Origin of the sequence: Xenorhabdus budapestensis (genome assembly GCF_017743015.1) — a bacterium.
GTDB classification, from domain to species: Bacteria; Pseudomonadota; Gammaproteobacteria; order Enterobacterales; family Enterobacteriaceae; genus Xenorhabdus; species Xenorhabdus budapestensis.
In genome coordinates, this window is record NZ_CP072455.1 from 4,210,001 (window position 1) to 4,325,343 (window position 115,343).

Annotated in this window: 111 protein-coding genes and 8 pseudogenes (2 of these 119 running past the window's edge); 70 read left to right on the top strand and 49 right to left on the bottom strand. The window is 41.7% G+C overall.

Translation table 11 applies throughout. The features are described 5' to 3' along the window. Both murI and btuB read right to left on the bottom strand, forming a co-directional pair. Positions 1-280: the 5' end (the start) of a glutamate racemase gene (murI, locus tag HGO23_RS18695; RefSeq protein ID WP_209027469.1), read on the bottom strand. 584 nt of this gene lie to the left of the window's left edge; the window shows 280 of its 864 coding nt (coding positions 1-280); it begins with the start codon at positions 278-280; the stop codon falls past the left edge of the window. Continuing rightward, positions 225-2,039: a TonB-dependent vitamin B12 receptor BtuB gene (gene btuB, locus HGO23_RS18700; protein WP_209027470.1), complete on the bottom strand. Its 1,815-nt coding sequence runs from the start codon at positions 2,037-2,039 to the stop codon at positions 225-227. Before btuB ends, murI begins: the two co-directional genes overlap by 56 nt. A gap of 184 nt (positions 2,040-2,223) precedes the next feature. Between btuB and trmA the strand changes: the two genes are divergently transcribed. Next, positions 2,224-3,327 carry a tRNA (uridine(54)-C5)-methyltransferase TrmA gene (trmA, locus tag HGO23_RS18705; protein WP_209028825.1) on the top strand — a complete coding sequence of 368 codons (1,104 nt, stop codon included), beginning with the start codon at positions 2,224-2,226 and terminating at the stop codon, positions 3,325-3,327. A 126-nt stretch (positions 3,328-3,453) separates the two neighbouring features. Here the strand turns inward: trmA and HGO23_RS18710 are convergent, their stop codons facing one another. Together HGO23_RS18710 and fabR are read right to left on the bottom strand one after the other, a co-directional pair. After that, positions 3,454-3,828, bottom strand: coding sequence for a YijD family membrane protein (locus HGO23_RS18710; protein WP_099136545.1), 375 nt, complete (start codon positions 3,826-3,828; stop codon positions 3,454-3,456). Positions 3,829-3,852: 24 nt separating this feature from the next. Then, positions 3,853-4,563: an HTH-type transcriptional repressor FabR gene (fabR, locus tag HGO23_RS18715; RefSeq protein ID WP_244967843.1), complete on the bottom strand. Its 711-nt coding sequence runs from the start codon at positions 4,561-4,563 to the stop codon at positions 3,853-3,855. Positions 4,564-4,773: 210 nt separating this feature from the next. Here fabR and sthA point away from each other — a divergent pair, with 210 nt between their 5' ends. Beyond that, the gene (gene sthA, locus HGO23_RS18720; protein WP_099136552.1) at positions 4,774-6,171 is read left to right on the top strand and encodes a Si-specific NAD(P)(+) transhydrogenase; all 1,398 of its coding nucleotides are present in this window, start codon (positions 4,774-4,776) and stop codon (positions 6,169-6,171) included. On the opposite strand, the gene oxyR is transcribed toward sthA, so the two are convergent. The 5 genes from oxyR to argC form a co-directional block, all read right to left on the bottom strand. Next, a complete protein-coding gene (gene oxyR, locus HGO23_RS18725) occupies positions 6,163-7,080 on the bottom strand; it encodes a DNA-binding transcriptional regulator OxyR (protein WP_099136544.1) in 918 nt (305 codons plus the stop codon). The two genes, sthA and oxyR, sit on opposite strands and share 9 nt — an antisense overlap. Positions 7,081-7,294: 214 nt before the next feature. After that, positions 7,295-8,674: an argininosuccinate lyase gene (gene argH, locus HGO23_RS18730; RefSeq protein ID WP_099136542.1), complete on the bottom strand. Its 1,380-nt coding sequence runs from the start codon at positions 8,672-8,674 to the stop codon at positions 7,295-7,297. A gap of 34 nt (positions 8,675-8,708) precedes the next feature. Beyond that, positions 8,709-9,965, bottom strand: coding sequence for an argininosuccinate synthase (locus HGO23_RS18735; protein ID WP_209027471.1), 1,257 nt, complete (start codon positions 9,963-9,965; stop codon positions 8,709-8,711). A 62-nt stretch (positions 9,966-10,027) separates the two neighbouring features. Further along, entirely contained in the window at positions 10,028-10,801 is a 774-nt protein-coding gene (argB, locus tag HGO23_RS18740; RefSeq protein ID WP_099136540.1) for an acetylglutamate kinase, read from the bottom strand. Between the two features lie 37 nt (positions 10,802-10,838). Beyond that, entirely contained in the window at positions 10,839-11,843 is a 1,005-nt protein-coding gene (gene argC / locus HGO23_RS18745) for an N-acetyl-gamma-glutamyl-phosphate reductase (protein ID WP_099136539.1), read from the bottom strand. Positions 11,844-11,972: 129 nt separating this feature from the next. Between argC and argE the strand changes: the two genes are divergently transcribed. Further along, on the top strand, positions 11,973-13,130 hold the full coding sequence (gene argE / locus HGO23_RS18750; RefSeq protein ID WP_099136538.1) for an acetylornithine deacetylase: 1,158 nt from the start codon (positions 11,973-11,975) through the stop codon (positions 13,128-13,130). A gap of 147 nt (positions 13,131-13,277) precedes the next feature. On the opposite strand, the gene HGO23_RS18755 is transcribed toward argE, so the two are convergent. After that, positions 13,278-14,087: a DUF3800 domain-containing protein gene (locus HGO23_RS18755; RefSeq protein WP_099136537.1), complete on the bottom strand. Its 810-nt coding sequence runs from the start codon at positions 14,085-14,087 to the stop codon at positions 13,278-13,280. Positions 14,088-14,346: 259 nt separating this feature from the next. Between HGO23_RS18755 and metF the strand changes: the two genes are divergently transcribed. After that, a complete protein-coding gene (gene metF, locus HGO23_RS18760; RefSeq protein ID WP_099136536.1) occupies positions 14,347-15,234 on the top strand; it encodes a methylenetetrahydrofolate reductase in 888 nt (295 codons plus the stop codon). A gap of 80 nt (positions 15,235-15,314) precedes the next feature. Here the strand turns inward: metF and HGO23_RS18765 are convergent, their stop codons facing one another. The 4 genes from HGO23_RS18765 to metB form a co-directional block, all read right to left on the bottom strand. Then, positions 15,315-15,947 carry a hypothetical protein gene (locus HGO23_RS18765; RefSeq protein ID WP_099136535.1) on the bottom strand — a complete coding sequence of 211 codons (633 nt, stop codon included), beginning with the start codon at positions 15,945-15,947 and terminating at the stop codon, positions 15,315-15,317. A 227-nt stretch (positions 15,948-16,174) separates the two neighbouring features. Continuing rightward, positions 16,175-18,811 (bottom strand): phosphoenolpyruvate carboxylase, encoded by a 2,637-nt coding sequence (gene ppc / locus HGO23_RS18770; RefSeq protein WP_099136533.1) that lies wholly within the window; start codon positions 18,809-18,811, stop codon positions 16,175-16,177. A gap of 147 nt (positions 18,812-18,958) precedes the next feature. Beyond that, positions 18,959-21,394, bottom strand: coding sequence for a bifunctional aspartate kinase/homoserine dehydrogenase II (locus tag HGO23_RS18775; protein ID WP_209027472.1), 2,436 nt, complete (start codon positions 21,392-21,394; stop codon positions 18,959-18,961). Between the two features lie 2 nt (positions 21,395-21,396). Next, positions 21,397-22,557, bottom strand: a complete 1,161-nt coding sequence (gene metB / locus HGO23_RS18780; RefSeq protein WP_099136531.1) for a cystathionine gamma-synthase — start codon at positions 22,555-22,557, stop codon at positions 21,397-21,399. Positions 22,558-22,849: 292 nt separating this feature from the next. On the opposite strand from metB, the gene metJ reads away from it, so the two are divergent. Continuing rightward, on the top strand, positions 22,850-23,167 hold the full coding sequence (metJ, locus tag HGO23_RS18785) for a met regulon transcriptional regulator MetJ (RefSeq protein WP_099136530.1): 318 nt from the start codon (positions 22,850-22,852) through the stop codon (positions 23,165-23,167). Positions 23,168-23,279: 112 nt separating this feature from the next. Here the strand turns inward: metJ and rpmE are convergent, their stop codons facing one another. Next, positions 23,280-23,495, bottom strand: a complete 216-nt coding sequence (gene rpmE, locus HGO23_RS18790; RefSeq protein WP_047682798.1) for a 50S ribosomal protein L31 — start codon at positions 23,493-23,495, stop codon at positions 23,280-23,282. Between the two features lie 222 nt (positions 23,496-23,717). Between rpmE and priA the strand changes: the two genes are divergently transcribed. The 5 genes from priA (at position 23,718) to hslU (ending at position 30,177) form a co-directional block, all read left to right on the top strand. Beyond that, complete coding sequence (gene priA / locus HGO23_RS18795; protein ID WP_209027473.1) at positions 23,718-25,916, top strand: primosomal protein N'; 2,199 nt, start codon at positions 23,718-23,720, stop codon at positions 25,914-25,916. Positions 25,917-26,225: 309 nt separating this feature from the next. Continuing rightward, positions 26,226-27,251 carry a DNA-binding transcriptional regulator CytR gene (gene cytR, locus HGO23_RS18800; protein WP_099136528.1) on the top strand — a complete coding sequence of 342 codons (1,026 nt, stop codon included), beginning with the start codon at positions 26,226-26,228 and terminating at the stop codon, positions 27,249-27,251. A gap of 75 nt (positions 27,252-27,326) precedes the next feature. Beyond that, positions 27,327-28,175, top strand: coding sequence for a cell division protein FtsN (gene ftsN / locus HGO23_RS18805; RefSeq protein WP_099136527.1), 849 nt, complete (start codon positions 27,327-27,329; stop codon positions 28,173-28,175). Between the two features lie 128 nt (positions 28,176-28,303). Continuing rightward, complete coding sequence (hslV, locus tag HGO23_RS18810) at positions 28,304-28,834, top strand: ATP-dependent protease subunit HslV (RefSeq protein ID WP_099136526.1); 531 nt, start codon at positions 28,304-28,306, stop codon at positions 28,832-28,834. A gap of 11 nt (positions 28,835-28,845) precedes the next feature. Beyond that, a complete protein-coding gene (gene hslU / locus HGO23_RS18815; RefSeq protein WP_099136525.1) occupies positions 28,846-30,177 on the top strand; it encodes an ATP-dependent protease ATPase subunit HslU in 1,332 nt (443 codons plus the stop codon). Between the two features lie 303 nt (positions 30,178-30,480). On the opposite strand, the pseudogene HGO23_RS18820 reads toward hslU, so the two are convergent. After that, positions 30,481-30,699 (bottom strand): annotated as a pseudogene (locus HGO23_RS18820) (IS1 family transposase); the annotation flags it as partial. A gap of 284 nt (positions 30,700-30,983) precedes the next feature. Between HGO23_RS18820 and HGO23_RS18825 the strand changes: the two are divergent. After that, a complete protein-coding gene (locus HGO23_RS18825; protein ID WP_209027474.1) occupies positions 30,984-31,901 on the top strand; it encodes a 1,4-dihydroxy-2-naphthoate polyprenyltransferase in 918 nt (305 codons plus the stop codon). Between the two features lie 108 nt (positions 31,902-32,009). Next, entirely contained in the window at positions 32,010-32,519 is a 510-nt protein-coding gene (gene rraA, locus HGO23_RS18830) for a ribonuclease E activity regulator RraA (RefSeq protein ID WP_099136522.1), read from the top strand. Positions 32,520-32,611: 92 nt separating this feature from the next. Here rraA and zapB read toward each other — a convergent pair whose 3' ends face one another. Further along, entirely contained in the window at positions 32,612-32,854 is a 243-nt protein-coding gene (gene zapB, locus HGO23_RS18835) for a cell division protein ZapB (protein ID WP_099136521.1), read from the bottom strand. Positions 32,855-33,177: 323 nt separating this feature from the next. On the opposite strand from zapB, the gene HGO23_RS18840 reads away from it, so the two are divergent. Together HGO23_RS18840 and glpK are read left to right on the top strand one after the other, a co-directional pair. Beyond that, the gene (locus tag HGO23_RS18840) at positions 33,178-33,975 is read left to right on the top strand and encodes an MIP/aquaporin family protein (protein ID WP_099136520.1); all 798 of its coding nucleotides are present in this window, start codon (positions 33,178-33,180) and stop codon (positions 33,973-33,975) included. Between the two features lie 62 nt (positions 33,976-34,037). Then, the gene (gene glpK, locus HGO23_RS18845) at positions 34,038-35,561 is read left to right on the top strand and encodes a glycerol kinase GlpK (protein ID WP_099136519.1); all 1,524 of its coding nucleotides are present in this window, start codon (positions 34,038-34,040) and stop codon (positions 35,559-35,561) included. Positions 35,562-35,693: 132 nt separating this feature from the next. Here the strand turns inward: glpK and HGO23_RS18850 are convergent. Further along, a pseudogene (locus HGO23_RS18850) lies at positions 35,694-36,053 on the bottom strand (MFS transporter); the annotation flags it as partial. 393 nt (positions 36,054-36,446) lie between these two features. Here HGO23_RS18850 and fpr point away from each other — a divergent pair. Beyond that, positions 36,447-37,193: a ferredoxin--NADP(+) reductase gene (gene fpr / locus HGO23_RS18855; RefSeq protein WP_209027475.1), complete on the top strand. Its 747-nt coding sequence runs from the start codon at positions 36,447-36,449 to the stop codon at positions 37,191-37,193. Between the two features lie 135 nt (positions 37,194-37,328). Here the strand turns inward: fpr and HGO23_RS18860 are convergent, their stop codons facing one another. Further along, positions 37,329-37,766 (bottom strand): DUF805 domain-containing protein, encoded by a 438-nt coding sequence (locus HGO23_RS18860; RefSeq protein ID WP_099136517.1) that lies wholly within the window; start codon positions 37,764-37,766, stop codon positions 37,329-37,331. Positions 37,767-37,845: 79 nt separating this feature from the next. Between HGO23_RS18860 and HGO23_RS18865 the strand changes: the two genes are divergently transcribed. Both HGO23_RS18865 and tpiA read left to right on the top strand, forming a co-directional pair. Beyond that, entirely contained in the window at positions 37,846-38,466 is a 621-nt protein-coding gene (locus tag HGO23_RS18865) for a DUF1454 family protein (protein ID WP_099136516.1), read from the top strand. A 133-nt stretch (positions 38,467-38,599) separates the two neighbouring features. Next, positions 38,600-39,367, top strand: coding sequence for a triose-phosphate isomerase (gene tpiA / locus HGO23_RS18870; RefSeq protein ID WP_209027476.1), 768 nt, complete (start codon positions 38,600-38,602; stop codon positions 39,365-39,367). A gap of 83 nt (positions 39,368-39,450) precedes the next feature. On the opposite strand, the gene HGO23_RS18875 is transcribed toward tpiA, so the two are convergent. The 5 genes from HGO23_RS18875 to HGO23_RS18895 form a co-directional block, all read right to left on the bottom strand. Beyond that, a complete protein-coding gene (locus tag HGO23_RS18875; protein ID WP_244967974.1) occupies positions 39,451-40,434 on the bottom strand; it encodes a sulfate ABC transporter substrate-binding protein in 984 nt (327 codons plus the stop codon). Positions 40,435-40,702: 268 nt separating this feature from the next. Continuing rightward, positions 40,703-41,680 (bottom strand): 6-phosphofructokinase, encoded by a 978-nt coding sequence (gene pfkA / locus HGO23_RS18880; protein ID WP_099136513.1) that lies wholly within the window; start codon positions 41,678-41,680, stop codon positions 40,703-40,705. Between the two features lie 418 nt (positions 41,681-42,098). Next, positions 42,099-43,043: a phosphatidate cytidylyltransferase gene (locus tag HGO23_RS18885; protein WP_099136512.1), complete on the bottom strand. Its 945-nt coding sequence runs from the start codon at positions 43,041-43,043 to the stop codon at positions 42,099-42,101. Then, complete coding sequence (locus HGO23_RS18890; RefSeq protein WP_099136511.1) at positions 43,040-43,681, bottom strand: lysophospholipid acyltransferase family protein; 642 nt, start codon at positions 43,679-43,681, stop codon at positions 43,040-43,042. The genes HGO23_RS18885 and HGO23_RS18890 overlap by 4 nt, the downstream gene beginning before the upstream one ends. A gap of 362 nt (positions 43,682-44,043) precedes the next feature. Beyond that, the gene (locus HGO23_RS18895) at positions 44,044-44,529 is read right to left on the bottom strand and encodes a Spy/CpxP family protein refolding chaperone (protein WP_099136510.1); all 486 of its coding nucleotides are present in this window, start codon (positions 44,527-44,529) and stop codon (positions 44,044-44,046) included. A 153-nt stretch (positions 44,530-44,682) separates the two neighbouring features. Between HGO23_RS18895 and cpxR the strand changes: the two genes are divergently transcribed. The 14 genes and pseudogenes from cpxR to HGO23_RS18965 all read left to right on the top strand — a co-directional run bounded on the left by cpxR (position 44,683) and on the right by HGO23_RS18965 (position 60,049). Beyond that, complete coding sequence (cpxR, locus tag HGO23_RS18900) at positions 44,683-45,375, top strand: envelope stress response regulator transcription factor CpxR (protein WP_047682683.1); 693 nt, start codon at positions 44,683-44,685, stop codon at positions 45,373-45,375. Then, positions 45,372-46,742 carry an envelope stress sensor histidine kinase CpxA gene (cpxA, locus tag HGO23_RS18905; protein ID WP_209027477.1) on the top strand — a complete coding sequence of 457 codons (1,371 nt, stop codon included), beginning with the start codon at positions 45,372-45,374 and terminating at the stop codon, positions 46,740-46,742. The genes cpxR and cpxA overlap by 4 nt, the downstream gene beginning before the upstream one ends. A gap of 591 nt (positions 46,743-47,333) precedes the next feature. Beyond that, positions 47,334-48,311 (top strand): FAD-binding oxidoreductase, encoded by a 978-nt coding sequence (locus HGO23_RS18910; RefSeq protein WP_209027478.1) that lies wholly within the window; start codon positions 47,334-47,336, stop codon positions 48,309-48,311. Between the two features lie 11 nt (positions 48,312-48,322). Further along, positions 48,323-49,096, top strand: coding sequence for a glucose-1-phosphate cytidylyltransferase (gene rfbF, locus HGO23_RS18915; RefSeq protein ID WP_209027479.1), 774 nt, complete (start codon positions 48,323-48,325; stop codon positions 49,094-49,096). Between the two features lie 5 nt (positions 49,097-49,101). Then, positions 49,102-50,175 (top strand): CDP-glucose 4,6-dehydratase, encoded by a 1,074-nt coding sequence (gene rfbG / locus HGO23_RS18920; RefSeq protein ID WP_209027480.1) that lies wholly within the window; start codon positions 49,102-49,104, stop codon positions 50,173-50,175. 142 nt (positions 50,176-50,317) lie between these two features. Continuing rightward, positions 50,318-51,631: a lipopolysaccharide biosynthesis protein RfbH gene (gene rfbH, locus HGO23_RS18925; protein ID WP_209027481.1), complete on the top strand. Its 1,314-nt coding sequence runs from the start codon at positions 50,318-50,320 to the stop codon at positions 51,629-51,631. Positions 51,632-51,663: 32 nt separating this feature from the next. Continuing rightward, positions 51,664-52,521, top strand: coding sequence for an NAD-dependent epimerase/dehydratase family protein (locus HGO23_RS18930; protein ID WP_209027482.1), 858 nt, complete (start codon positions 51,664-51,666; stop codon positions 52,519-52,521). Next, complete coding sequence (locus HGO23_RS18935) at positions 52,518-53,534, top strand: GDP-mannose 4,6-dehydratase (protein WP_209027483.1); 1,017 nt, start codon at positions 52,518-52,520, stop codon at positions 53,532-53,534. Before HGO23_RS18930 ends, HGO23_RS18935 begins: the two co-directional genes overlap by 4 nt. Before the next feature lie 91 nt (positions 53,535-53,625). Next, positions 53,626-54,263 (top strand): annotated as a pseudogene (locus tag HGO23_RS18940) (IS1 family transposase). Positions 54,264-54,328: 65 nt separating this feature from the next. Next, a pseudogene (locus HGO23_RS18945) lies at positions 54,329-55,001 on the top strand (IS1 family transposase). 305 nt (positions 55,002-55,306) lie between these two features. Further along, positions 55,307-56,596, top strand: a complete 1,290-nt coding sequence (locus HGO23_RS18950) for an MATE family efflux transporter (RefSeq protein WP_209027484.1) — start codon at positions 55,307-55,309, stop codon at positions 56,594-56,596. Continuing rightward, positions 56,593-57,594 (top strand): glycosyltransferase family 2 protein, encoded by a 1,002-nt coding sequence (locus tag HGO23_RS18955; RefSeq protein ID WP_209027485.1) that lies wholly within the window; start codon positions 56,593-56,595, stop codon positions 57,592-57,594. The genes HGO23_RS18950 and HGO23_RS18955 overlap by 4 nt, the downstream gene beginning before the upstream one ends. Positions 57,595-58,006: 412 nt before the next feature. After that, positions 58,007-58,276 (top strand): annotated as a pseudogene (locus HGO23_RS18960) (DUF4277 domain-containing protein); the annotation flags it as partial. A 525-nt stretch (positions 58,277-58,801) separates the two neighbouring features. Continuing rightward, positions 58,802-60,049: an O-antigen ligase family protein gene (locus tag HGO23_RS18965; RefSeq protein WP_209027486.1), complete on the top strand. Its 1,248-nt coding sequence runs from the start codon at positions 58,802-58,804 to the stop codon at positions 60,047-60,049. 185 nt (positions 60,050-60,234) lie between these two features. Here HGO23_RS18965 and HGO23_RS18970 read toward each other — a convergent pair. Next, a protein-coding gene (locus tag HGO23_RS18970) for an IS1 family transposase (RefSeq protein ID WP_209027487.1) occupies positions 60,235-60,947 on the bottom strand; the annotation gives its coding sequence in 2 pieces (ribosomal slippage) (positions 60,235-60,701 and positions 60,701-60,947; 714 coding nt in all). Between the two features lie 102 nt (positions 60,948-61,049). Between HGO23_RS18970 and HGO23_RS18975 the strand changes: the two genes are divergently transcribed. The 12 genes and pseudogenes from HGO23_RS18975 to HGO23_RS19030 all read left to right on the top strand — a co-directional run bounded on the left by HGO23_RS18975 (position 61,050) and on the right by HGO23_RS19030 (position 73,453). Next, a complete protein-coding gene (locus HGO23_RS18975; protein ID WP_209027488.1) occupies positions 61,050-62,087 on the top strand; it encodes an IS630 family transposase in 1,038 nt (345 codons plus the stop codon). 79 nt (positions 62,088-62,166) lie between these two features. After that, positions 62,167-63,177 (top strand): glycosyltransferase family 4 protein, encoded by a 1,011-nt coding sequence (locus HGO23_RS18980; protein WP_209027489.1) that lies wholly within the window; start codon positions 62,167-62,169, stop codon positions 63,175-63,177. 6 nt (positions 63,178-63,183) lie between these two features. Further along, entirely contained in the window at positions 63,184-64,326 is a 1,143-nt protein-coding gene (locus tag HGO23_RS18985; protein WP_244967975.1) for a glycosyltransferase family 4 protein, read from the top strand. A gap of 16 nt (positions 64,327-64,342) precedes the next feature. Beyond that, positions 64,343-65,779, top strand: a complete 1,437-nt coding sequence (locus HGO23_RS18990; RefSeq protein WP_209027490.1) for a mannose-1-phosphate guanylyltransferase/mannose-6-phosphate isomerase — start codon at positions 64,343-64,345, stop codon at positions 65,777-65,779. Then, a complete protein-coding gene (locus HGO23_RS18995) occupies positions 65,772-67,205 on the top strand; it encodes a phosphomannomutase (protein WP_209027491.1) in 1,434 nt (477 codons plus the stop codon). Before HGO23_RS18990 ends, HGO23_RS18995 begins: the two co-directional genes overlap by 8 nt. Before the next feature lie 66 nt (positions 67,206-67,271). Further along, positions 67,272-68,744, top strand: coding sequence for an undecaprenyl-phosphate galactose phosphotransferase WbaP (gene wbaP / locus HGO23_RS19000; RefSeq protein WP_244967844.1), 1,473 nt, complete (start codon positions 67,272-67,274; stop codon positions 68,742-68,744). Positions 68,745-68,865: 121 nt separating this feature from the next. Next, a complete protein-coding gene (gene trmL / locus HGO23_RS19005; protein WP_209027492.1) occupies positions 68,866-69,369 on the top strand; it encodes a tRNA (uridine(34)/cytosine(34)/5-carboxymethylaminomethyluridine(34)-2'-O)-methyltransferase TrmL in 504 nt (167 codons plus the stop codon). Positions 69,370-69,579: 210 nt separating this feature from the next. After that, a pseudogene (locus tag HGO23_RS19010) lies at positions 69,580-69,743 on the top strand (DDE-type integrase/transposase/recombinase); the annotation flags it as partial. Positions 69,744-69,918: 175 nt separating this feature from the next. Next, positions 69,919-70,513 (top strand): annotated as a pseudogene (locus tag HGO23_RS19015) (IS5 family transposase); the annotation flags it as partial. A 146-nt stretch (positions 70,514-70,659) separates the two neighbouring features. After that, the gene (locus HGO23_RS19020) at positions 70,660-71,022 is read left to right on the top strand and encodes a GtrA family protein (RefSeq protein ID WP_209027493.1); all 363 of its coding nucleotides are present in this window, start codon (positions 70,660-70,662) and stop codon (positions 71,020-71,022) included. After that, positions 71,022-71,936, top strand: a complete 915-nt coding sequence (locus HGO23_RS19025; RefSeq protein ID WP_209028830.1) for a glycosyltransferase family 2 protein — start codon at positions 71,022-71,024, stop codon at positions 71,934-71,936. Before HGO23_RS19020 ends, HGO23_RS19025 begins: the two co-directional genes overlap by 1 nt. Positions 71,937-71,968: 32 nt before the next feature. After that, on the top strand, positions 71,969-73,453 hold the full coding sequence (locus HGO23_RS19030) for a hypothetical protein (protein ID WP_209027494.1): 1,485 nt from the start codon (positions 71,969-71,971) through the stop codon (positions 73,451-73,453). Between the two features lie 176 nt (positions 73,454-73,629). Here the strand turns inward: HGO23_RS19030 and cysE are convergent, their stop codons facing one another. The 4 genes from cysE to HGO23_RS19050 all read right to left on the bottom strand — a co-directional run bounded on the left by cysE (position 73,630) and on the right by HGO23_RS19050 (position 76,585). After that, positions 73,630-74,451, bottom strand: a complete 822-nt coding sequence (gene cysE / locus HGO23_RS19035; RefSeq protein WP_209027495.1) for a serine O-acetyltransferase — start codon at positions 74,449-74,451, stop codon at positions 73,630-73,632. Between the two features lie 134 nt (positions 74,452-74,585). After that, positions 74,586-75,605 (bottom strand): NAD(P)H-dependent glycerol-3-phosphate dehydrogenase, encoded by a 1,020-nt coding sequence (gene gpsA, locus HGO23_RS19040; RefSeq protein WP_209027496.1) that lies wholly within the window; start codon positions 75,603-75,605, stop codon positions 74,586-74,588. Beyond that, on the bottom strand, positions 75,605-76,075 hold the full coding sequence (gene secB, locus HGO23_RS19045; protein ID WP_209027497.1) for a protein-export chaperone SecB: 471 nt from the start codon (positions 76,073-76,075) through the stop codon (positions 75,605-75,607). Before secB ends, gpsA begins: the two co-directional genes overlap by 1 nt. Before the next feature lie 72 nt (positions 76,076-76,147). Next, positions 76,148-76,585: a rhodanese-like domain-containing protein gene (locus tag HGO23_RS19050; RefSeq protein ID WP_209027498.1), complete on the bottom strand. Its 438-nt coding sequence runs from the start codon at positions 76,583-76,585 to the stop codon at positions 76,148-76,150. Positions 76,586-76,958: 373 nt separating this feature from the next. On the opposite strand from HGO23_RS19050, the gene envC reads away from it, so the two are divergent. Both envC and HGO23_RS19060 read left to right on the top strand, forming a co-directional pair. Then, positions 76,959-78,266, top strand: a complete 1,308-nt coding sequence (gene envC, locus HGO23_RS19055; RefSeq protein WP_209027499.1) for a murein hydrolase activator EnvC — start codon at positions 76,959-76,961, stop codon at positions 78,264-78,266. 12 nt (positions 78,267-78,278) lie between these two features. Then, positions 78,279-79,355 carry a divergent polysaccharide deacetylase family protein gene (locus tag HGO23_RS19060; RefSeq protein WP_209028831.1) on the top strand — a complete coding sequence of 359 codons (1,077 nt, stop codon included), beginning with the start codon at positions 78,279-78,281 and terminating at the stop codon, positions 79,353-79,355. A gap of 45 nt (positions 79,356-79,400) precedes the next feature. Here the strand turns inward: HGO23_RS19060 and tdh are convergent, their stop codons facing one another. Further along, positions 79,401-80,426 (bottom strand): L-threonine 3-dehydrogenase, encoded by a 1,026-nt coding sequence (gene tdh / locus HGO23_RS19065; protein WP_099136489.1) that lies wholly within the window; start codon positions 80,424-80,426, stop codon positions 79,401-79,403. A gap of 9 nt (positions 80,427-80,435) precedes the next feature. Continuing rightward, positions 80,436-81,632, bottom strand: a complete 1,197-nt coding sequence (kbl, locus tag HGO23_RS19070; protein ID WP_099136488.1) for a glycine C-acetyltransferase — start codon at positions 81,630-81,632, stop codon at positions 80,436-80,438. Between the two features lie 236 nt (positions 81,633-81,868). On the opposite strand from kbl, the gene rfaD reads away from it, so the two are divergent. Genes rfaD through rfaC form a run of 3 tightly spaced genes read left to right on the top strand, consistent with a single transcriptional unit; the run spans position 81,869 to position 84,846 of the window. Beyond that, positions 81,869-82,807, top strand: coding sequence for an ADP-glyceromanno-heptose 6-epimerase (gene rfaD / locus HGO23_RS19075; RefSeq protein ID WP_209027500.1), 939 nt, complete (start codon positions 81,869-81,871; stop codon positions 82,805-82,807). 9 nt (positions 82,808-82,816) lie between these two features. Further along, entirely contained in the window at positions 82,817-83,869 is a 1,053-nt protein-coding gene (rfaF, locus tag HGO23_RS19080; protein ID WP_209027501.1) for an ADP-heptose--LPS heptosyltransferase RfaF, read from the top strand. Next, entirely contained in the window at positions 83,869-84,846 is a 978-nt protein-coding gene (rfaC, locus tag HGO23_RS19085; protein WP_209027502.1) for a lipopolysaccharide heptosyltransferase RfaC, read from the top strand. The genes rfaF and rfaC overlap by 1 nt, the downstream gene beginning before the upstream one ends. Here the strand turns inward: rfaC and HGO23_RS19090 are convergent. The 6 genes and pseudogenes from HGO23_RS19090 to HGO23_RS19115 all read right to left on the bottom strand — a co-directional run bounded on the left by HGO23_RS19090 (position 84,826) and on the right by HGO23_RS19115 (position 89,607). Next, a complete protein-coding gene (locus HGO23_RS19090; RefSeq protein ID WP_209027503.1) occupies positions 84,826-85,716 on the bottom strand; it encodes a GNAT family N-acetyltransferase in 891 nt (296 codons plus the stop codon). The genes rfaC and HGO23_RS19090 overlap by 21 nt on opposite strands. A gap of 102 nt (positions 85,717-85,818) precedes the next feature. Continuing rightward, positions 85,819-86,784, bottom strand: coding sequence for a polysaccharide deacetylase family protein (locus HGO23_RS19095; protein ID WP_099136483.1), 966 nt, complete (start codon positions 86,782-86,784; stop codon positions 85,819-85,821). Between the two features lie 97 nt (positions 86,785-86,881). Continuing rightward, on the bottom strand, positions 86,882-87,988 hold the full coding sequence (locus HGO23_RS19100; RefSeq protein WP_099136482.1) for a glycosyltransferase: 1,107 nt from the start codon (positions 87,986-87,988) through the stop codon (positions 86,882-86,884). Further along, positions 87,985-89,115, bottom strand: coding sequence for a glycosyltransferase family 4 protein (locus HGO23_RS19105; protein WP_209027504.1), 1,131 nt, complete (start codon positions 89,113-89,115; stop codon positions 87,985-87,987). The genes HGO23_RS19100 and HGO23_RS19105 overlap by 4 nt, the downstream gene beginning before the upstream one ends. Further along, a pseudogene (locus HGO23_RS19110) lies at positions 89,112-89,386 on the bottom strand (glycosyltransferase family 9 protein); the annotation flags it as partial. The gene HGO23_RS19105 and the pseudogene HGO23_RS19110, both read right to left, overlap by 4 nt. A gap of 20 nt (positions 89,387-89,406) precedes the next feature. Next, positions 89,407-89,607, bottom strand: a complete 201-nt coding sequence (locus HGO23_RS19115) for a hypothetical protein (protein WP_145956636.1) — start codon at positions 89,605-89,607, stop codon at positions 89,407-89,409. Positions 89,608-89,740: 133 nt separating this feature from the next. Between HGO23_RS19115 and waaA the strand changes: the two genes are divergently transcribed. Genes waaA through coaD form a run of 3 tightly spaced genes read left to right on the top strand, consistent with a single transcriptional unit; the run spans position 89,741 to position 92,272 of the window. Beyond that, complete coding sequence (waaA, locus tag HGO23_RS19120; RefSeq protein WP_099136480.1) at positions 89,741-91,018, top strand: lipid IV(A) 3-deoxy-D-manno-octulosonic acid transferase; 1,278 nt, start codon at positions 89,741-89,743, stop codon at positions 91,016-91,018. Further along, positions 91,018-91,824 carry a glycosyltransferase family 2 protein gene (locus tag HGO23_RS19125; protein ID WP_209027505.1) on the top strand — a complete coding sequence of 269 codons (807 nt, stop codon included), beginning with the start codon at positions 91,018-91,020 and terminating at the stop codon, positions 91,822-91,824. Before waaA ends, HGO23_RS19125 begins: the two co-directional genes overlap by 1 nt. Continuing rightward, complete coding sequence (coaD, locus tag HGO23_RS19130; protein ID WP_209027506.1) at positions 91,790-92,272, top strand: pantetheine-phosphate adenylyltransferase; 483 nt, start codon at positions 91,790-91,792, stop codon at positions 92,270-92,272. The genes HGO23_RS19125 and coaD overlap by 35 nt, the downstream gene beginning before the upstream one ends. A 37-nt stretch (positions 92,273-92,309) precedes the next feature. Here coaD and mutM read toward each other — a convergent pair whose 3' ends face one another. Then, positions 92,310-93,119, bottom strand: coding sequence for a bifunctional DNA-formamidopyrimidine glycosylase/DNA-(apurinic or apyrimidinic site) lyase (gene mutM, locus HGO23_RS19135; RefSeq protein WP_099136477.1), 810 nt, complete (start codon positions 93,117-93,119; stop codon positions 92,310-92,312). Between the two features lie 142 nt (positions 93,120-93,261). Between mutM and rfaL the strand changes: the two genes are divergently transcribed. Then, the gene (gene rfaL / locus HGO23_RS19140; protein WP_244967845.1) at positions 93,262-94,494 is read left to right on the top strand and encodes an O-antigen ligase RfaL; all 1,233 of its coding nucleotides are present in this window, start codon (positions 93,262-93,264) and stop codon (positions 94,492-94,494) included. A 61-nt stretch (positions 94,495-94,555) separates the two neighbouring features. Here rfaL and HGO23_RS19145 read toward each other — a convergent pair whose 3' ends face one another. From HGO23_RS19145 to radC, 7 genes are all read right to left on the bottom strand, one after another. After that, the gene (locus HGO23_RS19145) at positions 94,556-95,737 is read right to left on the bottom strand and encodes a glycosyltransferase family 4 protein (protein WP_209027508.1); all 1,182 of its coding nucleotides are present in this window, start codon (positions 95,735-95,737) and stop codon (positions 94,556-94,558) included. Next, a complete protein-coding gene (locus HGO23_RS19150; protein WP_209027509.1) occupies positions 95,734-96,840 on the bottom strand; it encodes a glycosyltransferase family 4 protein in 1,107 nt (368 codons plus the stop codon). The genes HGO23_RS19145 and HGO23_RS19150 overlap by 4 nt, the downstream gene beginning before the upstream one ends. Positions 96,841-96,856: 16 nt before the next feature. After that, entirely contained in the window at positions 96,857-97,846 is a 990-nt protein-coding gene (locus HGO23_RS19155; protein ID WP_209027510.1) for a glycosyltransferase family 9 protein, read from the bottom strand. Between the two features lie 198 nt (positions 97,847-98,044). Next, positions 98,045-99,157, bottom strand: a complete 1,113-nt coding sequence (locus HGO23_RS19160; RefSeq protein WP_209027511.1) for a glycosyltransferase family 4 protein — start codon at positions 99,155-99,157, stop codon at positions 98,045-98,047. 163 nt (positions 99,158-99,320) lie between these two features. Next, positions 99,321-99,488 (bottom strand): 50S ribosomal protein L33, encoded by a 168-nt coding sequence (rpmG, locus tag HGO23_RS19165; RefSeq protein ID WP_010847629.1) that lies wholly within the window; start codon positions 99,486-99,488, stop codon positions 99,321-99,323. An 11-nt stretch (positions 99,489-99,499) separates the two neighbouring features. Beyond that, positions 99,500-99,736, bottom strand: coding sequence for a 50S ribosomal protein L28 (gene rpmB / locus HGO23_RS19170; RefSeq protein ID WP_038239873.1), 237 nt, complete (start codon positions 99,734-99,736; stop codon positions 99,500-99,502). Between the two features lie 269 nt (positions 99,737-100,005). Next, positions 100,006-100,698: a RadC family protein gene (gene radC, locus HGO23_RS19175; RefSeq protein ID WP_099136471.1), complete on the bottom strand. Its 693-nt coding sequence runs from the start codon at positions 100,696-100,698 to the stop codon at positions 100,006-100,008. 256 nt (positions 100,699-100,954) lie between these two features. Here radC and coaBC point away from each other — a divergent pair, with 256 nt between their 5' ends. From coaBC to slmA, 3 genes are all read left to right on the top strand, one after another. Next, entirely contained in the window at positions 100,955-102,184 is a 1,230-nt protein-coding gene (gene coaBC, locus HGO23_RS19180; RefSeq protein ID WP_209027512.1) for a bifunctional phosphopantothenoylcysteine decarboxylase/phosphopantothenate--cysteine ligase CoaBC, read from the top strand. Continuing rightward, complete coding sequence (dut, locus tag HGO23_RS19185; RefSeq protein ID WP_099136469.1) at positions 102,162-102,620, top strand: dUTP diphosphatase; 459 nt, start codon at positions 102,162-102,164, stop codon at positions 102,618-102,620. Before coaBC ends, dut begins: the two co-directional genes overlap by 23 nt. 154 nt (positions 102,621-102,774) lie before the next feature. After that, positions 102,775-103,374: a nucleoid occlusion factor SlmA gene (gene slmA, locus HGO23_RS19190; RefSeq protein ID WP_209027513.1), complete on the top strand. Its 600-nt coding sequence runs from the start codon at positions 102,775-102,777 to the stop codon at positions 103,372-103,374. Between the two features lie 271 nt (positions 103,375-103,645). Here the strand turns inward: slmA and pyrE are convergent, their stop codons facing one another. Continuing rightward, on the bottom strand, positions 103,646-104,287 hold the full coding sequence (gene pyrE, locus HGO23_RS19195) for an orotate phosphoribosyltransferase (protein WP_209027514.1): 642 nt from the start codon (positions 104,285-104,287) through the stop codon (positions 103,646-103,648). Between the two features lie 85 nt (positions 104,288-104,372). Then, positions 104,373-105,134 carry a ribonuclease PH gene (rph, locus tag HGO23_RS19200; RefSeq protein WP_209028832.1) on the bottom strand — a complete coding sequence of 254 codons (762 nt, stop codon included), beginning with the start codon at positions 105,132-105,134 and terminating at the stop codon, positions 104,373-104,375. A 139-nt stretch (positions 105,135-105,273) separates the two neighbouring features. Between rph and HGO23_RS19205 the strand changes: the two genes are divergently transcribed. The 6 genes from HGO23_RS19205 (at position 105,274) to HGO23_RS19230 (ending at position 109,793) form a co-directional block, all read left to right on the top strand. Further along, positions 105,274-106,137 carry a YicC/YloC family endoribonuclease gene (locus tag HGO23_RS19205; protein ID WP_209027515.1) on the top strand — a complete coding sequence of 288 codons (864 nt, stop codon included), beginning with the start codon at positions 105,274-105,276 and terminating at the stop codon, positions 106,135-106,137. 178 nt (positions 106,138-106,315) lie between these two features. After that, entirely contained in the window at positions 106,316-107,581 is a 1,266-nt protein-coding gene (locus tag HGO23_RS19210) for a tyrosine-type recombinase/integrase (RefSeq protein ID WP_209027516.1), read from the top strand. Between the two features lie 94 nt (positions 107,582-107,675). Further along, complete coding sequence (locus HGO23_RS19215; protein ID WP_209027517.1) at positions 107,676-108,578, top strand: hypothetical protein; 903 nt, start codon at positions 107,676-107,678, stop codon at positions 108,576-108,578. Positions 108,579-108,679: 101 nt separating this feature from the next. Next, the gene (locus HGO23_RS19220; RefSeq protein WP_209027518.1) at positions 108,680-108,922 is read left to right on the top strand and encodes a helix-turn-helix transcriptional regulator; all 243 of its coding nucleotides are present in this window, start codon (positions 108,680-108,682) and stop codon (positions 108,920-108,922) included. After that, positions 108,919-109,191, top strand: a complete 273-nt coding sequence (locus tag HGO23_RS19225; protein ID WP_209027519.1) for a helix-turn-helix transcriptional regulator — start codon at positions 108,919-108,921, stop codon at positions 109,189-109,191. The genes HGO23_RS19220 and HGO23_RS19225 overlap by 4 nt, the downstream gene beginning before the upstream one ends. A gap of 11 nt (positions 109,192-109,202) precedes the next feature. Continuing rightward, the gene (locus tag HGO23_RS19230; protein WP_209027520.1) at positions 109,203-109,793 is read left to right on the top strand and encodes a BRO-N domain-containing protein; all 591 of its coding nucleotides are present in this window, start codon (positions 109,203-109,205) and stop codon (positions 109,791-109,793) included. A 561-nt stretch (positions 109,794-110,354) separates the two neighbouring features. Here HGO23_RS19230 and HGO23_RS19235 read toward each other — a convergent pair. Continuing rightward, positions 110,355-110,684, bottom strand: a complete 330-nt coding sequence (locus HGO23_RS19235) for a YlcI/YnfO family protein (protein WP_209027521.1) — start codon at positions 110,682-110,684, stop codon at positions 110,355-110,357. A 205-nt stretch (positions 110,685-110,889) separates the two neighbouring features. Here HGO23_RS19235 and HGO23_RS19240 point away from each other — a divergent pair, with 205 nt between their 5' ends. From HGO23_RS19240 to HGO23_RS19265, 9 genes are all read left to right on the top strand, one after another. After that, positions 110,890-111,078 carry a hypothetical protein gene (locus HGO23_RS19240; protein WP_209027522.1) on the top strand — a complete coding sequence of 63 codons (189 nt, stop codon included), beginning with the start codon at positions 110,890-110,892 and terminating at the stop codon, positions 111,076-111,078. Between the two features lie 123 nt (positions 111,079-111,201). Further along, positions 111,202-111,324: a hypothetical protein gene (locus HGO23_RS19965; protein WP_280529522.1), complete on the top strand. Its 123-nt coding sequence runs from the start codon at positions 111,202-111,204 to the stop codon at positions 111,322-111,324. Beyond that, positions 111,317-111,487: a DUF4222 domain-containing protein gene (locus tag HGO23_RS19250; protein ID WP_209027523.1), complete on the top strand. Its 171-nt coding sequence runs from the start codon at positions 111,317-111,319 to the stop codon at positions 111,485-111,487. The genes HGO23_RS19965 and HGO23_RS19250 overlap by 8 nt, the downstream gene beginning before the upstream one ends. Before the next feature lie 2 nt (positions 111,488-111,489). Then, positions 111,490-111,795, top strand: a complete 306-nt coding sequence (locus HGO23_RS19255; RefSeq protein WP_209027524.1) for a hypothetical protein — start codon at positions 111,490-111,492, stop codon at positions 111,793-111,795. Next, the gene (locus HGO23_RS19855) at positions 111,789-111,968 is read left to right on the top strand and encodes a primase-helicase zinc-binding domain-containing protein (protein WP_244967846.1); all 180 of its coding nucleotides are present in this window, start codon (positions 111,789-111,791) and stop codon (positions 111,966-111,968) included. The genes HGO23_RS19255 and HGO23_RS19855 overlap by 7 nt, the downstream gene beginning before the upstream one ends. Positions 111,969-112,070: 102 nt before the next feature. Further along, positions 112,071-112,340, top strand: a complete 270-nt coding sequence (locus HGO23_RS19860) for a hypothetical protein (protein ID WP_244967847.1) — start codon at positions 112,071-112,073, stop codon at positions 112,338-112,340. A 120-nt stretch (positions 112,341-112,460) separates the two neighbouring features. After that, positions 112,461-112,799 carry a hypothetical protein gene (locus HGO23_RS19865; RefSeq protein ID WP_244967848.1) on the top strand — a complete coding sequence of 113 codons (339 nt, stop codon included), beginning with the start codon at positions 112,461-112,463 and terminating at the stop codon, positions 112,797-112,799. Then, on the top strand, positions 112,741-113,283 hold the full coding sequence (locus HGO23_RS19870) for a primase-like DNA-binding domain-containing protein (protein WP_244967849.1): 543 nt from the start codon (positions 112,741-112,743) through the stop codon (positions 113,281-113,283). The genes HGO23_RS19865 and HGO23_RS19870 overlap by 59 nt, the downstream gene beginning before the upstream one ends. Before the next feature lie 290 nt (positions 113,284-113,573). Then, positions 113,574-113,981, top strand: coding sequence for a hypothetical protein (locus tag HGO23_RS19265; RefSeq protein WP_209027525.1), 408 nt, complete (start codon positions 113,574-113,576; stop codon positions 113,979-113,981). Positions 113,982-114,823: 842 nt separating this feature from the next. On the opposite strand, the gene HGO23_RS19270 is transcribed toward HGO23_RS19265, so the two are convergent. Further along, positions 114,824-115,343 carry the 3' portion of a Thoeris anti-defense Tad2 family protein gene (locus tag HGO23_RS19270; RefSeq protein ID WP_209027526.1) on the bottom strand. Its footprint extends 275 nt past the window's final position, so only the last 520 of its 795 coding nucleotides appear in the window; its start codon lies beyond the right edge, outside the window; it ends in the stop codon at positions 114,824-114,826.

Here is a 115,343-nt window from a genome sequence, read left to right on the forward strand (position 1 = left end):
TCACTACAACTGCTAAAGGATGCCTTTTCTGGATTTCATCGACAACTTTGACAATTCGCTCAATGATCTCTTCCGCAGTTTTCTCTCCATAAGGAAAGGCTTCATTATCGAAAGCATATATATAGTGGAGATCCGGCAGTAATTGTCGAATCTCTTGATATACAGATAACCCACCCACACCGGAATCAAAAATCAGAATGGTTGGGCGGTCAGTTGTATTCAAATCAGAAGTTGTAACTGCCTGTGAGGGAGTATTCTCGTCCTGGAGTGCGATAGCCATAAGCTGTCTCATAATTTTTATCAAACAGATTAGCTATTCTAGCACGTATTGTTAGGCGGCTAGTGATTGGATAAGACATGTTGATGTCCCATAAACTAACACCTCCTAATTTCAATCTCTTCGGAGGAAACATATTAAAGTCTTGATCATAACGCGGCCCAATATATTGATACGTGACTCCCCAATCGACATCAAAGGCTTCCCAATCTAATTGATATTTTACTTGCTGTTTAGCTCTACGGGTTAATTGCTGATTATTACCATCACGTGGATCAACATACTGCAATGTCAGTTGATGCTGGAAAATGCCGATATCCATAGTTCCTGTCCATTCGATACCTTTGATTTTTGCTTGTCCTATATTCAAGTAACGGTTATTAGAGAAATCTATCAATTGTTCAATGTTATTTTTATAAATAGATAAACGCCAATTAAACGCTCCCGTTACTCCCTCAACACCCACTTCCCACTGTTTACTTTTCTCTGGATTTAAATTTGGGTTTGCTCCCCAACCATATAATTGCCCAAGCGTCGGCGCCTTAAACGCAGTTCCATAGGAAGCGATAAAACGATAACCATCAATGAACTCCCAACCCGCTCCGGTTTGCCAAGTTGTGTTCCAATCATATTCAGAATGGCGATCTGAGCGTACAGCGCCTTCCAAAATGAAGTCATGAATTTTTTGCTGAACAGTTAAATATGCTCCGGTATTATCAACGTCTTTTTGTACTGGGATATTGTTAGAGCCTGCCGCGACAGATTCTCTTTTCCAGTCCACACCTCCACTAATTGCGCCATGACCAATCTGCCATACATTTCCCCATTGGACATTGTATTGTTCAGAATTACTTAAAGTTGTGTTTCCTTGATAAATCTTATGTTTAAAATTGTAATCTTTAACGTGACTATAACTGGCTATGAATTGAGACGAGTAATTGCCTTGATTGAACTGAATTCCGGTTTCGTAACTTCGGCTGAATAATTTTCGGGTATCAGTAAAGGCTCCATCATAATTTGTTCTATTATTGTAGCCATATGTACGTATAAACCCGTTGAATTGGTCATTGAACTTATGATCAAGTTCCAGCCACAACATTTTGCTCATGAACCCATCGCGATCCGGTTCATTAGTTCCATTACCCGCCACAACATCAAATCCTCTGGTATAGGTATATCCTGCTGCGGCATTCAATAAAGTATTTTCGCCAAGTTTTTGTTGTGTTGAGCCGTTGTAATTTTGGTATCCATATGAGCCGATCCCAACATTCAATGTCGTCCCCTGCTGCTCCCGTCTGGTGATAATATTGATAACGCCACCGATAGCATCAGAGCCATATACCGCAGAACGCGCACCACGGATATATTCGATTCTTTGCACCATTGAAATTGGGATCTGACTAAAATCCGCAGCTCCCGTGATGCCTGCCTGATTTAATCGGATCCCATCCACCAGCACTAAAATATGGCGAGATTCTGTACCACGAACAAACAAAGAAGCATTCTGTCCGAGCCCACCATTTTGTGCAATATCAATGCTCGGCAAACGGCGTAGTACATCAACCAAGCTATTAGATTGCCATTGTTCAATTTCTTCACGTGTAACTACGGTCATCGGTGCTAAAACAGAAGAAATAGGTTGTTTAAAACGATTTGCTGTTACCACCAACGGATCTTGATTATTAGCAACGGATAAATTACTCCAACAAGAAAGCACCATGACCGAAGCAGTTGGTAAAAAAGTACGTTTTTTATTTGTCATGAGAGAATGGAATCTCGTCGTGAGTCTAACTATGAAGAGTCATGCTACGATGAAGACAATAGCGTGTCCAGAATGCTTCTCCATCAAAAAAAGAGAGTTGATGAACCAGAAAACTGGACATCCTTTGTACTTTCCCTACAATGCCGCTCGGAAATTTTTCTTAACGTGATCATACGAGAACCAGATAATGCAGAATGTCTTGCCAACGGAAGATTATGAAAATCAATTGATGGAGAAGGCCCATCGCCTGAAAGGAATGATGGCCCCCTTTAGCGCACCTGAGCCTGAAGTTTTCCGTTCCCCCGCATCTCACTACAGGATGCGAGCAGAATTCCGTATCTGGCATGAGGAAGACGACCTCTATCACATTATGTTTGATCAACAGACAAAACAGCGTATCCGTGTTGATCAATTTCCAGTTGCCAACCAACTGATTAATAGCATGATGCAGGCAATTATTGCTGGCGTAAAAAACAACTTGATATTGCGTCATAAACTGTTTCAAGTGGACTATCTTTCTACCCGCAGCAACAAAATCATTGTTTCCCTGCTTTACCACAAAAAACTGGGGAATGAATGGCGCGAACATGCAATCACTTTGCGCAATCAGTTAAAAGCAGAAGGCTTTGATGTTCAACTTATTGGTCGTGCCTCAAAAACTAAAATTATGCTCGATCATGACTATATAGATGAAGAGTTACCCGTTGCGGGTAGGACAATGATTTATCGTCAGGTCGAAAATAGTTTTACCCAGCCAAATGTCAGTATCAGTATTCATATGCTGGAGTGGGCGTTAGATATTACCAAAGATGCCAAAGGCGATCTGCTTGAACTATATTGCGGTAATGGCAACTTTTCCCTGGCATTAGCTCAAAATTTTGATCGCGTTCTGGCAACAGAAATTGCCAAACCTTCCGTTGCTGCTGCGCAATTTAATATCGAAGCAAATCAGATTGATAATGTACAAATTATCCGTATGTCAGCGGAAGAATTTACTCAGGCAATGAATGGAGAACGGGAGTTCAACCGTCTTCAAGGAATTGATCTGAAGAGTTATCAATGTGAAACTATTTTTGTCGATCCGCCTCGTAGCGGCTTGGATGAAGAAACTGTCAAAATGGTACAGGGATATCCACGTATTCTATATATTTCCTGTAATCCAGAAACTCTCTGCCAGAATTTAGAAACGTTGACGCAAACTCATAAAGTTAGCAAGCTGGCGCTTTTTGATCAGTTCCCATATACCCACCATATGGAATGTGGTGTATTACTAGAAAGACGCGATTAATCAACTCGTTTATAACACGCCTTTCACGTTACTGAATCTTTCCATATCAGAAAGTTCAGACCAAAAAGCAGAAAACGCCATAATCAATCCTAATGGCGTTTTCATGAAATTATTATCAAAAAGTCATTAGTTTTGCTTTTCTGAAAGCATGGCCTGCTGCCTGCGCCCTTTCACTTTTCTGTAAATCCAAAATACCAGTGCAGTTCCAATCACGACAGACAAGAAATTAGAACCAATCTCCGGGTGTTTAACCCGAATAATTGCGTTATAAGCAAGAATCCCCAGAAAGAAACAGCCGATAGCTATTTTTGGTAATCCTTCTGCCATTGGGTAGTTCAAATAACGTTGATGGAGGCAATACAGAGATAAGGCCAGTGAGATAATCGGGAAGATTGAAAAAGGCACCAGTGAATTAAAAAATGCTGAAAAAGTTCCGTGTGTTGCCAGTCCAACGATAAGAGCCAGCAACATTGTGCTTTTATCTTGGCGGTATTGTTCCATCGTATTTTTCTCCTTTCAGATTATTTAAGAGGTTTTAGGGGCTGTTATTATTTTAGAGACAGTTGGTTTAGAGACAGCGGTTTTTAGGGCAGTACTTTTTGAATTAGCCGTTTTTTCTTGTTCTCGCCGATACCAATAAAAAGCGCCTTTGGAAATCATGCGGAGTTGTAATACCAAACGTTCTTCGAGACGACGTCTTTTCTTTTCATCAATATCCAGCGCTTCTGCACCAGCACTAAACACAATTGTTACCATCGCCTCTGCTTCTATTTCGGTAAAATGACGCGGCATATGACTGGCCTGTTCAAGATAGTCTGCCAGTTCTGCAATAAAATGTTGGATTTCCCGTGCGACAGCAGCACGAAACTCAGCTGATGTTCCGGAACGTTCACGCAGTAATAACCGGAATGCGTTAGGATTATTACCAATGAATTCCATAAAGGTTGAAACAGAGGTGCGGATGACACTCCCCCCCTTTTCGATGCGCTGACGTGCCTGACGCATTAACTGGCGCAGCATTAATCCGCTTTCATCCACCATAGTCAGCCCTAATTCATCTACGTCACGGAAATGACGGTAAAATGAAGTTGGTGCAATCCCCGCTTCTCGAGCCACTTCCCGCAAACTCAGGCTGGTGAAACTACGCTCAGCACTCAGTTGACTAAATGCTGCTTCAATCAAGGAGCGACGGGTTTTCTCTTTCTGTTTCGCTCTGACTCCAGTTACATTATTCACAACAATCCTGATATATCTACTCGACTATATTATGGAGCAAATATATCAGATTCTGCTGTATTTGCTGTGATTGTTCTCTTAAAGATATTAACCCATATTTCCCTGTTGTATTCCTTATTCAGAAAACAAAGGCCATATGCTCATTAGGTTATTATGCCAACCAATGTTAATATAGAGTTGTTATTTTGTGTAAAAACAGGTCTTTCCTCTATGCAATATACTCATTTTGATGCCATCGTAATTGGCTCCGGACCCGGTGGAGAAGGGGCAGCAATGGGATTGGCAAAACTAAGAAAAAACGTTGCAGTTATAGAACGTTACAATAATATCGGCGGTGGCTGTACCCATTGGGGCACTATCCCATCAAAAGCCTTACGTCATGCTGTCAGTCGTATTATCGAATTTAATCAAAACCCCCTCTATAGTGATAGTTCCCGCATTCTCCGCTCCTCATTTTCAGAAATTTTACGTCATGCAGAAGTTGTCATTAATCAGCAGACTAAAATGCGGCAGGGGTTTTATGAACGCAATCGGTGCCAGATGTTTGCAGGTGAAGCAACTTTCATCGATGAACACCACGTCAGTGTACGTTATACCGATGATAGTGTTGACATATTAAGCGCAGACAAAATAATTATTGCCACAGGCTCCCGTCCTTACTGCCCACCCGATGTCGATTTTACTCACTCTCGTATTTATAACAGCGATACTATTCTGCAACTGGAGCATGAACCACGCCACGTTATTATTTATGGTGCAGGAGTGATTGGCTGTGAATATGCTTCTATCTTCCGTGGATTAGGCGTTAAGGTAGATTTGATCAACACCCGTGATCATCTGCTGTCATTTCTCGATCAAGAGATGTCTGACGCCTTGTCTTACCATTTCTGGAATAGCGGTATTGTCATCCGTCATAATGAAGAATATGAAAAGATCGAAGGTCTTGATGATGGTGTGATTATCCATCTGAAATCAGGCAAAAAAGTTAAAGCAGATTGTTTACTGTACGCCAATGGCCGAACAGGTAATACAGACAAACTCGGATTGGAGAATGTCGGGCTGGAAACAGATAACCGTGGTTTATTGAAAGTGAACCGAGTCTACCAAACCAGCAATGAGAATATTTATGCGGTTGGTGATGTGATTGGTTATCCAAGTCTCGCTTCCGCTGCCTACGATCAAGGGCGCATTGCAGCAAAAGCCATCATGGCCGGAGATGCTGAAATGCATCTGGTGGAAGATATCCCAACAGGCATCTACACCATACCAGAAATTAGTTCGGTAGGTAAAACTGAGCAGCAATTGACGGCGATGAAAATCCCGTATGAAGTCGGACGAGCCCAATTCAAACATCTGGCCAGAGCGCAGATTGCAGGAATGAATGTAGGTAGTATCAAGATACTATTCCACCGCGAGACAAAACAGATACTGGGTATTCACTGTTTTGGCGAACGAGCCGCAGAGATTATCCATATCGGTCAAGCGATTATGGAGCAAAAAGGTGAAGGCAATAATATCGAATATTTCGTTAATACTACCTTCAACTACCCAACTATGGCTGAAGCATACCGTGTTGCAGCTCTCAATGGGCTAAATCGATTATTTTGATGCTGTTCCGTTGACTTCAAAATAATTTCCCATTTTGGCCTGAATCGCCTCTGCCAATTGCTCATAGCGACCACGCAGAGGTGAACCGGGACGATAAACCAAAATGATAGAACGCTCAGGCACAGGTTCATGGCATTCTAGATAACAGACACCATCCCGTTTTCTCTCTTTAGGAACAGACAGAGCGGGTAATAAAGTGATGCCACTCCCCGCCGCAACCATATTACGCAAAGTTTCCAAACTGGTTGCCCTGAAATGGGTATCTTCTTTGGCTCCAGCCTGAAAACAAAACCCCATTGCTTGATCACGCAGGCAGTGACCATCTTCCAGCATCAATAATTTTTCCCCTGCAAGATCTCCCATTTTGACCCTAGTTCGGTTCGCCCATTTGTGCTCTTCATAGACCGCAAGTTTCATTGATTCCTCAAAGAGGGGCAATTCAATGAATGCTTCTGTTTCTTTCAACGAAGCCAAAATAGCGCAGTCAAGTTTTCCACTATCAAGTTGAGCCAACAAATTCTGAGTTTGAGCTTCATGCAGATACATTTCCAGTTTGGGAAACAATTTATGCAATTCAGGAATAATCAATGGCAGGAGATAAGGGCCGACTGTAGGAATAAGACCGATATGCAGTGGCCCGGACATACTTTCACCTTGCAGAGCAGCCATTTCCTGTAAGACCTTTACTTCCCGTAATACCGTCTTGGCTTGCTCCACTAACAACATACCTTGTTGTGTAAACAAGACTTTACGGCTTGTGCGTTCGAGCAGCATCACACCCAATTCATCTTCAAGTTTACGTATCTGCCCACTGAGTGTTGGTTGACTAACATGGCAAGAATCAGCGGCTCGCCGGAAATGCCGACACTCAGCAAGAGCCACAAGATATTCCAGATCTCGGATATTCATTCCCAACCTCATTGTTTTATATCAATGATAGAATTGTTTAGTGTAAGCCATTATATGCACGAGGGAATAGAACTATCAAATGCTTGTGATCTCTGGCGTTTTTATAAAACATTTTATGAAAAATCACTTTATGAAAAATCAAAAAAACAGAAATTATTACGACAGCATGGCAAACCAGCCTGTCATAATAAACAGGCTGTCCAGTCAGAGAAAATTAATTGATATGTAACCTCTGCTTCGCCTCAGCAATGGCCAGTTTCACCTGTTTCTGTGCTACACCACCTTTTGCCAAACGTTTATCCAGACAAGACTGTAACGATAAAATGTCATATACATCTATCGAAATAGTTTCACTAAATTGTTGCAGTTCAGATAATGACAATTCTTCCAACGCATTACCTTTCTTTATCGCAGCAATCACTGCCTCACCAACAATGTGATGTGCTTCACGAAACGGAATACCTTTTGCCACCAGATAATCTGCCAATTCAGTAGCATTGGCATAACCCTGTTGTGCAGCCTCCTTGCAATGATCACGTTTTATCTGAATATCATCCAATACCAACACTGCCATGTGCAGGCAATCCCGCCATGTATCCAATGCATCAAACAAGCCCTCTTTGTCTTCCTGCATGTCTTTGTTATAAGCAAGGGGAAGACCTTTCAGCATCATCATCATACTTGTTAATGCACCTTGTACCCGGCCACATTTACCACGGATCAATTCCAGTGCATCAGGATTTTTCTTTTGGGGCATCAGGGATGAGCCGGAAGTTACCCGATCCGACAGTTCTATAAAACCAGCTTCTCCACTGTTGAAGAAAATCAGGTCTTCAGCAAAACGTGAAAGATGGATCATGCTGATACTGGCGTCGGATAGCAGTTCCAGAACATGGTCACGATCTGAAACACTATCTAAACTATTACGGGTTGCTGAAGCAAAACCAAGCCATGACGCCAATTGTTCCCGGTCAATATCGTACGCCGTTCCCGCCAGCGCACCGCATCCCAATGGGCTGACATCCAACCGTTTCAGAGTATCTTGCAAGCGAGTCTCATCACGACTAAGCATTTCTGCATAAGCAAGACACCAATGTGCGAAAGTAACGGGTTGTGCCCGTTGCAAATGGGTATAACCCGGCATTACTGCATCCTGGTTATTTTCAGCAGTAATCACCAGCGCTTGTTGTAACGCTATAAGCGCTTGCTGAATATCCGCTATCTGCCCCTTGCACCATAATTTCAGATCTGTCGCAACCTGATCGTTACGGCTGCGCCCTGTATGCAATTTTTTGCCAAGATCCCCTACTGTTGCAATTAGTTGCCCTTCCACCCAGCTATGAATATCTTCCGCATCACTTTGCAAAATAGCCTTGGGGTTGGCTCGTACCTCATCCAATAACTCATTCAGCGCCAAATCCAGCTTTTGTTGTTCTTCTGGTGTCAAAACACCGACTGTAACCAACGCCTTTGACCATGCAACAGAGCCGATAATATCCTGCTCCGCCAAGCGATAGTCAAAACGCAGAGAATCATTAAATTGCTTGAACCGCTGATCGGCTTCCTGACTGAAACGTCCACCCCAAAGTGCCATAATTGCGTACCTCTTTTCTCTGATTGCCCGGAAATTATTTTTTACTGTTCAACGCACGGATACGGGAAGAAAGCGAATGGAGGCGGATAAACCCTTCCGCATGCCTATGATCATAAACGTCATCTTCTCCGAAGGTGGCGAACTCTTCAGAATAGAGGCTATGAGGCGATTGTTTCTGTATTGCTGTTACCTGCCCTTTATACAGCGTCAAGATCACTTCACCACTGACATTCTCAGCAAGTGTTTCCGCCGCAGCCTGAATAGACTGGCGCAATGGTACAAACCAACGACCATCATAGACAACATAGGACATCTCAAGCCCCAATTGCTGACGCCATTTGAAACTATCGCGATCCAGCACTAGCTGTTCAATACCACGTAGTGCAGCCATCATGATGGTTCCTCCCGGAGTTTCGTAGCAACCACGGGATTTCATTCCCACCAAACGGTTTTCCACAATATCGATCCGGCCGATACCGTGTTTAGCTCCCAATGTATTCAACTCATCAAGGCATTGATATGGGGACAATACCTTGCCATTTACTCCAACCACTTCCCCTTTTTCAACAGTGACAGAGACATATTCCGGTTCATCAGGTGCATCTTCTGGCTCCACAGTCCACACCCAACAATCTTTATTGGCTGCATTCCACGTGTTTTCCAATACTCCGCCTTCGGTCGAGATGTGCCATGCGTTTTCATCACGACTGTAGATTTTTTCCAACGTTGCGGTTGTGGGAATATCACGAACTTTCAGATAATCCAGTAAGGCTTCACGGGAACGCAAATCCCATTCCCGCCATGGGGCAACTACTTTCAGGTGTGGAGCCAACGCGGTATAAGTACTCTCAAAACGCACCTGATCATTACCTTTGCCTGTTGCACCATGAGCAAGAGCATCAGCTCCCACTTTCAGTGCTAATTCAACCTGTGCTTTGGCAATAATAGGACGCGCCATTGAAGTGCCGAGCAAATAACTGCCTTCATACAATGCCCCCGTTTTCAGTACCGGATAAACATACTCTTTGATGAATTCTTCACGTAGATCGGCGATATGACATTCTGAAGCGCCAGAAAGTAACGCTTTTTGTTCTATACCATCTAAGTCTTCTCGACTCTGGCCAACATCCGCAACAAATGCGATAACTTCACAATTGCCATAGTTTTCTTTTAACCACGGAATGATGGCAGAAGTATCCAAACCGCCAGAATATGCCAGAACAATTTTCTTAATACTGCTTTTCGTTGAGGTAGTAGTTGTTGAAGTAATAGTTGTTGAGGTAATAGTCATAGAGATAGCCTTTTACTTTTATTCATCTCAGTTGAACGCCAAACCAAATTTGTTCTATCTTGTTATGCCAGAATGCGAGTGCCAACGGGTATACCATTAAATAGCGCAATCAGTTGGTCAGCATAACGCCAGCTTGCAATATCTACCGGATGCCCTAATGTTTTTGCGGCTTCCAATGCTGCATGAACTTTCACAATCATGCCGTCGGTAATGACTCCTTGCTCAATAAGCCGCTTTATTTTTTCTTCCGTAACTTCAGCAATTCGTTGTCCCTTTCCATCCAGAATGCCACTGACATCCGACAACAAAACCAAATCCGCATGCAACACCTGCGCAATAGCTGTAGCAGCCTGATCTGCATTGACATTCATTAACTCGCCATTTTCAGTAATACCAATAGAGCTGATAATGGGGATGTAGCCGAGATCCAATAAAAGTTTCAGTAAATCCGGATTACCGGGATGAGCTCTGCCAGTGTGACCAAGTTCCTCATCAAGCTGAGAAACTTTCACAATACCGCCATCCCCCAGACACAAGCCAACGGCAGGTAAACGGTACTTTGTCGCCCAGGCGAGCAAAGTTTTATTGGCTGTACCTGCCAGTGTTCCGGTAATAATGTCGAGCTGATCTGCTGGCGTTACACGCAGACCTTGCTTCTTCGTAATCGGTAACTGTAATTTCTGCATCAGGCCATCAACCAAACAACCCCCTCCGTGTACAATTACCAGTGGGCGCTTATGCGTTTTTCGATATGACTGTAATGTAGAAAATAACCGCACCAGCGCTTCGTGACTATCTAATAACACACCACCCAACTTGATAACTAACGGCTCCATCGGATTTATCCTCTGTCGGTATTAAATGATTGTTGAATTAAAGCAATGCCTGAGTTTCTTCGAGTCCGAACCGGATATTCATACACTGAACAGCCTGTGCTGCTGCACCTTTCAGCAAATTATCCTCAGCCCCGACAATAATCAGGTGCTGCCCTTGTACAGCAAAACCAATATCACAAAATGGCAATCCCACAACTGCCTTCAACGCAGGGACGCCTTTTTCATACAACCGGATCAGTGGCTTATTGTGATAAGCCTGCTGATATGCCTGCCTAATTTGTTCCTCTGTCACGCCTGATTTCAGCTTACAGGTAATTGTGGCAAGGATCCCCCGCGCAAAATTGCCTAAATGAGGTGTGAAGATTACCTCTGTACCTAAATGTGTCGTGATTTCAGGTTGATGACGGTGATTAAAAATCCCATAAGGCTGCAAACTGACTTCACAGAAACTGTTATTCAGTGAAGCTTTACGCCCAGCACCACTTACACCGCTGACAGCATTAATCACAGGCCACTGTTCTGTATCCAGCAAACCTTCTTCCAACAAAGGTTTCAGCGAAAGCTGTGAAACCGTGGGATAACAGCCCGGAACCGCAACAAGCCGGGCAGTTTTGATTTCTTCTGCCTGCCATTCCACCAATCCATATACTGCCTGCTCAAGCCAGTTTGTATTTTTATGCTCAAATCCATAGTATTCTGAATAAAACTGTGTATTTCGTACGCGATAGGCACCAGATAAATCAAAGACGATACAACCCGCTTGCAAAAATATCGGTGCAATGTCATGGCTGACTTCATGAGCCGTAGCAAGAAAAACGACATCAATACCATTCGCAGCTTCAGCAACATCTATCAACGGCTGTAAGGGTAAATCCAGGATCCCTTTATATTGTGGATAAAGCTCTGAAAAACATTTCCCTGCATCAGTACTTTGAGAAGAAACCATCAGACCGGAAAGATGGACATAAGGATGACGTTGCAGATATGCTGCTAACTCTGCTCCGGTATAACCACTGGCACCAACTATCAGCGTATTAAGCATGGGATTTATTCACCTTGTATTAACCCGATGTATGTATTAACCCAATGTAGTAACCCAAAAATACAATTGAATTTATATTCAATAATATTGCATTAATATTGATACTATCTTGAATAAGGGCTGTCAACAGTGAATATTAAATTACCAACATTTATTGAGTTATATCACCAGCTTATTGCTGCGCCTTCTATCAGTGCAGTGGATGAAGAATTGGATCAAAGCAATGAAGTGGTTATCAATCTACTGGCTGATTGGCTGAAAGAGATTGGTTTTGAAATTGAGATCCAGCCTGTTCCGGAAACCCGCTGTAAATTCAATATGCTAGCAACATTGGGAAGCGGTTCTGGAGGTTTACTATTATGTGGTCACACAGATACCGTACCATTTGACGACGGACGCTGGACTCAAGATCCATTCACACTGATCGAACGCAACGGCAAATTATATGGACTGGGCACTGCTGATATGAAAGGCTTCTTTGCCTTTATTATTGATGCATTGCGGAATATCGACACCAGCAAACTATCTCATCCTCTTTATATTCTGGCTACCGCAGATGAAGAAACATCAATGGCGGGAGCACGCTATTTCGCAGCCAATTCTACTATCCGGCCTGATTTTGCCATCATTGGCGAACCTACGTCATTACAACCTATCCGCGCCCACAAAGGGCATGTTGCCCACGCTATCCGCATTGAAGGTAAATCCGGACACTCCAGCGATCCTGCCCGAGGCGTCAATGCCATTGACTTGATGCACGAATCCATCACTCAGTTGATGAAACTACGCAATACTTTGCAAGAGCGTTACCACAATCCGGCTTTCTCTATTCCCTATCCTACGATGAATTTTGGTCATATCCACGGTGGAGATGCGGCAAACCGTATCTGTGCCTGTTGCGAACTGCATATGGATATCCGCCCGCTGCCTGGACTCACTTTGCAGGATTTGAACGAAGCACTGAATGAGGTACTAGAGCCTGTCAAACAGCGCTGGCCGGGACGCCTGAATGTTACAGCGCTTCATCCTCCCATTCCGGGTTATGAGTGTCCGACTAATCACAAGCTAGTAGGTGTCATCGAAAAACTGCTGCGAACAAAAGCAGAGACAGTCAATTACTGTACCGAAGCCCCTTTTATTCAGGGGTTATGCCCAACATTGGTTTTGGGACCGGGCTCAATTGAACAGGCTCATCAGCCTGATGAGTATTTAGAAGTGTCGATGATTGAACCGACGAAAAAATTGATTTCTCAGATTGTGGAACATTTTTGTTTGAATGTGGATTAAAGGTGGTAAATCAATAACCTTTTCTATCAAGCAGCTTACTTGACTTTACATCAAAAAGTGGCAACAATTGTTACCATAAATGGATTGGGAGTACCCGGTCGGCGTTATAACCTCGGTGAGTACATCGGGGTTTTTCGCTATTTGAAACTAAGGAAAAACTTTTAATCCCCACTGCTTATAACCTATTCCTACGTTATTTCTTCCTCCTTCACAAAAGAATTTCTTCTTCAAGATAGCAAATGCTTGATTAGCTTGTTCTGGTTTCAAGATATGCCTGCCAATAGGTCTAGCAACCAGATCAGCAAGTTGTAAACCAGAGGAATTGCTTGTTTTTGCTGCCATTCTAATCTTAAAAGGCAAATTCCTATGATACTTATTTTCTCCATTACAAATTTGAAGAAATTCTAGTTCAAGTTCTTTATCTTCTTTGGAACCTCGCTGTTCCACAATAACGTGAGTTTCTCGTTCCTGCTGGCCTTTTTCTGCTACAAAATCATATAACGTCTCTAAACAATAACGCAATGCGATATGATATGGGTTCTGAACCTCATCTTTGCTAATATTCATTTTATGCTTTTCAATTACACATGCCGACAATATAAAATTACTTTCATTGATTATTTTATTGAGCCGTTCTAAAAATTGATTCTTTGCTTCACGTGTCCTAAAAATAGTAAAATCTCTTTTTTCTTTGCGGATTTCATGTTCATGGAGGATTACAAGATCATGACCAAAATAGTCAAATTTAAGTCGTTGTAACTCTGGCACTACTTTTGAAAGATAATGTTCTTTGTAAAAAATACAAAAAGCTAAAACGAAGACAGGATACTCTTTATCGAGCTGTATGAGACCGTGATCACCACTTTCATCAACGTATACGACAAAATCGCTAAAGCTTTTTTGCTCATCTATAGTTAATTCTTTTTTAACAACTAATTGATTCTCAGTACTATCCATACCTTCTCTTTCCTTGCTTTAACTTTCTTTTAACACCCAATACACCGGTGGTTATTTTTCATTCAATCCCCAACATGAATTTCTTTCCTGATCACTTTGAATATTCCTCATCGGAAATAAGCCATTTCCTAATTGACTAAAAATCCTGCTTCGCTCATTCTATTTGGACATCTAAATGGATAGACATATAAACATTTAAACATTTAAACATCTAAACGTAGACGGATATAAGTTCCGTTTGTTCAGGAGGGCGCAGGATATGAGTTTTTTTCATGCAAATCATCAAGAGGCACTAAATCAGAATCTGGCTGAACTTGAAGGCCAGATCCGTGTTTCCTTTGAATTCTTTCCTCCCAGAACCATTGAAATGGAACAAACTCTGTGGAAATCCATTGACCGACTGAGCAAACTGAAACCTAATTTTGTTTCCGTGACTTATGGCGCTAATTCCGGCGAACGTAACCGCACCCATAGCATTATCAAAGGAATCAAGGACAAAACTGGTCTTGATGCAGCTCCGCATTTAACTTGCATTGATGCCAGCCGTGAAGAATTACGTGATATCGCTCGCGATTACTGGAAAAACGGTATTCGACATATTGTGGCCTTGCGTGGTGATTTACCCGATGGTAGCTGCAAACCAGAAATGTATGGTACTGATTTAGTAGATCTTTTAAAGAAAGAGGCGGATTTTGATATTTCCGTCGCGGCTTATCCGGAAGTGCATCCAGAGGCAAAAAGCGCACAGTCTGACCTCATTAACCTGAAAAGAAAAATTGATGCGGGAGCAAATCGCGCCATTACCCAGTTCTTTTTTGATGTGGAAAGTTATCTGCGTTTTCGTGATCGCTGTGTATCAACAGGAATTGATGTGGAAATTGTGCCGGGGATTTTGCCTGTCTCAAATTTCCGTCAGTTACAGCGATTTGCCGCTATCACTAATGTTCGCATCCCAAGCTGGATGACCAGAATGTTTGAGGGATTGGATGATGACCCTGAAAGCCGCAATTTAGTTGGCGCGTCTATTGCGATGGATATGGTGAAAATTCTGAGTCGTGAAGGAGTGAAGGATTTTCATTTTTATACCCTGAACCGTGCGGAATTGAGTTACGCTATTTGCCACACGTTAGGTGTTCGTCCTTGTTGATTTTTATCCTTAAAAAAAGCCGGACTAGATGGTAGTTCGGCGTGGTTATATTCTGGCTTTAATGTAATTCACCCTACGGGTTACAAAATTTCCTGACTGATCACAATCAAACGATGGCGATGTAAATCTGCATCTGTTCCCCAACAAAAGCTATCCCACTTCTCAATGAGTTCATCCATACTGGATACAACTGTTAACGGACGATCGATTTCACCACCATCAGAAACATAAACGTGATAACCAACGGACATAGACCAGGCGATCATAATCTGCCAAAAACGTTTACCATCACCAGTTTGCTCTTCATCTGTCACAATAATGCTGTAATTCTCAAGCAAAAATCTGAAAAAACGCCGGGGAAAACCACTAACAGCCTCTTGATGTTCTGGACTAAAAGTGCGCCAGACCATAATTTGGGTACAAGTTTCTTTATCAACAACAATATCTCTGCGGAAAATCAGTTTAACGGCATAGACTGTTTCCGGTTTATCGCTGATGGTGATCATTCGGTATTGATCTTGCTTTAATGACTTAACAAAACGATATCCGTACGGGACAACAAAATCAGGCAAGATAAAATCTTTTGCACCATTCTCAAGAAAAGAAATAGTCTGTTCTATGTTCTTGTCTGAAAGACGCAATTTAAGGTTAAAGTCTACATCTTCTATCAAATATGGCATCGAACTATTCCGATCTTTATTGTTGTTATTCATATTTTGTCCTCCATATGTTGGACAAGAAAATTATACATATACATGCACAATTTCTCATCAATACACGCTGTTATATTTGACAAAAAACAAAACATAAACCCAGAAATAATAACCATACTAACGATATTCAGGATATGCCATCCAGCTTGATAACTCATTACCATACCCACCGATGATAAAAGCCGAATGGGAAACTGTTCGGCTTTTATCATCAAGTAAACGAAAAGCTAACCTGTATTGCGCATTCCTGCCGCAACCCCTGCTATTGTTACCATCAGCGCCTGTTCCACACGAGGGTCGGGTTGTTCCTGCTGACGGGAGCGTTGTAATAATTCTGCCTGTAGGACGTTCAATGGATCGGTATATACATTACGCAATGCGATAGATTCGGCTATCCACGGTAAATCTGCCATCAACTGCTCATCCTGTGAGATCATCAGAACCGTTTCGATATCCGCTACAAGTTGATTACGAAGTTTAATCCCCAGTGACCACAGTTTTTTATCAACTAAACGTTGGTCATAATATTCCGCCAGCCATAAGTCCGCTTTGGCAAACACCATTTCCAACATGGCAATACGAGTAGTGAAGAAAGGCCAATCACGGGACATTTCTGACAAGATATCCTGTTTTCCCACATCTATTACGTGTTGCAGTGCTGCTCCCGCCCCCAACCATGCCGGAAGCATCAGACGGTTTTGTGTCCACGCGAAGATCCACGGGATTGCCCGCAGGCTTTCAACACCACCTGTAGGACGACGTTTAGCGGGGCGCGAGCCTAACGGTAATTTCGCCAGCTCCGGTTCAGGTGTCGCTGAACGGAAATAAGGCACAAACTCCGGCTGCTCACGAACGTAATCACGATACATGTCGCAGGAAACATCGGAGAGTGTGTCCATGACTTGTTTCCATTCCGCTTTTGGTTCCGGTGGCGGCAGTAAGTTAGCTTCCAGAATAGCACTGGCGTACATCGCCAGACTGCTGATCGTCACCTGTGGTAAGCCAAACTTAAAGCGGATCATTTCGCCCTGCTCTGTTACACGCAATCCCCCTTTCAGGCTTCCCGGTGGTTGAGAAAGTAAAGCCGAATGCGCCGGAGCTCCACCACGACCAATTGTGCCTCCCCGTCCGTGAAACAGTGTCAGCTTCACACTCTCTTTTTCACACAATCTGATCAGCGCATCCTGAGCACGGTATTGAGCCCAGGATGCAGCCATTACTCCCGCATCTTTTGCTGAATCAGAATAGCCAATCATGACCATTTGCTTATCCTGAATCAGTTCACGATACCATTCGATACGGAGCAATTGCTGGATAACACGTTCTGCATTATTCAGGTCATCAAGGGTTTCGAACAATGGTGCAACAGGCAATGATAACGGGCAGCCCGCTGCTTTCAGCAATAGCTTCACCGCCAGTACATCTGAAGGCATTTTTGCCATGGAAATGACATATGCCGCAATCGCATCTTGTGGTGTTTCTGCAATCACTTTGCAGGTTTCTAAAACTTCTTGCGTCTCGGCACTTGGTTGCCAATCACGGGGGATCAACGGACGTTTAGAATTCAGTTCGCGCAGTAAAAATGCCTGTTTTTCGGTTTCTGACCAGCTCGCATAATCACCCATTTCCAGATATTGGGTCAGTTCTGCAATGGCATCAGTATGGCGGGTACTTTCCTGCCGGATATCAATACGCACCAATGACAGGCCGAAACAACGAACACGACGCAAGGTATCCAGTAATTGGCCGTTAGCGATAATTTCCATACCGCAGGCTTTCAACGATTGATAACAAGCATAGAGTGGCTGCCACAATTGTTCGTTATACAGCAATAAATCCGTAGGGGGGATAACTTGCTCGCCTTTCAGGCGTTTTTCCAGATATGTCAGTGTACTATTTAATTGTGCCCGCAACTGCTTAGCAATTTCACGGTAAGGCTCTATAACCTCATCACCTCCTGCCATCTGACGCAGTTCTGGCGTACATTCCGACATGGAAAGCTCTGATACCAAAATCTGAATATCTTTCAGGAACAGATCCGCCGCTTTCCAGCGACTGAGCAACAACACATGGCGGGTAATTTCTGCGGTAACATTAGGATTTCCATCCCGATCTCCCCCCATCCAGGAAGTAAAACAGATAGGAACAGCTTCTGCTGGCAGACTGTAACCAATAGATTCTTCTAATTGCTCATTAAATTCACGCAAAAATGCAGGAACGCCTTCCCATAAGCTATTTTCCACCACCGCAAAACCCCATTTAGCTTCATCAATCGGTGTGGGCCGAATTTTGCGGATTTCATCGGTATGCCATGACTGAGCAATAAGCTGACGTAAACGACGCGTAATATTATTACGCTCATAATCGGCTAAATCATCATGATCAAGCTGCGCCAAACACGCATTCACTTCAACCAATTTATGGATCAGGGTACGACGGGCAATTTCTGTTGGATGTGCTGTCAGCACCAGCTCAATGGAAAGCTCATTAACTGCCTTAACCAGATCGTCATTATTAAAATTTTTACTTTTCAGTCGATCAAATAGTGCAGCCAATGCCACAGGATTGCTGGCAGCTTCACCATGCCGGGAAATATTGTGATATTGTTCAGCAACGTTGGTCAGATTAAGAAACTGGTTAAACGCTCTGGCAACTGGCAGCAATTCATCATTAGATAAATTCTGTAGTGTTGATAAAAGTTGCTGGCGATTAGCTTCGTTTCCGGCACGAGAAGATTTAGATAACTTCCTTATTGTTTCAACTTTATCAAGAATATCTTTTCCCTGAGCCTCTTTGATCGTGTCTCCCAGTATCTTACCAAGCATACTGACATTACTGCGCATTGCGGAATATTGCTGATTCATGTGATTCCTGACCTTGTGTTGCTGTATGCGTGTTTTATTTGTTTCTAACACATTATTTCTAAACACACTATTCATACCAGAAAACAAACAAATTGGGAGGATTAGTCGGGATAGAAAGCGAAATATCCCGACCGAAAGCGTCATGTTTTATAAAAGTTGTGATAAACGGTTCAAATCCGATTGGATTGCCCCGGCAGTCACATCTCGCCCGGCTCCCGGACCACGGATAATCAATGGATTGTCACGATACCAACGGCTTTCTATGGCAAAAATATTATCCCCCGGCAATAACGAAGCTAAAGGATGTTCTAAGCACACAGCTTCCACCCCGACTTTCGCCTTACCTTTAGTATCAAAACGCGCAACATAACGCAGTACCATTCCCATTTCACGCGCAGCTTCTAACCGTTTCAGCATCTGCTCATTAATAGCAGAACTGTTTTCGAAGAACTCTTCAATAGAACCAACACTGGCTTCTGTCGGCACAAGTGATTCTACCCGTACCTGATCCGACTCTATCTCATAACCTGCCTCACGAGCCAAGATAACCAGTTTTCGCATCACATCCTGACCGGAAAGATCAATACGAGGATCAGGCTCCGTCAACCCTTGTTGCCATGCTTGTTCTACCAGATCACTGAAAGGAATTGAGCCATCAAACTGTAAGAATAACCACGATAAAGTACCGGAGAAAATGCCACTGATAGACAGGATAGTATCCCCGCTTTCCCGCAAGTCCCTGACAGAATAGTTAATTGGCAACCCGGCACCGACGGTCGCATTGTATAACCAATGACGACCTGTTTTTACAAAAGCATCCCGGATCATACGGTAAATATTACTGTCAGATGAACCAGCGGCTTTATTGGCACTAATCACATGAAAACCATAGCTGGCAAAATCTATGTAGTTACTCGCCAATTCTTCACTTGCCGTTATATCCAACACCACTAAATCATCATAAGGATGTGCCCGCATCCATAAAAACAGTTCGTCACCTTCATGTATGGTGGCTTCATCATTAAAGAATGCCAGTGCCCGACTTGCGTCAATACCCTGATAGTTCAGCAGGCTCCGGCGGCTATCGACAATTCCCGCTAAAATGAATTCAAAATCACTGCGTGCAGAGATATTTTTCTGTTCACGTGCAAACAATTCCAGCCAACGTGACCCGATATTTCCTTTACCAAACAGAACCAACCCAATACGTTTTTCTGCCCGGAACAGGCTCTGGTGCAATCCCTGAATCAAGTGCGATGTCTGGCTCAGACGCAATACAGCAACCAGACTGATGTCATCTTCTGCATGCCAGATAAATTCAACTGGTTGATCTTTCAATTGCTGATAAAAACGGTGGCTATGTAGCGGATTTTTGCATACGCCTGCTCCCACCAAAGCCACCAATGATAATCCTTCACGCAAGGAAAGTTTTCCTGGCAAAGATGCATCCTGCAAAACATCAAGGGCACTATTAACAACTTCAGAGGTATAACAAAGCTGGATCAGATTGCAGTCAGCATGCAGCCCCGTCGCCAAAGGACGGATTTGAGCACGCTTTAACAACGAGTCGATATCTTTATAAATTTGTTTAAAGTTATGGGCAGAAGAAAAGTGCAACTCAATCAGGCAAACATCATCGTGGCTAGTAACGATTTTAACTCCTGTTCCTGTCGCCAAAACTCGTTCAATGCGAGTAGAGCCTTGCTCAGGCTGATAACTACAACGTAGTTGCAAATCGATATCGCTGACGGAAACTGGCTGTAATGTACGGGTGTGAAGTACAGGAGCCGCCAGACGAGCCAGTTCGCTGGCCTCATCCAGACGCAATAATGGCAGGAGACACGCATCCTTAACTTTGCGCGGATCTGCACTGTAAACCCCAGCCACATCACTCCAGATTGTCACTTTTTTAGCACCAGCTAATGCACCAACTTGTGTTGCAGAATAATCACTACCATTGCGCCCCAATAGTACGGTTTCACCCTTCTGATTACTGGAAATAAAACCTGTCACCACTAAGCGCTTATTGGAATTCTGGACTAATAACTGACTCAGCAAAGGCTGGGAAAGATTGACATCAACTTGTGGCTGAGCTGCCCGTTCTGCGCGCAGAAATTGGCGCGCATCCAGCCAGGTGCTGGGAATACCTTGTGATTCAAGCACTGCGGCCATCAGGCGAGCGGACCATATTTCGCCATGACCAACAACTTCAGAATAGGTAATGTCACTAATTGGTTTATCCAACAGCGCACTCAACCTTTCCAAATCTGCAACAAAATGTGCGATCAGAGTTTCAGCAACAGTTTCTGGCAATAATCCGCGGATCAACTCTTGCTGGTAGCGCCGTAAGGATTGCTGAACTTGATGAGCTGAAATACGGTCACTCTGACTCAATTTTAGCCAATCAATCAGTTGATTAGTCGTACTGCCTGCTGCGGATACCACCATCAAGTCACCCGGCTGGCTATAATTCGCCATAATATCCGCAACCCGCTTATAACATTTCACATCTGCAAGGCTGCTGCCGCCAAATTTATGTAACTGGCGGCCAGATTCCGCCCCTGCTGTTGCCAGTTCAATCATGATTACCTCGTTGCCGCTGCCTGAAATGCATTATCCAAATCAGCAATTAAATCCTGACTATCTTCTATTCCAACAGAGACACGAAGAAGTGAGTCCGTAATCCCTGCCTGTTTCCTTGCTTCTGCCGACATACCAGCATGCGTCATCGTAGCTGTATGAGAAATCAATGACTCCACACCACCCAACGATTCCGCCAGAGTAAATAATTTTAACGCAGATAAAAAGCGACGCATTGTTTGTTCATCACCATCAAGTTCAAAACTCAGCATCGCGCCAAAACCTGTTTGCTGCTGAAGAGCTATTTCATGCCCTGGATGATCTTTCAGCGCTGGATAGTAGAGTTTTTTCACTTGTGGCTGTTGCTGTAAATATTCCACAATGGCAGCCGTGTTGCTTTGCTGTAGAAGTACCCGCGCAGACAAAGTACGAATGCCTCGCAACAACAAGTAACTGTCGAAGGCTCCCCCGGTCACACCGATATTGTTTGCCCACCATGCCAAATCCCCAGCCAGAGCGGGATCTTTGGCAATAATTGCACCGGCAATCAAATCAGAATGTCCATTCAGGTATTTTGTGCAGGAATGGACAACTAAATCTGCTCCCAAATCCAATGGTTTTTGCAGCACAGGGCTTAAAAACGTGTTATCAACTACCGTCAATGCACCTGCTTCACGAGCCAGACCACAGATGTACCGAATATCCACAATACGCAGCAATGGATTACTTGGCGTTTCAATCAAGACCAATTTAGGCTTTTGAGCAATTGCCTGTTTCAGTGCCGAATCATCCGCCTGATCAACGAAAATAACATTATAAGCGCCACGGCGGCTTAAGCTATCAAACAGGCGGTAACTCCCACCATAACAATCATGGGGTGCTACCAATAAATCTCCCGGTTGCAAGAAAACGGTGCACAACAGGTGAATGGCTGACATACCACTGCTGGTCATTACAGCACCTGTTCCGCCCTCCAGTTCAGCCAAAACCTGCTGGACAACATCACGACCGGGATTACCACGCCGCGAGTAATCATGCGCTCTCGGTTCATTAAACCCAGTGAAATTGTACGTGCTAGAAAGATAGATAGGCGGGACAACACAACCATATTGTTCATCAATATTTGTACCGCTTTGTACCGCGACCGTAGCTTGTTTACACCCCATAATCTTTACCCGTTATCTTATTTTTCGGAGTCACAAAAGAATAACCTCCGGAAAGATAGACGTCAATACATCTAGACATCCAAAATAATTTACGGTTTAATAACACAATCCAATCATTACCCCCACTTTTTATGCCAAATTAGGGCATATTTTGTGAATTCATTAACCATAGCGATATAGTCGATAGGGGAAATATGCTAAAATGCCGAATTATCGACATGAACATAGTTCAGAAATAATTCCTTTTATTTCTGATTTCAGTTGTTTGATTTAAAACTATTTAAGGTATCTCATGGCTGAGTGGAACGGTGAGTATGTCAGCCCTTATGCTGAACATGGCAAAAAAAGTGAACAGGTCAAAAAAATTACGGTTTCAATTCCATTAAAGGTATTGAAAATACTGACAGATGAGCGTACTCGTCGTCAGGTAAACAATCTGCGTCATGCAACAAATAGCGAATTGCTGTGTGAAGCATTTCTCCATGCGTTCACTGGACAGCCCTTGCCTAACGATGATGATTTACGTAAAGAACGTCATGATGAAATCCCTGAAGCTGCAAAAGCCATAATGCGTGAGCATGGGATCGATCCCGAAACTTGGGAATATTGATATCTCCTTTATCTCAAGTCGTTGTTTGTATGCTGTACTGCGACTTGAAATCAATTAGATATAACAAAAATGCCCGATGAAAAACATCGGGCATTTTTGTTGGAAGCAAGAATTACTTCTTGAAACCTGGAACGCTGAAACGTTTGTTAAAGCGATCAACACGACCACCAGTCGCAACGTCACGCTGCTTACCGGTGTAGAACGGGTGGCATGCACCACAAACGTCCAGGTTCAAGTCGTGACCTACGGTAGATTTGATTTTAATAACATTACCACAAGAGCAAGATGCAGTAATTTCTTCGTATTTAGGATGAATACCTTGTTTCATGGGGAAAACCTCTGTTAAGGCCGCGTCGCTATCCAGCCCTATCGCCGCCAGACACCACACGTCGTGTTGATTAAAATAAGTTCGGTAATTTTCATACCAAAGGCGGCGGATCATACAGAATATCGTTTTATTGCGCAATGAAATCCGCTGATTTGCTATGATACTCTTAGTCACTATATGTTGCTTTAGTCTTGCCATTAATAATCATTCGGAAATCGCCTTATGACAGTTGTTCAGGTTGCTTTACCTGTCCCTTTAGCTCGCTCTTTTGATTATCTGTTACCTGAAAGATTGCCGATCCCCACCCTTGGGGTCCGGGTACGTGTGCCATTTGGCAAACGCAATGCAATAGGTGTAGTTACCGGGATTACAGACAACAGTGACTTCCCCCTTGAACAACTCAAACCAATTACTGAACTACTTGATGAATCTTCACTTTTTCCCGACGATCTTTGGCAGTTACTCCAGTGGTCTGCCTGCTATTATCACTATCCACTTGGCGAAGTCCTTTTTCATGCCATGCCTGTTTTGCTGCGACAAGGCAAACCCGCAGAATTCTCACCTCTCTGGCAATGGCAAGTGACAGAAACAGGCCGTGAATTGCCTCTTGAACAACTTAAACGCTCTACCAAACAGCAACAAGCTTTAGCTAAACTGCGCCAAACATCCATTTACCGTCACCAAGTCTCTAAATTAGAACTGAGTGAAAGCGTACTACAGTCACTGAAAAAAAAGGGATTAATTGATTTACATCCGGTACAACCGGAAACTGAAAATTGGCATAAACATTTTCGGATCATCGGTGAACGGCTAAAACTCAATACAGAGCAAGCCGCCGCAGTTGGAGCCGTTCGCGCAGAAGATCAGACTTTTTCTCCCTGGTTACTTGCCGGCATCACTGGCTCAGGCAAAACCGAAGTGTACCTGAGTGTCCTAGAAAACATTTTGACACAGGGAAAACAAGCGCTGATCTTAGTCCCCGAGATTGGTCTTACTCCCCAAACTATCCGCAGGTTCAGAGAGCGTTTCAACGCACCTGTTGATGTTCTGCATTCAGCCTTAAATGACAGTGAACGGTTATCGGTATGGTTAAGGGCAAAACAAAGGGAAAACGCCATTGTCATCGGTACACGTTCGGCGCTGTTCACTCCTTTCGCTCACTTAGGTGTCATCATCATTGATGAAGAACATGATAATTCTTATAAGCAACAAGATGGCTGGCGCTATCACGCTCGTGATCTGGCAGTCTTCCGCGCCAAAAAAGAGGGAATTCCTATCATTCTGGGAACAGCAACACCGGCACTGGAAACACTATTCAATGTAAGACATGGAAAATACAGACAACTTACTTTGACGAAACGGGCCGGTCATGCCCTGCCAGCAATCCAACACCTGTTGGATATGAAAGGATTACCGCTGACCGTCGGTTTATCTCAGCCTCTCATTAACCGCATTGGCGAACATTTGAAAGCAGATAATCAGGTCATCCTATTTCTGAACCGCCGTGGTTATTCTCCTGCCCTGCTTTGCCATGAATGTGGCTGGATAGCAGAATGCCAGCGTTGTGATCACTACTATACCCTGCATCAGAATCATCGCTATCTGCGCTGCCATCACTGTGATAGCCAGCGACCCATTCCTCGTCAATGCCCCCAATGCGGAACGACACATCTGATCCCTGTGGGGCTGGGTACTGAGCAACTTGAAGATGGTATCACTCAACTGTTTCCCAACATTCCGGTTACCCGTATCGACAGAGACACCACCAGCCGCAAAGGAGCAATGGAACAGCAACTCGCCGATATTCATCAGGGTGGTGCCCGTATTTTGATCGGCACTCAAATGTTGGCAAAAGGCCACCATTTTCCTGATGTCACACTAGTCGCTTTATTGGATGTTGATGGTGCCCTGTTTTCTGCCGATTTCCGTGCGGCTGAACGGTTCGCGCAATTGTATACTCAAGTCTCCGGTCGGGCAGGACGGGCCGGCAAACGTGGAGAGGTTGTACTTCAGACCCACCATCCAGAACATCCACTTTTACAGGTGTTGCTGGAGAAAGGCTATGACGCATTTGCTCAGCAGGCAATGGAAGAGCGCCAGCAAGTACTTCTACCCCCTTTTGTCAGCCATATCATGCTACGGTCGGAAGATCACGATAATCAGCAGGCTCCTGCTTTTTTACAACAAATGCGCCAACTGTTTGAACATCATCCACGACATGATGAACACGTATGGATTATGGGTCCGGTTCCTGCATTACAGGCCAAACGGGGTGGCCGATATCGCTGGCAACTACTGGTGCAACACCCTTCGCGCATTTTTCTACAGAAAATGATGACAGAGCTCTATCCACACATCACCGCATTGCCACAAGCACGTAAAGTAAAATGGAATATTGATGTTGACCCCACAGAAGGTTGATAAAAAAACAGACAATTGTTTATTGCAGTAAAAACTCCAAATTGAGCAGAAGTCTATGAAAAAACAGTGACAATTATTTCCTTAATTTGCGAAGTAGCTCTAATAAATGATGCATGTCACATTTTTTATGTAAACAAAGTAACGGGTTGAACTATTAATCGGTTTAAAATGGATTTATTAATATGACTGTAGAAAACGAGCCGCCAGTGTATCCCCACAGGAATGACTGGCGTTTTTTTACTTTCGTTTTTTTTACTTTCATTTCGGATAGCAATCGTTTCGCTACCTGTAGAACATGAGGAGTGAACTATGGAAAAAAAGAATTGCGCATTAGCGACAATGAAAGATGTCGCCAAAGTAGCGGGTGTTTCTACCGCAACTGTATCAAGAACACTTATGAATCCTGATAAAGTTTCTTCGCACACCCGTCAGAAAGTCGAAAATGCCGTACTGGAAGTGGGTTACTATCCGCATAATCTCGCCAAAAATTTGAGGCGAAATGAGTCCAGAGCCATCCTGGTTATCGTTCCCAATATCAGCGATCCTTTCTTCAATGAAAGTATCCGCGGCATTGAAGAAACTGCGGCAAAACATGGTTATCTGGTTCTGATTGGTGACTGTAAACATCAACAACAGCAAGAACATGCTTTTATCAATCTGCTGATTACCAAACGTATTGACGGCATGATATTACTTGGCTCAAATGTTCCTTTCGATGTCTCTAAAGAAGAGCAGAAAAATATGCCTCCCATGGTGATGGCTAATGAATTTGCACCTGAACTAGGGCTTCCTACTGTCCATATCGATAATCTGACCTCCGCTTTCAATGCCACCCATCACCTGCAAAAAATCGGGCACAAACGCATTGCCTGTATTACTGGGCCAGACACAATGCCACTGTGCCAATATCGGCTTCAGGGTTATATTCAGGCATTACGTCGTACCAGCATCCCTATCCGTGATGAATATATAGTTAAAGGTGACTTCACCCATGAAAGTGGCGCTGAATCAGCAGAAATCCTGCTTACCCTGCCGGAACCTCCCAGCGCTATTTTCTGCCATAGTGATGTCATAGCAATTGGTGCAATGTGGCAAGCTAAAAAAATGGGATTAAAATTACCAGAAGACCTGTCCATTGTTGGTTTTGATAATATCAACATGGCTCAATACAGCGCACCACCTCTGACAACTGTGGCACAGCCATGTTATGAAATTGGGCATAACTCAATGCTTTTGTTGCTGGAACAGCTACAGGGCCGTATGGTTTCGAAAGGTTCACGATTATTAGATGCAGAATTGCTTATTCGTGAGAGTACTTGTTCGCCTAAAAGCTAGGCAAATAACCACATGTTCAGTAACATTAGGTATCTACTCCTTAATTTTTTTAAATAACTCAGCGAATTAAACACAGTGGCACAACGAGATTATGTGAGTCGCGGGCATTCCAATCCCCGTCGGAAAGGTACTGGTAAGAAAAAAAATCAGGCTCAAGGGCTACCTAAAACGACATTAGCTATTGCCGTCGCTTTGGTGGTCACATTCATTGGTGGACTTTATTTCATCGTACATACTAAAAACGAAAGTGTACAAAGTACACCACCAATCACTCACCAGCCTAAAGGCCATGGTCTGCCGCCAAAACCAGAAGAACGCTGGAGTTATATCAAGGAGCTGGAAAACCGACCTGTTGGACTGCCATCAATGCAGGAACCCTCTTCAACACCCAACCAACAGAACAACAGGCAAACGGAATTGACGCCAGAACAGCGCCAGTTACTTGAGCAAATGCAAGCAGATATGCGCCAGCCTCCAACACAATTGGCTGAAGTACCATATAACAGTGAGCCAGTTCCTCGCTCACGTGTCCTTGTGAGTCCACCGGCACAAAAACCATCGTCAGAATATACACCACAGCAAAATTCTGTGCTTCAACAGGAAAATAAGCCATCGGTGCAATTTCAATCACCTCAGGCTCAAACACCTCAATCTCAAACATCCAATGAGACTAGTAAACCAAAGACAAAGCTAAATGAACCCAGATTAATGTTACAATGTGGCTCATTCCGCACTATAGAGCAGGCAGAGTCCATCCGTGCCAGCCTCGCGTTGGTCGGTATTGAGAGTAAGATTACAACAAAAGACAATTGGAATCGGGTTGTACTGGGGCCGTATAAGAGCAAAGATAGTGCGGAAAAAATGCGCAATCGCGTTGCCAATACAGGGATCTCCAACTGTATTCTCCGGCCTGCTGGGGGTTGAAAAATCAAAAAATTCCCCCCATCTTGATCTCTAATAACGAACATACGGTGCTTTTGATAAATAATCGTGGCCTTGTCAGCCAAAGTACCGTGTGTGCCATCTTCTATTTTGTAACCAGGGGCTAACTCGTGACTACAATCGTAAGTGTTCGCCGTAATGGCCAAGTCATCATCGGTGGTGATGGACAAGCAACAATGGGTCATACCGTTATGAAAGGCAATGTCCGTAAGGTACGCCGCCTTTACAATGACAAAGTCATCGCGGGTTTTGCTGGCGGTACTGCAGATGCCTTCACCCTGTTTGAGCTGTTTGAACGTAAGCTCGAAATGCATCAAGGGCATTTGACTAAAGCAGCAGTTGAACTAGCCAAAGATTGGCGGACAGATAGAATGCTCCGCAAGCTGGAAGCCCTGCTTGCCGTTGCAGATGAAAATACATCTCTGATTATTACAGGTAACGGTGATGTGATTCAGCCGGAAAATGATCTTATCGCTATTGGCTCCGGTGGCTCATATGCACAAGCAGCAGCCCGCGCAATGCTAGAAACCACCAAACTCAGTGCCCGGGAAATCGCAGAACGCGCCCTGACTATCGCTGGCGATATCTGTATCTACACCAATCAAAATCATAACTTCGAAGAATTGCCCTCAAAAGCGTAAGGATAGATAGTATGTCTGAAATGACTCCTCGCGAAATTGTCAGCGAACTTGACAATCATATCATCGGTCAGGATAAAGCAAAGCGTGCTGTTGCCATTGCGCTGCGTAACCGCTGGCGTCGTATGCAGTTGGATGAATCACTGCGTTATGAAGTAACTCCAAAAAACATTCTGATGATTGGCCCAACTGGTGTTGGTAAAACCGAAATCGCCCGTCGTCTGGCAAAGCTGGCCAATGCACCTTTTATCAAAGTTGAAGCAACAAAATTCACTGAAGTCGGTTATGTCGGTAAAGAAGTCGATTCCATTATTCGTGATCTGACTGATGCTGCCGTGAAAATGGTTCGCCTGCAATCCATTGAGAAAAACCTCTACCGCGCCGAAGAACTCGCTGAAGAGCGTATTCTGGACGTTTTGTTGCCACCAGCAAAAAACAACTGGGGACAAGCTGAGGCTCAACCAGAGCAGTCCTCAACCCGCCAGACATTCCGCAAGAAACTGCGTGAAGGCCAGCTGGATGACAAAGAAATCGAGATCGAAGTTGCGGCAGCTCCTGTTGGTGTTGAAATCATGGCACCTCCGGGTATGGAAGAGATGACTAATCAATTACAGTCCATGTTCCAGAACCTGGCTGGTCAACGTCAAAAAAGTCGTAAGCTGAAGATCAAAGATGCGTTCAAACTGCTGGTGGAAGAAGAAGCTGCAAAACTGGTTAACCCTGAAGAGTTGAAACAGCAAGCAATTGATTCAGTTGAACAGCACGGTATCGTTTTTATTGATGAAATCGATAAAATTTGTAAACGCGGTCAAAGCTCCGGCCCGGATGTTTCCCGCGAAGGCGTCCAGCGTGACCTGCTACCATTGGTTGAAGGCTGTACTGTCTCCACCAAACACGGTATGGTAAAAACCGACCACATTCTGTTCATCGCTTCAGGCGCATTCCAGGTTGCCAGCCCTTCCGATTTGATCCCAGAGCTGCAAGGACGTCTGCCTATCCGTGTTGAATTGCAGGCACTGACAACTGAAGACTTTGAGCGCATCTTGACTGAGCCGAATGCTTCACTGACAGAACAGTACAAAGCATTGATGGCCACTGAAGGCATGAATATTGAATTCACCGCTGACGGTATTCGCAGAATCGCAGAAGCTGCATGGCAGGTTAATGAGACAACCGAAAATATTGGTGCCCGTCGTTTGCACACTGTGCTTGAACGCATGATGGAAGACATCTCTTTCGAAGCCAGCGAATGTCAGGGGCAGTCTGTTGAAATCAATGCTGACTATGTCAAAACACACTTAGATGAGTTGGTAGCTGATGAAGATCTGAGCCGTTTTATCTTATAATCGGTTTAGAGCCTGACTCAACAGCAGTGAAAAATGGAATGGGAGGCAAGCCTCTCATTCAGTCCGCTGACAAACCTTATTATAGTTCATTTAACGCGACACAGAATCCTGAACACCCTCCCAACAGACACTGATTTATACTTTCAGTAACCCTCGAAAATGCGCATGCCGAACTGTCTGAATTAACGGCTCCAGTAATTTGTACTGACACAGATTTCCATCACATCCTTGTGGTGTTTCAGGTTCAGACGTAAGTACAGATTCCCCCCAAAATGTTCATATATTAAATAGTTAGATTACCCATTAAATATAGTTTTCACGTTTAATGGAAATTCCTATTACTTTGTCGTGCATCACTTCCGATTTGGAATAGCCTATCGTTTTTCGATTCAGCCTTTTTACCTCGGGGCGGTGGGTGAGGAGGGTTCTCTCTATACGTTGGATAAATGTCTTGCCAACAAGGTACTCTTCTTCAGGAAGGCAATCATAAACGGCATAATCATCTGTGCAATAAAATCGGATGTACGAAAGATGTTTGGTTTCATCTGCCTTTTAATTTTGCTGGCGTGTGTGCCGTACTGGATTTATTCTGGTGGGCCGCGATATTTGCACTCGCTCCTGAACAAATTTGCTGAGGTGAGGTTATTTTATCTAGAGTTATAAGCACCATTATCATCGGGGGGATTATATGTTTCTCCTGCAAGGCGAGGACAACCCGCCAGAAACCCGGAATAGGAGACTGACTTGCCTCCCATTTCTCTTTTTCTTAAACCAAAATCTATTACACTGAAATGTTTGATATCAATATGAGTTCAATAACAACGGGCAATCAGATACAGGCATGGCTGGAAAGCTTACGCCTCAAAACTCTTCCACTTGCCGTAGCAGCCATTATGACCGGATCTGCCCTTGCATCATGGGCGGGTCATTTCAAATGGTCGGTGGCGTTGCTGGCCTTATTAACCGCCTCTCTGCTACAAATTCTGTCCAATCTTGCCAATGATTATGGTGATGTCACCAAAGGTAGTGATACCGAAAAACGCATCGGCCCAATGCGCGGTATGCAAAAAGGCTTGATCACAGCACAACAAATGAAAGCCGCATTGAAAATTACCGTGTTGCTCTCTTGTTTGTCAGGCATTTCTCTCATCATCGTTGCCTGTCATAGCCCAAGCGATATTATCGGTTTTCTGGGTCTGGGCTTACTGGCGATCATCGCTGCGATTACTTATACAGTAGGCGCTAAACCGTATGGTTATATGGGGTTGGGTGACCTTTCCGTCCTTATTTTCTTTGGTTGGCTCAGTGTCCTTGGTACTTACTATCTGCAAGCCAATACTTTTTCTCTGGATACCGTTCTGCCCGCAACGGCCTGTGGTTTACTCTCCGTGGCAGTGTTGAATATTAATAATTTACGTGATATCGAAACAGATCACCAAAACGGTAAAAATACACTAGCGGTCAGGCTAGGTGGAAAAAAAGCCCGCTACTATCATGCAGCACTGCTTACAAGTGCCATGCTCTGCTTTGTCATCTTTACTCTCTTGTATCTAAACAACTGGTATAACTGGTTATTTTTGCTTGCTTTCCCCTTGTTATTGCAGCATATGTTACAGGTACTGCGCGATCCAACTGCCGAAGGTATGCGCCCCAAGCTGGTACAAATGGTCAAGGCTACGTTATTGACTAACATCCTGTTTTCCATTGGGTTGATACTTAATTAGGCGAGTACGTATCAATTTTATACACACGTTTTAAGATTGATGATTTTGCCAACACTGGCCTTAAAAGGATATACTGTCCGTTCCTTGCATAAACCAGACGTAAATCCCATGAAATATGATACTTCCGAACTTTGTGAGATCTATCAAGAAGATGTAAACGTGGTAGAGCCATTATTTTCCAACTTTGGTGGGCGTACTTCATTTGGTGGTCAAATCATCACGGTGAAATGCTTTGAAGACAATGGATTGCTTTATGATTTACTGGAAGAGCACGGACGTGGACGCATTTTGCTCGTCGATGGTGGTGGATCGGTACGCAAGGCTCTTGTCGATGCCGAGCTGGCTCAACTTGCTGTCAATAACGAATGGGAAGGTATCGTCGTCTACGGCGCCGTGCGTCAGGTAGATCACCTTGCTGAACTCGATATTGGCGTTCAGGCAATGGCTGCTATTCCTGCTGGCTCCAACAGCGAAGGCATCGGAGAAAGTGATATCAGGGTGAATTTTGGTGGAGTCACTTTCTTTTCCGGCGATTATCTTTATGCAGATAATACAGGGATGATCCTATCAGAAGTTCCGCTGGAGATGGATGACGATAGCGACGATGATGAAATGTAATATCCGGATAAACCATAGCTCTACCATCAATCTCCACGATACATAAAAAAGGGCGCAGTTATCGCCCTTTTTCCGCAAAACTATCGGATACCTTACTGCACATCTTCCATCTTACCCAACAAGGTACGTAAGCGATCTTGCCATGCTGATTGTTCTTGTTTGAGCTGTTCATTTTCATGTACCAGCGAATCACGGCTATCTGTCACATTTTGGACATTCTGAGATAACGCTGCGTTCTTTTCTTTTAATTCTTCAATTTCCATTTGCAGCAAAGTGATGGTATCAATTGCCTGCTGAACTTTAGATTCTAGCTTTTCAAAAACTTCAAATGACATTCTCGAGCCCCTCTTATAAGCAATGCCTTGATTGTATTTAGCCTGTTAACGACTGTCTAGTTTCATACTTCCAATATGTGGTATAGCGAGAAATATAGTGACTAATCCTAAATGGAGATAAGATCACATTTCAACGATCAATAAAACCACAATTAAATGCGAATTCGCTCATTTTGTTGACGCAACACGCAGATTTTAATTTCGCTATTTCTCGTTTCCGCTCATTAACGATAAATTCACATCACCTTTCTCTGCGTAGCCAGAACGCAGCAAGAAAGGACTAATAATTAATCTCCTCTCTGTACTTTTTATAGGATATAGAAATGAGTCAGACCACCACTCCAACATTATCAGGTCAATGTATTTCAGAATTTCTGGGTACTGCATTGCTTGTTTTCTTCGGCTTAGGCTGTGTTGCTGCTGCCCGTCTTGCAGGAGCGCAACTGGGTCTATGGGAAATCAGCATCATCTGGGGCTTTGGTGTTGCCTTGGCTGTTTACCTTACTGCCGGAATTTCTGGTGCACACCTGAATCCAGCAGTAACCATTGCTCTATGCCTATTTGCCAGTTTTGACAGAAAAAAAGTACTTCCTTACATCATTGCCCAAATGTTAGGCGGTTTTGTCGCCGCAGCTATCGTCTATATGATGTATTACAACCTTTTCCTTGATTATGAGCAAGTTCACAACATTATTCGTGGATCACAAGAAAGTCTTTTCACGGCTGGAGTATTTTCCACTTACCCTGCATCACAAATTTCCGTATTCCATGCATTTATTGTTGAAGTTATCATCGCGGCTGTTTTGCTTTGCCTGATTCTGGCACTAACAGACGATGGCAATGGCATTCCACGTGGCCCTTTGGCACCACTGATTATCGGTATTTTGATTGCTGTTATCGGTGGCTCTTTTGGTCCCTTGACCGGATTTGCCCTAAATCCCGCTCGTGATTTCGGCCCTAAATTAATTGCTTATTTAGCCGGATGGGGAAATATTGCTCTGACTGGTGGACGGGACATCCCTTATTTCCTTGTTCCGCTGGTAGCCCCCATTGTTGGTGCAATTCTGGGTGCATTTGGTTACCGCAAACTGATTACCCGCCATTTACCCCGTGGAGCCTAGTTTTGCTATCCTTGACAGATGATAACAGATAAAAAATTATTGAATAAGACCAGGTTATAGTTATGACAACAGAAAATATGACGGATAAAAAATATATCGTTGCTTTGGATCAGGGGACAACCAGTTCACGGGCAGTAGTGCTTGATCACGACGCTAATATTGTCTGTATTTCACAACGTGAATTTCCACAAATATACCCTAAGCCAGGTTGGGTAGAGCACGATCCAATGGAGATCTGGGCCAGCCAAAGCTCAACATTGGTCGAAGTGCTGGCAAAAGCAGATATCCGCACAGATCAAATTGCCAGTATTGGTATCACTAATCAACGAGAAACAACTATCGTCTGGGAAAAAGAGACGGGTAAACCTGTTTACAATGCCATTGTATGGCAATGTCGCCGGACAGCAGATATTTGTACCAAACTGAAGAAAAAAGAGGGTCTGGAAGAATATATCCGTCATAACACTGGTCTGGTGATCGATCCCTATTTTTCCAGCACAAAAATAAAATGGATCCTGGACAATATTGAAGGTGTCCGCCTGCGTGCTGAAAATGGCGAACTGTTATTCGGCACAGTTGATACTTGGTTGGTTTGGAAAATGACGCAAGGTCGCGTGCATGTCACTGATTACACCAACGCTTCCCGTACCATGCTGTTCAACATTCATAATCTAGACTGGGATCAGAAAATCCTTGATGAGCTAGGTATTCCTCGCGTTATGTTGCCAAAAGTTGCAACGTCTTCGGAAATTTATGGTCAGACCAACATCGGTGGTAAAGGCGGTACGCGTATTCCTATCGCCGGAATCGCAGGAGATCAACAAGCTGCGCTCTATGGCCAGTTATGCGTCCATCCTGGCATGGCAAAAAACACTTATGGCACAGGCTGCTTCCTGCTGATGAACACGGGAACCGATGCCGTCCGCTCCAATCATGGTCTACTGACTACCATCGCCTGTGGGCCACGAGGTGAAGTCAACTATGCGCTGGAAGGAGCCGTATTCGTAGGCGGTGCGTCTATTCAGTGGCTGCGTGATGAACTGAAACTTATTGCAGATGCAGCAGATTCCGAATACTTCGCCAAAAAAGTAAAAGACAGTAATGGCGTTTATGTTGTTCCGGCTTTTACCGGTCTTGCAGCACCTTATTGGGATCCTTACGCCCGTGGTGCCATTTTCGGCCTGACTCGTGGAGTAAACAGCAACCATATTATTCGTGCCACACTCGAATCCATTGCTTACCAAACCCGTGATGTATTGGATGCAATGCAGGCCGATTCTGGTACACGCCTGCAAGCACTGCGCGTAGACGGTGGTGCGGTTGCCAATAACTTCTTGATGCAATTCCAATCTGACATCCTCGGCACACGTGTCGAGCGCCCTGAAATACGCGAAAGCACAGCTCTAGGTGCCGCTTTCCTTGCTGGTTTAGCCGTCGGTTTCTGGAGAGATCTTGACGAAGTCAAGAGTAAGGCAACCATTGAAAAAGAATTCCGTCCAAGTATTGAAACTACAGAACGTAATCACAAATACAACGGTTGGAAAAAAGCAGTTGCCCGCGCTCAAGAATGGGAAGATCGCGCTTAAAAAAACAAACCTTCAAGGTGAAATAAATCCCGCACTGAAACATGAAGCTCTGACATTGCCGTACTTCTGACATGACAGTACGGCTCTGTCAGAGCTTTTTAACCTTGATATTTGTTGCCTGCCGATGCTACCCGGCTTTATCCGACTGTATGTTCCAACCCCCGTACCCAAGCCTTGAAATACACTGGCTATTACCAGTACCAATAAACTGGCGGAAAACAGTGCACAAGTTGTGGCAACCAGAAAAATTGACATTCCTGTCAAAATAACCGGACGACGGCCAATTTTATCCGATAATGGTCCATAAATGAGCTGTGAGAGCCCATAAGAGAATAAGTACGCCGCCATGACACGCTGTACTTCACCCGCAGGTTTCCCGAAGTGATTCGCCATATCTGCAATAACTGGAACATAAATTGTCTGGGTCATCTGCCCGACAGCGGCCAACGCAATTAACATCAGCAATAAATTAAAATGTACTATTTTTCTCATCGCATTCACATACAATGTTATTTAAACAAAATACACGTGTACCCGGTTTCATTTAAGGAATAACAGCAATAACAAAGCCTCCAGGTTGTTAATAAACAAACTTGACGTACTGACTTCATTAGATTGAATTTTCCCGGTCAATTTATATTTTTTCTTAGTAGTATACAATTTTATAAGATGAAAAAATGACAGTCATATTCTCCATAAATATCAATAAAAGTGTACATATAACCTCGATAATATAGCAAAAACATAGTCAATTAGACTGTAACACGTAATCGATAAGGCTATTTCTCTCAATCACGTAAAATCTCGCCAAAGGAGCGCCAGTTCACTCCATCTATTCACTCCGTATTGTTTTTCACTCAGTATCGTGTAGAGAGGCTAAATGCAATGGCAAACTGGGTTACAGGAAAAGTCACCGACATAATCAATTGGACAGACTCACTATTCAGTATCAAGCTATGTGCACCAATAGAAAAATTCACTGCGGGCCAATTTGCAAAACTTGCTCTCGAAGTTGAAGGGGAGCGCATTCAACGGGCTTATTCTTACGTCAATTCTCCCAATAACGATAATCTTGAGTTTTATTTAGTCACCGTGCCGGAAGGAAAGCTCAGTCCGCGACTTGCTGCCTTGCAGAAAGGTGATGAATTACTGGTCACAGAACAAGCGGCAGGTTTTTTTATCCTTGATGAAATTCCTGACTGCCAAAACCTATGGATGCTCTCGACCGGGACAGCCATCGGGCCTTACCTTTCTATTCTTCAACAAGGGAATGATTTGGGGCGATTTGAAAATATCGTTCTGGTGCATGCCGTCAGGCTGGGGCAGGACTTAAGTTATTTACCACTCATGCAGCAATTAGAGAAATCTTTTCAGGGAAAACTGCGGATCCAAACTATCGTCAGTCGGGAAAAATGCCAGAATTCATTGACGGGGCGGATCCCGGCACTCATTGAAAATGGTGAAATGGAAACAGCGGTCGGTTTATCAATGCAGGCAGAAAATAGCCACGTGATGCTGTGCGGAAACCCTCAAATGGTCAGAGATACCCGGCAACTACTGAAAGAACAACGCGGCATGGAAAAACACCTGCGCCGTAAACCGGGCCATGTTACCAGCGAACAATACTGGTAACAAACAACCATGACCTTTACTTCTTATAACCTTTACTTCAATGAACTTCATCTTTCAAGACACCGCTTTATTGGCGGTATCTTGAAATTTGTTAGGTATATAAATTTATTAGATATATACAGTTAATCAACGTTTTTATACCGGATTGTCAGCAGAAATGTGATCAACTCTTTCTGCCGATTCGCCAAAACGGTTTGGCCCTTTTGTTCCACGAAATACACCGCAATCCAGTATAATCATGACAAAAATCAGTGTCGGAATAAAACGGCCAATCCCCCATTGCCAGATCGGTGCCATTGCGCTCCAATCAAGGGAAAGCAACACCCAGGCCAATGCTGGCAGTAACGTCCATCCACCACGTTTATTGCGGTCATGCAGACGTTTCGAAAAAATTGCTGCTGTCGGATACAATATCAAGGCCGTGCCTACCGCTGCATAATTCATGGGGAGAACATTCATTCCATGCAGAGTCAGGAGTATAAAAATCAGAGCGAAGCAGATACCGATTCCGACCCAAAATTCCCGTCGCCCAATGCGACCTTTGAATGAGAATCCCCATTGTTGTAATGTCATGTACTCTTTTCCAATTGTGGATGCTGTTTTTCTGCTATTTACACTTTATTTCCGCGCTTGACACTCGGCGAGTAACAACATGAAAACAGGCATAAATAAACTTCTGGTGACAATATTAATCGCTTTTGGCATCGGTTTACCATTCTCAACCGCTGCGGGTGAGCCTTCTGTCACATCAGATATACGCCCGCAACTAATGTATCTCTTGCCAGATTCCCCGGCTTTTGAAGATACCATCCCGACATTCCGGGAAAAATACAATAAAAAACACCCTGAAACTCTTCTGCATGAATATAAGGTCATTGCGAGCAAAGATATATCACTGCCTTTTATCCGCGCCGCCAGTAAAATCAATGAAAAAATCTACTCCTCAGCCGTGCTGGAGAGAGGTAATGAGAAAATCAAAAGCCTGCAAATTACATTACTGCCATCCCAAAATGAGCAGGAAAAAGAACAGAACCTTTTGCTGACCAAACAGTATATCGTTGCCCTGATCGGCCAATTTGAACCAACACTTTCTCCAGAACAAATTAAAGAGCAAATGGAGAAATTTCTTAAGATGGCAGAAAAGCAGTCATTTTACAGTCGGAAAATGGGAGCAATACGCTATATTATCGTAAACAGCAGCGAAAATATAATGACCTTCGCTATTGAACCGATTAAGCTATCGCTATCTGACGTGCCAGTAAATGAAAATTAGTGACATAGCGCAGAGCTATTCTGGCCGATGATCTTTATACTGTCGGCCTTCCACTTAAATGGTATGAAACCATTCATTGAAGAATATTAATTCAGTTCGCAATTTAATTATTTTCTGGTTGGAGGGAAAAAATATGCGACATCCATTAGTTATGGGTAACTGGAAGCTCAATGGCAGTACCCACATGGTTAACGACCTGATTGCAGGCCTGCGTAAAGAATTGAGCAACGTTGACGGCTGTGACGTCGCTATCGCACCACCAACTGTGTATGTTTCTCTGGCAAAAAATGCACTGGCCGGCAGCCGTATCGCTCTGGGTGCACAAGATGTTGGCGTTAATCTTTCTGGTGCATTCACAGGCGAAACATCCGCAGAAATGCTGAAAGATGTGGGCGCAAAATATATTATCATCGGCCACTCTGAACGCCGCACTTACCACAAAGAAAGCGATGAGTTCATTGCAAAAAAATTTGCTGTCCTGAAAGAACAAGGTCTTATCCCGGTTCTGTGCATTGGTGAAACCGAACAAGAAAACGAGGCTGGCCAGACTGAAGCAGTATGTGCACGCCAAATTGATGCTGTTCTTAACACATTGGGAGCAGAAGCTTTCGAAGGTACAGTTATTGCTTACGAGCCAGTTTGGGCAATCGGAACCGGCAAATCAGCAACACCTGCGCAAGCCCAAGCTGTCCATAAATTCATTCGTGACCACATCGCTAAACAAGATGCAGCCATTGCTGAGCAAGTTATCATCCAATACGGCGGCTCTGTTAATGCTGGCAACGCGGCTGAATTGTTTACCCAACCAGATATCGACGGTGCTCTGGTTGGTGGTGCATCACTGAAAGCTGATGCTTTTGCTATTATCGTGAAAGCAGCTGCGGAAGCGAAAAAGGCATAATACGCCTCAAACAGTTACAAAATAACCGCCACCAAGTTATCTGGTAGCGGTTATTCTTCCAATTTTACTTCTTCTAACCATTATTAGCGCCGGATAATCTCATCAAATATGCCACCAGTAACAAAATGCTCCTTCTGTGCTTTTTTCCAGCCACCAAATACCTCATCAATTGTGAATAATTTCAACTCAGGGAAAACAGTACGGTACTTTTCTGCAATGGCTTTATCGCGGGGACGATAATAATTTTTTGCGGCAATTTCCTGTCCAATCGGTGAATAAAGGTATTTCAGATATTCAGTTGCCAATTCGCGTGTACCCCGTTTATCAACGACTTTATCGACAACAGCCACCGTTGGCTCTGCCAGAATAGAAATGCCTGGAGTGATAATTTCGAATTTTCCTTTACCTTCCTTATCTAAAGCATTAATCGCCAGCAATGCTTCATTTTCCCATGCAATCAGTACATCGCCGATCCCGCGTTCAACAAAAGTATTGGTTGCTCCACGAGCACCAGAATCCAATACTTCAACATTTTTATACAACGCTTTCACAAACGCCTTTGCCTTAGCTTGATCCTGATTGTTGTGCACCAAGCTATATCCCCAGGCAGCCAGATAGTTCCAACGTGCACCACCGGATGTTTTGGGATTCGGCGTTACAACAGAAACATCAGGACGGATCAAGTCTGACCAATCTTTAATCTGTTTGGGATTCCCCTTTCTCACCAGAAAAACAATCGTTGATGTGTAAGGCGCGGAATTATCCGGTAAACGCTGGAGCCAGTTTTTGGCAATGCTGCCGCGCTCTGCGATCGCATCCACATCATATGCTAACGCCAATGTCACGACATCTGCCTGAAGTCCATTAATCACTGAAGTTGCCTGCTTGCCTGAACCGCCATGCGATTGTCGGATCGTCACCTGTTTCCCGGTTTTCTGCTGCCAATATTGACTGAATGCCTGATTATATTGCTGATACAACTCACGCGTCGGATCATAAGAAACATTCAAGAGTTGCACATCTTTCGCCCACGACTCTCCTCCTGTCAGCATGATCAGCAATAACATTATCAGGGCAGAATACCTTTTCGTACTCCAGTTCATTATCTTCCATTTCATAACCTCCCATTGCGTAATCATCGTAAAATGCTCTCCTAAATTATTTATGATCTTCTCCATAAAAACTGACAGAAAGCGTTCTGACGCAGAAATAATTTAAAATTTCCACTTATTCACAACAGGAATATGACGAACTAACAAAAAGAACAGCCATATAGACATCATATGGCTGTATCTGAAAAATGAACTTATTAGTAAGGAAGAAGAACAGCCGGAGTCAGTAGAGTTTTTTCGCTGTTTCCAGCCAATCTTTCTTGAAGATACGCTGCATATTTTGCACCGCATCAATAATATCATGATGGACAAGTTTCTCATTCTGGATACCAACACAGCGGCCTCCATAACCCTCCAATAACAACTGGACAGAATAAGCACCCATACGTGATGCCAGAATGCGGTCATAAGCCACTGGCGCACCGCCACGCTGAATATGCCCTAATACCGTTGCCCGAGTTTCATGGCGTGTTTCTGTTTCTATATATTTTGCCAGCTCATCTACATCACAAACATATTCAGTAATAGCGACAATGGCATGACGCTTGCCTTTCTGGATGCCGACTTTAATTTCTGCTAACAATTCTTCACGATCAAAAGGAACCTCACGTTCAGGCAGGACAATAAACTCACATCCACCAGCAATCGCTGCGGATAGTGTCAGATCACCACAATAGCGCCCCATTACCTCAACAATAGAGATACGTTTGTGGGAAGTTGAGGTATCGCGCAGACGATCAATAGCTTCAACAATCGTCTCCAGTGCCGTAAAATAACCGATAGTATAATCTGTTCCCGCCACATCATTGTCGATCGTACCGGGCAGACCGATACATGGGAAACCTGCCTCAGTCAGCTTTTTCGCTCCCAGATAAGAACCATCACCACCAATCACCACCAGCGCATCAATTTCACTTTTGCGCATGTTTTCTATAGCAATTTCCCGCACCTTATCATCTCTGAACTCAGGAAAACGCGCTGATCCTAAAAACGTTCCACCACGATTAATCATATCGGAAACGCTAAAACGATCGAGCTTCTTCATCCTGTTTTCATACAACCCCAGATAGCCATCATAAATACCATAAACTTCTAACCCATCGGTTAAAGCGGCCCGAACAACTCCACGAATAGCGGCGTTCATACCCGGAGCATCTCCGCCACTCGTTAAGACTCCGATTCTTTTAATCTTGTTGATCATGATGACCTCTGATTTTATAGGTGTAATATTTGCCAATCTGCTAACTGCCTTCCCTGACGGGAAGATTTATGGTGGTTTTACCAAACCTGATTGTCACTTCAATAGCTGAATTGATTCAACAGCGCCCATGATACGGAAAAACACTCAGTCTGCATTAATATTTTGTCTACTTTTTGACGATTTTTTGATTATGAATAAATTCTCCCATCAATCCCAACAATTTTTACGTGCCACTGGCACAATAGGCAAGGATCCTGGTGAATAATAATATCGGCACTGAAACACTTATCACGCAAAAATTTTTTCAATCAACAATACACAGTCCAGTACTGTCGCAGCCAATGCAGCAATACTGAACAATAAATCATAATTTATGTTTATCGGCGACAGCCCTTAGGATGATTCAGGATGGTCTATTTCAGGTATAAAAATAGCGCGTTAGATGGAAAAAGATAGGAGCAGAGAAACAAAGAGAATCGATTCTATCCAGCATACCTCCGTGACCTTCAATAATTTCACCGAAGTCTTTCACTCCGCTGTCACGCTTAATTGCAGACATACATAACCCACCAATAAATCCCATCAGTGTAATAGCCAATGACATCAGTCCGGCTTCCCACGGAGAAAATGGCGTCACCCAATACAGTGACATCCCCAGCAATACCGAAGCCAAAATGCCGCCAATAAACCCTTCAACCGTTTTTTTGGGGCTTAATTTCGGCACAATTGGCCGCTTACCAAATAATTTCCCGAACACGTACTGCCAAACATCGGACATCTGCACCACGATCATCAGGAACAACAACAACTCAATATTTTGACCTTGATACTCAGGAATATCCAACATCAACAAAGCGGGCGCATGACTAATGGCAAATACAGTGACCAACATACCCCACTGAATTTTTGCGGTGCGTTCCAGAAAACGAGTGGTATCACCGACCACAGCAATGCGGGCAGGTAAAAACAGAAATACGTAAACAGGGATAAATACTGAAAACAGCTCATACCATTCCATGCCCACCAAAACATACTGCACAGGTATAAAGCAGAAGAAGCACCAGAATAAAGCCTCATGGTCACTACGGCGAGTCGGAGTTAAAGTGATAAATTCGCGCAGGGCAAAAAAAGACATAACAGCAAATAATATAACTGACCCGACAGGCCCAACAACCACAGCCAGTACACAGACGATACACATCATCCACCAGCCACGAATACGGGCATTCAGGTTATCGATAGTCGCATTATGCTTTTCCCCCGCATAATGGAATGACAAAACCCCACCAATTACGCTGGCAATAATTAATGCACCAAATATACCGCCAAACAACAGCATCAAATTATAGCCTAACCCCGTCATAACACTAACTCCTCCAATGCAGCCTGGGCACGTTGCAAGAATGCGGCTTTACTTTCATTCTCAACCAATTTATCTAATGGCTGACCGAATCTGGCCGAACAAATAATTGGCACCAGCAATATCTTTCCCTTTGGTAAAACGCGATTTAAATTTTCCAGATAAACCGGAACGAGTTCAGCATCAGGATACTTACGGGCCAAATAATACAAGCCACTCTTGAATGGATTGATTTGTTCACCATCTCCGCGAGTCCCTTCTGGAAAGAAAATCAAAGATTCTCTTCGCGCCAGAATTCCCTCCAACGGCGCAAGAACTTCTTCTTTGTGAGTATTCTCACCTTGGCGCTCGATTAAAACTGCACAAAATATCTTATACATCAGATAGCGACGTAGACGGGTTTTATCCCAATAATCACGGGCCGCAACTGGATGAACCAGATGACGCAACGCCGAAGGAAGCCCGGACCAAATTACTAATCCGTCAAGGTGGCTGGTGTGATTAGCATAATAAATACGACTTTTGGTCGAAGGTTGGCAACCTATCCATCGCACCCGCACACCAGTCAAGATACGACATAGGCCCGACAACATCGCCCCCATGCATTTTGACAGGAAGCTAATTTTATGAGTTTTTTTCATACAGGGTATCCCTATCCCTATTTATTTTTATGTAGAGTAACAGTGATAAGATTTTTTTAATTAATGGCTTGCAAGAAGGTAAGATAATCAAGATTGTTTGAGATAACAACAGGCCTATAGCTTATTCAGGTATAACAGCGCTTTAGATAGCCTATACATGATGCGTAAACAGCTAATAAATTCAAATAAATCCAGTAAATCCGCAAACAATTTCTCATAAGTTGTCAGTAGGAAAACAACTTATGATATACCCTATGTAAAGACAAAAAAAAGCCCCGAAACGGGGCTGAAAGACAGGGATGGTGTCTATGGCAAGGAAAATCGTTATTGATGTTACTTCACGTCACATAGATATAACAGAATCAATTTAACTCCCGGATAATTCGCGCTTTATAACACTTTTGGAGCTGTTCTTCTTGCTCCGATGTCAGCAATTGATACATTTGATGACGAATACGCGCAATTTCTACACTGAGATCAATATTCTGCTTTGCTACTTTTTCAAGCTGCGTTCTTACCGCAGCTTCATCAAAATTCTTTGCAGTCAGAAGATCATACATCTTCCAACGCTCTGCCTGTATGTCTGCCCTTACTTGATCATGCAGATGCCGTTTTTTGACTAAATCCCACATCTGCTGTCGTTGCTGTTCAGTTAATGTAATTCCCCCAAAGACACAACTATAGTTATAGTTACGTTGGTAATAACCAGAATCACCCTTGTCGTATGGCAGGCAAAACAGCGAGGAATCAGCCTCGGAGGCATTATACGCATCAGCAATTTCAGCTAAGGCCATTGCCGTTCCAAACACAGACATTGACGCTAAAGCTAATGTTGCTATTTTACGCATTTAATAATTCCTCGCTTTATCGAATAGCACTATTCGATTCAGTGCAGGTAATATAGCCTTATGGCTGCAAACTAGCGTCAGAGCATGTAAAAGTACGTAAAGTCATGGAATAGCAAAATTTGTTATCGTATTTTGCTCTTGGAGGAATAATGAATGCATAAGATATTATTAGTTGATGATGACCGCGAACTAACATCTTTGTTAAAAGAACTACTAGAAATGGAAGGATTCAGTGTAGTGATCGCCCATGATGGTGAACAGGCATTACAATTTATCGATTCTTCAATTGACCTATTACTACTGGATATCATGATGCCACGCAAAAACGGCATCGAGACATTGAAGGAGCTACGTCAATACCACCAAACTCCCGTTATTATGTTAACGGCTCGAGGAAGCGATTTAGACCGCGTTCTGGGGCTAGAATTGGGAGCAGATGATTACTTACCTAAGCCTTTTAACGATCGTGAACTGGTAGCCCGTATACGTGCGATTTTGCGTCGTTCCAACTGGAACGAACAACAAGCTGACAACGGTACACCTGTGCTCGAAGTCGATAAACTGCAACTCAATCCAGGGCGCCAGGAAGCCAGCTTCGATGGCAATATTCTGGATTTAACCGGAACAGAATTCACACTTCTCTACTTACTGGCTCAACATTTGGGGCAAGTTGTTTCCCGTGAACATTTAAGTCAAGAAGTATTAGGAAAACGACTAACACCTTTTGATAGAGCCATAGACATGCATATTTCTAACCTTCGTCGTAAATTACCCAACCGGACTGATGAGTTACCTTGGTTTAAAACGTTACGTGGACGCGGATATTTAATGGTTTCAGCGAAATGATCAATAGCCTAACAGCCCGCATATTTGCCATTTTCTGGCTAACGCTGGCGCTCGTTTTGATGGTCGCGCTAATGGTGCCTAAACTGGATTCAAGGCAATTAACCCCACTATTAGACAGTGAATATCAACAAGGCAACCAGATAGCCAGACATATTGGAGAAGAATTAACTCGCTATCCACCCAATGATCTATTCTGGTGGCTAAGGCTAGATCGTGCCATTGCACAATGGGCACCACCAGAGCAATTCTTATATCTCGCTACTGCTGAAGGGCGTGTCGTTGGTCATGAGAAAAATTTTATGCAGGTTGTTCGCAATTTCCTCGGCCAATCTGACAATACAGACCATCCTAAAAAGAAAAAATATGGTCGTATAGAAATACTTGGGCCATTTTCAATACGTGATGGCGGAGATTATTATCACCTCTACCAGCTTCGGCCAGCAGGCAGCCCACAATCAGATTTTATTAATTTGATGTTTGATCGCCCTTTCCTGCTACCTGCGGCGACCATGTTAATAAGTGCACCTCTACTCCTATGGCTGGCATGGAGTTTAGCAAAACCTGCCCGTAAGTTAAAAAACGCGGCAGATGAAGTGGCAAAAGGTAACTTAAGACAGCATCCTGAGCTGGAGTCAGGCCCACAAGAATTTCTGGCTGCTGGCAGCAGCTTCAACCAGATGATTAGTGCATTAGAAAGAATGGTAACCGCCCAACAACGGCTAATATCCGATATTTCGCACGAATTACGCACCCCCCTTACCCGTTTACAACTTGCGACAGCATTACTACGCCGCCGCCATGGAGAAAGCAAAGAACTGGAGCGCATTGAAACAGAAACCCAGCGCCTGGATGGCATGATTAATGACCTTTTAATACTTTCCCGCAACCAGCATAAAAATGAACTACTGCGTGAAAACATCAAAGCCAGCGAGATATGGAATGACATATTGGAGAATGCCAAATTTGAAGTCGAGCAGATGAACAAAACGCTGGATATCGTTTCTCCCCCTGGTTCCTGGACTATTTACTGCAACCCGGCAGTACTTGGTAGTGCACTGGAAAACATTGTCCGCAACGCCCTTCGCTATTCCAGCAACCATATCGCCGTTACATTTAAAGCTGATAATCATGGCGTGACGATTACAGTTGATGATGATGGCCCTGGAGTCAACCCTGAAGACCGTGAACATATCTTCCGCCCATTTTATCGGACAGACGAAGCGAGGGATAGAGAATCAGGCGGAACTGGGTTGGGGTTAGCGATAGTTGAAACCGCAGTGGAACAACATCGAGGCTGGGTGAAAGCAGAAGATAGTCCTTTAGGGGGGCTACGGTTGGTGATTTGGTTACCGTTGCACGGGAGGTAGATAGATGGCGTCTTGACCGAAATTTAGTTAATAACAGTATGTAATAATTTAAAAAAAAAGACTATTATGCTTGACCTTGAGGCATTGAGAATCTACTCTCGTCGCGGGTTAATGAAAATTACTCATATAGTTATTTACATTTAGAGAAAAATACCTATATATCAAATAGATAAAAAACACGATTAATAATAGGCATTCTGGGAGCCGTAACCTAGTGCGGTAGCTTTAATCAAACATAAGAAATATATCTTTTAAACGCTCCTTTCCAAATTCTGCATCAATCCTAAAATCAGCTGAAAAACTTAAAAATGAAAATTCTGGTTACTGGTGGAGCTGGTTTCATAGGCTCTGTATTCTCTGCATTGATTCCATCAAAATCATTTGAACTTATACTATCTTCTTGAAGTTTCATTCCTAAACACCATGCCAATTCTTATTCATTTACAAGAAAATATAAAATTCAATAAGTTAAAGTCTGGCAATATGAAATAATGAAAAGCTTGTAATTGACTGGTTTTAGAAATAACTCTTCAACTTTCAGCTAAAGACCAAACTGTCTCTGCATTAAAAAATACAATATATTGAGTAAATATGACCACAATAGTTAAATTATCTCCCTCTCAAATTACATTCAGAGCAATAAAAAGTAAAACAATTCTGGAGTCGGCTCTTGAGTCTGATGTAGTACTAGAGTATAGCTGCAAGAGTGGTTCGTGCGGTATGTGTGAATCAGTTTTGATTACAGGGGAAGTATCCGATAAACAAGAGAATATCTATAAAGCTGGTCAGCGTTTTCTAGCTTGCCAATGTAAGCCTACCTCTGATGAACTTACTATAGAAGCTGAGTATTACCCAGAACTTGCTGAGATAATGCAAAAGATTGTTCCCTGCAAAGTTAGCTCAACCGATATAACAGCAGATGAATATATAATCATCAAATTTAGGCTTCCACCCTCCGCATCTTTTGCATTCTTACCTGGTCAATACATCAATTTGCATTATCAGGGGATAGTACGTAGTTATTCCATCGCAAACTCTAATGCTCAAGATGGGATTGAATTACACATTCGCCGTGTAAACCGTGGGGCTATGAGTGGACTCCTGTTTAATAATTTGTCTACAAACACTTTAATGAGACTAGAAGGGCCGCTAGGGACTTTTTTTGTCAGAGAAGATATACGCCCCATTATTTTTCTTGCTGGCGGTACTGGGTTTGCTCCTGTTAAATCTATGGTTGAAAAACTTATTCAACAAGATTCCAAACGCGATATTCACATCTATTGGGGAATGCACAATGGCTCAGGTTTTTACTCAGACCTCCCGATGGAATGGGCAAATAAATACGAAAATATACACTATGTGCCCGTTGTATCTGGTGAAGATTCACTATGGTCAGGTAGAAAGGGATTCGTACATAATGCAGTAGTAGAGGACTATCATAATCTCTCAACATTTGCTGTATACGCTTGTGGTTCCCCTACAATGATTGCAGCAGCAAAAGCTGATTTTATAAAAAAAGGATTATCTGGGAAGCACTTCTTCTCCGATGCATTTACCGAGTCTAAATAAATGAGGAAATAATGAAGGCTGTAATTCTTGCCGGGGGGCTAGGTACTCGTCTAAGCGAAGAAACTATCGTAAAACCAAAACCAATGGTAGAAATTGGTGGAAAACCTATTTTGTGGCATATCATGAAAATGTATTCTGCTCATGGTATCAACGATTTTATTATCTGCTGTGGTTACAAGGGATATGTTATTAAAGAGTATTTTGCTAACTATTTCCTACATATGTCTGACGTGACTTTCCATATGGCAGAAAATAGAATGGAAGTACATGAGAAACGGGCAGAGCCTTGGAATGTAACTCTGGTTGACACTGGAGATTCTTCTATGACTGGTGGCCGCCTAAAACGAGTAGCTGAGTATGTAAAAAACGATGATGCTTTTCTGTTTACCTATGGCGATGGTGTTGCCGATGTGGATATCCGAGGTACTATAGATTTTCATCATAGTCATGGGAAATTAGCTACCCTTACTGCAACTTTCCCTCCAGGACGATTTGGAGCACTTGATATCCAAAATAGACAAATCCGTTCTTTCAAAGAAAAACCTAAAGGAGACGGAGCCATGATCAATGGTGGTTTCTTTGTACTCAATCCTAAGGTAATTGATCTTATCGATAACGATGCCTCTACTTGGGAACAGGAACCTTTGGTGACTTTGGCAGAACAAGGGGAGTTAATGGCATATGAACATACGGGATTTTGGCAACCGATGGATACTCTGCGTGATAAGCATCATCTCGAAGAATTATGGGAAAAAGAGCAAGCTCCTTGGAAAATTTGGGAGTAAACATTGTGATTGATGTGAACTTCTGGAGTGGAAAGCGTGTCTTCCTTACTGGTCATACCGGCTTTAAAGGCGGTTGGCTTTCCTTGTGGCTTGAAGAGATGGGGGCGGTTGTCCGTGGTTATTCACTTCCAGCACCAACTGAACCAAACTTATTTGAAGCAGCAAGCGTTTATAAAGGATTACTTTCTGAAGAGGGGGATATCCGCGATTTCTTCCATCTCCGTCAAGCCATAGATGATTTTAAGCCTGAAATAGTATTCCATATGGCTGCCCAACCCTTAGTAAGACTTTCTTACGATAATCCGGTTGAAACTTATTCCACCAATGTAATGGGTACTGTCTATCTACTGGAAGCCATCAAACAGGTTGAAGGAATTAAAGCTGTTGTAAATATTACCAGTGATAAATGCTACGAAAATAAAGAATGGGTTTGGGGATATCGTGAAAATGAAGCAATGGGTGGCTACGATCCTTACTCCAATAGTAAAGGATGTGCAGAGTTAGTAGCTTCAGCCTATCGTAGCTCTTTCTTTAATCCCAAAGATTATGCACATCATGGAGTTGCTTTGGCCTCAGCTCGTGCTGGTAATGTTATTGGTGGTGGCGATTGGGCCAAAGATCGACTGATCCCAGATATCTTACGTTCTTTTCAGAATAACGAACCAGTAGTCATCCGTAATCCGTACTCTATTCGCCCGTGGCAACACGTATTAGAACCACTTTCAGGTTATCTGCTGCTGGCTCAGCATCTTTATAAAGATGGTAGTATCTTTGCCGAGGGATGGAACTTTGGCCCCAATGATAATGACGCCAAACCAGTTCAGTTTATTGTTGAAACCATGACCCAATTATGGGGAGAAAGTGCAACCTGGCAACTTGATGGTACAGAGCACCCACATGAGGCTCATTATCTCAAACTAGATTGCTCAAAAGCTAAAACGAGGATTAATTGGTATCCACGTTGGAATTTAGTCAATACACTAGAACGTATCGTCAACTGGCATAAGGCATGGTTATCAGGTGAAGATATGCGTGAAGTTTCACTTCGCGAAATTCGTGATTATATGGCAGCACAATAAGATAACTTTGTTACGGTTATGTCCATAGATCCAATACATAAAATGTATGACTTTTAAATAAATCACTTCTAGTCGTCACATACTTCCTTTTTATATTGCCGACTAAAACAAGTAATACATTAGATTGACAGGAAATGAATGAATGAGTGCTCAAGCATTACGTGAACAAATCGCCTCACTGGTTGCCCAGTATGCAGAAGAGGCAATGGCGCCTAAGCCTTTTGTAGCAGGTACTAGTGTAGTACCACCTTCTGGTAAAGTAATCGGCTCCCGAGAACTGCAACTAATGGTTGAAGCATCATTAGATGGTTGGCTGACTACTGGACGCTTCAATAATGCCTTTGAGAAGAAGTTGGGGGAGTATATTGGTGTACCTCATGTACTGACAACAACCTCAGGTTCATCTGCTAACCTGTTAGCGTTAACTGCCCTGACATCTCATAAACTGGGAGAACGAGCACTGAGACCAGGGGATGAAGTCATCACTGTAGCCGCAGGTTTTCCAACAACTGTCAATCCATCTATTCAGAACGGTCTTATTCCTGTCTTTGTCGATGTGGATATCCCAACCTACAATATTGATCCAACACTAATTGAAGCAGCTGTAACTGACAAAACTAAAGCGATCATGGTTGCTCATACTTTGGGTAATCCATTTAATTTGGCTGAAGTACGCCGCATCGCTGATAAGTATAACTTATGGCTAATTGAAGACTGCTGCGATGCACTGGGCACCCGCTATGATGGCAAAATGGTTGGAACATTCGGTGATATTGGTACCGTAAGCTTCTACCCTGCACACCATATTACTATGGGTGAAGGTGGAGCGGTGTTTACTAAGTCAGCTAAATTAAAAACGATCATTGAATCTTTCCGCGACTGGGGCCGTGACTGCTACTGTGCGCCAGGTTGTGATAACACCTGTGGTAAACGTTTTGGTCAGCAACTGGGGTCATTGCCTCATGGTTATGATCACAAGTACACTTATTCTCATCTCGGTTACAACTTGAAGATCACCGATATGCAGGCTGCCTGTGGTCTGGCTCAATTGGAGCGCGTTGAAGAGTTTGTTGAGCAACGCAAAGCTAATTTCACTTATTTGAAAACAGGTTTGGAAAACTGCACCGAGTTCCTTGAATTACCTGAAGCAACCGAAAATTCAGAACCTTCTTGGTTTGGTTTCCCTATCACATTAAAAGAAACCAGTGGAATTAACCGTGTTGAACTTCTCAAGTTCTTGGACGAAGCCAAAATCGGTACACGTTTGTTGTTTGCCGGAAATCTGACTCGCCAACCTTATTTTGCTAACCGCGAGTATCGTGTGGTTGGTGAGTTGACTAATACCGACCGTATCATGCATCAAACTTTCTGGATTGGTATTTATCCTGGCTTGACTAAAGACCACTTGGATCATGTCATTGCTAAGTTTGAAGAGTTCTTTGGTGTCAGCTTTTAAGTTAGGATAGGGGGAGCTTCCCCCATTTACTCATGCGTATATTAATCACTGGAATTAGTGGCTACTTAGGTAGTCAATTAGCTAATACTTTTATCTCAGAACACAAAGTAGCTGGCACTATTCGAACAAACTCCTCTCTGGCTCGGCTCCCCTATGTTGATAAAGTTCAATTAATCAATCTTGATGACGAGCAATGGTATGATTCCATCCAAGGTTTTAATCCTGATGTTGTCATTAATACAGCGGCACTTTATGGTCGTAAAAATGAGTCGTTCCAAGATATTGTTAATGCAAATATCACATTTCCGATAATGTTGCTCGAATGCCTAGGAAAGGAAAGAGCATATACCTTTATTAATTGTGGTACATCTCTTCCTCCAGAGGTAAGTACATACGCATTGACAAAAAATCAATTTGTTGATTTAGCAAAAAACTTAACCTCAGCAAGTTTGTGTAAATTTATTAATGTCCGACTAGAGCACTTCTTTGGTCCATCTGATGATATTACTAAGTTTACGACTTATGTTTTTTACCAATGTATATATAATCTTCCTCTCAAATTGACAGAAGGGACTCAATTAAGAGATTTTATTTATATCAAAGACTTGATAGGCGCTTTTCAAATTTTGATATCTAATATGGATAAAATTGAAAAGAGTCAAAATTTAGATATAGGTTCTGGTTTAGCAATTCCAATAAGAACATTCGTAGAAACCATTGCAAAAAAAACAGGCAGCAAATCTAAGATTGAATTTGGTACTCTTCCTATGCGGGATAATGAGTTGATGCATAGTTGTGCAAATATAGAAATCTTATCTTCGCTAGGATGGAATCCTCTATTTTCACTAGAAGAAGCTGTTAACGATATGCTTAAAAAGGAAATAATATGAAATTATTAATCACAGGTGGCTGTGGTTTCTTGGGTAGTAATCTAGCTTCCCATGCACTTAAATTAGGCATGGACGTAATAGTTTTTGATAATTTATCACGCCATGGCTCAATCGATAACCTTAACTGGTTGCTGTCTCAAGGTAATTTAACATTTGTACACGGTGATATACGCAATAAAAATGATGTTTCTCATGTTATCAAAAATTATTTACCCGACAGCATCTTTCACCTAGCTGGTCAGGTTGCTATGACGACTTCAATCAATAATCCACAAATGGATTTTGATGTTAATGTTGGTGGAACATTTAATTTATTAGAAGCTATTCGGCTGTATAACTCTAATTGTAGTATTGTCTATTCCTCTACAAATAAAGTTTATGGTGATTTGGAACAATACACATATCGTGAAACCAAGACCCGCTATGAATGTGTAGAAAAACCAGATGGATTTGATGAATCAATTCAATTAAACTTTCATTCTCCTTATGGCTGCTCTAAAGGAGCTGCTGACCAATACATGCTAGATTATGCACGAATTTTTGGATTGAAAACAGCAGTATTTCGTCACTCATCCATGTATGGTGGTCGCCAATTTGCAACTTATGATCAAGGATGGATAGGCTGGTTTTGCCAAAAAGCTCTGGAAACTAAGAGAGGAACTAAAAAACCATTTACTATTTCTGGAAATGGAAAGCAAGTTCGCGATGTTCTGCATGCAGCGGATATGATTGACTTGTATTTTTCAGCACTTTACAAAATAGATTATATTGCAGGGCAGTGCTTTAACATTGGAGGAGGTATAAATAATTCTCTATCACTTTTAGAATTATTTATTCTATTAGAGAAGTATACAGGGGTAGAATTACAATATACTAATCTTCCTGTAAGAGAGAGTGATCAAAAAATCTTTGTCTCTGATATAACAAAAATAAAAAAAATCATTCAATGGCAACCTTCTGTTTCAAAAGTAGAGGGAATTAAAAATATGGTTGAATGGTGTGAAACGATATAATTGTTTATCATTAATAATTAAATAATCACACTACAACCAAAGAAAAATGGGTCATGTTACCAATAGTTAGATTCCTGTACTAAACACTAATATTTTAGTGAGTGAAATAAGGCTAAGTTACTGTCATAAACCTGATGAGGTAAAAGGCTCTGGTAAAGGAAATGGCGGTCATCCCTATATCCATTGTTATTCTTGTCGGAAGACATTTCAGTTGGAATACACTTGTCGCGCATGTCTTGAAATTTGGCATTAATATAGTCATCCGAACATTAAAATCTATAGTCTCCCGTCAGAAACGTGACTTATCTTCCTCTAAAGGGAAACGATATCCCACTGATTTGCGAAATAGACGAACAGGGGTCATTTGTAAGTCATAAGAAGAATCAACGCTGACTTTGGTATGTATAGGAACCGTGTCTCAAACATGTTGTTGCCCGTGTATTTGGTAACCATAACCATAGCCGAGAAACTTTAAACAAACTCCTTGAGTTATTATCGCCATTTGAAATCAGGTTTTATTGTACAGGGAATTATCCTGCCTATGAACGTCTCCCTGAGGAGAAACATCTGAGTGGAAAGTCATTGACTCAACAAATAGGAAGAACCAATCTCACTCACCGTATACGCATCAAGCGGCTGAATAGAAAAACACTCAGTTATTCCAAATCAGGAGAGAGGCATAACAAAGTTATAGAGACTATCATTGAACGTGAGTATGGTGTTTTATAGAGATCTAACTATTGGAAGCGCAATCGGTTTTTAGGTCGTGATATCAATTTATTGAATCATGTAGAATATGCCTATTTGGAGAACATTCAGATAGCAAAATTGATGTGGCCTGCCCATCTTGTTGTGCAATTAGAGGATTCATTGCAATGGGCGTTCCCTTTCTGGTCATCAACGTTATCTTTGCCAGTCCTGCCGCCATTCTTGGCAACTGGAATTCACTTATGCCTCCTGTCGCCCCAGTACATATGTCGATATGGCTATGAATGGAATGGGATGTCGGGCGACAGCACGTATCATGGGCATTGGCCTTAATACCGTTCTTCGCCATTTAAAAAACTGAAACCCAAATTGGTCACGGAAGCCATTGTTCCTTGTACCGAGGTGATTGTCTGCTATGAAATGGATGAGCAGTGGCCATACGTAAAATCAAAGAATCAACCTCGTTGGCTCTTTTATGCCTACGATAGGATAAGACGAAAAGTGATCGTCCATGTTTTTGGAACAAAAACAAAGAAGACACTGATGCGTCTGATGGCGTTATTTGCCCCTTTCAAGGTTGTGATTTATATGACTGATAGTTGGAAAAGTTATGAGGCAGCGCTGGCAGGGAAGTTACACGTGGTTAACAAGCGCTATACTCAACGTATGGAGATAAATAACCTAAATCTACGCCAACATTTAGCAAAGTTGACTCGCAAAACCTTGTCTTTTTCAAGATCTATTGAAATGCATAACTGAGTCATAGGGTATCATCTGAATATTCATCATTATCAATAAATTGAGAACATAACCGGATTAAGTATTCTGTTTTTATGAAAGATCTCATAGAATATATGAAAGAATGTTTTCCTTATACTAATACTCAAATAAAATTTGGTATATTGCCTCATCGTAATAATGAAATAATGGATTCATTTTCAGATACTTCTTCATTATCTGCGTTGGGCTGGCATCCGAAATTTGATTATAAAAAAGGTATAAAACTATGGTTGGCATAGTATGACTAATAAAAATCCAAAATTCTATTTAAGAAGGCTCTAATATTGCTAAAAATACCAAATCACCTTATTGTAGCGAGCTCGTCTTGGCTTTCAAAAATAATTATCGCAGGTGTTCAAATTCTTAGCATTTCTTATTTGATGCCATTATTAGGTGAAGATGAATATGCTGTATTTAGTCTGCTTACAGGGCTTTTAGTATGGTGTAGCATTGTTGATTTAGGAGTTGGAAATAGCTTACAAAACTATATTTCAGAATCTAGAGCTAAGAATGAAAACTATGATAGTTATATAAAATCATCATTACACATTATAGCTGTATCTTTCATATTATTTTTCTTTTTTTTCTATTTATTTTCTAACATACTAGCCTCATTTTATCTATCCTCCTTCGATCATTTAATAAATGGCGAAAGTGGGAATCTATTTTTCACTGCAAGTATAATATTTAGCACAATTAGTATAGGAACTGTTGCCTATAAAATATTATTTGCTGAATTAATTGGATGGAAAGCTAATTTATACAATGCAATGTCTTATTTAATCGGCTTTCTTGGTATTACAGTTGTTCATAAATATAATATAAATACTGATATAAATAATTCGTTGATAATTCTCTATGCGCCTGTTGGATTAATCTCCTTATCATATATTTCATATAGATACCTTAAATTAATTAATGTAAGAACAACCTGGCAAAGCCATTTACTAATACTAAAACGTTCAATTGGATTTCTCATATTCTCGTTTTTGTCTATTTTAGTTTTACAAGCTGATTATATTGTAATCTCTCAAAAGCTTTCAGCTTCTGATATTGTAATATATACAGTTACAATGAAAATTTTTGGTTTAGTGTTTTTCATTTATAGTGCTGTATTACAAGCGTTATGGCCCATTTGTGCTGAACTTAGAATCAAGCATCAGTGGGCTAAATTAAACAAAATGATTTTCGTTAATATAATTTTTGGTATGACATTTATATGTATCAGTACATTATTCATTTATTTCTTCAAAGAAAAAATAATAAGTATAATATCTAAAGAAATAAATTATAATCTTGATGCAAGTGTATATGCCATTATAGCTCTATATTTTTGTATTAGAGTTTGGTGTGATACTTATGCAATGCTACTTCAAAGTATGAACTCACTAAAAATTTTATGGTTTTTTGTTCCATGTCAAGCTGTAATAAGTGGAACTGCACAATGGTACTTATCTGAGTACCTAGGAGTCAGTGGTATTCTGTTAGGACTAACTCTATCATTTATCTTGACAGTATGTTGGGGACTCCCTATAGCCTATATCAATAAAGTTAAAAAGGTAGTTTTGATATGAAAATTTCGTTTTGCATACCTACTTATAACAGAGCACGATTTTTAGAAGAATTACTCGAAAGTATTGCAAATCAATCCAATCATTCATTAGATATTGAAGTCTGCATATCAGACAATGCCTCCACTGATGGGACGAGTGATATGATCGCTATCTGGGGAAAAAAATTTAATTTCCCAATAAAATATCACTGCCACGATAATAATATTGGCCCAGATAGAAATTATCTTTCTGCTATAAATATGGGAACTGGAGATTACTGTTGGATATTTGGTAGTGATGATATGTTAGAAATTGGAGCACTTGCACAAATACAAGATTTACTTTTCGAAGAACATGATATTTATTTGTGCGACAGAAAAGAAATGGATATTACGATGAGTATTGTCAGAAACTCTCATCGTAAGTGGTTATCATGTGGAAGTTCTACATTTTTAATTAATGATAATAAAGATTTAATAAATTATCTCAACAAGTGTCAATCTATTGGTGGAGTTTTTAGCTATTTGAGCTCTATTATAGTAAAAAAAGAAAAATGGAATACAATTGAATTTGACGAAAGCTATGTAGGTACAGCATATTCACATGTTTATATTCTTCTTAGAATTCTTAATCATAAAGGAACTATATTAAAATATATATCTTCTCCCCTGGTTTTGTGCAGAGGTGATAATGATTTTTTTGTAAGTTCAGGTATGGCAAAAAGAATTAAAATAGATTTTATAGGTTATTTGAAATTATCTAATGATCTTTATACAGAATCCTGCTCGATAACTCAAGCGTTGCATGGTGTATTACTAAGAGAAAGACCTTGGTTATATACATCATTAGCAATGGCTTGTTATGGTAATCAAGAAGATAAACGACATTTATTATATTATTATGAAGAAATGGGATATAGTAAATTTTTGACAGAATTTATATTTCTTTGGGGAGGGCTTGCTAGATATTTAAAAAATTCTGGCAAACTCAAGTCCTTTATACGAAAGATTAAATTATAAATATTATAGTGATTCCCGTTTATTAAAATAATTTAGCTAATAGACAAAATAATTTTTTATTAGTATTGACATAGCGGTGGGAATAATAACGTAAAATATTATTAGGCTATTTTTTCTCTTATTTTATTATTCTATCATTTGAAAACACTGCCTTTCTCTTTAGAAAAGAAAATATACTTCAGACAATGGAGCCTTATAGATATTAATATGGTGTCTTTATACATGTATTTAAATTACACACAGAAAAATAAAATGCATTTAATATCAATACAATAATATAACCCTCATTCCGCACCCAATTTCTAATTTAAAAAGAGTGTGATCTTCATCTTTTTTTAACACTTGTTCTATTGATGAGATTGACGGTGATCTCAAGTTTTGATCTATTATTTTTATTTACCGGAAAATAAACATGTCTATGCCTGAGCCCGTCATCAAACGCCTTGATCACCTTAGTCTTATTGCGGCTTTTTGCCATGAAATCGGTTTACCCCGTATGATTGATGCCATGATGCCCAAATATTCTGGCCATGCCGTCTCCCATGGTGATGTTTTTCTGGCAAGGCTCCTCAACGGGTTAGGTTTTCACAGCCGAACGCTCCACATGTTTTCCGGCTTTTTCAAGCATAAACCACTTGGCCGTTTAATTGGTCCAGGCATAGTATTTTTGAATTTCAATAACATAGGATGGTCACAGGGATGCAATCGTACCACCATGAACTTCTGGACATATTGGGGAAATTATTATGCGAATCTAAGAAAGCAAGAAAAATAAATTTCCTAATGAGGATTATACAACGACTGCTTGGTCCTAATAAATATGTTTCTTTGTGTAAATATTTTGCTTTTTTAAGCTCAATACACCAACAAAGATTCATGCTAAATGAATATAAGCAATCAGATGTAATTTCAGATAATCGTGCTCATTTAAAAAGATAATCCTCAATTGAATACCAGAACTGAGATGTAAAAGGAATGATACGCAGAAGCTCAGCAATGCTGAATATAAAAAAATGAAAAAACGGATACGTTCTTGTATGTGAAAGTTACAACACCGACCAGAACGAGTCATCAGTTATTTCAACTCGAGGCTTATCAAATATGCAGCTTAGTCGATATATTTCCCTACTTGGTTAATAGTAAAAATATAGTTTATCAAAAGGGTGCTAGTGAACAGTTACCTAATAAATTTACAGGATTATCTGAAATGAGTGTACTCTCTATTAAATACTCATCATTTGTAATTTTTATTTATGCAATTGGAAGTCAATTTACAGATGTTACTATTGGGGTTTTGAAATTATGGGAGTTACTCATTTTATTTATTTTTCCATTGATAATACGTAAATCCCATAAGGAGTTCATTCCACTGATAGTATTTTTTACTTTCCTATTATCCCTTTCTTTTATTGCTGCATTTTATCCAACATCTGCATATTCAAATTATAGCGGATTAAAATCAAAGTATATTATATCATTAGCTAGATTTATAGAAATAATGCTTTGCATTTCAAGTGCAATAGTAATAATGAATTTAGTTACGAATAAAAAGGAAAGTGGACGCTCACTTATATCAAAATTCATTAGTTATAACTTTTACTTATCATTATTAATACTTATTATCTTTTGTGTTGACATAGCCATAGGTACTGACTTTGTTAGTTATGGGACAATGCATAGACTGAAGGGCTTTTATGTAGAAGGTGGTCCTTATGGTCTTTTCATAAGTACATTGCTTTTTTTAGAGCTGATTGGAAACAGGAGGATTATATATATACTAACATTCTCATTAATTATGGGATTATCACAATCAAAATCTGGAATAGTATCTCTTTCAGTTTTCTTAACTGTTTATTTCATGATGAAAAACAAAATTCTTAGAAGCTTTTTAATACCAAGAAACTTTATAAAATTTTCTTTTTTTATAGTATTTAGCTTGTTAGTATCATCATATACAATTTATAAAGTAGCTTACAATTATATAGCAGACATAAATAATTATAGAGAAATATTAAAAGAAAGACATGATGACAATAGTTTTGTCATGGGAAGAATAGCTGCATCATATATAGGACCTAAGATTTTTGCGGATAATCCAATAATAGGAGTTGGCTTAGGAGCTTATTCGTTAGTAAGAAATGACGCAAAATATCGCAGTGAATTTCCAGAAGTTGAAGGATGGGATTTGACAGGTTTGGGAGGGATGTTAACTCTTCTGATAGAAAATGGAATTTTTGGTTTTTTAGGATTTATCTTCATAATAGCTAGGCTGTTTAGATTTGATATTATTGGTGTTATATTTATTGCTTTATTTTTTATTCCATTCATTTTAGGTGCTCAATTATATATGTTTTATCCTTGGGTTTATCTCGGGTTTTACATGACAATAAAATATAAAGATAATGTAAATAAAAATCCATCACTGATAACTACTCCCGCGAGTGAGTGTATTTAAACACAAATTATTTTCCCACTATAAATTATTTAACTGATGACAATTGTTTATTTAGTTGTTCTCTTAAGACTCACAATACTAAAACTATATATTTGTTACTTGCAATAATTTTCATACTGAATTTTGAATAATGTATCACGAAGCCATATTTTTGGATTGTATACCCGCCGTCATTGAAGATACGGTCATGACTCCAAAGCGTTGTAATGATGTTTTTCAATATATGCACCAATCAGCTTTTCGTGGACTTCTATCGAACGTGAATAACAAATTGTTTTTCTTGCCAATCGTTTGATATGAATACGCAGATTGAGATTATGCCGCTCAATGCGTTGAGTAAAAATTTTTCCCACTAAATGCTTTTCAGACTCAATTTCTCGGGTGTAACTCCCCCAGTCATCCGTCGTGATGAAACGAATGCTAAAAGGGGTCAGTAAGTCGAGCAATTTGCGGCAGGTTGCATCGGTTCGCGGACCGAATACATGGGCTATGACCTGTTTTCTTTTTGTATCAAACGCATACCAAAGCCAGTGGCGTTGTTTTTTGTTGCCCACAAAAGACCATTGTTCATCTAATTCACAGATGAGAGTCACATCTTCGTAAACGGCCTGTCTCGTTGTTACTTGTTTTGGCGAGAGTTTTTTAAAGTGCGTATTACCGTATTGATACCGACACCTAAAACGCGGCCAGTGTCTCTCACACCAGAGCCATTCATTGCCATATCAACAATTTTCTCTTTCATGTCAGGTTTATGGCCATTGTAACGATAGTTAAGTTGAAAGGTTTTCCGGCAATCCTTGCAATAATAGCGCGGGAAGCCTGCTTTACCTGTCCCGTGTTTACGTACAGGTTCGGTTTGACCGCAATATCGGCAAACAACTTCTATCTTGACAGTCACATGTGGGTTCCACTAAAAAAACACAAGAATATCAAATTAACGCTTTAGAGTCACGACCGAAGATACTTGATTTTTCATTCATATCAGAGCAGGATCGCGCCCATGAAAATTAATCTGACAGATGCCCAAAAAGAAGCCCTCGAATTGATGCATGATACGACTCGCGATGGACGAGTACGTGACCGCATCAAGGCCGTGCTTTTGGCCTCAGAAGGCTGGACGGCCCAGCTGATTGCTCAGGCTTTGCGGATCCATGAAAGTACGGTGAGTCGCCATCTGAAAGATTACTTCTCTGAGGAAAAACTCGCCCCTGAAAATGGGGGCTCTGAAAGCCGTTTGTCTGCCGAACAAACGACAGAATTAGTTGCGTATCTGATGGCAAATTTGATGCACACTACCGCACAAATTGTGGCCTATATTCGGGTACGATGGCAGGTGACTTTCACTGTCGCAGGAATGACGAAATGGCTTCACCGTCAGGGTTTCAGCGACAAAAAGCCAATGGGTGCTCCGCACAAATTTGAGGCGGATAAACAGCAACAGTTTATTGAGACCTACAACGCGCTGAAAGAAGAATGTGGCCAGAATGCGCCTATTTTGTTTATTGATGCGGTTCACCCGACCCAGTCCACAAAATTAAGTGATGGCTGGATGAAGAGCGGGCGGAAGCACGTCAAAGTGGTTAAAACCACGGGCAGTCGTATTCGACTCAACATCATGGGTGCCCTTAATTTACAACGGATTGAAGAGACTATTGTTCGTGAATATCCGACGATTAACGCGAAAAATGTCGTCCTTTTTTTCGGCTCAATCCGGGAAACCTACCCACTTTCGCAAAAAATCCACATTATTCTGGCTGGTGCGGGTTATCACCGTTCCGAAGTCGTTCAATTTTTTGCTGAGGTTTTGAATATTGAGTTGCACTACTTGCCGCCTTACAGCCCTAACCTCAACCCGATTGAGCGATTATGGAAGTATGTGAATGAGCAGGTACGAAACAATGTCTATTTCCCGGATACCAAAACATTCCGTGAAACGCTGCGTCACTTTTTTCATGTCACATTGCCAGAAAAAGCGAAAGAACTCACCACTCGGTTGACTGATAACTTCCAGATTTTAAAACCCGCATCTTCAAGTTAATTGCGTATAGTAGCTCTTTCCCTATCAGATTCCTCATTAAAAATGAAGAATAAATATTCACATGTGATGGTAACACCTAATGCATAAAAAAATATTTTTCGACCAATCATGGCTCACAATGGGGGGAATAGGTCGATTTTCAGAAGAAATATATAAAATAAAAAAATGGGATGGAATTTATAGTATCAAATGTAAACCTTCAAGCCCTCTCTCATCTTTGCTACTATCTATTAAGTTTATGGGATTTTCTAAAAATGATATCGCCTTTTGCCCAGGATATATTCCCCCGTTATTCTCAAAATGTAATTTTGTTTTTACTATCCATGATCTGAATCATTTGGATCGTGAAGAAAATAGCAGTTTTTTAAAAAAGGCATTTTATAATCTAATAATTAAAAGAGGATGTTTTAATAGCAATAAGGTACTAACAGTATCAGAGTATTCTAAAAAGAGAATCATAGAATGGAGCGGTGTACCAGAAAATAAAGTTATTAACGTCGGAAATGGTGTTGATAAATCTTTTAATATAGAAGTAGAACCATTTAACCTAGGGGGTCCCTACCTGCTATGTGTCAGCAACAGAAAACTTCATAAAAACGAATCAGCACTTATTAAGTCCTTCGCCAAAAGTAATATTAATCCAGAAATCAAATTACTATTTACAGGTAATCCCACTAACGAATTAATAAGTTTGATTTATGAATTCAATCTATCAGAAAGAATCGTTTTCCACGGTTTTGTCGATGATAAAGATCTACCTTCCTTTTATCGAGGGGCATTAGGACTCTTATTTCCTTCCCTTTATGAAGGATTTGGCCTTCCAATCCTAGAAGCAATGGCATGTGGAACACCAGTATTAACCTCAAATGTTACCTCTTTACCTGAAGTTGCTGGTGATGCTGCATTGTTGGTTGATCCCTACTCACTTGATGATATGGCTGATGGAATTAATCAGTTAGTCACAGATAAGGATTTAAGAAGTATATTGATTGAACGAGGTCTATCTAGGGCAAAGATGTTTACATGGGATAAAGTTGCGGAACGGGTTCAACAAGTTTTGGAGCAAGTAGCTAATGAACAAGTTAAATGAAAAAAAATAGCCTTGGTTCATGAATGGCTACAAAGTTATGCAGGCTCTGAGCAGGTATCTTCAGCCATATTAAACTTATATCCTACTGCTAATATGTATTCTGTTGTTGACTTTTTAACTGATTCTCAACGTGGTCATTTTAATAATATTCACCCAACAACTACTTTTATTCAAAAACTCCCAGGCGCAAAGAAGCATTATCAGAAATATTTACCACTAATGCCCTTGGCAATCGAACAACTTGATGTTTCTCATGACGATATAGTGATTTCAAGCTCCCATGCAGTTGCTAAAGGAGTATTAACAGGCCCTGATCAACTACATATTAGCTATGTCCACTCCCCAATGCGTTATGCTTGGGATCTACAACACCAATATTTAAGAGAGTCAGGTCTCAATAAAGGACTCAAGGGATGGATGACTAAATGGCTGTTACATAAATTACGGCTGTGGGATTATCGTACAGCCAATGGTGTTGACCATTTTGTTGCGAATTCTCATTTTATCGCTAGAAGAATCAAAAAAGTTTATGGTCGTGATGCAACTGTTATCTATCCACCTGTTGCTGTAGAAAATTTCCCCTGTGTTGAACAAAAAGAAGATTTCTATTTCACGGCTTCACGCATGGTGCCTTATAAGAAGATGGATCTGATCGTTGAAGCCTTCGCCAAGATGCCGGATAAAAAGCTTATTGTGATAGGTGATGGCAGTGAATATAAACGGATTGCTACATTAGCTGATGGACACTCCAATATTACTTTACTAGGTTATCAGCCGTTTGAAAAACTTAAATCTCATATGCAACGAGCCAAGGCATTTGTCTTCGCTGCGGAAGAAGACTTTGGGATCACACCTGTTGAAGCACAAGCTTGTGGAACCCCTATCATCGCTTTTGGTAAAGGGGGCGCTCTCGAAACAGTTCGCCCATTAGGGAGTCGAGAACCAACGGGGTTATTTTTTGAAAAACAGGACGTGGAATCACTTTGCTCAACAATAGAACACTTTGAAAGTAATATTAAGCAGTTCCACCCCCAATTCTGCCGTAAAAATGCTGAACGTTTTTCAGAAGCAAGGTTTGCTCAGGAATTTGCTTCCTTTGTCGAAGATAAGTGGCAAGAATTTCAAACCAAAAAGCAAATTCATTATTAATTAATTGAGATATTTTATGAATTCAGTTGTTCCCGTCATCATGGCTGGTGGTTCCGGCAGTCGGTTATGGCCACTTTCTCGTGAGTTATATCCAAAACAATTTCTTAAACTTGATGGTGAGCTCACCATGCTGCAAACAACTGTGCAGCGCTTAAGGTGTCTATCGACAGAATCCCCTTTAGTCATTTGTAACGAAGATCATCGTTTTCTGGTCGCCGAACAATTGAGACATTTAGATAAACTAGCCCACAATATCATCCTTGAACCAACAGGACGTAATACAGCTCCAGCAATTGCTTTGGCAGCACTCACAGCGCTTCAAACCGTGAACAATGATGAAGATCCTCTGTTATTAGTTCTGGCAGCAGATCATATAATTCGGGATGAAGAAGCTTTTACAAAGGTAGTACAGCAAGCAATTCCCTATGCAACCGCAGGTAAATTGGTCACTTTCGGCATAGTACCTACCCATGCAGAAACTGGATATGGATATATTCAGCGTGGAGTTAAGCAAGAAGACGCTTTTACCGTAGCTCAATTTGTTGAAAAACCAGATGCTATTACCGCAGAACAGTATTTACAAAGTGGTGAATATTACTGGAACAGTGGCATGTTTCTGTTTCGCGCCAGTCGCTTTCTTCAAGAACTTAAAACGTTCCGCCCTGATATTTATTCAGCCTGTGTAACCGCAGTAGGAACCATCAATCCCGATCTCGACTTTGTCCGGGTAGACAAATCAGCATTTCTTGTCTGTCCGAGCGAATCAGTTGACTATGCCGTGATGGAAAAAACTGATGACGCAATAGTTATTCCACTTTCTGCTGGCTGGTCTGATGTCGGTTCATGGTCGTCTTTGTGGGATATCTCGGAAAAAGACGACGATGGCAATGTATTTAAAGGTGATGTTCTACAACACAATAGCAACGATAATTACGTTTATTCTGAAAACAGCCTTGTCAGTCTTGTTGGTGTAAAAAATCTGGTCGTGGTTCAGACCAAAGATGCCATTCTGGTTGTAGATAAAACTCAGGTTCAACATGTTAAAAAGATTGTTGAGAGTCTGAAAAAAGCTGATCGTTCCGAACATCGTTTGCATCGGGAGGTTTATCGCCCTTGGGGTAAATACGACTCCATAGATAAAGGGAAACGTTATCAAGTTAAACGAATTACTGTTAGGCCAGGTGAAAGCTTATCTACCCAAATGCATCACCACCGTGCTGAACATTGGATTGTTGTAGCAGGAACAGCACGAGTAACTCAAGGAGGTAACTCCTATTTAGTTACTGAGAATGAATCTACTTATATACCGGTAGGAATTATCCATGCACTGGAAAATCCAGGTAAAGTTCCTCTGGAGGTAATAGAAATTCAATCAGGCAGTTACCTTGGCGATGATGATATTGTTCGCCTCAGTGATCGTTATGGCAGAGTGGAACTAGAAGAAAATGAATAATAAGAAACTAAATAGCCAAGAAGTTATTGCTGATAGTGGTATCATGTTTGGTACTAGTGGAGCCCGTGGCTTGGTTATTGACTTCACTCCTGATGTATGTGCAGCTTTTACTCACGCTTTTGTTTCCGTAATGCAAAAGCGATACGAAACTTCCAAAATTGCACTAGCTATCGATAATCGTCCGAGTAGCCCTAATATAGCCCTATTTTGTGCAACGGCTCTCCGACAGGCAGGCATTGAACCTGTTTATTATGGTGTAGTACCTACACCAGCGCTTGCCTATAAAGCCATGCAAGATGGAATTCCATGTATTATGGTTACAGGAAGCCATATTCCTTTTGACCGTAATGGACTTAAATTCTATCGGCCTGATGGAGAAATATCCAAGGATGACGAGGAAGTAATACTATCGGCTAATGCTATCTTTGAACCTCTAACCAAAATAACATCGCTGACTGTTTCACCTGATGCAGCAGAAAACTATATAAATCGTTACCGCTCTTTATTTTCCTCAAATTTCCTGACAGGAAAACGTATTGGTATTTATGAACATTCCAGTGCAGGACGTGATCTTTACGCATCTCTCTTCAAATCACTGGGAGCAGAAGTTATTTCCCTTGAACGCACTGATGAGTTTGTTCCTATTGATACGGAAGCTGTAACAGAGGAAGATAAACTCAAGGCCAGAAATTGGTCAGATAAATTTAGTTTGGATGCCATTTTCTCTACCGATGGTGATGGGGATCGCCCACTATTGGCCGATGAACGTGGAGAATGGCTGAGGGGTGATATATTGGGACTACTATGTGCCGATGCATTAGACATTGAAGCCTTGGCCGTTCCTGTGAGCTGCAATAGTGTTATACATAGTTGTGGTCGTTTCGCTAATATTATCTCGACCAAAATCGGCTCCCCCTATGTTATTGCAGAATTTGCCTCCCTTTCACATCAGTTTAAACGTATTGCTGGTTTTGAGGCCAATGGTGGTTTCTTACTCGGTAGTGATATTGATGTAGGAGGCATTAAATTGAGTGCTCTGCCTACTCGTGATGCGCTTTTACCTGCTCTTATTGTATTGAATGCAGGAAAAGATAAATGTATTTCCTCATTAGTAAGTGCTCTACCTTCGCGTTATACCCACTCTGATAGGCTTAAGGAATTTCCAACGTCATTAAGTAACACACTTTTAAATAAGGGGATTAAAGATCCGAAATACCTATTAAGTTTATTGGGATTAGGTAATCACCAAATTCATCACATTGACCTTACTGATGGCTTAAGAATGACCCTTAGTAACAATACTATTGTTCATCTACGACCATCTGGTAATGCACCTGAACTACGTTGTTATGCTGAAGCAGATGATATAAATAAAGCACAAGAAATTGTCAGAACTTGCTTAGATGCACTTGTAACTCAAAGATAATTACAATCTCGGTAAGGGAAAACGATTAATACTCTACCGAATATCATTTAAATTTAGGTAAATATTATGACATTAACGGAAATGTTCCAGCATTCAAAAGAAGAACATCTTAAATATAAAAACTATTCTGCATCTATTAATCGCTTCTCTTTAATGGCAAGCGATTTATTGGCAATGACAGGTGCTTTTATTTTTTCGTGGTGGATTGAAAGTATTCGCACAGATGTTCCATTCTCCCTCGTTTTCAAAAGCGGATCAGATACTGCCAGAGCCTGGAGTTTTCTAGTTATTGTTTTGGTCACTTGCCTCTGGTCTTGGGGACATTTGCGGCACTACACTTACCGCAAGCCATTTTGGAATGAACTAAAAGAAACACTTTTGATGCTAATTGGGTTAGCCATAGCTGATTTAGCGATAGTAGCTATCTCTAAATGGAGTTTTTCTCGTCATCAGTGGGCAATATTTTGGCTGGTTACCATATTTGCTTTGCCATTGTGTCGATGGCTAACCAAACTCTTACTAATCAAGCTCAAAACTTGGAGTATGCCGACAATAATCATCGGCAGCGAAGATAATGCTCGTGACGCTTATTTAGCGGTATGCAGCGAAAAATTTCTTGGATTTGGTGTCATCGGCTTTGTAGCACCAAACGATAATTGTTCTACCAGTCCAGTCAGTACACTTCCTCTATTCCATATCACTCCAGAGCAGTTACTGGAAAAATATCATCAGTATAAAATCTTTATCGCTCTTGAATATGAACAACACGAATTGCAAGGTGAATGGTTACGCTATCTCTCCGCTCATGGAGTTCGCAATATATCGATCGTCCCAACATTACGTGGTGTTCCTCTCTATAGCACAAATATGTCCCACTTCTTTAGTCATGAACTTTTAATGCTTAGAGTTAAAAATAATCTAGCTAAGCGTTCATCCATAATTCTTAAGCGTACATTTGATATTGTCGTTTCTTCTCTCCTACTGATACTTCTTTCCCCTCTGTTTCTTTTCATCGGTTGGAAAGTTTCCCGTGATGGAACATCTCCTTTTTATGGGCATGAACGCATAGGGCAAGGAGGACGTCGATTCAAGTGTCTGAAATTTCGCTCCATGATTAGCAATTCAGCGGAAGTTTTGGAAAACTTACTCAAAACAGATCAAAATGCTTTAGCTGAATGGCAGAAAGATTTCAAACTCAAAAATGATCCAAGAATCACTTCCATAGGCCATTTTTTACGTAAAACCAGCCTTGACGAACTTCCACAGTTGGTGAATGTGCTCAAAGGAGAGATGAGCCTTGTTGGTCCAAGACCCATAGTTCAAGAAGAACTTGAACGTTACGGAGATGACAAATCGTATTACCTCATGGCAAAACCTGGAATGACAGGTCTCTGGCAAGTAAGTGGACGTAATGATGTAGATTATGCAACACGAGTATATCTTGATAGCTGGTATGTGAAGAACTGGGCTCTTTGGAATGATATTGCGATTTTATTTAAAACTGTGAATGTGGTACTTAAGCGAGATGGTGCTTATTAAACACAACACCACTTGAGCAAAAAACTTTGTTACTTAAAAAGCCCATAACAATATTTTTTTAATTCAATTTTTATGAGTTCTCTTCATTAGGTAAATAATATCGTAATGAAGACATTAATATATGCTAAACATCGTCCTATTCGAACCAGAAATCCCGCCTAACACGGGCAACATCATCCGTCTGTGTGCCAATACAGGTTGTCAACTTCATCTAATCCAACCATTGGGTTTCACATGGGATGACAAACGCCTGCGTCGTGCAGGGTTGGATTATCATGAGTTTGCTAATATCAAGCAACATCGCGACTACAATACATTTTTGGAAAGTGAAGGACTTAGTCCAACTAATTCACAATCCCCTTCAGGAGCACGCCTATTTGCACTAACAACAAAAGGCACCCCGGCGCACAGTAATGTAAGTTATCGCGATGGTGACTATCTGATGTTTGGCCCGGAAACTCGAGGCTTACCATCTTATGTGCTGGATAACATGCCGCCTGAACAGAAAATAAGAATTCCCATGCTACCGGATAGTCGTAGCATGAATCTTTCTAATTCTGTATCAGTGGTCGTGTTTGAAGCGTGGCGGCAACTCGGTTATCCCGGTGCGCTATTACGAGACTAATCTATTGCAGCCGTCATTCCGCACCGCGTTCCTGATTTTAAAATAGTATGATATTTATCATGTTCTTCACACTCCCTATGCTGATGTGATTGACGGCGTTTTTCGGTTTTGATCTATTAGACTTATGTAGTGGTATCTGAATACCAGCCTTCAGTTCTTCAACTTGGTATTCTTAGCCCTACTTTTGCATAGAAAAGATACTGAATAGTCTCTGAGTCAACAAAGAAAGCATTAGAAATGGATTTTGAATCAAGAGAGAAGCCACAAGGTGTGATGTTTCACAGTGATCAAGGTAGAGTCACTATACTAGTAAATTATTGTGGCATTATGGCATCAAACAAAGTCTGAGCCGCTGGGAAAATTTCTGGAGTAACCTTTTGATTAAAAATAAATTATTTCCGTAGTATTAGGGCGTGTTGACGTTTGAACGAGGGGATTTGAATGGCATGATAATTTGGTATCCTTATTTTCGCCAAAAAACTCGTAACCAGAACTATCATGCCAAGACCCATGTTATCAGACCCTGTGTGAGATAAGCTATTTGTATTCATGCAACAAAACCGGCTTGTCTACCATAAAAAAACGCATCGCCTAATTCTGGCAGGTATCCTTTTTCGAATGAGAACCGGGAGCCCTTGGCGGGAACTGCCTGTTGAATATGGGAAATGGAATACCGTTTTTAAACGTTTTAATGCGCGGTCAAACAAAGGTGTTTTTGATTCATTATTCAAGGAATTAGCTAAAGATTCTGATACTGAATGGTTGTTCATTGATGACAGGATTGTCCGTGCTCATCAGCACAGTTCAGGCGCGGCTTCAAAGGAGAATGAAGCGATTGGGAAAAGCCGGGGAGGACTCGACTAAAATCCATTTGGCCGTAGACAGTTATGGTTTGCCTGTTCATTTTGAATTATCCGAGGGGCAAACTCACGACATTGTGCATGCAAAAAGTTTGGTGGCGCAATCACCGCCCTCGGACTTTGTCATCGCTGACAAGGGGTATGATAGTCAGGCATTCAGAAATGATATCGAAGAACAAGGGGCAACGTCGGTTATTCCCTACCGAAAAAATAACCGAAACTCGGATAAAAAGAGGGATAAGGGTTTATATCGTTATCGTCATTTAGTCGAAAATGCGTTATCTGGCTACCCATGTGGGTCGAATAAATGATGAATACAAAACGTCAACACGCCCTAGAAAGAAAGTCATGTTGATCATATCTAATGAATGACCAATGGTTACTTGGGTGATATTATTCGTCACTATTATTTTTATATAGTTTTATTAATATGTTAGCTTTGTTTACAAAATATCTCTCAATAGGGGTTATTAATACCGCTATCCATTGGGTATTGTTTACAGCAGTGCTGCACTTTTTTGGCGCGAGTCAAGCAATTAGTAATTTGGTTGGTTTTCTTGCTGCTGTGACATTCTCTTTTTATGCAAACGCTAAAATCACTTTCCAGAAAAAAGCTACTGGATGGAGATATTCTGCATTTATTTCGTTTATGGGGTTAATGAGCTATATGACAGGAAGCCTAGCTGATGCAATGGATATGCAACCTATCGTAACATTGGTTTCGTTCTCTGCAACCAGTTTGATATTAGGTTTTATGTACTCAAAATTTTTAATATTCAGAGGAAAGGAATGATGAAAATATCATTGGTTGTTCCGGTCTTTAACGAAGAGGATGCGATACCGATTTTTTATAAAACGGTACGGGAATTTGGGGAATTAAAGCAGTACGAGGTTGAAATTGTCTTCATCAATGACGGCAGTAAAGATGCTACAGAATCTATTATCAATGCACTGGCAGTTTCTGACTCTCTTGTCATCCCATTATCGTTTACCCGAAACTTTGGCAAAGAGCCAGCTCTATTCGCTGGCCTTGACCATGCAACTGGTGATGCTGTAATCCCAATTGACGTTGATTTGCAGGATCCAATCGAAGTGATTCCACTCCTGATTGAGAAATGGCAGGCTGGTACGGATATGGTTCTGGCTAAACGCTCTGACCGTTCCACCGATAGCCGCATGAAGCGAAAGACCGCAGAATGGTTTTACAAACTGCATAATAAAATCAGTACGCCAAAGATTGAAGATAATGTTGGAGATTTCCGCCTGATGTCTCGCAATGTTGTAGATAACATAAAACTCATGCCAGAAAAAAACCTGTTTATGAAAGGAGTATTGAATTGGGTTGGCGGACTTACCGATATTGTTGAATACACCAGAGCCGAGCGTGTGGCTGGAGATTCTAAATTCAATGGATGGAAGTTATGGAATCTAGCACTTGAGGGGATAACAAGCTTCTCGACATTCCCTTTGCGGATTTGGACATATCTTGGATTTTCGGTAGCTGCTCTTTCATTTTTCTACGGAGCATGGATGATTATAGATAAGTTGGTATGGGGTAACGCTGTTCGTGGATACCCATCTTTACTTGTTTCAATTCTGTTTTTGGGTGGAATTCAGTTGATTGGGATTGGCGCGCTTGGAGAATATATAGGAAGGATATATATAGAAACCAAAAATCGTCCTAGATATATTTTAAAGCATAAATAAAATTAATACTATTGAATATGGGGAGTAGTTTAATGAATTTCCATAAAAAAGAAAAAATTACAATTTATTTGTTTTTTGCATTATTGTTTATTGCAACGGTTATGTTCTTCATGACAATTCATCCAGTCACAATAATATCTGGAGATGACTGGGGCAATTTATCGCTAAACAGAGAGGCATATCCGCAATGGGGAGCTGCTAATCCAATAAAGGTAACTCCAGAGCTATCGTTTCCATGGATTGGTATGATATCCACTTACCTCATAATGCCATTTGGATTTGGATTTCTTGAGGCCATATCACATACAACTGCGATTTTCATATCATTTCTTGTATCTCTGTTTCTTTTGCAGTTATTTCTTTTAATGAGAGATAAACTAAAAGTTGGATTGTATAATAGTTTATTAATGGTTTCAGTATATTACCTTTGTATATTTGGTGCATTAAGAACATCAAGCGACAATCAAAGTTTATACCTGCTATGGGAGGTAAATATAACATGCTTTTATCACTATATAACTCCAGCCCTTATAAATTCCTCACTTGTTTTATATTTTATGAGGAATGAGGGATCTTTATCATATGATGATTTAAAAAAGAGAGGATCCATATATGTTGGCTGGTTGATTCTTGCTTCATATATTTGTATATTTTCCAGTCTGTTCGCAAATGTTTTTTTTGCAGTATATTGCGGAGTATCGATACTGACTAGTTTTATTAAAAATTCGTATTCTCTAATTAAAACATTAAAAGAAAAACCATTTCATACATTTATTTTACTGCTCTGGCTTGTTTCTGTTGTCTATGAAATAAATGGCGGTAGAGCGCAATCTATAGGTAGCTCTGATCTTGATGTAAATGGAGCTGTCAATTTTTTTATCTCTCTAATTGAAAAAAGTCAACCTTTATTTATTGTTTTTATTTTAACTTTCCTTTTGCTTGGTGCTTTCTTTTTTTACAAAGAAAAAGAAAGAAAAGAAAATAATGATTTTAAGTATGCATTTCTGGTTTGTACAGTTTCTTGCGCTATAACTTTTGTTGCTTTGATTTTGATATGTGCAAGAGCTGGTGGTTATTATACATCTAGACCTGTGGTAATGTGGGGGGTATTTATGTACATCATTATATCTGCGCTCATCTCTATGGGATATCTGATAACAAATTATAAAATAATAAATTATGTCATGCCCATAATTATTATCTCGCTGATTAATAAAACAATATCACAAGATACATCACTGAAAGAATCAAATAACCTTGACTTAAAATACAATATAGCCCTAGCCATAAGTCAAAACATTATAGACCAGGTTGTATATGCAGATAAAAATAACATAAGGAAAATAAACCTAATTGTACCAAAGGGTGATAATAATGATAACTGGCCATTCCCTATATATGAAGGCCCTTCTATTAATCGAGTTCTAAAGATTTATGGAATAATTAGGAATGATATTGATATAACAGTTATTCCAGATGAATCATTGAATCATAAATTAGGAATACCATTTAGTTAAAAATACGGGTGAATAATATGTGCTCCTTTGTTTTATCCCCATAGTCATTGAAGATTCAGGATGGGATTCCACTTTGTATTTAATTGATACGCAATTGCAGGATTGATACGTAGACATTCAGCACCTAACCGTGCTGAATGTCTTTTTAAATTCTATATTTCAAAAAGAGAGGAATCTTAAATCCCATCCCCATTTTCAAATCCATTATTCATGCCATTAAAATGTTGATTCATATCCAGAGATGGTTTATCGCTTTCCGGTTTACCAACAATCCGTGCTGGTACTCCGGCAACAGTGGTATGTGGTGGAACAGGTCTTAACACTACTGAGCCCGCACCAATTTTCGCACCCCGACCAATTTCAATATTGCCGAGGATCTTGGAACCAGCGCCAATCATTACTCCTTCACGCACTTTAGGGTGTCGATCGCCACATGCCTTCCCAGTTCCTCCAAGCGTCACCGATTGCAGGATAGAAACATCATTCTCAACAATCGCTGTTTCGCCAATAACAATACCTGTTGCATGGTCAAGCATTATGCCACAGCCAATTTTCGCCGCAGGGTGAATATCCACGCCAAAAGAAACGGAAATCTGGTTTTGCATGTAAATCGCCAACGCCTTACGATCTTGCTTCCACAGCCAATGTGCGATGCGATACGCTTGTAGCGCATGAAAACCTTTCAGATAAAGCAGAGGAGTGGAGTATTTGTCTACAGCAGGGTCCCGCAACCGGACAGCTTTAATATCACGAGCGGCCGATTCGATCATCTTTGGCTCACTGCTGTAAGCGTCTTCAACAACTTCCCTGACCGCAATCGCCGGCATAATCGGTGTCGCCAGTTTGTTTGCTAACATGTAGCTCAAGGCACTACCAAGGTTTTCATGTTTAAGTAATGTCGCGTGAAAAAAACTGGCTAACATAGGCTCACAATCTGCCAGCGCTCTCGCCTCATTTTTTATATTTTTCCAAACTTCATTCAGTTCTTCTTGAGACATATCAATCATTCTCATGTGATTGTTTTTCACCATCGCGAATGAATTCGCACCTGATTTATCCCAGAACTATGCCTTTCATCTTGGAATCTATTGGACATATGCCGGAAAAAATATTTATGGCGATTTTAATCTAATTAAGCGCGGGAACTTTCTCCTTCATCCCTTGTAGCTCTTCCCAATAATGCCTGAGCTGCTTCGATTACATTTTTGTTGCGATACAATATCTGGTAGATTTGTTCTGTGATAGGCATTTCAACCCCAACCCGCTTGGCTAATGCCCGGACTTCTTTTGTATTACGATACCCTTCAACGACTTGCCCAATCTCACGCTGTGCAGCGTCAACATTGACTCCTTGCCCTAACATCATGCCAAAACGACGGTTACGGGATTGATTATCAGTACATGTCAGCACTAAATCACCCAATCCAGCCATTCCCATAAATGTGGATGGGTCAGCCCCCAAAGCAGCACCAAGGCGACTCATTTCCGCTAATCCACGGGTAATTAATGCAGTGCGAGCATTGGCACCGAACCCCATGCCATCTGAGATCCCTGCACCAATGGCAATAACGTTCTTGATTGCTCCACCAAGTTGCACGCCAACAAAATCAGGGTTCTTATACACCCGGAAGCTTTTGCCACAATGGAAAAGCTGCTGGAGTTCTTCACCAAATTCAGGTGTTGTCGCTGATACCGCAATCGCTGTCGGTAAACCCGCCGCCAGTTCTTTCGCAAATGTCGGGCCAGATACTACCGCCAATGGGATTTCATTACCTAATATCTCACGCGCTACATCCTGCAATAAACGACCCGTTTCCGCTTCAAGGCCTTTAGTGGCCCAAACAATACGAGAGTCTGGCTGTAAATGTGGTTTTATCTGTTGTAATACATCGCCAAAAACATGGCTGGGAACCACAATCAGAATATTACGGCTGGCTGAAACCGCACTTTTTAGATCGGCTTCAAGCTGTAAGCTATCAGGAAAAGAAACATCCGGTAAAAATGCCTGATTACAACGGGCTTGTTGCAAGGCATGGACATGTGCGGGGTTATGGCCCCAAAGTACAACATCATGTCCATTACGGGCCAGTGTAATGGCTAAAGCGGTGCCGTATGAGCCGGCACCGATAACTGTCATAGAAGCAGTATTCATTAGGCTTCCTGTGTTGCCTCATCAGACTGAGGATCAGCCTGCTGTTGCAAGTAATTCATGAACAAAGCATCAAAGTTAACTGGTGCCAGGTTCAATTGTGGGAAAGTACCACGACCCACTAAGCTAGTGATGCACTCACGGGCATATGGGAACAAAATATTCGGGCAATATGCACCTAAGCAGTGCGCCAGTTGAGTTCCTTCAATACCATCAATAGAGAAAATACCAGCCTGCTGAACTTCGCATAAGAACGCGGTTTCTTCTCCTAGTGTCGCCGTGACAGTGACACGCAGAACAACTTCGTAGACTCCCTGAACTAATTCACTGGAAGCGGTATCCAGATCTAATTTAACCTCTGGCTGCCATTCCTGTTGGAAAATTTGAGGTGCCTTAGGTGATTCGAAAGAAATGTCTTTCGTATATACACGTTGGATCTGGAAAGCCATTTCTGTGTTGTTTTGTTCTGACATAATAATTTTTACCTTTCAATACGTCCTTATTAAACCTTAATAATGTAAGTATACTACTTACATCTACATTCGTTATTTCTTGCCTCGGGATAATGGTAGGTTTTCACCGGTCCACCCGGCAATTCCCTCTTTCAGGGTATAAACTTGTTCAAAGCCTGCTTTCACCAGATTCTCTGCCGGTGTTTTAGATTCCAGTCCATTCGCTGAAACAATGATCACAGGCTGCTTTTTATGTTTTTCCAATTCACCCAGATTATGCTCTTTAATCTCGGATGGTGTCAGATTAACAGAACCAATAATATGCCCTCTGCGGAAATCGTCACGAGAACGTAAATCAACGACGATAGCATCTTCCTTATTGATTAAATGGATGACCTGTGCGCGAGTGATATCTGTACTCTTGGAGAACACACTTTTTACTGTCAGGACAATGACAGCCACCAACAGGGCAATCCAAACAAGACTCAGGATCGTGTTCCGGCTAATAAATTGCATGATTTCTTGCAGCATGGAGGGCAACAACTCCCATTAGTTAATAACAAAAATCTAAGGTAACAGAGTATACCTGTGTGTTGTGTCAATTACAGCCAATTAGCATCAACCTAATGCAGATTTTGCGGAGAGTTTCGAGAAAAAATAAAAAATCCGCACTAATCACTTGATTGTCATACATCATTAAAATATTTCATGCCAAACTAGACATATACGGGATCTTCGATAATAAATGAGCTAAGTTAACTAAAATTTATATTATGGTTCGGAAAGATAAAAAATAGGCCGTTCTCTGGTCAGAGGCAATTCCACATGAAATAATCGGGCGCGACAAACATATTGTAAGCAAGCACTATAAATATAGTAGAGCGTGGGCAAGGTATTGAATCAAATGGCTGATAATAAGGATTTCAAAAGCTGTAATCACCGGCAGAAGCGGAAACAGTGGCAACCAAGAAACAGTGCATTACTGTTGTGTGCCTTATTGTTTGCTTTTCTCTGCACGGGAGCCTTTGCCAATCAAATCTCAGAAAATAAAAACCAACTTAAAGATATTCAACAGAATATTGCTGAGAAAGAGAAAAGCGTCAAACAACAACAAAAACAACGTACAGAGCTCCTCAATCAGCTCAAGGAACAAGAGGGGACGATTTCAGAAGTCGGGCGTTCCCTCCATAGTACACAAGCCCACCTGAATAAGCTGGGGAATGAAATTTCGTCATTGACGAAAGGTATTAACCATCTGCAAATGCAGCAAAAAGAGCAGCGTAAGCTACTTGCCAGCCAATTAGATGCCGCATTCCGGCAAGGGAGTCATCAGGGTTTAGAATTATTGTTTAATGGCTCGGAAACGCAGCGCAAAGAACGCATACTCGCTTATTATAGTTATCTGAATCAGGCTCGTCAGGAAACTATCACTAAACTACAAAAAACAACCGACAAGCTTAACCGACAAAAAAAGCTGCAACAAGAAAAACTAAATGAGCAACAAGCGTTACTCAGCAACCAAAAGCAACAAAAGCAAAAAATGGAAGTTGTCCGTTCTGCCCGGCAAAAAACGCTGACTGTACTTGAATCTTCATTGAAGAAAGATCAACAAAGCCTGGCTGAGCTTCGGCAAAACGAAACTCATCTGCGTAACAAAATTGCTAAAGCAGAACGGGAAGCCAAAGCCCGCGCTGAGCGTGAAGCGCGTGAAGCTGCACGTGTCCGTGCGCAAATAGCAGCCAAGCAGAAACAGGCTCAACAAAAAGGTTCCAGCTATAAACCTACGGAAGATGAACGCGCACTTATGGCTCGAACAGGTGGGCTTGGTCGCCCTGCCGGGCAAGCAATCTGGCCTGTACGTGGCCGGGTTATTCACAGCTTCGGAGAAACAATACAAGGTGAGTTACGCTGGAAAGGCATGGTTATCTCTTCAGCCGAAAGCACGGAAGTTAAAGCAATTTCAGATGGACGGGTATTACTGGCAGACTGGTTACAGGGCTATGGTCTGGTTGTCGTGCTTGAACACGGTAAAGGAGATATGAGTATTTATGGTTATAACCAAAGCCTGTTGGTTAGTGTTGGTCAGCAAGTCCGGGCAGGTCAGCCGATAGCTCTGGTTGGTAGCAGCGGCGGGCAACAGCAACCTTCATTATACTTTGAGATCCGCCGTCAGGGGCGTACCGTCAATCCATTACCGTGGTTAGGAAAATAAGAGAAGGAAATAATTGTGCAATATCTATTAATAAAGTGCGTTCACTCATTCACTCTATTATTTGGGATATTGCGCTTTCAGATACCAAAGTGTTGGGTTCTGTCGTTTATCACTATCTTGTTATTTACTCTGAATGCCCATGCCGCACGCTTAGCCATTGTCATTGATGACTTTGGCTACCGTGTTCACAATGAAAATAAGATATTGCAGATGCCTGCTGCAATTTCCATTGCCGTACTCCCTGACTCTCCATATGGCCGAGAAATGGCGCAAAAAGCCCATAAGCAAGGTAGAGAGGTCTTGATCCATCTGCCAATGGCGCCAATTAGTAAACAATCATTAGAAAAAAATACCCTGCACCCTTCCATGAGCAATGAGGAAGTTGAAGATATTATTCACGATGCCATAAAAAAAGTTCCTCATGCAATTGGTATAAACAACCATATGGGCAGCGCGATGACCTCCAATCTCGCTGGCATGAAAAAAGTGATGAATGCATTATCTCAATATCGTCTCTATTTTCTGGACAGCGTAACTATCGGTAATACTCAGGTCGCTAAAGCCTCAATGGGAACACCTGTACAAGTGCTCCGCCGGAATATCTTCTTGGACGATGTACAAACAGAAGCAGAAGCGCTGCGCCAACTCAATCGGGCTATTACTCTGGCTCGCAAACAAGGCTCTGCCATCGCCATTGGGCATCCTTACCCAACTACTATTCGGGCATTACAGCGAGGGTTAGCAACGTTGCCAGATGATATTGAACTGGTAACACCCAGTATGCTACTCAATCATTCTCTAACCAGTAAACAAAGCAACTCACAAATCAGCCCACTAACCAAACAAAAATGCATTAAATCTCCTGAAACCAAACCTGTAACGGGATTAGAATCCAAATTGGATTATTTCAGGATGGTTGGGGAAACATTGGTTCCCCGTCTAATTGTTGATGGTCTTGAAAAATTGCAGGACCCCACATTAAAACAAGAAAAGTTGCATAGCGCAGGTCATTTGAGACCACAAAAAGATAAAACAATGGAAAATAAAACAGACGCCCATAAAGAGATAAGCGTCTGCCCTGATTTTTAGTAATTTGTTTTTAACGGCTTGCTTAAAATTTTGTCAGAGATTCAATTAATCCCAATGCAGGATAACTTTACCAGATTGCCCTGAACGCATGATATCAAAGCCTTTCTGGTAATCATCTATCGGGAATTGGTGAGTAATAATTGGAGTTAAATCCAAACCGGACTGAATAAGTGTCGCCATTTTGTACCATGTTTCGAACATTTCACGTCCATAAATGCCTTTGATAAACAGTCCTTTAAAAATGACCTGACTCCAATCGATCGCCATATCTGAAGGAGGTATCCCCAACAAAGCGATACGCCCGCCATGATTCATAGTGCTTAATAAGGTACGGAATGCAGGAGGAGCACCAGACATCTCCAAACCAATATCAAAGCCTTCAGTCATACCCAGTTCTGACATAACATTCGTCAGGTTCTCCTGACTGACATTCACAGCACGAGTAACGCCTATTTTACGTGCTAAATCAAGGCGGTATTCATTCACATCGGTGATCACAACATGACGTGCACCGACATGCTTACACACAGCCGCAGCCATGATACCGATAGGGCCGGCTCCCGATACCAGTACATCTTCTCCTACTAAATCAAAGGAGAGTGCAGTATGAACAGCGTTGCCAAATGGGTCAAAAATCGCAGCCAGTTCGTCCGAAATATTGTCTGGAATTTTAAAAGCATTGAATGCCGGAATAACCAGATACTCGGCAAATGAGCCAGCCCGGTTTACCCCAATTCCTGTTGTGTTACGGCACAAATGTGTGCGTCCACCACGACAGTTGCGGCAATAACCACAGGTAATATGACCTTCACCAGATACACGGTCGCCAATTTTGAATCCTTTGACTTCCTGACCAATTGCGACCACTTCTCCCACGTATTCATGCCCTATCACCATCGGCACAGGAATGGTTTTCTGAGACCAATCATCCCAGTTGTAGATGTGCACATCCGTTCCACAAATTGCGGTCTTACGGATTTTAATCATCACATCGTTATGCCCCAATTCCGGTGTAGGCACATCCGTCATCCAAATACCTTCTTCTGGCTTTAATTTTGACAACGCTTTCATAGTGATACCTTATGCAATGATATTCAACTGCTTACCTATACGTGTAAATGTAGCCACAACACGTTCAATTTGTTCTTCGGTATGAGCAGCAGAGATCTGGGTACGGATACGTGCTTGACCCTTAGGAACCACAGGGTAGAAAAAGCCAATCACATAAATGCCTTCTTTCAGCAGCTCAGAGGCGAATTCCTGCGCCAGCTTCGCATCCCCTAACATAACCGGAATAATGGCATGATCTGCACCCGCCAGTGTAAAACCAGCAGCCGTCATTTTTTCACGGAATAAGTTAGCATTTCTCCAGAGACGTTCACGCAATTCGTCTCCATCTTTCAACATCTCCAACACCTTGATGGATGCCGCAACAATAGCCGGAGCCAGGGAATTGGAGAACAAGTAAGGGCGTGAACGCTGACGCAGCCATTCCACAACTTCTTTACGTGCGGCGGTATAACCACCAGACGCCCCACCTAATGCTTTACCGAGTGTACCAGTGATGATGTCAACACGCCCCATGACATCACAATATTCATGAGTACCACGCCCGTGCTTGCCAACAAACCCTACCGCATGAGAATCATCAACCATGACCAGCGCACCAAATTCATCCGCCAGATCACAGATGGATTTCAGATCCGCAATGACACCATCCATTGAGAACACACCATCAGTTGCGATCAGGATATTCTGAGCACCTTCTGCTTTTGCCTTCTCCAACTGTGCTCTTAATTCCTGCATATCATTGTTGGCATAGCGATAACGTTTCGCTTTACACAGGCGAATACCATCAATGATAGAAGCGTGGTTTAGTGCATCCGAAATAATGGCGTCTTCTGGGCCGAATAATGTTTCAAACAGACCACCATTAGCATCAAAACATGAGGAGTACAGAATAGCATCTTCCAAGCCTAAAAATTCAGCTATTTTATTTTCTAATTCTTTATGGGAGTCTTGCGTACCACAAATAAAACGCACAGATGCCATACCAAAGCCATGGCTATCCATTCCTGCTTTTGCAGCAGCGATCAGGTCAGGGTGATTAGCCAACCCTAAGTAGTTATTGGCACAGAAATTAATGACGTTGCTACCATCAGCAACAGAAATATCGGCATTTTGCGCAGAGGTAATAATACGTTCACTTTTGAATAGCCCTTCCGCACGAGCTTGTTCCAACTGCTCATTAATTTTCTGATAAAACGACGCTGACATTTTTCTCTCCTGAATACCTGAATAAGTGAAAGGTATGGTGTATTTTACTTATAGATCCTGCCAGTGACGACACAGTCAGAAAGATAATATCAACTTTGTAAAGCTGATCACGGCTTTGAAACTGCGATACAGCAGGATTTCAGGATATTCCCCTATTTCAGCTGCTGTCGTCAGTAGGGTTAAATGATATGATACGCATTAAAATAAAGTGAACTGACTATTTAGAGGTGGGCCAAATGATTATTGTCACTGGCGGCGCAGGGTTTATTGGCAGCAATATTGTCAAAGCACTGAATGACGAAGGTTATAAGGATATTCTGGTTGTTGATAATCTGAAAGACGGTACAAAGTTCGTAAATCTGGTTGATTTAGATATCAGCGATTATATGGATAAGGAAGATTTCATTGCCAGTATCGTTGCTAGTGATGATCTAGGCGATATTGATGCTATTTTCCATGAAGGTGCTTGTTCATCCACAACTGAGTGGGATGGCAAGTATATGATGGACAATAACTATCAGTACTCTAAAGATGTATTGCATTACTGCCTTGATCGTCAGATCCCATTCCTGTACGCCTCTTCTGCCGCAACTTATGGTGGTCGCAGTGATAATTTCATTGAAGAACGCCAGTATGAGAAACCTCTCAATGTTTACGGATACTCAAAATTCCTTTTTGATCAGTATGTTCGCGATATTTTACCACACGCAGATTCTCACATTTGTGGCTTCCGTTATTTCAATGTATACGGGCCACGTGAAGGACATAAAGGCAGTATGGCCAGTGTCGCCTACCATTTGAACACCCAAATTAACCAAGGCCAGAACCCGAAATTATTTGCAGGCAGCGAACATTTCCAACGCGATTTTATTTATGTTGGTGACGTTGCAGCGGTAAACCTGTGGTTCTGGAAAAATAGTGTTTCCGGCATTTTTAACTGCGGTACAGGCCGGGCTGAGTCTTTCCAGGCCGTTGCTGACGCCGTTATTGAATTCCATAAGGAAAAATCTCCTGCCGTAGAATATATTGAATTTCCAGAAAAGCTAAAAGGTCGCTATCAGAGCTTTACTCAGGCTGATCTGACAAAACTTCGCGCAGCAGGTTATGACAACTCATTCAAAACCGTTGCTGAAGGTGTTACCGAATATATGCAATGGCTCAATCAGGATAATTAATCGACCTTTATGAAGATATTGGTGATCGGCCCATCGTGGGTGGGTGACATGATGATGTCTCAAAGCCTCTACCGCACCTTGAAGGCTTTGTACCCAAATGCAGAAATTGATGTGATGGCACCAGCATGGTGCCGCCCATTACTCGCGAAAATGCCAGAAGTTAATCAGGCGCTGGCAATGCCGCTGGGACACGGAGCGCTTGCTCTTGGTGAACGTCGCCACCTTGGGATAGCACTGCGTGAAAGTGAATATGATCGCGCTTACGTACTCCCCAACTCCTTCAAATCTGCTTTGGTGCCTTTCTTCGCCAATATCCCTCTGCGTACAGGCTGGCGTGGTGAAATGCGCTATGGTTTGCTGAATGATATCCACATCTTGAATAAAAGTGTCTTTCCACTCATGGTTCAGCGCTATGTTGCTCTCGCCTATGACAGGAAAACTGTACACAGTGCTGAAGATCTTCCCCAACCACTGTTATGGCCTCAGTTAGCTGTTAGTGACGAAGATATTGCAGAATCAACAACAGCTTTTAACATCGCCGATCATCGCCCAATTATCGGTTTTTGCCCCGGTGCAGAGTTTGGCCCGGCTAAACGCTGGCCACACTATCATTACGCCGCACTGGCTGAACAGTTAATCACTCAAAAAGGTTACCAAATACTGTTATTTGGTTCAGCTAAGGATAATGAAGCTGGTGAAGATATCCGGGCACTTCTGAGTGAAGATGCGCGGAAAGATTGTCTTAATCTCGCTGGCCAAACCTCCCTTGAACAGGCGGTCAATATTATTGCAGCGTGTGATGCCATTGTTACAAACGACTCAGGTTTGATGCATGTCGCAGCAGCCCTGAACCGCCCTCTGGTAGCATTATACGGGCCGAGTAGCCCTGATTTCACTCCACCACTGTCAGACAAAGCCGAAGTGATCCGTCTGATGACGGGTTACCATAAGATCAGGAACGGTGACAGTGCGGGTGGCTATCATCAGAGTCTTATTGATATTCAACCAGAGCAGGTTTTAGCCTCATTGGAAAAACTTTTACAGACGGAGAACCAGAGTTAATGCGTGTTTTACTGGTAAAAACGTCTTCAATGGGCGATGTGTTACATACCCTGCCTGCACTGACAGATGCCATGCAGTACATACCGGGTATTCAATTTGATTGGGTCGTTGAAGAGGGATTCGCCCAAATACCCACATGGCACAGTGCGGTTGAAAATGTTATCCCTGTTGCTATTCGTCGCTGGAGAAAAAATTGGTTCAGGAAAGATATCCGTGAAGAACGCGCACGTTTCAGGGAACAATTACAGCAACGAAAATATGATGCAATTATTGATGCTCAAGGGTTGTTAAAAAGTGCTTTTTTGGTGACACGCTTAACCCATGGCCCAAAACATGGCTATGACAAAAAAAGCATTCGTGAGCCACTGGCCAGCTTTTTCTACGATCAACGCCATTCTGTGAGCAAACAGCAACATGCTGTAGAACGAATTCGCGCATTATTTGCAGAGAGTCTCGGTTATCCAAAACCTATAGAATCAGGTGATTATTCTATCGCCCGCCACTTTCTGAACCAACAGTCAGAAAGCGGAAATGATTATCTGGTATTCCTGCATGCCACCACTCGTGATGAAAAACATTGGTCAGAAAACCACTGGCGACAACTGATCACAGAGATTCAACCAACGGGTATGCGCATCAAATTACCCTGGGGAGCAGAACATGAATATCAGCGAGCGTTACGGCTGGCAAACGGTTTTCCTCATGTTGACGTGTTACCAAAATTAACATTAGCAGAAGTCGCACAGGTTCTTGCTGGCACGAAAGCTGTAGTATCTGTTGATACAGGATTAAGTCATCTCACTGCCGCCCTTGATCGTCCAAATATTACTCTGTTTGGCCCGACAGATCCTGGCTTGATTGGTGGGTATGGAAAAGAACAGCATACTTTGAAATCAGTGGATAGTACGATGCAGAGTATTACTCCGGCAGAAGTAATCCTGTTCTTGCAAAATATATTAAATAAGAACCTTGCCTAGTGGAAATGTCTCACACCAACGGCTTTTATATTCAAGAGTAGGATTCCCCAATGAGTAACGCATAGTCTTGTTTGCTGCCTGACATAATACTTTTGCTTCCTGGGTATTAACCCACATCAAAATGCTACCAACACTGAGATGTGCATATTCAGGATTATATCCTCCATTAATAGCATCAAATGAGATCCATTTAGGACTATCGGCACGTAATACAAAATCGTACGCACACGGTGAACCATTAATAAGTAACACATAACCAAATATATGTTCTCGAAGTTCTGTGTATATTTCAAGCAAACGCTGACGTTCTTTTGGCGAATGATTATAGTCCCAGCGCTTTTGATACAGATCGATGTAAATATCAACCAATTCTTCAGCACTGAATTCACTTGAAAGACGAATTTCTCCGCCTGCACGAATGAATTTATTTATCTCATTCTTGCGGTTACGACGGGTTTTGTAGGAGAAATTTTCTTTAATCAGGCAGATTTGACGTTTACTCAAAGGAACCTTATAGCTGGCATTTATAAAATTATTTTTATGAATAGGAGATAATCTCTTTGATTTTATAGGTAAAAATAACTTCGCATCAGTTGCGATAGGGAAAATCACTTCATCATAAGGGAGTGGATATATGCCTTGGATTTTTTCTACTAATTTTTGGTTTTTAACAAAGAAGCAAGCTCCCTTAACGGCAGTCCCTTTTTCTTTAAAATAGAAGGAGAGTTGGTTACCTTCAATATGTCTATTCAAAAAAGAGACAATGTTGGGATGTGTTAATACACAACCGCCAAAAAGAGCGTGGGCTTCTTTATATTGTTCGAAATTGCATTTTTTCCATCCCCAAAAAAATGATTTTATTTTTCCCATATCCTATTCCATAAAATGGCTTTTTAATATTAACTAAATTTTTTACTACTTTATAAAAAACAAAAAATATTTTTTATTTCCAATAATAATTTAGGCTATTAATTATAAAAATGTATTACTTTTATAGTTATAAAACTCCGACAATGTCATACCATGAACCAATGGTTTCAAGAATCCAAACAATCCTTCTAACTCTTTATAAAGAAACTCAATTTTTTCTTCCGTCTGAAAAGTTGGACTTCCTCCAGGCATAAATTCTGATGAATGCAACATGAACTCAACATAATCATTACCAGATGCCAAAGTTTGCCGGACTACAGTTTTCATCTGCTCCAAATTTCCACCCTTTGGGCGTAACCAATTAACCGATGGAGAACGTTGCTTCCCTCGCAAATGATCATATTTTTGTTTAATAAAATTCATGATCGGAGAATGCTTATACTGAATACTCATTGGCACTTGCAACAAAGAAGAGTTACCTTCTTTAGCAATATCCTGCAAATCCATAAAATAAGCATGAGATGGAAAACGGCTATAATCTGTTCCGCCATTTCCATTCGGATCTCCCTTGGTAAAACACCAGTTAATCTTTGGAGTAACTGAACAATCTACCTGATAACCATACTCAACCAATAATTGAGCATAATATTCGTTGAATGCCCAGCGACCAGCACGGTGACTCAGCATCTTGGTCTGAAGTTTTTCTTCAAGAAGATTTGTCATTAAATCAATTTTTGCTTTCATCTGATTTTTAGGGTATTCAATCAGATAAGGCTTATAGCGCATATCATCGTCAGTCAGAGACACAATAGGTGGATTGTTCCAAGCATGCAAATGCATACCAATTTCACCTGTGTTTCTGGCAATTATATCCTTAGCAAATTCGATATAACTATCATCCATCGCCATTTCATAGTTTGTTAGCCAGACGGGTTTGAATCCAAAACGTTCACAAAGGCTTTGAAATCTCGGTAGATATTGAGTATTTTCGGTAGAAATTTTATCGCTATTTTGCCAAAGGTTATCACCTTCAGTATCAATTGTGATGATGAATGCTGGTTGAGTCATGAGATATGTGCCCAAAAATAAGAGTAAATAATTGCTTAATAAGATAATAACTCACAAGTCGCCTATTCAGGTTTCAACGGCATAATCATTCTGAGATTTATTGCTGTTCAATCAACGATAAATATTCACTGACCACAACATCCAGATCAAATTTCTTATACATGTTTTCCGTAATTAAAGGAGGATTCTGATAAACCAAACGCATTTTCTCTGCCAATGATTCTGAGGTAAGTTCAGATTTATATTGTTCTAATTCCCCCATCATAATCTCACCGATACCACCAGGGCAATTTGTGCTGACAACTGGAGTTTGGCAGATCAAAGCCTCAATTAATACATTGCCTAAACCTTCACTATCTGAACTCAAAACAACAGCTTTAGCTTCACGTATCACAGGTAAAGGATTTGTTAAAAATCCAATTAGTTTAACTCTGGATTGTAAACCAAGTTCCACAATTTTCTGTTTAATTTTATCAGTCATTTTTTCATCGCCATGACCTGCAATTAATAAGTTGCAAGGAATAACAGCCATGGCAAATGCTTCTAACAAACGATCATGGCGTTTCACCTCGTGAAATCGTCCAAGATGGAGAATATAATCTTGACCTGAATATGGATTGTTTTCTAATGAATTCAATTTAATTTCAGTTATATCGAATGGGTTGTAAATAGTGACCATTCTTCTGGCAGTAATAGCTAGATTTTCCTGTAAATCCAAGCCAACTGCATCAGAAACACAAATCAAATTACGATCCTGATAAACACGCTGAATTTTATGTTTTTTAAGCCAACGTGCCAGGCCTGTTTTATTTTCGAGGTAAGATTTAGAAAATACACCATGAATACAAAACCACACATTCAAATTTTCTAATACCTTAGATTTTGCAACTATACGATCGGTTTTGTGTAAATTGGATATTACCAGCGCAGGAATTCCTTTTTGCCGCAATATTTTTTCCAAAACCTTATCCATAGACTTTGCTCTACGAAAAATTTCAGTCTGTCTTCTAAAAGGACCTGCATATTTATCAGCATCAATAACCAAATCAACATGTTCAGGAATCGAATATTCGCATTTATCAGACAACGATAGCAATGTGATATCAAAACCTTTTTGTTGCAATCCACGACATAAGCGTACTACGACATTTTCAGCACCACCACCCGGCAATCCATCAATGATAAACAGGATATGCCCTTTCATAAAGAAAGCACCTTGCTATACAGCTCAGTAAGCTGCTGAGATAAATAAGCCGGAGTATAACCCGTTATCTTTTCTTTTGCTGACATAGCGATCTTACTGGTCAAATGATCTGAAGGTATTAAGGAAATTCTCTCAGATAATCCCTTTATATCCAAGGCATCGCATACAAAGCCATTTACTCCTGAGTCAATGAACTCAGCTCCGCCACAGGTTTTACTGGTTATAATCGGTAAGCGACATGCCATTGCTTCCAGAATGACATTCGGGAAAGGATCATATAACGTCGGTAACAATAATCCATCAGCCATTTGATAAAATGGCAGTGTCTTTTTTTGTACGCCTAGAAACCTAATACGAGTGTAGCAACCAAGCGAATGAGCTAGTTGCTGATATTTATTTTCTTCCTTATCCTGCCCGATCACCAATAGATACGCTTCCGTCTTACTAACTGCTTCAATTGCAGCTTTCAGTCCTTTTCTTTCAAAACCCGACCCAACATATACGAGACATTTAGCCCGTACAGGGATGGCATATTGCTGTCGCAAGACTACTCGTTCATCTTCTCCGACAGGAAAAAACTGTGACCGGTCAATAGAATTATAAATCACAGAAATTTTCTCTTCTGGTAGATCAAAATTTTCCATAACTTCCCGTTTGACCATTTCTGAGTTACAGATAACTTTCTTCAACTCTGGAGACAAATACATTCTTTTCTCAGCATCCATGACATAACGGTGGTAACGGCTGACAAAAAGCAGTTTACTTTTCCAGGCTGGCAGAGTTCTTGACCTTTGCTGCAACCACCGTTGATGTACACCATCACCAGCCCGGTAAATATCACATCCTGCTATTCGTTCATGACTTTGGACGATATCGAATTGCTCCTTTTGCCAAAGAGCCTTGGATGCATCAGCAAACCCCTTCTCACGGCTAATGCGCCCCCATTTCAAAGGATTAGCCAAGTGCACACGCCAATTTGGATTTATACTTCCCTGCCAAGAACGGGTAATAACATTTAATTGTAGATTTTCATTACCCAATGCTTCTAAAGCTCTGGAAATGAAACGTTCAGCGCCACCATCAGGGCGATATTTTTGTCGGACAATGGCAAGACGAACAGGTTTCATGATAAATATCTCCGAGCAGTTTTAATCACAACATCTGTCGGGATCAAACTTAAATAGCGATTATCTGTTTTAGTATCAATTTCATCAGGGTTCGATAATTTACCGTAATTTCTTGCCCAGATCACTTCCCCATAGCCCTGCCATGGATACCAAAAGACCATCTTAGATAGCCCAAATAACGCAACACAAGGCGTTTTCAATGCAGTAGCCAATGCATAGGAACAGAATCAACGCCAATAAATAGTTTCGCATGGTCAATAAGAACACCCAGTTATGGTAATGTTATCTGCCCTATTTTTGCTCAACGACATGCAAAGCTCCCTCACCCTTAATAGACACTAAATCCGTCAGACAAGCTCTCCACAACAGATTTTGCCGCCTAGGGAGATTTTCTTTCAGAGTATTAATCACGGGAGTGATGAGTAACGCATCACCACGATGTCTTAGTTTAATGATCAGAATCTTTTTACATTGAGTAGTTTTTGTACCCATTCGATTTCCAATACTTATCATAAAGCAGGCATGCTCTTTTTAAGGGAATACGAACAACCTATCCGCTTTTTGCACACTTTCTTCAAGCCAATGTGATACTATAGCCGCAATCTATTTCAGTGAATTTGATAGAATGTTGCTTCGCTTATATCAGGTACTTCTCTACCTTATCCAACCTATTGTCTGGTTGCGCTTATTATTGCGTAGCCGTAAATCTCCGGCGTACCGTAAACGCTGGAGTGAACGCTATGGTTTTTGCGCCAAAAAAGTTACTCCTGGAGGGATATTACTCCATTCGGTTTCAGTTGGAGAGACATTAGCTGCGATTCCTCTCGTCAGGATTTTACGACATCACTATCCTTTTCTGCCAATTACTGTAACAACCATGACACCAACTGGCTCCGAGAGGGTGCTTTCCGCACTAGGAGATGACGTTAACCACGTTTACCTGCCGTATGATTTGCCTGGCTCTATGAGTCGTTTCCTTGATAACGTCAATCCCAAGTTAGTGATTATTATGGAAACCGAGTTATGGCCTAATTTGATAGCTCAATTGCACCAACGTGGTATCCCGCTGGTTATTGCCAATGCAAGGCTTTCAACCCGTTCCGCCGCTGGGTATCAGAAAATTAACAGTTTTATTAAAGCCATTTTAAATAAAATAACATTGATCGCTGCACAAAATCAGGAAGATGGCGAACGTTTTATTGAATTAGGGCTGAAACGTACCCAACTGGCTGTCACAGGCAGTCTCAAATTCGATATTTCTGTCACACCTGAATTGGCCGCTAAGGCGGTAACTCTGCGTCGTCAATGGGCTGCACATCGGCCTGTATGGATTGCAACCAGTACCCATGATGGTGAAGAAACTATCATACTGGATGCGCATCGAAATTTATTGAAACAACATCCCGATTTATTGCTGATTTTGGTTCCCCGCCATCCTGAACGTTTTGCCAAAGCAGAAGAATTAACTCAAGAAGCGGGGCTAAACTCGGTATTGAGAAGTTCTGGCACCATACCCGATGCCAATATTCAGGTCGTAATAGGTGATACTATGGGCGAACTGATGCTACTGTACGGTATTGCGGATTTAGCCTTTGTCGGAGGCAGCTTAATCGAACGTGGAGGTCATAATCCACTGGAAGCCGCGGCTCATGCAATCCCTGTCATTATGGGGCCGCATACATTCAATTTTAAGGATATCTGTGCCAAGCTGGATAAAGCTGATGGGCTTATTACTGTGACAGATAGCCAATCTTTGAGTTCCGCGGTCAATAGCCTGCTGACGGATGAAGACTACCGCCTTTATTACGGTCGTCATGCCGCGGAAGTCTTACACGAAAATCAGGGCGCCCTGCAACGATTGTTAAAATTATTGGAACCTTATCTCCCGCCCCGGAGCCATTGATGAGTACGAGAAAACGCCTGTCCGTCGTCATAATTACCAAAAATGCCGCCGACTTGATTGGTGATTGCCTGCTATCTGTAAACTGGGCAGATGAAATTATCGTTCTGGACTCTGGTAGTACTGATGAAACCTGTCAAATAGCCAAAGAAATGGGAGCCAAAGTTTACACTAATACTCAATGGCCTGGTTTTGGCCCTCAGCGGCAACTCGCACAGTCCTATGCCAGTAGTGATTACATTTTCATGATTGATACAGATGAACGAGTCACTTCTGAGCTAAAGGCTTCAATTGAACAAGTTCTGGAAAATCCCGACGACAATAAAGTCTATGCCTGCGCACGCTTTAATTTATTCATGCATCGGTTTATGAAGCACAGCGGCTGGTATCCTGATAAAGTCATTCGTCTCTATTGCCGTGAACGTTATCAATATAACGATAATCAGGTTCATGAATCACTGGATACCCAAGGTGCTCGTATAGTGACATTGAAAGGCGATTTACGTCATTTAACTTGCCGCAATCTTATGGAATTCCAGCAAAAACAATTGAATTACGCGAAAGATTGGGCCAAACATCACTATGAGCAGGGTAAAACAACCCGTTATTTTTCTATTATCGGCCATACATTGGGAGCATTTGTCAAAACATGGCTGTTAAGAGCGGGTTTCCTGGATGGTAAACAAGGGCTAATGTTAGCGATTGTCAATGCTCAATACACATTCAATAAATATGCAGCACTCTGGGAGTTGACCCAAACAGAGAGTCAAAAAAATGAAAAAAAAAGCAATTTATCCCGGTACTTTTGATCCTATTACCTATGGTCATCTCGATATCGTGACCCGTGCGGCAAATATGTTTGATCATGTTTTACTTGCCATCGCCAGTAGTGACAGAAAAAAACCCATGTTCAACCTTGAAGAACGTGTCGCATTAGCAAAAGAAGTCACTGCTCATTTGGATAATGTTGAGGTTGCAGGATTCAGTGAGTTAATGGCTAATTTTGCTAAAAAACAACAGGCGACGATCTTAATTCGTGGGGTGCGTTCAGTTTCTGATTTTGAATATGAATGGCAGCTTGCCAATATGAATCGACATTTTATGTCTGAGTTGGAAAGCGTCTTTCTATTGCCCTCTCAAAGCTTGTCCTTTGTCTCATCATCCTTAATCAAAGACGTTGCACGTCATGATGGTGATGTTTCATCATTCCTACCGGAGCCTGTTGCTCTGGCAATGTTAAAAAAATTAGATAAATAATATTCGTCGGGGGCAATTAAGCCCCCCAAAAATACAATTAATGCTGACACTGCCGACAAAAAAATGTACTGCGTTGCCCTAATTTTATGCTCTCTATTTTTTCTCCACACATTGGACAAAGCTCGCCTTTCTTACCATAAACAAATAATTCCTGCGCGAAATACCCCGGTTTTCCATCAGATTGCAGAAAGTCTTTCAGCGTAGTCCCCCCTTGTTCAATAGAACGACGTAAAATCTGCTTTATCGTATCTGCTAATAGATAAACCTCTTCCTGTGTCAGGGAATAAGCAGGGCGCTCAGGCAAGATATGGGCAACATACAAAGCTTCATTAGCATAAATATTACCAACACCAACAACCACTTTGTTATCCATCAACCAAGGCTTAATAGCCGTTTTCTTATTACGCGAAAGAGTATAAAGGTATGAACCGTTAAATACATCAGACAGGGGCTCAGGACCCAAATGAGCCAGTACAGAGCACTTCTCAAGATCATCACTCCATAGCCAGGCACCAAAACGCCGTGGATCCGTGTAACGGAGAATTTTACCGTCTGCCATCACCAAGTCGATATGATCATGTTTTGCAGGAGGAGATTCATGCAATAAGACGCGTAAGCTACCGGACATCCCAAGATGAACAATAATCCATCCATCAACCAATTCGAGCAATAGATACTTTGCCCGACGCTGCACACTGAGCACTGGCTGATCTGATAATTTCATGATCTGTTCAGAAACAGGCCAGCGCAAACGTGAATTCCTCACCTCAACATATTGAATCACATTACCAGCCAAATGTGGCTCAATTCCCCTGCGACTGGTTTCAACCTCTGGTAATTCGGGCATACGGACTCCTTGAATAAACTATCTACAACACCCTATTTCAGCAGATTACGATACCGTTTTCATGTATTATTTACAGTCAAATCCAGTCGAAATCGTTGAGAGAATAGGCCCCATGCTTTTTGATATCAAAAATAGGCTAAACATGATTGAAAATAAAAAGTCCCTGTGGAACTTATCTATTATTGGACTGTACATTATTCTTGTTTATCTGCCAGATATTACAAGATATAAAAATCTTGTCATGATCCTTATCTGCATAACAGCACTGTGTTATCTGGTAACGGATTTTCGTCAAGTAGTAAACTCACTGAGAAATTCTCTCTTTTTATCCATTTTGCTATTTATACTGGCAATGTTCTACTCTATTGGAGTTTCGATTGATCCTGCATTGAGTTTCAAAGAGATGAATAAGCCTATCTTAAATGGCCTGCTGCTGTTTAGTTTCACACTTCCCATTGTGCTCTATCAGGAAAGTAAACAACACATTGCAAAAATGATCCTGATTGCTTTTATTATTGGTATGTTAGCTATTTCACTGACCGAACTCGCGAAATACATTATCAATTACGATTCAACAGGTGAAATGCCATTTACTAATTATAATCATCGGGAGTTTTCATACGGATTTATTTTCTATTTTCCTGTGTTGTTATGTACTTGGGCATTATGGAAAAAACATTCTTTACTGAGTTGGTTATTGCTGATTATCGCTTCAGCCATCAGCCTATTCTTATTACTTGGAACACTTTCTCGTGGTGCCTGGGTTGCCATTGTAGTAGCTACAGTATTTATTATTACAATTAATAGAGAATGGAAAATCACCATTGCTGCTGCAATATGTCTGGGATTATTGGCCGGGATCACTCATTGGTCAGCGGCATCGAATCCTGCCACAAAATTACTGCTCCATAAACTTACCCAAACTGATAGCAGTCACCGCTATAGCAATGGAACCCAAGGCTCTGCGTGGCAGTTGATTATGGAAAACCCTGTCAAAGGTTATGGTTTCGGTAATCAGGTATATCACCAAATCTATAATAGTCGTGTTGCCGATTATCCCGACTGGACATACAGAACCTCCATTGGACCACATAATGTATTTTTATCACTTTGGTTTGCTGGTGGCGTCCTGGGCCTAATAACCTCACTATTAATGACACTTTCAGCAATATTTACCGGAAGCCAAATTATACGTCAAAATAGTGGCATAATCCGACAAGCGGGTATCATTATTCTTACCGCATTTATTGGTATTTTCGTCGTCAGGGGAATGTTTGAAAATGCTTATATTAATGAAATAGGTATCTTATTGGGATTAATGATCGCCCTGTACAGCGCCCAACAAGAAATCAGAATAGAACAGAAAAACCACTAATTTCAAATCCACCAGCCCGTATCCAATAAATGAGACGGGCTGGTGTCCCACTATTTGACTTTCACTTATCAAAACAGATTTTTTCCATCACTTGTATAATCAACTTTGCCCGTTGATCCCAATTGAATTGTTCCGCGACTAATCGCTGAGAGTGTTCTACTTTAGCCATTATTTCAGTCGGGTTATCAATCAGTAACTGAATCTGTTGTGCGAAACTTGTCGAATTTTCACTGTCTGCAAAGCTGACTGAGTTTTCATCAACCGCATCACGAATAGAAGGAAGATCAGAAATAACAACGGGTTTTCCCATCGCCATATATTCAAAAAGTTTAAGAGGGGAAGTATAACGACTGCCGATACTGGTTTTTGTCAATGGCAGGATGCAAATATCATTATCTGCAATGATTTGGAAACGGTTTTTAGGATGGATAAACCCCAGAAAATTAACCCGATCACTTACGCCAATTTGTTGAGCTACAGATTTGAGTTGTTCAATCTGCGTACTATTTCCACCGGCAATGTTCAATACAACATTATTAAGGTGACACATAGACTTCATAGCAGTAGGTACGCCTTTCCAGCGATGCAAACTGCCTAGATACAATACCTGTGTTGTTTCTCCTTTCTGATATTGCTTGCCTAAAGATACCATCTTTGTCGCTTCAACTGCTAACAAATCAACACCGTCAGGTGCAACGATAATCGGAGTTTTAACCCCATATTCTGTATAAATATCGTCACGTAGTAATGAAGTCAAAACAAAAACAGTCCGGGCACGATAATAAACCTGTTGTTCAATTTTTCTGAGCCTAGAATATTTGCGTTTATTAGCACGTTTATTCAAATCATGGGACTCTTTAAAAGACTGAGAAAAAATTTCATGACTTTCAAAAAAGTGTGGAATATCAGGATGCTTATGCAAGAGATAATTTGCCATTTTAATATTACGAGTAAAAATGGCATCGACTTGATGTTCCTGCAACCAACGGGAAACCTGAAAATAAAATAATTTTTGCGTATTGATTGGGAAATACCACTTACGCCGCATATCACGTAGAGCGATCAATTCAACAGACGGTGGTAACTTTCTGCCAAGGATTTCCTCAACACCATTTTGCCCTGCAGGTGTAATCAGACAGACTTGGTGACCCTGACGGGCAAAAGCATCCACATTCTGTAAAATTTGCAGTGAGGCAACACGAAAGTCAGGTACAGGATAAGGATCAATATAAGCAATCTTCATGACTTTTTTATAGTATCCAATAAACGGCCTGCCGAATGCTTCCAGGTATACATAGTTTCAATTCTCTGGCGAGCATGTTTACCCATTTCTTTTCCTCTGTCTGGTAAGGACAAGAGCTGATTTACAGCTCCGGCAATAGCCGCTGCATTACCAGGTGTCACTAGAATGCCGGACTGATTTTCATTGCCTACCACTTCAGGTATACCACCAATATAACTGGCAATGACAGGTCGTTCACACGCCATTGCTTCCGCAATAGTAATACCGAATGCTTCGTCACCGATGCTCGGGAAGATCCCAGCATCTCCAGCAGCATAAAATTCAGGTAACTGATCATGACCAACAGGAGGATGAAAAATAATTGATTGTTCTAACTTCAATTCCGCAACTTTTTTTTCAAGTCGCTTTAGTTCTTCACCTGCTCCAATAATTAACAGTTTTACATCTATATCACGTAACAAGTCCATCGCATCAATAGCGATTTTCATGCCTTTCCATCCGACCAACCTACCAGCAAAAGTCAGTAGAAACGTATTTTCATGGATACCCAATCTGCTCCGAACATCAGAATTGGCAGGCTTAAACTTATCAATATCTACACCATTATAGATAACACTTGGAAATTGTTTGAAATGATGCTGGATCTGCCAGGCATTAAAATGGCTGCAAGCAACCCATGCCGATATTTTTCTTCCTAATATTCTGTCACCTTTAAAAAAGCTGGTCCCCCCACTCATATAGCAAAACTTAGTATGGGAGTTGGCTGGCATCATTCTGGGCCAGAAGAAATCAAAAGGCTTAGTTAATATCACCCAATCAAAATTTTCAGTAATAACCGTTTCACAGGCATGACGGGCAAATGAGTAGCGTTCAACAATACGTTGAAAACGACGACCAATATTGATTACCCGTTCTCTGGGGATAAATGGGAAAGTATGAACACGGATATTCCGATCCCCTAACTCAGGTCTGATATCACCTGTTCCGCCGAAAATATGGATCTCATGTCCTGCATCTGTTAAAGCCTTAGCCAGCTCCCAGACCGCCGTTTGAATACCACCATAGGACATGGTAACGGTGACATCAATAAACCCTATTTTCATCGTTTTCATTATCCTTTTATTGAGTTTTCAGTATATTTTTCACTGAATGCCAGACTTGTTCCACCGATATGTCTGACATGTTGTCTTGACGAGTCGCCTGTTGATAATCCATCGGATGTTCAATCACAGCCAATCTCTCATGCTGTTGTGGAGCAAGAAAACGACCAGGATGAAAACTATGGTACATGGCAACCATTGGGATCCCCAATGCTCCTGCCAAATGTGTCGTCCCGGTATCCACACCGACATACAAATTAAGTTGGCTCATAATCGCCGCATTTTGGCGCATTGTCGTTTTACCCGCCAGAGATGTACATCTTTGTACTCCCAACATTTCAGATAATCTTTCCGCCGCCGCTGCCCCATCCTGGCTACCCAACAGTAAAATGTGGGCAGCAGGATAATGAGCATAAATGCGCCGGGCTAACTCATAAAAAGATTCTACTGGCCAATCACGGTAAGCTTTCGCAGGAAAACTCTGTAATTGAAAGCCAATCCTTAGTTTATCTTCCAAACCATGATGCCGGAGAAAAGAACTCGCATATTCTGCTTCATTTTGACTCACACAATACTGCAACCGCCAGTCATGAATTTCAATCCCTAACGCATCAGCTAACAAAGCCCTTTCCTGCTGAGCTTGCATAAGTTTTTGGGGTTTTTCTACAAACAATTCATTTGGGGTTTTGCGGGATGTATCAGAAAAGCAAACAACTCTATTTGCTTTTCGTCTGGCATATTGTAGTAAAGATTTATCATGATTATATACCAATGCCAAATCATAACTACGACAAGAAAACCAACCAACCCACTTCGCTTTTCCTTTTGAAAAAGCATTTATTGAATTGATTTCATCAATATTCTCAAGGATCTCTTTTGTTCTCTTATGCGCCAATACATCAATATTGGCTTCTGGCCAGTTTAACTTTAAAGCCCGAATCACTGGTGTTACTAGTAACGTGTCGCCAAAACGCGCAATATTGATAATCAAAATATTTTTAGGTTGCATAATAATGAATTATAAAATTATCCACTCAGAGACTGGCTTACGAAACATACATCAAAGTTACTTAAGATATCTTGATACAGATTGTTCCATGCAGAAGCCAAACAAAAGTTTTATTTCACTTGTCTTATTTCACTTATAGTATATTAGTCCCATTTTAGATAAAGCGATAATATGGGTACAAAACAATACCTTCTGTCACTAACAACTGTCACTAACAACAAAAATAGACTCCATTTTATCTAACATATTATCCATACCGAATAAGCGTGTGGCTCGTTTAAGTGAAGCATCTCCCATCTGCAAACGTATATCTGCATTTCTCATTAACAGATCTAATTTTTCAGTTAGCTGTTCAACACATTTAGGTTCAATAACATAACCAGTTTCACCGTCAATCACAGCTTCAGAAATAGCGCCCACTGATGTAGAGACCACTGGTAATCCGCACGCCATTGCCTGCATGATACCTTGTGGAACCCCCTCATTTCCAAACGAAGGTAACGCAAAAATATCCATCGCATTTAAACAGTCCGGAACATCCTGACGATTACCAAGAAAAATGACACTATCCGTCAGCCCTTCTTGTTTAACCCTCGGTTCAAGATTTTTTTGTTGTGGGCCATCCCCTACAAACAGTAATTGCCAATCAGAATAGCGTTGATGAAGTATTTTCCAGCTATCCAACAGGTAACGATGCCCTTTCCAGGTTCTCATTGTCGCCACAATACCCAGCGTCGGTTTATCTGCAATTCCAATACGCTGGCGGCACTGTTGTTTATTCTCAGGGTGAAAACGTGTCAAGTCGATACCTGTCGGTACAGAGGTCATATGAGATAACGGATAGCCATTATTAGTATGTAGATATTGGCGTAACTTCTCCCCTGTCGTCACAATATGCTGGCAGGATTTCAAATAGAGCCAACGGGTCGCTATGGAGGTTGAAACATTAGTGGAAACATGGCGGGTCCGGACTATTGGTGGCATGCCCCTTAATGTGGAACATGCCGCAGCCACCAACCAAGAATCAGTAGAACTGTGGGTATTAATGATATCAAACCGATGGCCTTCAGCCTTTAACCAACGGCGCATTGCTATAAAGCATGGAAGACGCTTTTTTTCAATTGGCAACGCAACGACAGGAACACCATAATGGTGAGCTTCACGATAAAGTGTCGAAGTTGGGCAACAAACGATAACAACATGATGCCCACGACGCATCATCCCCTGAGATTCCGTCAGAATACGAATCTCTTGCCCTCCCCAACCACGTGACGATTCCGTATGTAAGATATTCAAGGTCTTTCTAGTCATTTTCTGAGCCACGCCTGACGGTTCATATATCAAAAAGTGTTAGTATAACTGAACGTCATGTTACGTTCACGGGTAACCGATAATCAGGTTTAAGATAAGGAAAGATTGGTGTATTTCAGGCATAAAAAAACCCAGCGAGAGCTGGGTTTTTTATCCACTAAAATTATTTGATTTTAGCTTCTTTGTACATTACATGCTGACGAACAACTGGATCAAATTTTTTCATTTCCAGTTTTTCAGGCATAGTACGCTTGTTCTTCGTAGTGGTATAGAAGTGACCAGTACCAGCAGAAGAAACCAGTTTAATTTTATCGCGAATACCTTTAGCCATTTTTCAGCTCCTTAGTATTTCTCACCACGGGCACGCAGTTCAGCAAGAACTGTATCGATACCCTTTTTGTCAATCACACGCATACCTTTAGCAGATACACGCAGAGTTACAAAACGCTTCTCAGACTCAACCCAGAAACGGTGAGAGTGCAGGTTAGGCAGAAAACGACGTTTGGTCGCATTTAATGCGTGAGAGCGGTTGTTACCACTCACAGGACGCTTGCCAGTAACTTGGCAGACTCGGGACATGTCTATTCTCCAAAAATCAAATCAGCTCGAGCTTTGTATTGGGTATGGCCGCCTCGTCAGGCTTAGGAGCCCATCTCAGTAAATTTTCTTTACTCTATACTGATAAAGAACGTTACTGAAAAGACTCACATTTTCTCAGCAAAAAACTCACTGAGATAGGCTCTTCTCGCCAAGCCCAAGATCCTCAAAGGTGGCGTAGTATACGCCCTCATTCGCTGATGCTCAAGTCCCGAACAACTAAGATCTGACTGGTTAGTGGAAAAACCGCATTAAATCCAACCTCTTTCCATAAAAGAGACGCAATATTGTTTGCCTATGACAATATGATCCAAAACCTTAACACCGACTAAATTACACGCATCAATGATTTTTTCTGTCACCAGTTTATCTGCCAAACTAGGTTCTGGATTACCGGAAGGGTGATTATGGGCAAGAATAATGGATGCTGCATTAACTTTAACCGCTTGTCTTACAATTTCACGCGGATGAACTTCAACTTTGTTTATCGTTCCCTTGAACATCTCATCATGACAAATCACTTTATTCTGATTTGTCAAAAACAGCACGACAAAAACTTCCCGATCCTGCCAAGACAATAAATCCTGCAAATAACTTTGAGTCGCGGCAGGGCTGCTCATAACATCTTCATGAATAAATTGGCTGGAGAAAAAACGCTTTGCCAATTCAGAAACTGCCTGTAACTGAACATATTTGCACACGCCCATTCCTTTATGTGCACAAAAATCAGCATAATCGGCAGAAAGCAAGTGGTACAATGAGCCAAATGACTGCAGCAGATGTTCCGCCATTTGTACAACAGGCACACCTCTAGCCCCTGTACGTAAAAATATGGCCAACAGCTCCGCATCCGTCAGAGTAATTGCACCATACGCCAGCAATTTCTCCCGGGGAGCAAGATCTGAATGCAATTCATCGTCTTTTTCCACTATTGTGATATCCATTCTACTTCCTCCCTTAAATATCTTTTGCTGGCTGGCTAACCGCCATGAAGATGACACCCCATAGCTTCGATATCCACATCATCAATATCCCATGATGAAAAAATCACCGCCAGTCCTGTGCGTATGGTTTGCGTAGCGCTTCGCAAACTTAGTATTTCTCAGCGACAAAACGGGAACTCTCAACGCCATATTCTCAACACCCTATTTTCTTATGATAGAATCCTGAGTAATTGTAACTTACAGGTGGACAATCAGAATGGCAGAACTTTCCGGCAAAGGGCTTTCTGGTAAACATATCGTGCTCGGCATCAGTGGAGGCATTGCTGCTTATAAAACAGCAGAGTTAGTACGGCGTTTACGTGATCGTGGTGCCCAGGTACGTGTCGTAATGACTCCGGCAGCAGAGGCTTTTATCACCCCATTGACATTACAAGCTGTATCAGGTCATCCGGTTTCTGACGATCTTTTAGACCCGGCAGCAGAAGCAGCGATGGGGCATATTGAGCTGGCAAAATGGGCTGATTTGATTATTCTCGCCCCTGCGACGGCAGATCTGTTGGCTCGGTTAGCTACTGGTATGGCAAATGATTTAGTCACAACTATTTGTTTAGCTTCAGCAGCCCCCCTGGCAGTCGTTCCTGCAATGAACCAGCAAATGTACCGTGCACAAGCCACCCAACATAACCTAAGGATACTGAGAGAACGTAATGTGTTGATTTGGGGGCCAGATGAGGGAAGTCAGGCCTGTGGCGACATAGGGCCGGGCAGAATGATTGAGCCCATGGCGATTGTCGAACTGGCAACGCAATATTTTAACCCTGTTCGAGATTTAATAGGCCTGCAAATAATAATTACAGCCGGGCCAACCCGTGAAGCCTTAGATCCTGTCCGTTTTATTACCAACCATAGCTCCGGTAAAATGGGCTTCTCCATCGCACAGGCAGCCGCAGAACGTGGAGCTGAAGTCACACTGATTGCAGGCCCTGTCAATCTGACTACTCCTCAAAATGTCAAACGTATTGACGTAACCAACGCATTAGAAATGCACAAGCAAGTGCAGGCAATCGCAGCTTCACAGCATATTTTCATCGGCTGTGCTGCCGTCTCTGATTATCGCTTCAAACAAATATCAGTTGAAAAAATCAAAAAACAGGGTGATGAAATCACCTATACATTAGTCAAAAATCCTGACATTGTAGCGAATGTTGCGGCAATGGAAAAACATCGTCCCTTTGTCGTTGGATTTGCAGCCGAAACCCAGAATGTGGAAGAATACGCCCGCGGAAAACTCAAGCAGAAGAATCTAGACTTGATTTGCGCGAATGATGTATCTCTGGCTGAACATGGCTTCAACAGTGATACTAATGCATTACATCTATTCTGGCACGATGGCAGCATTAATTTACCGCACAATGGTAAATTACAACTCAGCCACCGCTTATTAGACGAGATATTCAAACGCTATGATGAAAAAAATCGACGTTAAAATCCTTGATCCCCGCATCGGGCAAGAATTTCCTTTACCGGCCTATGCTACTCCTGGTTCTGCGGGTTTAGATTTACGTGCTTGTCTGGATAACGTAGTGGAACTGGCACCTGGTCAAACCGAACTTCTGCCAACGGGGATTGCTATCCATATCGCGGATGAACAATTGGCTGCGATCATTCTTCCCCGCTCTGGTCTGGGTCATAAACATGGTGTGGTGCTAGGTAATCTGGTAGGGCTCATCGACTCTGATTATCAAGGGCAACTGATGATTTCTGTTTGGAACCGTGGTGATAAGACATTCACCATCAAACCGGGCGAACGTATTGCCCAAATGGTTTTTGTGCCCGTTGTACAGGCTGAATTTAATTTGGTTGAAGATTTTGAGAGCACAGAACGCGGAGCAGGTGGTTTTGGTCATTCCGGTCGTCAATAACTTTTCATAAAGTCTGATACCATCAACCAACTTTTATATTTTTGCCCATCATCAGCATGGGCAAAATGTATATCCATAAATTTCAAGCCAACACTTGGAAGATAAAGGGTATAGCTGGATTTGTTTTGCTGTCTTAGCAGGGGTACTACCACACATGGCAGAAAAAGAACGTACAAAAAAGAAAAACAGACGTGAAGAAATCTTGCAGGCACTGGCACATATGCTTGAATCCAGCGATGGCAGCCAGCGTATTACAACTGCAAAACTTGCCGCCAACGTTGGGGTTTCTGAAGCTGCACTTTATCGTCATTTTCCGAGCAAAACCCGGATGTTTGATAGCCTGATTGAGTTTATTGAAAACTCTTTAATTTCTCGCATCAACCTGATTTTGCAAGATGAAAAAGAGACCATCCCTCGAATTCGGTTAATTCTGATCCTCATTTTGGGCTTTGCAGAAAAAAATCCAGGTTTAACCCGTATCATGACAGGCCATGCCTTGATGTTTGAACAAGACAGATTGCAAAACCGTATCAATCAACTGTTTGAGCGTATTGAGGTACAGCTTCGCCAAATCTTAAAAGAGAAAAAAATACGGGATAGTCAGGGTTTCAGTTATGACGAAACCATACTGGCATCACAATTATTGGCTTTTTGTGAAGGGATGCTCTCTCGTTTTGTTCGCTCTGAATTCCGCTATCGACCAACGAAAGAATTTGAAGTACGCTGGCCCTTGATATTGACCCAACTACAATAAATTTCCCAAACCTGCTATGCACATTTTTTATTCTGGGGATCTTTTCATTACAGAATATAGAAATGATAACATGCGTTTTTCACTAACGTTTTTTGTATAAATTTGTGTTAACATGCTTTGGCTAGCTGAGTTGACTACCCAATCGCTCAGTAATGACATTCCTTCCACATTATCTGCGGGATGTCATTTCTACTACTCACCCCGCCCACCATTGGGCGAGGGATTTTTTTTAGTCTGTAATTTCTACAGAGCAATCAAACAGAACGAACTGTCAGATACCGTATTCTCTGCGGTAAGCTTCCACAGCCTCTAAATGAGACTGCATTTCTGGGTTTTCACGCAGATAGGTAATTAAATCATTCAATGTGATGATAGAGAAGACTTTACAGTGATAATCACGCTCAACTTCTTGGATAGCCGAAAGTGTTTCCCGTCCACGCTCCTGACGATCCAGACACAAAATAACTCCAGACAACGTTGCACCATGTTGTTTGATAATTTCCATTGATTCACGAATAGCGGTTCCTGCTGTGATCACATCATCAACGACCACAACTCTTCCTTGTAATGGACTGCCGACCAGTGTTCCTCCTTCCCCATGATCTTTTGCTTCTTTACGGTTAAAGCAATAAAGCATATCAATATTGTGATGCTCCGCCAGCGCCACTGCGGTTGTAGTTGCGATTGGAATACCTTTATAAGCTGGCCCAAACAGCAAATCACATGGAATACCACTATCCTTCAATGCCGCGGCATAAAAACGGCCAATCAACGCCAAATCACGTCCAGTGTTAAACAGCCCTGCGTTAAAAAAATATGGACTCTGGCGACCGGATTTCAGCGTAAATCCGCCAAATTTCAGCACCTTTTTTTCCAGTGCCAGTTCAATAAATTCGCGCTGATAGGCTTTCATAGGGTTCTCCTCTTGTACATCATTATGATTCTTATCGCCATTCTCGCAGGTATAAAAAAGGCGACTCTTCGGCCGCCTGATCCATTTATTTTTTCAATTCATCTTGTTTTAGAGAATCTTCTTTTGAAGAATATTGCTTTAGCGCATCCCGCTGCGCGGCAAAAATAGTTGCCAATCCTTCTTTCGCAAGGGAGAGTAATGAAAGCAATTCATCATGGCTAAACGGTTCACCTTCTGCCGTGCCCTGAACTTCAATCATCCGGCCATCATCCATCATGACGACATTCATATCAGTCTCAGCCGCAGAGTCTTCTACATACTCTAAATCACAGCGACCTTCACCATCAACGATACCAACAGAAACTGCGGCTACCATTGACTTCAACGGGCTTTCTTTCAGTTTTCCATCGGCAACCAGTTTATTCAACGCATCCACCAGAGCTACACATGCGCCGGAAATCGCTGCGGTACGAGTGCCACCATCTGCCTGAATAACGTCACAATCTAACGTAATGGTATATTCACCCAGTTTTTTCAAATTTACTGCTGCACGCAGTGAACGAGCAATCAGGCGCTGAATTTCCATAGTACGGCCAGTTTGCTTGCCTCTAGCGGCTTCACGGGCGTTACGGGTATTTGTCGCCCGTGGCAACATACCATATTCTGCCGTGATCCAACCCTGCCCCTGACCTTTCAGGAAACGTGGAATTCCTTCTTCAACGGAGGCATTACATAACACTTTGGTATCCCCGAACTCAACCAGCACCGAACCTTCCGCGTGTTTAGTGTAATGACGGGTTATTTTAATAGGACGAACCTGCCCCGCCGCTCTTCCTGCCGGACGCATTCCCACTAGGCTCATAGTGTTCTCTCCGCTGTTAATACTTTATTGGGGGCGCATTATACGGCCTAACGCGGCGAATGCCTATCCTGCATCTGCATGGAGCGTTATAATCATTCATCATTTTATAAATTGGGAATGAGTTATGATCCGTAGCATGACCGCTTTTGCGCGGCGAGACATCAAGGCAGATTGGGGAAATGCAGCCTGGGAACTGCGCTCTGTCAATCAACGTTACCTGGAAACTTATATTCGTCTGCCAGAACAACTCAGAAGTCTGGAGCCAGTCATCCGCGAGCGTATCCGTTCCCGCCTGACTCGCGGCAAAGTGGAATGTAACCTGCGTTTTGAACTGGATACCCGCACTCAGGGCACACTGATTCTTAATGAAAATCTGACCAAACAACTTGTTGAAGCAGCAGGCTGGATTAAGCAACACAGCAATGAAGGAGAAATCAATCCCGTAGATATTCTGCGCTGGCCGGGTGTTATAGCTGCCGAAGAGCAAGATCTCGATGCCATCAGCGCACAACTGCTTGCGGAGCTCGATCTGGCACTGGATGCCTTTATCCAAAGCCGAGAAACTGAAGGGCAGGCGCTTAAAGCACTGATTGAGCAACGTTTGGATGCAGTAACTGAGGAAGTCAGCAAAGTCCGTGTACAGATGCCAGCCATCCTACAATGGCAACGCGAACGGTTACAAACCAAGCTGGAAGAAGCCCAGATCCAGTTGGAAAATAACCGTCTTGAGCAAGAGCTGATTCTATTGGCACAGCGTATTGATGTGGCAGAAGAGCTGGATCGTCTGGATGCCCATGTCAAAGAAACACGCAATATTCTGAAAAAGAAAGAAGCCGTCGGCCGTCGGCTGGATTTTATGATGCAGGAATTTAACCGCGAATCGAATACATTGGCGTCAAAATCAATTAATGCAGATGTAACAAATTCTGCGATTGAATTGAAAGTATTGATTGAGCAGATGAGGGAACAGATTCAAAATATTGAATAACGTTTCTTAGCATTTCAGAGAAAATCACAAAGCCAGATATATATTGTTATATCTGGCTTTTTTGTTATCAGAGTATTGCAGAACGAATCACAGTAGCGCATGGTTATCGTGTACCACTAGAGATCATGAAACTCATTTAGTGGTACACGGTCATTTTTTTACATTGGAAATTGCACAAATGCCGAAGCTCACTGACAAAGAGATCAGAGCATGGATAAAATCCGGTGAAAGGTTCGAGGGAAGAGCGGACGGTAACGAGCTATATCTATGCTATCGAAAAACCTTTAAACACCCTATATGGCGTTTTAGGTATAAGTTCGCAGGTACACCCAGAGTGATAACTCTAAGCTCATACATTGATCTATCACTATCAAAAGCAAGAGAATTCACCAGAGAGCTATCAGCCCGTGTTGCGTTGGGCTATGACGTTGCTGGGGAAAAGCAGGAACGCAAAACCGAAGCACTGGCAAAAATTGAAGCTGAAAAGAACTCCATCAAAGTATCAGATCTCGCGGCTGAATATTTTGAACGTCAGATACTCCCGCGCTGGAAGCACCCTGACATACTCCGCAGACGAATAGACAAAGACATTAACCCTCGTATCGGCAATATGAAGATTGAGGATGTGAAACCCCGACATATTGATGAAATCCTAAAGAGTATTGTCGATAGAGGCGCACCTACTATAGCAACAGATGTCTTGCGATGGGTTAGGCGCATATTTGACTATGCTATCAGGCGTCAGCTCATTGACGTAAACCCCTGTTCAGCTTTCGAGGTTGCAGACGCAGGCGGGAAAGAAGTATCACGTGATAGATGGCTTACCAGAGAAGAATTAATCATTGTACTGAGGGCATTTAGAACGTCCACAATCAGCCGTCAGAATGAAATCAGCTTTAAGATATTACTAGCTCTATGCTTGCGCAAAATGGAGCTATGTGACGCACGATGGGAAGAATTCAACTTTAAAAAGGCTGTCTGGCACTTTCCGGCAGAACGCAGCAAGAACGGTGATGCAGTAGACATTCCTCTATGTTCACAAGTTATCGATTGGTTTATGGAACTAAAGCCAATGGCTTGTGGTAGTCAATACGTTCTACCAGCAAGAAAAATGCAACACCGAATGATCCCACATATTCAGGAAACTACCTTGTCCGTTGCGCTTGCCAAAGTAAGACGAGCAATCCCTATTGATATGCCTAACTTCACTATCCACGACTTTAGACGAACTGCCAGAACTCACTTAGCCGCGCTAGGCGTTGATCCTTTTGTGGCTGAACGTTGCCTAAATCATCGTATAAAAGGCGTTGAGGGCATCTATAACAGACATGATTATTTCGACGAGCGTAAAGCCGCATTAACTCAATGGTGCGATTTGCTGGTGGCGCTGGAGAAAGGTGAAGATTACAACGTGATCCCGCTGGGTACGCGAAAAGCAAAATAACCGAATTATCCGTATCTAGCCCGACGGGGCGAAAAGTGGGGGAAGCCTTACCAACCTGATACGGCAATCTTTAAGGCGCGTAAAAGGTGACGTGATGGTATTACCAAAAAGAAAATATTACACATTAGAGAAAGCTATCAAGGTTATTGGTGGTAGCGTTGATTTTAGCGATTTGATTCATTTTGCTTCAATTGGTTTATTACAACTGTGTGTGAAAGCTCCAGATATAGGGTTTTACTTATTTAAGGATGATGAGGTAATAGAAATAACAATTGAATCTAATTCGAGTCTATTTTTAGAACAAAGCACTATTAATGAAAGTAAAGAAGAGATTAATGAAGTCATCACTGAATATGGCGACTTACCCAGTAGGAGCGATTATATACATGATAAGTTATTTCACTACCGATCTGATTACCTTCGTATTACTGAATCGTTTGATATTTTAAGAGACCAAAAAAAAGTTGATAATCTTGATGGATTAATTGCTATTCCTTATCATTTCATTGCGTCTGACGAACTTGACATAATTAATGAAATCGCTGATGACTTTTTAATTGATAGTTTCGATATTCCTCGATGCGATGATTTTAAAAAATCTCATAGATATGAGCCTGATGATTATTATTTATCTGACTGGTTTTCAGTTAAAGTAAAAGATCTACTGATAACAGACTATGAATTAGATATTCTCCTCAATGGAGGACGAGCTGTTAGTGAGGGCATAGAACGCAATACGTTTCATCAAAAAAAAGTAAAACATGAAAGAAACCCAATGACAGTAAGAGAAAGAACCACGGCAAACCAAGCAACATATATTAAGTTTTTGCTTTTAATGAATGGTTTTTCTGAACAACAATTAAAACAATCACCCCAGACACTTTTAGATGAAATCAGTAAAAGAGCAAGCAATGAAAAAATAGAAATGCCAGTGATATCAGACAAAACATTAGGAGATTGGCTGGCAAGAGCCAGAGGTGTAAGATCCCATTCATAAGAAATTATCAATAACTTCCAGAAGTTTTCGATAACTTCCTAACATTATTTTTCAATCTTGCTTAAATATGCCTAGCCAATCATAAAGGAGCTAGGCATAACATGAAGCAGCAACGCAATCCACGTACTAAAAGCAATACCCCATATCCTACCAGTGGCAATGCAAGAAAACGCCACACCGCCGATTTTTTAGGCATATCTGATGCAACCCTTAACCGTTGGGTTAAAGCCGGAAAGCTACCATTACCATTTGAGCTTGAAGAAGGTTTTTCTGTCTTTGACGCAGCCGATATCCGTGCGTGGGTAGAAAGCAAAAAGCTGCTAGGACGCAAGGTAGTTCAATGAAAAAATTTATATTACCGACCGATGAACAACGGAAATATATTCTTTTTGCCTATGGCGAAATTGAAAGACGAATAAGAGAACGAGAACGAATATCCGGTATTTCTCGCAGCCATTGCCATAAATTAGAGGGATTAGGTTTATTTCCGCCTCGCGGTCATTTCGGGCGTAATTCCTGCGCGTGGTTATTAAGTGATGTTTTATGGTGGGTACGCAACCCGCCAACAGTGGAAAACGTAAATAACCCGTATAGCCGTAAACCTGTTAATTAAGGAATAACATCATGGAAAAAATTACTGCCTTGATTGGCAACGGTCAAACTCACCCTAAATTTAGCCAGAGCGATATTTTAAATATCGATTCAGCGGATATCTCATTTATTAAATTTGAGGGCGTACAAGTACAGATAATTAAAATTAACAATGAACCGTGGTTTATTGCGAAAGATGTTTGTAACGCTTTGGGAATAGTTAACTCCAGTGATGCGTTAAAGGCATTAGATTTGGATGAAAAAGATACTATAGCTTTAACCTATAGTATTCAGGGAAACCCTAATAGGGGCGTTATTTCTGAATCTGGGTTCTATAAGCTCATCACCCGTAGCCGTAAGGCCACCAAGCAAGGAACATTCGCCTATCGGTTCGCTAATTGGGTATTTCGTGATGTGATCCCGTCTATCCGTAAAACGGGTTCTTACGGTGTGCCATTTGCTGCGCTGAACGATTTCACCCGGCGACAGAACGAATACAAAGCAATTGCGTCTCAACGGGGGCGCGATCTTCAATCATGCAAAGGAGAGTTAGCCAGCTTAAACAAAGAAGGAAGGGAACTGTGGAGAACATACCAGCCTGACCTTTTGGAAGAGGCAGAGTGATGATCATTGTTAACTGCATAGACTCCTTGAGTTTAAGAAGTCTTATTACCGTGGTCCTCACTTTGGCTGGTCACTCAGCGAAACTTTCCGCTCAGTTCCAATCAGAGAAATATCCCACTGATGGGTATGAGAATATTTTCGGATACCTCAGTAACCCATTGATAAAAATTCAGACGCCATATTTGGCGTTTGGTCCTACTTTAGGATACTCAATAGTTTTGGGTCAGTTACCTAACCCATTGAAATATAGTCACACTGCAAATATGCAGTCTGGTCATAATCTGCGCGTATCATTTAGCGATGCACAAACTTTGCGACCGTCATTTAGTCAGGCACAATCAGGCACAAAAAGAAAAGGATAGCACGGCGAATGCTACCCTTTGGCGTAAAGCACATTTGCTTTACGGAGAATTACAACAACTTAAGAGGTGTGGTTAGTTATTACTCAACCAACTTACCATCTTTAAGAGGGGGAGTGAACCAAGTAAATAATGTTTACTCAGTTAACCAAGTCAATAATTTTGCTTTGGTTCACCATCGGGCTAATTGTCGGTTGGTTAGTTATTGCTCAGATGATGCTTTGGCTTTGCGCTGGCGTCGTTTGATCTCATTACTAGCTGTTGCGACAATAGATTGCAAATCAGTCCCAATCTTTGTTCCTACATCTTCAATTTGCTTGAATGCTTTTAGAGTGTCATTCAAATCTGATAAAAGTTGGTTTGTATCACTTTCCAGATGCTGCCGACGCTCGGCTTCATTTTTTATTGCAGTTGCGATAAATCTTCCAACACTTTCGCCTTCTTTTCGCGTTGTTTCAAGCAATTCAGCAACTTCATGCGGGACGCGGGACGCCAATTGTACCGATTTATTGTTGACACTACCTGTTGACATGCTAAACACTTCGTTTGAATTAGTGTATAACAGTGTACATGAAAAAATCGGTGAAGTGAATAGCACCTTGATGCATGGTGAATATCACTTGGTTAAGTTAGTGCTAATCACTTCACCGAGTATAAATTGTAAAAACAGCAACGCCCCGAAGTGCGGGAACACTATCGAGGCGTCTAACCAACAACCGTTAATTGGAGTAACGATTATGGCTATACAACAGCATAACCAAACTCGCCTTAAATTTACATTCCTAATTGCATCTGGCAAGCAACGACTGGTGGTTATTCACCCGGTACGCCTTATCACTGTGCTGGCAGATAGTGAGGGTGAAGCCCGTCTACTGGTCGGTATTTCCTCGCTGATATTTGTTTCTCGTCAGGAGGTGGCCGCATGAGCAAGCCTATCACTATTCATCAAACCGTTGAAAAGGCGCAGCAACTCGAATTTATTAATCAGCTTATTGAGTCATACCCTCATCAAAATACAGGGCAGTGAAATATCTGTTATTTCCTCTCTGATGGCGAAGCTATCCGGCGATATTGCTGTATTTCTGATTGAAGTAATCGCGGATGAAGAAGCTATCGATACCCCTTCCAACTATGGAGATATGTCTACAGTTCAGGGGGTGAACCATGCCTAACCCTGCCCCTCATGACTATTATACCCATAAGAACGGGGAAACTGTTCAGGTGTTGTCAGTCGCCTTTAACCGCGTGACGTTTGTCCGTGAAGGTTATACCTACCCGTGCATCATGCCATTAAGCCGTTTCACTCAAGAATACACCTACGCAGGGAGAGCCTGATTATGTCTGATATCTATAACCATTTGGTACGTACTAATTTCGACAATATGAGCACCGAAGAACTCAAAAATCTGCGTATGAATTCCGAAGCGGCATTCAGTGGTGTAATGGCTGCATTATCTGCAGTCGGTGAACTAGGTTTCTGGGCAGAGGCTAATGAAGAATACTCGAAGGGACAGGACAGAGATGACTTGCGCAGTGTTAGTGAAGCCCTGATGTACTTGCCAAAAATAGCAAAGGCACTCAACGACACAGAACAACATGCTCAGTTTGAACTCCATCACCGCGAGGGATTCCCCAAATGGTAAGTCATATTGATATTCGTTCGGTGAAAGCAGCGGCTCAAGGTCAATGGCAAGGTTTACTGGTTGCCTGTGGTGTGGAGGTTCCGGCAAAGGGTAAGCACGGTGCTTGCCCGATATGCGGCGGTAAAGATCACTTTCACTTCATAGACGATCACGGTCACGGTGACTGGCATTGACGCCAGTGTGATAACCCGAATCACGGTGATGGCTTTGATTTACTGGCTAAAGTCAAAGGAATAACGCTCACTGAGGCTATTAAAGTCGTTGCTGATGCGCTGTTGCTTCCATTACCTGAACCCAAGCCTGCCAGAAAGGAAGCTCCCAAATCAGAGGCTCAACCAATCACCGAGAAAGTTAACAAATTGCTTGCTCAGTCCACTACCGGGCAATCTGATTACCTGACCAAGAAGGGGCTGCAATGCCCCAATCAGAAACTATTGAAAGACGGTTCTTTGTTGTTGGTCACTCAGGCTCTGGACAACACAATCACGGGTGCTCAAATCATCAAACCGAACAGTGAAAAACGCCTTGTATCAATGACTGGATAGCGGCTGAAAAGACCGCCCTGTCCGTCGAGGGGTGGGTCACGCTTCCGCCCACAGAACACAAATCCGACTGGGACGATTATCGTCAGCGTCACGGCCTTGAGGCAGCAAAGCAGGCATTCAATGAAGGGTTGTATCAGGTGGGGGAGAAAAATATGGGAACAACTAACGTTATTTCGCTTAATCCGGGAAAGCAGAAGAAAAAGCCAAGCATTCAGGCCACATAACCCTGATGACTGGTTACTGCACCAGAACAGGATCACCTATACCGAACTGGAAGAAGGCGAGAACTTAAAAGAGCATTCCCCTAATTACCTGAAATGGCTGAATCATGTATCGGGTGGCAACCCAGAAAAGGCCAGACGCATTAAGGCAGGGCTATATATGGTCTTTGGCAACCGTCATGACTGGCAGATGTTTATTGAAGCAACGGGGCAGACGGCGTGTCATTTTCCACTTTAATGACACTGTGGAAGAAAAAAATAAAGACAAGAGCCTGCCAGAAAAGATAGAGGCTGAAATTCCTGTGATTATCCGCGATCTGTTGCGTGAGTTTCCGCAACCAGAGATAGCCAATGCCTTACTGATTGAACAAAGAGGTTCGGGGGAGGCTACAGAGATAAAACGCGAGACAGATCCGTTGATAGATTTTTGCGCTTATCTCATCGCGCTGGAAGGGGCGAGCGGGATGTTAATGGGGAATGCCAATATTACCCCTCCTGCCCCGCGCAAGTACCTGTATCACGCTTATATGTCTTACATGCAAGGGAACGGGAATAAGAACTCATTAAGCCTGACCACTTTCGGGCGGTCGATTGATAGCGCCTTAAAAGAATTGGGGAAAAGGTATATCAGGGAAAGAACGATGCATGGGTACAGGACAAACCTCGAATTAAACGAAACCGAGGCGGAAGATTGGCTTCCACGAGTACCAACACAATCATGAATATAAAAAGTTTTAGTTAAAAGTGTTCATAATGTTCATGGATATAAAAAATATATAAATATCAAATAAATAAACCATGAACACTTGATATTGAAGTATTCATAACTGTTCATAAGTGTTCATGGGGCATTCATGATATAACAATATGTTTTACATAAAAATTATTTAATCATGAACACATGAACACATGAACACATGAACACATGAACACATGAACACATGAACACATGAACACTTAGACGATAAAACTTTTTACACACCATACACGCAAATTAAACGGAGATTAAAGAGTGAACGATACATCGAAGAATACGAAAGATAAAAAGGGTTATTCACTGGCAGGCGTAGTTAGTTTACCGGGGATAGCAAGGCGTTACGCGATCATTGCTAATAATGATGATATGTATACTACCTCTTTAACGCTTTACAACAAAAAAGGGGCTGAGGCTCTTTGCCATGATGGAAGTTGGCTATGCTCCACGATAAAGGTTTTAAAACGCAGTGATGATGAAAATGAAATAGAGTCAGTTTTAATAGCATGGAATGATAGTTATACCCAAAAAGGCGTATCGAAAGAATTCATACTATCAAGGGGGTGGTACAGAGACATGATGAGCCAGGGGATCGGAGTGACGGCACACCCATACAAACGGCGCATATTGTTAGCGTGGTTACGCAGACAGGAAGATAAGGGATAGAAGCCTACACATAAAATACCTGCGTTTTTTTGCGCATTTTGTCCCCCGTTCTGCGCAATAGTCTCTAAATACCCGCGTTTTCCGTCGGTTCTTACTGCGCAGTTTTAGCCGTCTCATTCTGCGCAATGGCTGAATACCCCGGCTTTTCTTGGGTATCATTTTGCGCAGTTTGTTGCTTTGCGCACTTTGTTTGCGCAGTATTGCGCACTATTATTTTGCGCAGCAGGTTACAGGTACGGAACGGGGTTGTGATGCTTCGTAAAACGGTTTTAATGTTAAGAATTGTTAGGATTTAGCGATGGGTGATCTGCCGGATTGGTCTGCCAAAAGAAGTTTTTACCTTAGGATTTTACTTATGCTATTTCTTTGAAGTATGGTGCAGAAAAAGGCATCAACCTTATCAAAACTTATCATTTGGCTTGCCTGAGTTTTGGTTTTACAGCCTTGAATACGAAGAGTATTTGCTCTGGGAGGCAATGTTTCTCCGATTTCAAATCGGGAAAATCAGCACGTCCTATCCAACCATAACGGAAATCATTACAGTTGCCGCAGGTGGTTCAGGCTTGAGTTATACAATATTGGTCGGATTTTAACCCGCAGCTTTCGGTGGGTTCATCGGACGAAGATTTGACTGATTCGGAATGAGCGAAAAATTTCGCTGATATTTAACGCCTTGTGTGCCTAATTCTTTCACTGCCTCCGTTTGAAACGGAAGCGTGACATAGCACTAGACCTGCATCATGCAGGAAATAAGGGATATCAAGGTGTTAAAGGTAGTTTCACGTGAAAAAGGCCACGCAAAAATAGCACGGCCTTGAATTTCATGTGTGGATTTGGGTAAATTATTTATTACGCCAAGTTAGGCAGAAACGCTTAGTTTGATCTGTCTGCTTTAATATTTCACTTAATTTTTTGACATTAAGTTTCTGAGGATTATGGGCGTCATATCTACTATCATAAGTGTAGCTCACGTTGCGCGTGTAAAGACCATTCTGCCCCCAACCTGAGTGAATGCCAAGGTCATAAGTTTCATTATCAACGGTAACATAAAAATTTTTATTAAATATTTGAGATACCTTTTGATCGCTATTTTTATCAGTAGATACTTGCAAAGCTATTGTAAGAAGAGTTGGGATAGTATTATCAACATCCAAATAGAACCACTGTATATCAATAATTCCTATTTTATTTTGAATTATATTTAAAGTACCAGTATGAATGCTTTTACATCCCCAATTATTGTATCCCCACCATTTGTCACCCGCTGGAATCTGTTCAAATCCTAGTTTAAGGTCGAAAATCAACATATTACCCTCTGGACATACTGGCTTTAGTAAATCCCAATCACAAGCCATCAAATCT

Coding starts and splice junctions, on each gene's coding strand:
- mutM (WP_099136477.1), bottom strand. CDS start 93,119: ATGCCCGAATTACCAGAGGTTGAAACCAGTCGCAGGGGAATTGAGCCA.
- HGO23_RS19255 (WP_209027524.1), top strand. CDS start 111,490: ATGTCTGATATCTATAACCATTTGGTACGTACTAATTTCGACAATATG.
- rfaF (WP_209027501.1), top strand. CDS start 82,817: ATGAAGATATTGGTGATCGGCCCATCGTGGGTGGGTGACATGATGATG.
- envC (WP_209027499.1), top strand. CDS start 76,959: ATGGCTGATAATAAGGATTTCAAAAGCTGTAATCACCGGCAGAAGCGG.
- HGO23_RS19865 (WP_244967848.1), top strand. CDS start 112,461: ATGAAGGGTTGTATCAGGTGGGGGAGAAAAATATGGGAACAACTAACG.
- HGO23_RS19230 (WP_209027520.1), top strand. CDS start 109,203: ATGGAAAAAATTACTGCCTTGATTGGCAACGGTCAAACTCACCCTAAA.
- tpiA (WP_209027476.1), top strand. CDS start 38,600: ATGCGACATCCATTAGTTATGGGTAACTGGAAGCTCAATGGCAGTACC.
- cytR (WP_099136528.1), top strand. CDS start 26,226: ATGGAAAAAAAGAATTGCGCATTAGCGACAATGAAAGATGTCGCCAAA.
- HGO23_RS18735 (WP_209027471.1), bottom strand. CDS start 9,965: ATGACTATTACCTCAACAACTATTACTTCAACAACTACTACCTCAACG.
- coaD (WP_209027506.1), top strand. CDS start 91,790: ATGAAAAAAAAAGCAATTTATCCCGGTACTTTTGATCCTATTACCTAT.
- HGO23_RS18910 (WP_209027478.1), top strand. CDS start 47,334: ATGACCACAATAGTTAAATTATCTCCCTCTCAAATTACATTCAGAGCA.
- HGO23_RS19870 (WP_244967849.1), top strand. CDS start 112,741: ATGACTGGCAGATGTTTATTGAAGCAACGGGGCAGACGGCGTGTCATT.
- HGO23_RS19155 (WP_209027510.1), bottom strand. CDS start 97,846: ATGCAACCTAAAAATATTTTGATTATCAATATTGCGCGTTTTGGCGAC.
- HGO23_RS19855 (WP_244967846.1), top strand. CDS start 111,789: ATGGTAAGTCATATTGATATTCGTTCGGTGAAAGCAGCGGCTCAAGGT.
- ppc (WP_099136533.1), bottom strand. CDS start 18,811: ATGAATCAGCAATATTCCGCAATGCGCAGTAATGTCAGTATGCTTGGT.
- rraA (WP_099136522.1), top strand. CDS start 32,010: ATGAAATATGATACTTCCGAACTTTGTGAGATCTATCAAGAAGATGTA.
- radC (WP_099136471.1), bottom strand. CDS start 100,698: ATGGATATCACAATAGTGGAAAAAGACGATGAATTGCATTCAGATCTT.
- hslU (WP_099136525.1), top strand. CDS start 28,846: ATGTCTGAAATGACTCCTCGCGAAATTGTCAGCGAACTTGACAATCAT.
- HGO23_RS18775 (WP_209027472.1), bottom strand. CDS start 21,394: ATGATTGAACTGGCAACAGCAGGGGCGGAATCTGGCCGCCAGTTACAT.
- HGO23_RS19050 (WP_209027498.1), bottom strand. CDS start 76,585: ATGCTGCAAGAAATCATGCAATTTATTAGCCGGAACACGATCCTGAGT.
- trmL (WP_209027492.1), top strand. CDS start 68,866: ATGCTAAACATCGTCCTATTCGAACCAGAAATCCCGCCTAACACGGGC.
- HGO23_RS18995 (WP_209027491.1), top strand. CDS start 65,772: ATGAATAATAAGAAACTAAATAGCCAAGAAGTTATTGCTGATAGTGGT.
- HGO23_RS19090 (WP_209027503.1), bottom strand. CDS start 85,716: ATGGGAAAAATAAAATCATTTTTTTGGGGATGGAAAAAATGCAATTTC.
- HGO23_RS19125 (WP_209027505.1), top strand. CDS start 91,018: ATGAGTACGAGAAAACGCCTGTCCGTCGTCATAATTACCAAAAATGCC.
- HGO23_RS19095 (WP_099136483.1), bottom strand. CDS start 86,784: ATGACTCAACCAGCATTCATCATCACAATTGATACTGAAGGTGATAAC.
- coaBC (WP_209027512.1), top strand. CDS start 100,955: ATGGCAGAACTTTCCGGCAAAGGGCTTTCTGGTAAACATATCGTGCTC.
- HGO23_RS18840 (WP_099136520.1), top strand. CDS start 33,178: ATGAGTCAGACCACCACTCCAACATTATCAGGTCAATGTATTTCAGAA.
- HGO23_RS19215 (WP_209027517.1), top strand. CDS start 107,676: ATGGTATTACCAAAAAGAAAATATTACACATTAGAGAAAGCTATCAAG.
- HGO23_RS19235 (WP_209027521.1), bottom strand. CDS start 110,684: ATGTCAACAGGTAGTGTCAACAATAAATCGGTACAATTGGCGTCCCGC.
- HGO23_RS18895 (WP_099136510.1), bottom strand. CDS start 44,529: ATGCGTAAAATAGCAACATTAGCTTTAGCGTCAATGTCTGTGTTTGGA.
- HGO23_RS19115 (WP_145956636.1), bottom strand. CDS start 89,607: ATGGGTACAAAAACTACTCAATGTAAAAAGATTCTGATCATTAAACTA.
- btuB (WP_209027470.1), bottom strand. CDS start 2,039: ATGACAAATAAAAAACGTACTTTTTTACCAACTGCTTCGGTCATGGTG.
- fpr (WP_209027475.1), top strand. CDS start 36,447: ATGGCAAACTGGGTTACAGGAAAAGTCACCGACATAATCAATTGGACA.
- metF (WP_099136536.1), top strand. CDS start 14,347: ATGAGTTTTTTTCATGCAAATCATCAAGAGGCACTAAATCAGAATCTG.
- rph (WP_209028832.1), bottom strand. CDS start 105,134: ATGCGTCCGGCAGGAAGAGCGGCGGGGCAGGTTCGTCCTATTAAAATA.
- HGO23_RS18755 (WP_099136537.1), bottom strand. CDS start 14,087: ATGGATAGTACTGAGAATCAATTAGTTGTTAAAAAAGAATTAACTATA.
- HGO23_RS18875 (WP_244967974.1), bottom strand. CDS start 40,434: ATGTTATTGCTGATCATGCTGACAGGAGGAGAGTCGTGGGCGAAAGAT.
- HGO23_RS19205 (WP_209027515.1), top strand. CDS start 105,274: ATGATCCGTAGCATGACCGCTTTTGCGCGGCGAGACATCAAGGCAGAT.
- dut (WP_099136469.1), top strand. CDS start 102,162: ATGATGAAAAAAATCGACGTTAAAATCCTTGATCCCCGCATCGGGCAA.
- rfaC (WP_209027502.1), top strand. CDS start 83,869: ATGCGTGTTTTACTGGTAAAAACGTCTTCAATGGGCGATGTGTTACAT.
- rfaL (WP_244967845.1), top strand. CDS start 93,262: ATGATTGAAAATAAAAAGTCCCTGTGGAACTTATCTATTATTGGACTG.
- cpxA (WP_209027477.1), top strand. CDS start 45,372: ATGATCAATAGCCTAACAGCCCGCATATTTGCCATTTTCTGGCTAACG.
- kbl (WP_099136488.1), bottom strand. CDS start 81,632: ATGTCAGCGTCGTTTTATCAGAAAATTAATGAGCAGTTGGAACAAGCT.
- oxyR (WP_099136544.1), bottom strand. CDS start 7,080: ATGAATATCCGAGATCTGGAATATCTTGTGGCTCTTGCTGAGTGTCGG.
- waaA (WP_099136480.1), top strand. CDS start 89,741: ATGTTGCTTCGCTTATATCAGGTACTTCTCTACCTTATCCAACCTATT.
- metJ (WP_099136530.1), top strand. CDS start 22,850: ATGGCTGAGTGGAACGGTGAGTATGTCAGCCCTTATGCTGAACATGGC.
- secB (WP_209027497.1), bottom strand. CDS start 76,075: ATGTCAGAACAAAACAACACAGAAATGGCTTTCCAGATCCAACGTGTA.
- HGO23_RS19030 (WP_209027494.1), top strand. CDS start 71,969: ATGAATTTCCATAAAAAAGAAAAAATTACAATTTATTTGTTTTTTGCA.
- cpxR (WP_047682683.1), top strand. CDS start 44,683: ATGCATAAGATATTATTAGTTGATGATGACCGCGAACTAACATCTTTG.
- HGO23_RS19965 (WP_280529522.1), top strand. CDS start 111,202: ATGGCGAAGCTATCCGGCGATATTGCTGTATTTCTGATTGAAGTAATC.
- HGO23_RS18965 (WP_209027486.1), top strand. CDS start 58,802: ATGAGTGTACTCTCTATTAAATACTCATCATTTGTAATTTTTATTTAT.
- HGO23_RS19020 (WP_209027493.1), top strand. CDS start 70,660: ATGTTAGCTTTGTTTACAAAATATCTCTCAATAGGGGTTATTAATACC.
- priA (WP_209027473.1), top strand. CDS start 23,718: ATGACAGTTGTTCAGGTTGCTTTACCTGTCCCTTTAGCTCGCTCTTTT.
- HGO23_RS19210 (WP_209027516.1), top strand. CDS start 106,316: ATGCCGAAGCTCACTGACAAAGAGATCAGAGCATGGATAAAATCCGGT.
- HGO23_RS19225 (WP_209027519.1), top strand. CDS start 108,919: ATGAAAAAATTTATATTACCGACCGATGAACAACGGAAATATATTCTT.
- argB (WP_099136540.1), bottom strand. CDS start 10,801: ATGGAGCCGTTAGTTATCAAGTTGGGTGGTGTGTTATTAGATAGTCAC.
- slmA (WP_209027513.1), top strand. CDS start 102,775: ATGGCAGAAAAAGAACGTACAAAAAAGAAAAACAGACGTGAAGAAATC.
- HGO23_RS18955 (WP_209027485.1), top strand. CDS start 56,593: ATGAAAATTTCGTTTTGCATACCTACTTATAACAGAGCACGATTTTTA.
- HGO23_RS18935 (WP_209027483.1), top strand. CDS start 52,518: ATGAAATTATTAATCACAGGTGGCTGTGGTTTCTTGGGTAGTAATCTA.
- rpmG (WP_010847629.1), bottom strand. CDS start 99,488: ATGGCTAAAGGTATTCGCGATAAAATTAAACTGGTTTCTTCTGCTGGT.
- metB (WP_099136531.1), bottom strand. CDS start 22,557: ATGGGGTGTAAACAAGCTACGGTCGCGGTACAAAGCGGTACAAATATT.
- rfbF (WP_209027479.1), top strand. CDS start 48,323: ATGAAGGCTGTAATTCTTGCCGGGGGGCTAGGTACTCGTCTAAGCGAA.
- rpmB (WP_038239873.1), bottom strand. CDS start 99,736: ATGTCCCGAGTCTGCCAAGTTACTGGCAAGCGTCCTGTGAGTGGTAAC.
- wbaP (WP_244967844.1), top strand. CDS start 67,272: ATGACATTAACGGAAATGTTCCAGCATTCAAAAGAAGAACATCTTAAA.
- HGO23_RS18860 (WP_099136517.1), bottom strand. CDS start 37,766: ATGACATTACAACAATGGGGATTCTCATTCAAAGGTCGCATTGGGCGA.
- HGO23_RS19100 (WP_099136482.1), bottom strand. CDS start 87,988: ATGAAAGGGCATATCCTGTTTATCATTGATGGATTGCCGGGTGGTGGT.
- argH (WP_099136542.1), bottom strand. CDS start 8,674: ATGGCACTTTGGGGTGGACGTTTCAGTCAGGAAGCCGATCAGCGGTTC.
- argC (WP_099136539.1), bottom strand. CDS start 11,843: ATGCTTAATACGCTGATAGTTGGTGCCAGTGGTTATACCGGAGCAGAG.
- rfbH (WP_209027481.1), top strand. CDS start 50,318: ATGAGTGCTCAAGCATTACGTGAACAAATCGCCTCACTGGTTGCCCAG.
- HGO23_RS18975 (WP_209027488.1), top strand. CDS start 61,050: ATGAAAATTAATCTGACAGATGCCCAAAAAGAAGCCCTCGAATTGATG.
- HGO23_RS18710 (WP_099136545.1), bottom strand. CDS start 3,828: ATGGAACAATACCGCCAAGATAAAAGCACAATGTTGCTGGCTCTTATC.
- gpsA (WP_209027496.1), bottom strand. CDS start 75,605: ATGAATACTGCTTCTATGACAGTTATCGGTGCCGGCTCATACGGCACC.
- zapB (WP_099136521.1), bottom strand. CDS start 32,854: ATGTCATTTGAAGTTTTTGAAAAGCTAGAATCTAAAGTTCAGCAGGCA.
- pyrE (WP_209027514.1), bottom strand. CDS start 104,287: ATGAAAGCCTATCAGCGCGAATTTATTGAACTGGCACTGGAAAAAAAG.
- HGO23_RS19105 (WP_209027504.1), bottom strand. CDS start 89,115: ATGAAACCTGTTCGTCTTGCCATTGTCCGACAAAAATATCGCCCTGAT.
- HGO23_RS18890 (WP_099136511.1), bottom strand. CDS start 43,681: ATGAAAAAAACTCATAAAATTAGCTTCCTGTCAAAATGCATGGGGGCG.
- HGO23_RS18885 (WP_099136512.1), bottom strand. CDS start 43,043: ATGACGGGGTTAGGCTATAATTTGATGCTGTTGTTTGGCGGTATATTT.
- HGO23_RS18990 (WP_209027490.1), top strand. CDS start 64,343: ATGAATTCAGTTGTTCCCGTCATCATGGCTGGTGGTTCCGGCAGTCGG.
- HGO23_RS18765 (WP_099136535.1), bottom strand. CDS start 15,947: ATGAATAACAACAATAAAGATCGGAATAGTTCGATGCCATATTTGATA.
- HGO23_RS19240 (WP_209027522.1), top strand. CDS start 110,890: ATGGCTATACAACAGCATAACCAAACTCGCCTTAAATTTACATTCCTA.
- HGO23_RS18865 (WP_099136516.1), top strand. CDS start 37,846: ATGAAAACAGGCATAAATAAACTTCTGGTGACAATATTAATCGCTTTT.
- HGO23_RS18825 (WP_209027474.1), top strand. CDS start 30,984: ATGAGTTCAATAACAACGGGCAATCAGATACAGGCATGGCTGGAAAGC.
- rpmE (WP_047682798.1), bottom strand. CDS start 23,495: ATGAAACAAGGTATTCATCCTAAATACGAAGAAATTACTGCATCTTGC.
- tdh (WP_099136489.1), bottom strand. CDS start 80,426: ATGAAAGCGTTGTCAAAATTAAAGCCAGAAGAAGGTATTTGGATGACG.
- HGO23_RS19160 (WP_209027511.1), bottom strand. CDS start 99,157: ATGACTAGAAAGACCTTGAATATCTTACATACGGAATCGTCACGTGGT.
- HGO23_RS19250 (WP_209027523.1), top strand. CDS start 111,317: ATGCCTAACCCTGCCCCTCATGACTATTATACCCATAAGAACGGGGAA.
- HGO23_RS19150 (WP_209027509.1), bottom strand. CDS start 96,840: ATGAAAATAGGGTTTATTGATGTCACCGTTACCATGTCCTATGGTGGT.
- glpK (WP_099136519.1), top strand. CDS start 34,038: ATGACAACAGAAAATATGACGGATAAAAAATATATCGTTGCTTTGGAT.
- HGO23_RS19220 (WP_209027518.1), top strand. CDS start 108,680: ATGAAGCAGCAACGCAATCCACGTACTAAAAGCAATACCCCATATCCT.
- pfkA (WP_099136513.1), bottom strand. CDS start 41,680: ATGATCAACAAGATTAAAAGAATCGGAGTCTTAACGAGTGGCGGAGAT.
- HGO23_RS18980 (WP_209027489.1), top strand. CDS start 62,167: ATGCATAAAAAAATATTTTTCGACCAATCATGGCTCACAATGGGGGGA.
- HGO23_RS18930 (WP_209027482.1), top strand. CDS start 51,664: ATGCGTATATTAATCACTGGAATTAGTGGCTACTTAGGTAGTCAATTA.
- sthA (WP_099136552.1), top strand. CDS start 4,774: ATGCAATATACTCATTTTGATGCCATCGTAATTGGCTCCGGACCCGGT.
- HGO23_RS19145 (WP_209027508.1), bottom strand. CDS start 95,737: ATGAAGATTGCTTATATTGATCCTTATCCTGTACCTGACTTTCGTGTT.
- rfaD (WP_209027500.1), top strand. CDS start 81,869: ATGATTATTGTCACTGGCGGCGCAGGGTTTATTGGCAGCAATATTGTC.
- cysE (WP_209027495.1), bottom strand. CDS start 74,451: ATGTCTCAAGAAGAACTGAATGAAGTTTGGAAAAATATAAAAAATGAG.
- HGO23_RS19025 (WP_209028830.1), top strand. CDS start 71,022: ATGAAAATATCATTGGTTGTTCCGGTCTTTAACGAAGAGGATGCGATA.